104 protein-coding genes, 1 pseudogene and 1 riboswitch (1 of these 106 running past the window's edge) are annotated in these 115343 nt (G+C 38.0%); of the genes and pseudogenes, 35 read left to right on the top strand and 70 right to left on the bottom strand.

Annotation, left to right across the window (positions count from 1 at the left end; translation table 11 throughout):
- The 3 genes from AC4BHP_RS14500 to AC4BHP_RS14510 all read right to left on the bottom strand — a co-directional run.
- Nucleotides 1-334: class I SAM-dependent methyltransferase (locus AC4BHP_RS14500; RefSeq protein ID WP_490553193.1), on the bottom strand; the 334-nt coding region annotated here is incomplete at its 3' end.
- A gap of 304 nt (nt 335-638) precedes the next feature.
- Entirely contained in the window at nt 639-1748 is a 1110-nt protein-coding gene (locus AC4BHP_RS14505) for an NAD(P)/FAD-dependent oxidoreductase (RefSeq protein ID WP_148631083.1), read from the bottom strand.
- A gap of 338 nt (nt 1749-2086) precedes the next feature.
- Entirely contained in the window at nt 2087-3193 is a 1107-nt protein-coding gene (locus tag AC4BHP_RS14510) for an NADH-dependent flavin oxidoreductase (RefSeq protein ID WP_066108078.1), read from the bottom strand.
- Nucleotides 3194-3656: 463 nt separating this feature from the next.
- Here AC4BHP_RS14510 and AC4BHP_RS14515 point away from each other — a divergent pair, with 463 nt between their 5' ends.
- Both AC4BHP_RS14515 and AC4BHP_RS14520 read left to right on the top strand, forming a co-directional pair.
- A complete protein-coding gene (locus tag AC4BHP_RS14515; RefSeq protein WP_139892690.1) occupies nt 3657-4589 on the top strand; it encodes an aldo/keto reductase in 933 nt (310 codons plus the stop codon).
- Between the two features lie 6 nt (nt 4590-4595).
- Nucleotides 4596-5108 carry a GNAT family N-acetyltransferase gene (locus AC4BHP_RS14520; RefSeq protein WP_139892691.1) on the top strand — a complete coding sequence of 171 codons (513 nt, stop codon included), beginning with the start codon at nt 4596-4598 and terminating at the stop codon, nt 5106-5108.
- 54 nt (nt 5109-5162) lie between these two features.
- On the opposite strand, the gene AC4BHP_RS14525 is transcribed toward AC4BHP_RS14520, so the two are convergent.
- From AC4BHP_RS14525 to AC4BHP_RS14535, 3 genes are all read right to left on the bottom strand, one after another.
- A complete protein-coding gene (locus AC4BHP_RS14525) occupies nt 5163-6797 on the bottom strand; it encodes a SulP family inorganic anion transporter (protein ID WP_066108084.1) in 1635 nt (544 codons plus the stop codon).
- A gap of 874 nt (nt 6798-7671) precedes the next feature.
- Complete coding sequence (locus AC4BHP_RS14530; RefSeq protein ID WP_139892692.1) at nt 7672-8799, bottom strand: PQQ-dependent sugar dehydrogenase; 1128 nt, start codon at nt 8797-8799, stop codon at nt 7672-7674.
- A gap of 64 nt (nt 8800-8863) precedes the next feature.
- Complete coding sequence (locus tag AC4BHP_RS14535; protein ID WP_139063870.1) at nt 8864-9298, bottom strand: helix-hairpin-helix domain-containing protein; 435 nt, start codon at nt 9296-9298, stop codon at nt 8864-8866.
- Between the two features lie 154 nt (nt 9299-9452).
- On the opposite strand from AC4BHP_RS14535, the gene AC4BHP_RS14540 reads away from it, so the two are divergent.
- Nucleotides 9453-10043: an undecaprenyl-diphosphatase gene (locus tag AC4BHP_RS14540; RefSeq protein ID WP_490553027.1), complete on the top strand. Its 591-nt coding sequence runs from the start codon at nt 9453-9455 to the stop codon at nt 10041-10043.
- Between the two features lie 244 nt (nt 10044-10287).
- Nucleotides 10288-10845 (top strand): isochorismatase family protein, encoded by a 558-nt coding sequence (locus AC4BHP_RS14545; RefSeq protein WP_066108091.1) that lies wholly within the window; start codon nt 10288-10290, stop codon nt 10843-10845.
- A gap of 51 nt (nt 10846-10896) precedes the next feature.
- Here AC4BHP_RS14545 and AC4BHP_RS14550 read toward each other — a convergent pair whose 3' ends face one another.
- On the bottom strand, nt 10897-11826 hold the full coding sequence (locus AC4BHP_RS14550; RefSeq protein WP_066108095.1) for an EamA family transporter: 930 nt from the start codon (nt 11824-11826) through the stop codon (nt 10897-10899).
- A 161-nt stretch (nt 11827-11987) separates the two neighbouring features.
- On the opposite strand from AC4BHP_RS14550, the gene AC4BHP_RS14555 reads away from it, so the two are divergent.
- Nucleotides 11988-12470, top strand: a complete 483-nt coding sequence (locus tag AC4BHP_RS14555; RefSeq protein ID WP_066108561.1) for a C40 family peptidase — start codon at nt 11988-11990, stop codon at nt 12468-12470.
- A 130-nt stretch (nt 12471-12600) separates the two neighbouring features.
- Here AC4BHP_RS14555 and AC4BHP_RS14560 read toward each other — a convergent pair whose 3' ends face one another.
- The 3 genes from AC4BHP_RS14560 to AC4BHP_RS14570 form a co-directional block, all read right to left on the bottom strand.
- Entirely contained in the window at nt 12601-13344 is a 744-nt protein-coding gene (locus tag AC4BHP_RS14560; protein WP_139892697.1) for a class I SAM-dependent methyltransferase, read from the bottom strand.
- 190 nt (nt 13345-13534) lie between these two features.
- Nucleotides 13535-14569, bottom strand: a complete 1035-nt coding sequence (locus AC4BHP_RS14565; protein ID WP_139892698.1) for a S66 family peptidase — start codon at nt 14567-14569, stop codon at nt 13535-13537.
- A 349-nt stretch (nt 14570-14918) separates the two neighbouring features.
- Complete coding sequence (locus AC4BHP_RS14570; protein ID WP_066108100.1) at nt 14919-15794, bottom strand: DUF1186 domain-containing protein; 876 nt, start codon at nt 15792-15794, stop codon at nt 14919-14921.
- A gap of 147 nt (nt 15795-15941) precedes the next feature.
- On the opposite strand from AC4BHP_RS14570, the gene AC4BHP_RS14575 reads away from it, so the two are divergent.
- Both AC4BHP_RS14575 and AC4BHP_RS14580 read left to right on the top strand, forming a co-directional pair.
- The gene (locus AC4BHP_RS14575) at nt 15942-16283 is read left to right on the top strand and encodes a DMT family transporter (RefSeq protein WP_066108103.1); all 342 of its coding nucleotides are present in this window, start codon (nt 15942-15944) and stop codon (nt 16281-16283) included.
- 2 nt (nt 16284-16285) lie between these two features.
- Nucleotides 16286-16603 carry a DMT family transporter gene (locus tag AC4BHP_RS14580; protein WP_066108107.1) on the top strand — a complete coding sequence of 106 codons (318 nt, stop codon included), beginning with the start codon at nt 16286-16288 and terminating at the stop codon, nt 16601-16603.
- Nucleotides 16604-16672: 69 nt separating this feature from the next.
- On the opposite strand, the gene AC4BHP_RS14585 is transcribed toward AC4BHP_RS14580, so the two are convergent.
- The gene (locus AC4BHP_RS14585) at nt 16673-17566 is read right to left on the bottom strand and encodes a TetR/AcrR family transcriptional regulator (protein WP_066108110.1); all 894 of its coding nucleotides are present in this window, start codon (nt 17564-17566) and stop codon (nt 16673-16675) included.
- Between the two features lie 187 nt (nt 17567-17753).
- On the opposite strand from AC4BHP_RS14585, the gene AC4BHP_RS14590 reads away from it, so the two are divergent.
- The gene (locus tag AC4BHP_RS14590; protein WP_490553034.1) at nt 17754-19265 is read left to right on the top strand and encodes a DHA2 family efflux MFS transporter permease subunit; all 1512 of its coding nucleotides are present in this window, start codon (nt 17754-17756) and stop codon (nt 19263-19265) included.
- 18 nt (nt 19266-19283) lie between these two features.
- Here AC4BHP_RS14590 and AC4BHP_RS14595 read toward each other — a convergent pair whose 3' ends face one another.
- The 6 genes and pseudogenes from AC4BHP_RS14595 to AC4BHP_RS14620 form a co-directional block, all read right to left on the bottom strand.
- Nucleotides 19284-20822, bottom strand: a complete 1539-nt coding sequence (locus tag AC4BHP_RS14595; protein ID WP_066108117.1) for an ABC transporter substrate-binding protein — start codon at nt 20820-20822, stop codon at nt 19284-19286.
- Between the two features lie 387 nt (nt 20823-21209).
- On the bottom strand, nt 21210-22832 hold the full coding sequence (locus AC4BHP_RS14600) for an alpha-glucosidase (protein ID WP_490553037.1): 1623 nt from the start codon (nt 22830-22832) through the stop codon (nt 21210-21212).
- 201 nt (nt 22833-23033) lie between these two features.
- On the bottom strand, nt 23034-24920 hold the full coding sequence (locus tag AC4BHP_RS14605; RefSeq protein WP_139892701.1) for an FUSC family protein: 1887 nt from the start codon (nt 24918-24920) through the stop codon (nt 23034-23036).
- A 199-nt stretch (nt 24921-25119) separates the two neighbouring features.
- On the bottom strand, nt 25120-25803 hold the full coding sequence (locus AC4BHP_RS14610; protein ID WP_066108126.1) for a CAP domain-containing protein: 684 nt from the start codon (nt 25801-25803) through the stop codon (nt 25120-25122).
- A 677-nt stretch (nt 25804-26480) separates the two neighbouring features.
- Nucleotides 26481-27131: pseudogene (locus tag AC4BHP_RS14615) on the bottom strand (nitroreductase family protein).
- An 85-nt stretch (nt 27132-27216) separates the two neighbouring features.
- Complete coding sequence (locus AC4BHP_RS14620) at nt 27217-27672, bottom strand: nucleoside deaminase (RefSeq protein ID WP_066108129.1); 456 nt, start codon at nt 27670-27672, stop codon at nt 27217-27219.
- A 445-nt stretch (nt 27673-28117) separates the two neighbouring features.
- Between AC4BHP_RS14620 and AC4BHP_RS14625 the strand changes: the two genes are divergently transcribed.
- Nucleotides 28118-29020, top strand: coding sequence for a cation diffusion facilitator family transporter (locus AC4BHP_RS14625; RefSeq protein ID WP_139892702.1), 903 nt, complete (start codon nt 28118-28120; stop codon nt 29018-29020).
- Between the two features lie 132 nt (nt 29021-29152).
- Here AC4BHP_RS14625 and AC4BHP_RS14630 read toward each other — a convergent pair whose 3' ends face one another.
- On the bottom strand, nt 29153-29743 hold the full coding sequence (locus AC4BHP_RS14630; RefSeq protein ID WP_490553046.1) for a methyltransferase domain-containing protein: 591 nt from the start codon (nt 29741-29743) through the stop codon (nt 29153-29155).
- Nucleotides 29744-30150: 407 nt separating this feature from the next.
- On the opposite strand from AC4BHP_RS14630, the gene qoxA reads away from it, so the two are divergent.
- The 7 genes from qoxA to AC4BHP_RS14665 all read left to right on the top strand — a co-directional run bounded on the left by qoxA (nt 30151) and on the right by AC4BHP_RS14665 (nt 36809).
- A complete protein-coding gene (gene qoxA, locus AC4BHP_RS14635) occupies nt 30151-31083 on the top strand; it encodes a cytochrome aa3 quinol oxidase subunit II (protein ID WP_139892704.1) in 933 nt (310 codons plus the stop codon).
- A gap of 33 nt (nt 31084-31116) precedes the next feature.
- Entirely contained in the window at nt 31117-33063 is a 1947-nt protein-coding gene (gene qoxB / locus AC4BHP_RS14640; RefSeq protein ID WP_066108144.1) for a cytochrome aa3 quinol oxidase subunit I, read from the top strand.
- Nucleotides 33060-33656, top strand: a complete 597-nt coding sequence (gene qoxC / locus AC4BHP_RS14645; RefSeq protein ID WP_139892705.1) for a cytochrome aa3 quinol oxidase subunit III — start codon at nt 33060-33062, stop codon at nt 33654-33656. The genes qoxB and qoxC overlap by 4 nt, the downstream gene beginning before the upstream one ends.
- Nucleotide 33657: 1 nt before the next feature.
- Nucleotides 33658-33939 carry a cytochrome aa3 quinol oxidase subunit IV gene (qoxD, locus tag AC4BHP_RS14650; protein WP_066108151.1) on the top strand — a complete coding sequence of 94 codons (282 nt, stop codon included), beginning with the start codon at nt 33658-33660 and terminating at the stop codon, nt 33937-33939.
- 249 nt (nt 33940-34188) lie between these two features.
- Complete coding sequence (locus AC4BHP_RS14655; RefSeq protein ID WP_066108154.1) at nt 34189-34497, top strand: hypothetical protein; 309 nt, start codon at nt 34189-34191, stop codon at nt 34495-34497.
- A 240-nt stretch (nt 34498-34737) separates the two neighbouring features.
- The gene (locus tag AC4BHP_RS14660) at nt 34738-35295 is read left to right on the top strand and encodes a TetR/AcrR family transcriptional regulator (RefSeq protein WP_490553196.1); all 558 of its coding nucleotides are present in this window, start codon (nt 34738-34740) and stop codon (nt 35293-35295) included.
- Between the two features lie 80 nt (nt 35296-35375).
- Nucleotides 35376-36809, top strand: coding sequence for a DHA2 family efflux MFS transporter permease subunit (locus AC4BHP_RS14665; RefSeq protein WP_490553053.1), 1434 nt, complete (start codon nt 35376-35378; stop codon nt 36807-36809).
- Nucleotides 36810-36868: 59 nt separating this feature from the next.
- Here the strand turns inward: AC4BHP_RS14665 and AC4BHP_RS14670 are convergent, their stop codons facing one another.
- Nucleotides 36869-37810 carry a TRM11 family SAM-dependent methyltransferase gene (locus AC4BHP_RS14670; protein WP_139892708.1) on the bottom strand — a complete coding sequence of 314 codons (942 nt, stop codon included), beginning with the start codon at nt 37808-37810 and terminating at the stop codon, nt 36869-36871.
- A 126-nt stretch (nt 37811-37936) separates the two neighbouring features.
- Here AC4BHP_RS14670 and AC4BHP_RS14675 point away from each other — a divergent pair, with 126 nt between their 5' ends.
- Nucleotides 37937-38212 carry a CC/Se motif family (seleno)protein gene (locus AC4BHP_RS14675; RefSeq protein ID WP_140462166.1) on the top strand — a complete coding sequence of 92 codons (276 nt, stop codon included), beginning with the start codon at nt 37937-37939 and terminating at the stop codon, nt 38210-38212.
- 66 nt (nt 38213-38278) lie between these two features.
- Here the strand turns inward: AC4BHP_RS14675 and AC4BHP_RS14680 are convergent, their stop codons facing one another.
- The 3 genes from AC4BHP_RS14680 to AC4BHP_RS14690 form a co-directional block, all read right to left on the bottom strand.
- Complete coding sequence (locus AC4BHP_RS14680; protein ID WP_139892710.1) at nt 38279-40096, bottom strand: carbon starvation CstA family protein; 1818 nt, start codon at nt 40094-40096, stop codon at nt 38279-38281.
- Between the two features lie 138 nt (nt 40097-40234).
- On the bottom strand, nt 40235-40969 hold the full coding sequence (locus AC4BHP_RS14685; protein WP_139892711.1) for a LytR/AlgR family response regulator transcription factor: 735 nt from the start codon (nt 40967-40969) through the stop codon (nt 40235-40237).
- Nucleotides 40944-42728, bottom strand: coding sequence for a sensor histidine kinase (locus AC4BHP_RS14690; protein ID WP_139892712.1), 1785 nt, complete (start codon nt 42726-42728; stop codon nt 40944-40946). Before AC4BHP_RS14690 ends, AC4BHP_RS14685 begins: the two co-directional genes overlap by 26 nt.
- A 345-nt stretch (nt 42729-43073) precedes the next feature.
- Between AC4BHP_RS14690 and AC4BHP_RS14695 the strand changes: the two genes are divergently transcribed.
- The gene (locus AC4BHP_RS14695; protein WP_140462165.1) at nt 43074-43985 is read left to right on the top strand and encodes a DMT family transporter; all 912 of its coding nucleotides are present in this window, start codon (nt 43074-43076) and stop codon (nt 43983-43985) included.
- A gap of 511 nt (nt 43986-44496) precedes the next feature.
- A riboswitch (glycine riboswitch) is annotated at nt 44497-44574 on the top strand.
- A 172-nt stretch (nt 44575-44746) separates the two neighbouring features.
- A complete protein-coding gene (locus AC4BHP_RS14700) occupies nt 44747-46096 on the top strand; it encodes an amino acid permease (RefSeq protein ID WP_490553059.1) in 1350 nt (449 codons plus the stop codon).
- Nucleotides 46097-46248: 152 nt separating this feature from the next.
- Here AC4BHP_RS14700 and AC4BHP_RS14705 read toward each other — a convergent pair whose 3' ends face one another.
- From AC4BHP_RS14705 to AC4BHP_RS14730, 6 genes are all read right to left on the bottom strand, one after another.
- Nucleotides 46249-47694 carry a DUF4179 domain-containing protein gene (locus tag AC4BHP_RS14705; RefSeq protein WP_490553060.1) on the bottom strand — a complete coding sequence of 482 codons (1446 nt, stop codon included), beginning with the start codon at nt 47692-47694 and terminating at the stop codon, nt 46249-46251.
- The gene (locus tag AC4BHP_RS14710; protein ID WP_139892714.1) at nt 47645-48229 is read right to left on the bottom strand and encodes a sigma-70 family RNA polymerase sigma factor; all 585 of its coding nucleotides are present in this window, start codon (nt 48227-48229) and stop codon (nt 47645-47647) included. Before AC4BHP_RS14710 ends, AC4BHP_RS14705 begins: the two co-directional genes overlap by 50 nt.
- Before the next feature lie 307 nt (nt 48230-48536).
- Nucleotides 48537-49562: an alcohol dehydrogenase AdhP gene (gene adhP / locus AC4BHP_RS14715; RefSeq protein WP_139892715.1), complete on the bottom strand. Its 1026-nt coding sequence runs from the start codon at nt 49560-49562 to the stop codon at nt 48537-48539.
- A gap of 332 nt (nt 49563-49894) precedes the next feature.
- Entirely contained in the window at nt 49895-50944 is a 1050-nt protein-coding gene (locus AC4BHP_RS14720; protein WP_066108186.1) for a 2,3-butanediol dehydrogenase, read from the bottom strand.
- A gap of 273 nt (nt 50945-51217) precedes the next feature.
- Entirely contained in the window at nt 51218-51745 is a 528-nt protein-coding gene (locus AC4BHP_RS14725; RefSeq protein ID WP_490553198.1) for a PfkB family carbohydrate kinase, read from the bottom strand.
- Nucleotides 51745-52143: a PfkB family carbohydrate kinase gene (locus AC4BHP_RS14730; RefSeq protein WP_490553062.1), complete on the bottom strand. Its 399-nt coding sequence runs from the start codon at nt 52141-52143 to the stop codon at nt 51745-51747. The genes AC4BHP_RS14725 and AC4BHP_RS14730 overlap by 1 nt, the downstream gene beginning before the upstream one ends.
- A gap of 419 nt (nt 52144-52562) precedes the next feature.
- Here AC4BHP_RS14730 and exaC point away from each other — a divergent pair, with 419 nt between their 5' ends.
- From exaC to AC4BHP_RS14745, 3 genes are all read left to right on the top strand, one after another.
- Nucleotides 52563-54083 carry an acetaldehyde dehydrogenase ExaC gene (gene exaC / locus AC4BHP_RS14735; RefSeq protein ID WP_490553065.1) on the top strand — a complete coding sequence of 507 codons (1521 nt, stop codon included), beginning with the start codon at nt 52563-52565 and terminating at the stop codon, nt 54081-54083.
- A 16-nt stretch (nt 54084-54099) separates the two neighbouring features.
- Nucleotides 54100-54468 carry a DUF779 domain-containing protein gene (locus AC4BHP_RS14740; protein WP_066108193.1) on the top strand — a complete coding sequence of 123 codons (369 nt, stop codon included), beginning with the start codon at nt 54100-54102 and terminating at the stop codon, nt 54466-54468.
- A 205-nt stretch (nt 54469-54673) separates the two neighbouring features.
- The gene (locus AC4BHP_RS14745; RefSeq protein WP_175354309.1) at nt 54674-56170 is read left to right on the top strand and encodes a peptide MFS transporter; all 1497 of its coding nucleotides are present in this window, start codon (nt 54674-54676) and stop codon (nt 56168-56170) included.
- Between the two features lie 86 nt (nt 56171-56256).
- On the opposite strand, the gene AC4BHP_RS14750 is transcribed toward AC4BHP_RS14745, so the two are convergent.
- The 6 genes from AC4BHP_RS14750 to AC4BHP_RS14775 all read right to left on the bottom strand — a co-directional run bounded on the left by AC4BHP_RS14750 (nt 56257) and on the right by AC4BHP_RS14775 (nt 65531).
- Nucleotides 56257-58638 (bottom strand): polyprenyl synthetase family protein, encoded by a 2382-nt coding sequence (locus AC4BHP_RS14750; protein WP_490553070.1) that lies wholly within the window; start codon nt 58636-58638, stop codon nt 56257-56259.
- Nucleotides 58639-58875: 237 nt separating this feature from the next.
- Entirely contained in the window at nt 58876-59751 is an 876-nt protein-coding gene (locus tag AC4BHP_RS14755; RefSeq protein WP_066108201.1) for a spermine/spermidine synthase domain-containing protein, read from the bottom strand.
- 203 nt (nt 59752-59954) lie between these two features.
- Nucleotides 59955-61349 carry a sugar porter family MFS transporter gene (locus AC4BHP_RS14760; protein ID WP_066108204.1) on the bottom strand — a complete coding sequence of 465 codons (1395 nt, stop codon included), beginning with the start codon at nt 61347-61349 and terminating at the stop codon, nt 59955-59957.
- Between the two features lie 401 nt (nt 61350-61750).
- Nucleotides 61751-63169, bottom strand: coding sequence for an L-arabinose isomerase (gene araA, locus AC4BHP_RS14765; protein ID WP_490553074.1), 1419 nt, complete (start codon nt 63167-63169; stop codon nt 61751-61753).
- A 33-nt stretch (nt 63170-63202) separates the two neighbouring features.
- Nucleotides 63203-63898, bottom strand: coding sequence for an L-ribulose-5-phosphate 4-epimerase (locus AC4BHP_RS14770; RefSeq protein ID WP_066108210.1), 696 nt, complete (start codon nt 63896-63898; stop codon nt 63203-63205).
- Between the two features lie 22 nt (nt 63899-63920).
- A complete protein-coding gene (locus AC4BHP_RS14775; RefSeq protein ID WP_066108213.1) occupies nt 63921-65531 on the bottom strand; it encodes a xylulokinase in 1611 nt (536 codons plus the stop codon).
- 331 nt (nt 65532-65862) lie between these two features.
- Between AC4BHP_RS14775 and AC4BHP_RS14780 the strand changes: the two genes are divergently transcribed.
- On the top strand, nt 65863-66954 hold the full coding sequence (locus tag AC4BHP_RS14780) for a GntR family transcriptional regulator (protein ID WP_139892720.1): 1092 nt from the start codon (nt 65863-65865) through the stop codon (nt 66952-66954).
- A gap of 159 nt (nt 66955-67113) precedes the next feature.
- Here AC4BHP_RS14780 and dhaQ read toward each other — a convergent pair whose 3' ends face one another.
- On the bottom strand, nt 67114-68112 hold the full coding sequence (dhaQ, locus tag AC4BHP_RS14785) for a DhaKLM operon coactivator DhaQ (RefSeq protein WP_139892721.1): 999 nt from the start codon (nt 68110-68112) through the stop codon (nt 67114-67116).
- 19 nt (nt 68113-68131) lie between these two features.
- Nucleotides 68132-68689: a dihydroxyacetone kinase transcriptional activator DhaS gene (gene dhaS / locus AC4BHP_RS14790; RefSeq protein ID WP_490553078.1), complete on the bottom strand. Its 558-nt coding sequence runs from the start codon at nt 68687-68689 to the stop codon at nt 68132-68134.
- A 176-nt stretch (nt 68690-68865) separates the two neighbouring features.
- Between dhaS and dhaK the strand changes: the two genes are divergently transcribed.
- Complete coding sequence (dhaK, locus tag AC4BHP_RS14795; protein ID WP_490553080.1) at nt 68866-70623, top strand: dihydroxyacetone kinase subunit DhaK; 1758 nt, start codon at nt 68866-68868, stop codon at nt 70621-70623.
- A 209-nt stretch (nt 70624-70832) separates the two neighbouring features.
- On the opposite strand, the gene AC4BHP_RS14800 is transcribed toward dhaK, so the two are convergent.
- The 10 genes from AC4BHP_RS14800 to AC4BHP_RS14845 all read right to left on the bottom strand — a co-directional run bounded on the left by AC4BHP_RS14800 (nt 70833) and on the right by AC4BHP_RS14845 (nt 77308).
- Nucleotides 70833-70970, bottom strand: a complete 138-nt coding sequence (locus tag AC4BHP_RS14800) for a hypothetical protein (protein WP_490553083.1) — start codon at nt 70968-70970, stop codon at nt 70833-70835.
- Between the two features lie 260 nt (nt 70971-71230).
- Nucleotides 71231-71374 (bottom strand): hypothetical protein, encoded by a 144-nt coding sequence (locus tag AC4BHP_RS14805; protein WP_490553086.1) that lies wholly within the window; start codon nt 71372-71374, stop codon nt 71231-71233.
- Nucleotides 71375-71391: 17 nt separating this feature from the next.
- Nucleotides 71392-72183, bottom strand: a complete 792-nt coding sequence (locus tag AC4BHP_RS14810) for an aminoglycoside phosphotransferase family protein (protein WP_490553091.1) — start codon at nt 72181-72183, stop codon at nt 71392-71394.
- A gap of 443 nt (nt 72184-72626) precedes the next feature.
- Entirely contained in the window at nt 72627-73007 is a 381-nt protein-coding gene (locus AC4BHP_RS14815; protein ID WP_066108231.1) for an HIT family protein, read from the bottom strand.
- Nucleotides 73008-73294: 287 nt separating this feature from the next.
- Complete coding sequence (locus tag AC4BHP_RS14820; RefSeq protein ID WP_066108233.1) at nt 73295-74047, bottom strand: DUF1129 family protein; 753 nt, start codon at nt 74045-74047, stop codon at nt 73295-73297.
- Nucleotides 74048-74059: 12 nt separating this feature from the next.
- Nucleotides 74060-74389, bottom strand: coding sequence for a PadR family transcriptional regulator (locus AC4BHP_RS14825; protein WP_066108236.1), 330 nt, complete (start codon nt 74387-74389; stop codon nt 74060-74062).
- 254 nt (nt 74390-74643) lie between these two features.
- A complete protein-coding gene (locus AC4BHP_RS14830) occupies nt 74644-75504 on the bottom strand; it encodes an AraC family transcriptional regulator (protein WP_139892727.1) in 861 nt (286 codons plus the stop codon).
- A gap of 172 nt (nt 75505-75676) precedes the next feature.
- The gene (locus AC4BHP_RS14835) at nt 75677-76822 is read right to left on the bottom strand and encodes an anti-sigma factor (RefSeq protein ID WP_490553098.1); all 1146 of its coding nucleotides are present in this window, start codon (nt 76820-76822) and stop codon (nt 75677-75679) included.
- The gene (locus tag AC4BHP_RS14840; RefSeq protein WP_225983701.1) at nt 76815-77180 is read right to left on the bottom strand and encodes an RNA polymerase sigma factor; all 366 of its coding nucleotides are present in this window, start codon (nt 77178-77180) and stop codon (nt 76815-76817) included. The genes AC4BHP_RS14835 and AC4BHP_RS14840 overlap by 8 nt, the downstream gene beginning before the upstream one ends.
- Nucleotides 77153-77308 carry a sigma factor gene (locus AC4BHP_RS14845; RefSeq protein ID WP_490553099.1) on the bottom strand — a complete coding sequence of 52 codons (156 nt, stop codon included), beginning with the start codon at nt 77306-77308 and terminating at the stop codon, nt 77153-77155. The genes AC4BHP_RS14840 and AC4BHP_RS14845 overlap by 28 nt, the downstream gene beginning before the upstream one ends.
- A gap of 614 nt (nt 77309-77922) precedes the next feature.
- On the opposite strand from AC4BHP_RS14845, the gene AC4BHP_RS14850 reads away from it, so the two are divergent.
- The gene (locus AC4BHP_RS14850; RefSeq protein ID WP_066108243.1) at nt 77923-78426 is read left to right on the top strand and encodes a DUF7878 domain-containing protein; all 504 of its coding nucleotides are present in this window, start codon (nt 77923-77925) and stop codon (nt 78424-78426) included.
- Between the two features lie 165 nt (nt 78427-78591).
- Here the strand turns inward: AC4BHP_RS14850 and rlmD are convergent, their stop codons facing one another.
- The 3 genes from rlmD to recQ all read right to left on the bottom strand — a co-directional run bounded on the left by rlmD (nt 78592) and on the right by recQ (nt 83071).
- Nucleotides 78592-79974 carry a 23S rRNA (uracil(1939)-C(5))-methyltransferase RlmD gene (gene rlmD, locus AC4BHP_RS14855; RefSeq protein WP_139892728.1) on the bottom strand — a complete coding sequence of 461 codons (1383 nt, stop codon included), beginning with the start codon at nt 79972-79974 and terminating at the stop codon, nt 78592-78594.
- Entirely contained in the window at nt 79946-80848 is a 903-nt protein-coding gene (locus AC4BHP_RS14860) for a DNA-3-methyladenine glycosylase family protein (RefSeq protein WP_148631101.1), read from the bottom strand. The genes rlmD and AC4BHP_RS14860 overlap by 29 nt, the downstream gene beginning before the upstream one ends.
- Nucleotides 80849-80926: 78 nt before the next feature.
- Nucleotides 80927-83071 carry a DNA helicase RecQ gene (recQ, locus tag AC4BHP_RS14865; RefSeq protein ID WP_490553104.1) on the bottom strand — a complete coding sequence of 715 codons (2145 nt, stop codon included), beginning with the start codon at nt 83069-83071 and terminating at the stop codon, nt 80927-80929.
- A 157-nt stretch (nt 83072-83228) separates the two neighbouring features.
- On the opposite strand from recQ, the gene AC4BHP_RS14870 reads away from it, so the two are divergent.
- Entirely contained in the window at nt 83229-83780 is a 552-nt protein-coding gene (locus tag AC4BHP_RS14870) for a DUF3267 domain-containing protein (protein ID WP_066108256.1), read from the top strand.
- Between the two features lie 207 nt (nt 83781-83987).
- Here the strand turns inward: AC4BHP_RS14870 and pdaA are convergent, their stop codons facing one another.
- From pdaA to cax, 4 genes are all read right to left on the bottom strand, one after another.
- Nucleotides 83988-84770 carry a delta-lactam-biosynthetic de-N-acetylase gene (gene pdaA, locus AC4BHP_RS14875; protein ID WP_148631125.1) on the bottom strand — a complete coding sequence of 261 codons (783 nt, stop codon included), beginning with the start codon at nt 84768-84770 and terminating at the stop codon, nt 83988-83990.
- A 182-nt stretch (nt 84771-84952) separates the two neighbouring features.
- Complete coding sequence (locus AC4BHP_RS14880) at nt 84953-85159, bottom strand: SE1561 family protein (protein ID WP_066108258.1); 207 nt, start codon at nt 85157-85159, stop codon at nt 84953-84955.
- A 135-nt stretch (nt 85160-85294) separates the two neighbouring features.
- A complete protein-coding gene (locus AC4BHP_RS14885; protein WP_066108261.1) occupies nt 85295-86116 on the bottom strand; it encodes a YfkD famly protein in 822 nt (273 codons plus the stop codon).
- Between the two features lie 543 nt (nt 86117-86659).
- Entirely contained in the window at nt 86660-87724 is a 1065-nt protein-coding gene (gene cax, locus AC4BHP_RS14890; protein ID WP_066108268.1) for a calcium/proton exchanger, read from the bottom strand.
- 136 nt (nt 87725-87860) lie between these two features.
- Here cax and AC4BHP_RS14895 point away from each other — a divergent pair, with 136 nt between their 5' ends.
- Together AC4BHP_RS14895 and AC4BHP_RS14900 are read left to right on the top strand one after the other, a co-directional pair.
- Nucleotides 87861-89039, top strand: a complete 1179-nt coding sequence (locus AC4BHP_RS14895) for an MFS transporter (RefSeq protein WP_066108271.1) — start codon at nt 87861-87863, stop codon at nt 89037-89039.
- A gap of 356 nt (nt 89040-89395) precedes the next feature.
- Nucleotides 89396-91330, top strand: a complete 1935-nt coding sequence (locus tag AC4BHP_RS14900; protein WP_066108274.1) for a heavy metal translocating P-type ATPase — start codon at nt 89396-89398, stop codon at nt 91328-91330.
- 190 nt (nt 91331-91520) lie between these two features.
- Here AC4BHP_RS14900 and AC4BHP_RS14905 read toward each other — a convergent pair whose 3' ends face one another.
- Together AC4BHP_RS14905 and AC4BHP_RS14910 are read right to left on the bottom strand one after the other, a co-directional pair.
- Complete coding sequence (locus tag AC4BHP_RS14905; RefSeq protein ID WP_490553109.1) at nt 91521-92360, bottom strand: YihY/virulence factor BrkB family protein; 840 nt, start codon at nt 92358-92360, stop codon at nt 91521-91523.
- Nucleotides 92361-92392: 32 nt separating this feature from the next.
- Nucleotides 92393-92812: a YtxH domain-containing protein gene (locus AC4BHP_RS14910; protein WP_140462155.1), complete on the bottom strand. Its 420-nt coding sequence runs from the start codon at nt 92810-92812 to the stop codon at nt 92393-92395.
- A 201-nt stretch (nt 92813-93013) separates the two neighbouring features.
- Here AC4BHP_RS14910 and AC4BHP_RS14915 point away from each other — a divergent pair, with 201 nt between their 5' ends.
- Complete coding sequence (locus tag AC4BHP_RS14915) at nt 93014-94369, top strand: alanine/glycine:cation symporter family protein (protein ID WP_066108579.1); 1356 nt, start codon at nt 93014-93016, stop codon at nt 94367-94369.
- A 53-nt stretch (nt 94370-94422) separates the two neighbouring features.
- Nucleotides 94423-94656, top strand: a complete 234-nt coding sequence (locus tag AC4BHP_RS14920) for a DUF1128 domain-containing protein (protein WP_066108582.1) — start codon at nt 94423-94425, stop codon at nt 94654-94656.
- 46 nt (nt 94657-94702) lie between these two features.
- Here the strand turns inward: AC4BHP_RS14920 and AC4BHP_RS14925 are convergent, their stop codons facing one another.
- The 3 genes from AC4BHP_RS14925 to motA all read right to left on the bottom strand — a co-directional run bounded on the left by AC4BHP_RS14925 (nt 94703) and on the right by motA (nt 97043).
- Complete coding sequence (locus tag AC4BHP_RS14925) at nt 94703-95221, bottom strand: type 1 glutamine amidotransferase domain-containing protein (protein ID WP_140462154.1); 519 nt, start codon at nt 95219-95221, stop codon at nt 94703-94705.
- 270 nt (nt 95222-95491) lie between these two features.
- Nucleotides 95492-96259 (bottom strand): flagellar motor protein MotB, encoded by a 768-nt coding sequence (gene motB, locus AC4BHP_RS14930; RefSeq protein WP_140462153.1) that lies wholly within the window; start codon nt 96257-96259, stop codon nt 95492-95494.
- A complete protein-coding gene (gene motA / locus AC4BHP_RS14935; RefSeq protein WP_490553112.1) occupies nt 96228-97043 on the bottom strand; it encodes a flagellar motor stator protein MotA in 816 nt (271 codons plus the stop codon). The genes motB and motA overlap by 32 nt, the downstream gene beginning before the upstream one ends.
- Before the next feature lie 383 nt (nt 97044-97426).
- Here motA and AC4BHP_RS14940 point away from each other — a divergent pair, with 383 nt between their 5' ends.
- A complete protein-coding gene (locus tag AC4BHP_RS14940) occupies nt 97427-97885 on the top strand; it encodes a C40 family peptidase (RefSeq protein WP_066108289.1) in 459 nt (152 codons plus the stop codon).
- Between the two features lie 188 nt (nt 97886-98073).
- On the opposite strand, the gene AC4BHP_RS14945 is transcribed toward AC4BHP_RS14940, so the two are convergent.
- From AC4BHP_RS14945 to AC4BHP_RS14965, 5 genes are all read right to left on the bottom strand, one after another.
- Nucleotides 98074-98319: a DUF2164 domain-containing protein gene (locus AC4BHP_RS14945; protein ID WP_490553116.1), complete on the bottom strand. Its 246-nt coding sequence runs from the start codon at nt 98317-98319 to the stop codon at nt 98074-98076.
- A gap of 144 nt (nt 98320-98463) precedes the next feature.
- Complete coding sequence (gene pflA / locus AC4BHP_RS14950; RefSeq protein ID WP_066108295.1) at nt 98464-99213, bottom strand: pyruvate formate-lyase-activating protein; 750 nt, start codon at nt 99211-99213, stop codon at nt 98464-98466.
- A gap of 99 nt (nt 99214-99312) precedes the next feature.
- Entirely contained in the window at nt 99313-101571 is a 2259-nt protein-coding gene (gene pflB, locus AC4BHP_RS14955) for a formate C-acetyltransferase (RefSeq protein WP_139892733.1), read from the bottom strand.
- 332 nt (nt 101572-101903) lie between these two features.
- A complete protein-coding gene (locus AC4BHP_RS14960; RefSeq protein ID WP_175354311.1) occupies nt 101904-102062 on the bottom strand; it encodes a hypothetical protein in 159 nt (52 codons plus the stop codon).
- Between the two features lie 91 nt (nt 102063-102153).
- Nucleotides 102154-103794, bottom strand: coding sequence for a M20/M25/M40 family metallo-hydrolase (locus AC4BHP_RS14965; protein WP_490553119.1), 1641 nt, complete (start codon nt 103792-103794; stop codon nt 102154-102156).
- A 154-nt stretch (nt 103795-103948) separates the two neighbouring features.
- Here AC4BHP_RS14965 and menC point away from each other — a divergent pair, with 154 nt between their 5' ends.
- Nucleotides 103949-105067 carry an o-succinylbenzoate synthase gene (menC, locus tag AC4BHP_RS14970; protein WP_139892768.1) on the top strand — a complete coding sequence of 373 codons (1119 nt, stop codon included), beginning with the start codon at nt 103949-103951 and terminating at the stop codon, nt 105065-105067.
- 59 nt (nt 105068-105126) lie between these two features.
- Nucleotides 105127-105342 carry a YczO family protein gene (locus tag AC4BHP_RS14975; RefSeq protein WP_066108303.1) on the top strand — a complete coding sequence of 72 codons (216 nt, stop codon included), beginning with the start codon at nt 105127-105129 and terminating at the stop codon, nt 105340-105342.
- 588 nt (nt 105343-105930) lie between these two features.
- Here the strand turns inward: AC4BHP_RS14975 and AC4BHP_RS14980 are convergent.
- Nucleotides 105931-106506, bottom strand: coding sequence for a beta-class carbonic anhydrase (locus AC4BHP_RS14980; RefSeq protein ID WP_066108306.1), 576 nt, complete (start codon nt 106504-106506; stop codon nt 105931-105933).
- A 168-nt stretch (nt 106507-106674) separates the two neighbouring features.
- Here AC4BHP_RS14980 and AC4BHP_RS14985 point away from each other — a divergent pair, with 168 nt between their 5' ends.
- Nucleotides 106675-107811 carry an amidohydrolase gene (locus AC4BHP_RS14985; RefSeq protein WP_066108308.1) on the top strand — a complete coding sequence of 379 codons (1137 nt, stop codon included), beginning with the start codon at nt 106675-106677 and terminating at the stop codon, nt 107809-107811.
- A gap of 28 nt (nt 107812-107839) precedes the next feature.
- Here AC4BHP_RS14985 and megL read toward each other — a convergent pair whose 3' ends face one another.
- From megL to AC4BHP_RS15015, 6 genes are all read right to left on the bottom strand, one after another.
- Nucleotides 107840-109024: a methionine gamma-lyase gene (gene megL / locus AC4BHP_RS14990; protein WP_490553122.1), complete on the bottom strand. Its 1185-nt coding sequence runs from the start codon at nt 109022-109024 to the stop codon at nt 107840-107842.
- 253 nt (nt 109025-109277) lie between these two features.
- Nucleotides 109278-109760: a Cys-tRNA(Pro) deacylase gene (gene ybaK / locus AC4BHP_RS14995; RefSeq protein WP_490553124.1), complete on the bottom strand. Its 483-nt coding sequence runs from the start codon at nt 109758-109760 to the stop codon at nt 109278-109280.
- Between the two features lie 14 nt (nt 109761-109774).
- Complete coding sequence (locus AC4BHP_RS15000; protein ID WP_066108315.1) at nt 109775-111451, bottom strand: ABC1 kinase family protein; 1677 nt, start codon at nt 111449-111451, stop codon at nt 109775-109777.
- Nucleotides 111452-111491: 40 nt separating this feature from the next.
- Nucleotides 111492-111788 carry a phasin family protein gene (locus tag AC4BHP_RS15005; RefSeq protein WP_225983642.1) on the bottom strand — a complete coding sequence of 99 codons (297 nt, stop codon included), beginning with the start codon at nt 111786-111788 and terminating at the stop codon, nt 111492-111494.
- Between the two features lie 177 nt (nt 111789-111965).
- Nucleotides 111966-112958, bottom strand: a complete 993-nt coding sequence (locus tag AC4BHP_RS15010; RefSeq protein WP_066108319.1) for a Gfo/Idh/MocA family protein — start codon at nt 112956-112958, stop codon at nt 111966-111968.
- Nucleotides 112959-113224: 266 nt separating this feature from the next.
- Entirely contained in the window at nt 113225-113455 is a 231-nt protein-coding gene (locus tag AC4BHP_RS15015; RefSeq protein ID WP_066108321.1) for an excisionase family DNA-binding protein, read from the bottom strand.
- Nucleotides 113456-113805: 350 nt separating this feature from the next.
- Here AC4BHP_RS15015 and AC4BHP_RS15020 point away from each other — a divergent pair, with 350 nt between their 5' ends.
- On the top strand, nt 113806-115343 hold the 5' portion of the coding sequence (locus tag AC4BHP_RS15020) for a Na/Pi cotransporter family protein (RefSeq protein ID WP_175354313.1). The gene runs 94 nt beyond the window's last position; the window shows 1538 of its 1632 coding nt (coding positions 1-1538); the start codon lies at nt 113806-113808; its stop codon lies beyond the right edge, outside the window.

The raw sequence follows: 115343 nt of genomic DNA on the forward strand, positions 1-115343 counted from the left end.
TTCCTTCATCAATAGCTAAATCAAATATATTTTTATGTATAAAGTTAATTGTTAATCCACTCTCTTTGGCCCGCTCTCTTCCCCATTTCAAACTTTCTTCAGATGAATCTACGGCATCAACATGACAACCTTGTTCAGCAAAAAAGACTGCATTTCTCCCGGGACCACATCCCAACTCTAATACTTTACTCCCTGGAACAAACAAGCCCTTATCGAAATACTCTACCAAGTTTTCATCAGGCTGATTAGAAAAAAAAGGTACATTCTGATCACGATTCAAATAAAATTGATCCCAGTCAAATCTGGTTTTTTCTTTTAATAATTGGTCCATCATCTTCAGCAAATCTTCATGGCTATAAATAGTTTCCACTACTTTTTCCTGCCTCTCTAAATTTATCAACCAATCACATATTACCATTTTATAACAATCGAGCATATTAGACTACATTACTATTAGCAGTCATTTGGAATGATAAATACATTTGCACGTAAAAGCCAGGGAGTATAGCATCCTTTTAATGAACGTACAATTCGTCTATATAAAAATGCCAGCTTCAGAAAGTGATGGTTCACCTGGGAGTCGAATAATTTTCTATTTTGAGTATGACAAAGGGTCCATGATAAACATGGACCCTTTGTTAAGCAAGAGCACCATCTGGATTATAGGCGGATATATCGATATCCGTTTCTTGCCCGACTATTAACTTTGAGAGCTGTGACGCGATAAATGGACCCATCGTCAGACCTGATGCCCCTAGGCCATTTATGACATAAAGATTAGAGTGATGCGGCATGCGGCCGAATACGGGAAGGAATCCAGGAGTAAAAGGCCTGAAGCCGACCCTTGTTTCGGTCAAAGCTGCATTCGCAAGACCGGGAGCAAGCTTAGTTGCTTTAGTTAGTACTTCCAGTACACCGCCTGCCGTTACCCCGGTATTCATCTCTTCATCGTTTTCGTGCGTAGCACCAGCTATTATCCTTCCATCTGGAAAAGCAAGCAGGTATTGATCGTTAGGCGGAATAATTACCGGCCAATCATGTGTGTCAATATTGTGCAGCTGTAAATGACAAATCTGCGCTTTCTGAAAGCTGACTTGCATCTGATATCCTAAGGGTTCTAATAATTGACCTGCCCAAGCCCCAGCAGTAACTACGACCTGGTCAGGCATCCATTCTTCATTGCCAGCTGTCACAACGATTCGTTCTGCTTTCATAGAAAGCTGTGCTTCGGCTGATACGAATCGTGCATTGTATTTCCTAGCTGCCCTTTGCAAGGCATTTCGTAAAGCCCGGCCATCAACGCGCGCAGCACCGCTGATATGTACCGCTCCATATCCTTCAGTAAGCATAGGAAATAACCGTTTTGCTTCGTTTTCGTTAAGAAAGCTTATCTTGCCCATCTCCGGTGCATCCGTTTTTCGCATTTCAGCACGTTGAAGCATCGCATCCAGTTTTTTCGGATCCTCATGCAGACTCAATGCACCTACACGGGCATAACCTGTTTCAGTTTCTCCATCTTGACGAAGTTCTTCAATTATTTCCGGATAATAGCGAGCACCACCTTTGGCCAGCTGGTACCAATCTTTATTTCGACGCTGGGACAGCCATGGACAAACGATCCCCGCTGCAGCATCTGTCGCTTGTCCTTTATCAAAACGATCGATCACAGTTACCTGTAAGCCCGCCTTGGCAAGCTTATATGCGGTAACCGAACCTGCTATACCTGATCCAATTATTGTTATATGCATATATACCGAACATCCTTTTCTTCATTTAACTACAATATACCATAGCACAATCGGCCTTTTCTCAGTTTTATGAGTGAATGGGACGCAGTAAAAGTGACCTGAACATTCTCAAGACGGACCACATTGATGAGGATAGACTTACTTTGAATTTGAGAAGTGACAGGTTAGTTGCAGCTCACTCAATCAATAAAATAAATCATGAATTAGCAGAAAAAAAGCCTACAAAAAACCTCTCATATGAGAGGTTTTTAAAAGCAATCCTTCTATCTGTTTATACTCAAAATCTCTTTATGGCATAAGTACCAATGCTGAATTTTCCCTTTATTGGCTATCTCCTGCTATTCTTTTGTCGGAACCCAGCCTTTTGTCTGCAGGATGATGTTCCAAAGCGGATCCGGAAGGCCGTGATGATCTTCACGGGCAGGATCAATTAGGCGGATGATTTCGTCTTCGCGTCCTTCTTTGAGCTTTGTAACGAATTCCGGGTCGATTAACAATTCACGTCCCATGGCAATCAATGGTACTCCCGTATCTTTGGCTGCAGCCACGTCTTCGGCAGAGTACAAGGATCCAACGCCGATAAGAGGCATTCTATTATTGATGCGTTCCTGGATCAAATCAATGCGTTTGGCGCTCGCATCCGCACCGCGGCGAGCTGTGGAATGGAAGTCCATTAAAGAAACATGCAGGTAATCTAATGGCTTTTCCACTAGAGCATCAATCAGCTCAAGTGTTTCTTTCATCGTTAATCCAGGAGTTTCCGGTTCCTCAGGAGAGAAACGATAACCAACTATAAAGTCTTTGGAGCCGTGTTTATCAACAGCACTTCTGACTGAGTCGATGACAGCCAAGGGGAAACGCAAGCGCTCGCCCCATTCATCTTCACGGCGATTGGAAAATGGAGAGTAGAATTGTTGGATAATATACCCATTTGCACCATGAATTTCGACGCCATCAAAACCAGCTTCGATAGCACGTCGAGTTGCTTCGCCGAAATCAGCAACGATTTGCTGTACTTCTGCAGTTTCCAGTGCACGTGGTGTAGCTGCACCTTCTTTTTCTACAGCGCTTGGAGCAACTACATCCCCATTGGGTACAAGATCTGCTCCTGATTCCCGTCCACCGTGGTGAAGTTGGATGATTGCTTTAGCTCCTTCGCCTTTTATTGTATCTGCTAACTTCTTCAGACCTGCTATATATGTATCGCGTACAATGGATGGCTGTCCTGGGAACGCCTTTCCGTTATCGGATACATTTGTTGCAGCAGTGATGACTAAGCCGATATCCTTGGAACGCTGCGCGATATATGGAAGCTCCTGATCGGAAATCGTACCATCAGGATTAGAAGAGTAATGTGTCATTGGAGCGAGTATGAATCGGTTTTTCAGCGTAACGCCATTTGGCAGTGTAAAGCTTTCAAAAAGAGAAGCGTATTTTTCATTCATGAACTATTCCTCCTTTGTATGACCTTTATTCTAGTGAGTTACAAAAAGGGTAGCAAACATAACGCTCATTCGTAAGCAGGTTATGATTTGTAACAAGTAAACATGGAAGAAGCTAATCATTGGTTTGCTGGGTTCAGCAGTTAATGATTTCGGATTATGAATTCGTCCAAATTTATTGCTTTTATATTGATTCAAATTCCCCCTCGAAAATTTAGTTACTTATTCGTAATAAATTTAATATCTTTTTCATCTAAATGATATTGATAATCGTTATCATTTGAATTATACTAATGGTAGAACACATCATAAAAGCCATAGAACATAAATCCCCCCCTCTTGCATAAAGGCCCTAAGATTATCTCTTAGGGCCTTTAGCTATTTATCTATTTCTAAACCCTATCATTTCCATATACTTCCTTACCTTTGCTATGATTGAATCATTACATGTTAAGGGGGTTTTTTTATGAATAACAAAATTCAGCTAGGTAAAACAGACTTACTTGTAAATCCGATAGGTCTTGGAACTAATGCAGTTGGAGGCCACAATATCTACCCAAATCTCGATGAGGAAACAGGACGGGAAATCGTACGGACTGCCATCGATTATGGCGTGAATTTTATTGATACTGCCTATATTTATGGCCCGGAACGGTCAGAAGAATTAATTGGAGAAATTGTTAAAGAAAAAGGCAATCGTGAAAACCTTGTTATAGCTACAAAGGGGGCTCATAAATTCATTGAAAATGATGTTGTAGTTGATAACTCCCCTGCATTCCTTATTAAAACTGTGGAAGAAAGTCTAATGCGTTTACGTACAGATTATATAGATCTCTTCTACATTCATTTCCCAGATCAGGATACACCAAAGGACGAGGCAGTCGGCGCCTTAAAGAAACTAAAAGATGCCGGAAAAATCCGTGCGATCGGGGTATCCAATTTTTCATTGGAGCAATTAAAAGAAGCCAATAAAGATGGATACGTGGATGTAATCCAATCTGAGTACAATCTATTTAAAAGAGATGCTGAAAAAGAGCTTCTCCCCTATACCGCCCAACACAAAATTTCCTTTGTCCCATACTTCCCGCTGGCTTCTGGTCTTTTAACCGGAAAATTCACAAAGCATTCTACTTTTAATGATGGACGTTCCCGTAATCCATTATTTCAGGCAGAACTTTTTAAGCAAAACCTAGAAAAAGTAGAACAACTGCGAAAGATTTCGAAAGCTAAAGACGTTGAAATCGCTCATCTTGTCCTGGCATGGTACTTGGCGCAGGATTCAATTGATGTTGTTATCCCTGGCGCAAAACAGCCGGAACAAGTCGTTGATAATCTTAAAACACTGGAAGTTATGTTATCCCGTGAAGAAATCCAACAAATCAGTTCAATCTTTGAATAAGAAATTATGATACAAATGGTAAAGTGGAATCGAACAGATGATTTGCTTAAGCCAATCGTTTCTCTGTATCAACAAATATGGAATATTAATACCGACTGTACAGAACGATTCATGCGGCACATGGACTACGCTGGTTTCAGAGGATTTGTATGCCTGGATGAAGAGGAAATGCCTGTTGGATTTGCCTATGGTTATGCTTCTCTATCAGGCCAATATTATCGCGAACTATTGACAAGCCATTTGAAACCTGACTTATCCAATGAATGGCTGGCAAATTGTTTTGAGTTCGTTGAATTATGTGTTCATCCATCCGTGCGCCAAAAAGGAATCGGATCACTATTACATGATTCCCTAATGAAAGACATACCTTTTGATACAACTATATTAACAACCCAACAATCCAATCTGGCTGCACGGAATCTATATGTTAGAAAAGGATGGATTGTCATTGATGATTCCTTCTTCCCTAATGAAAAGACAAAAGAACGGTATCTAATATTAGGTAAAAAGCTATCTTAGCTTGCATCAAAAAAAGGAGAGTAGCCTACTCGGCACTCTCCTTCCATCTTTATATTAACCTTGTATTTGATTAATTTTTGCAAGCGCCTGGTCAGTACTCCAGAATATATTGTCTTCTCCAACAACATCCAGAATACCACCTCTTTCAAATCTGCTAAGAACTCTCCGCTGTACTCCGCTAAAGATGATTTTTACACCTTCTTGTTTCTTTAATTCACAGAATTCCACCATAGCTTGTACTCCTGAACCGTCAATGGAGGATACTCCACGCATAGAAAGGATCATAACTCCTTGATTAATGTCTTCAAGGCGCTCAGTCAAAGAGCTCACCGTTGCAAAGAATATAGGACCGGTGAGATAAACTACCCGAATATCTTCGTATGTCTGATTTGATTTTATCCCTTTTCCTTCCAATTTTTCGATATCAACTTTACTGACATTCATTTCTACGTCGGCACTGTTAATAACAAACAATATGGCTGAAAGGACAATTCCTGCAACAATGGCAACCGTTAAATCAAACACAACAGTAGCTAGCAATGTTAGCAAAAATTTAAAGATAGCGCCTTTGAATTTGTGAGAAAAGATATAATGAATACTTTCCCATTCATTCATCCGCCATGCCGTCACAATCAAAATACCTGCTAATGCAGACATCGGTATACTCGACATAATTGGGCTGAGGAGAAACATTGACAAAAGCAAACCAATCGCATGGAAAATCCCCGTCAATCTTGTTACCATACCAGCTTTAATCGCTACACTCGTACGGGCAATCGCAGCAGTAGCCGGAACACCGCCAAAGAATGGGATAATCATGTTCCCAATTCCCTGTGCAACTAGTTCCCGATCCCCATTCATTTTTTCTCCAACCATGCGACCGGCAGATGCTCCGCATAATAAACTTTCAATCATTCCTAATGCCGCAATACTGATTGCCGGCCATATCAAGGCTTCTATTTTAGCGAGGGATAAATCACTAAATACCAGTCGATTTTCCGGAAAAAATGTTTTCGGTATATCTCCCACGACCGCAACCGGTAATTTTAAAACGGTATTAATAATTAAAACAATCAGTAAGGCTGCTAAGGATGACGGGATTATGGCGTTCCATTTTTTTGGCCATACAATCATCGTGACAACTGTTATAATACCAATTAATAATGTAGCAAAATCAGGATTAAAACCATTCTCTATATAAGACATGATTTGGGCAATTGGATTCTCTCCGCTCGATTCGACTCCAAAAAAGTTATCTACTTGTCCCATCGCTATAATGATAGCAATTCCTGATGTAAACCCCGTTATAACTGGCATCGGTATGATAGAAACGACACGGCCAAATTTCAGTAGACCGGCAATCACCAGTAGGATACCCGCCAGCAAACAGGCAATAAATACTCCATCAAGTCCATACTGGGCAACAACAGCAATCAATATAGCAGACATCGCTCCCGTTGGTCCTGATATTTGATAGGACGCGCCTGATAGCATACTGATAATTAATCCTGCAAGAATCGCTGTAATTAATCCAGCAGCCGCATCCGCCCCACTGCTCACCCCGAACGCTAGAGATAAAGGAAGTGCAACAGCGGTTACTGTAATACCAGCCATAATATCTTTGCGTAGCTTTTCAGAATTATAGCCGGCAAATTCATTATGCAAATCGTGAATATATTGTTTAAGCATGCTGATTCTTCTCTCCATAATAATATGATAATAATCGCAACCTTATTATTATACTGACCTCAGATAATGAATTCTATTAACAATCAATTCCAAATTCACCTAGTATAAAAGAAAATGGTATATATCGAATATTAACGTATATTTATTCCCCAAAAATTTAGAGAATACTATATCGTAACTTCTATACAGCACTCCATTTAGGATATATAAATAAATCCAAAAGTTTACAAAATAACCTATAATTAAACTGTAAAATATTGTAGAAATAATTTTTAATCCCATTAGAAAGAGTGAGTTACTCTGTATAAAAAAGTCTTCAAATGGCAAATTGGCCATCGTTTCTTCTGGAGTTTATTATCAATTGGATTTATCTGGATATATTTAAACTTAGGTTCACTGTTCTATGTTAAAAGTGAATTTTCTTCATCGAACAAAGTGCTGAAACAGCTGGATTCTATGAATCAACATGTCCTCGTACTCTATCAGTCTTTAATTGACCAAGAGACCGGACAGCGTGGGATGCATCTCAACTCCCTCTCCATCTCTCCTTTTTATCTATTTTAATGCAAAAAACACTTCATTTTTAGAATGATTTCTTAAATATGAAGTGCTAATCTTAAATCTTGGTTCTCCGATTCTCGGATATCCCAAATACTGTTTAACATGCTAGTCCCCCTATCTAAAAAAGCCCAAACTAAAAAGCATTTCTATCCTCTTCTACTAAAAAGATAGAAATGCTTAAAAAACGTTCCCTAAAACTTAGGTTTACTACTTTTCACACCTCCCTATCTCCACGTAGGTGTTGTAGTGTTAAAAAAGAATGGTAGGTCTCCTGACTTAGGATCTTCACTTTTTCCATATTCGTATAGATTAGTCAAATACCCGTTTTAGGAATCAACCTGATGATGCGGTCATCCTTGTCTGATGGATTCCCCCTGCCATCCCTATTATTCGTCATCATATATAAGGTTCCATCCGGCGCTTCGATGATATTCCTGATGCGCCCATACTGATCTTTAAAGAGCGATTCTATGCTTTTCACCTGTTTTCCGGATTCATCAAGCTCTACCTTAAGAACCTGCACGCCACGCAGATTGGCAATCAGCAATTGGTTTTTCCATTCACCCTTCGAGACAAATGTCATTCCCGACGGGGCCCATGTTTCAGTTGCGCTATGAGCAATCGGCGTTTCCATTCCCTCTTTTGCTTCATCCCCCTGAATTATTGGCCATCCATAGTTTTTCCCTGCTTCAATCAAATTAATTTCGTCATGTGCTGATTGACCATGTTCCGAACTGAATAAATCTCCTGTAACAGGATGCCAGGCAAGTCCCTGCGGATTGCGATGCCCGTAGCTATAGACAGGCGACCCCTCAATTGGATTATCATCCGGAATGGAACCATCAAGATGGATTCTAAAAATTTTACCGCCCATACTTGTCTTATCCTGGGCTAAGTCAGGTTCATACCGATCTCCTGCTGTAATATAAAGCATCCCGTCTGGTCCAATCTTAATTCTCCCACCATTATGATTTGTATCTCCAACAATTCCATCAAGGATCACTTTATCAATCCTTGCTTGATTGTCACCTACTACAAGACGAAGAATACGATTTTTGATTTCACCATTATCTTCATAGGAGTGATACGTATACATAAAATGATTCGTTTGGAAATCAGGATCCAGTGCCAGTCCAAGTAATCCTCCCTCCCCTTCACTGATAAAAGGCGCTGGCAAAGACAGGAGAGGTTCTTCCCTTACTTTCCCATTACGGATTTCTCTTATTTGGCCAGGCCGTTCCGTAAAAAATATTCGTCCATCATCGGCTATAACCATTTCCCATGGTACATTGAGACCTTCAGCAACGACTTCTATCTCATATGGCTGCTTTTCATCTGTCTCAGTCTGTTTAACAACCGTGTCATTTTTCTCTTCCTTTGAACAACCAAGCAGAGCCATCATAATCAAAAAGGGGGGTAACAAGCGAAATATTTTTTTCATATTGGCCTCCTATTTATATGGGCTTTTTCAATGATTCTTCTAAAGAGGGCATACAAGGGGATTACTACTTCTCAGGGCGAGTAGGAGGATATCCCTGAGTATTTCGATATGCCTTCCGCTCGTCCGTAAAATCAGACCATACTAACACACAATTCAATTCATTGGCATGATAAACAATACAGCGGATTTGATCTTCCACACATGGATCGACACGGCATCCAACCAATTCTTCATAGCGGTCGAATAATTCTGCAGGATTTTCATTTCTAACGTCGTTTACAGAATAGAATCCCAGTACTTGTACCATCATTTTAGATGCACCCAACCCGATTGAAGGGATTTCCTGAAAGTCTAACAGACCTTTTAACTCCTTAGCCCGATCTGTAGAACAATTCAGTATGATTTTTAATTCTTCTGTTGTTTTCGTTGGTATTTGGTCTATTCGAACCTTGTTTTTACGAAGATTACTCCGTTCCGTCCCCGATAATGGCAGTTTCATTTTTAGCCTCCTCTTATTCTTAGTTTTGTTAAATTTTATCATAATCCTTTCATACAGCTAAACGATATCGTCTAGAATACAAATACTATATAGAATCTCTTGAAATATTTAAGTAAATTATCCATAATAGAATAACTTGGGAGGAAATGAAAAAATGACTAATTCTGAAGCAAATATCACATTATTTCGTGCAGTCAATGACATTGGTAAAGAGTATCCGGACATCAATCCACTTTTTATTTTTTTTGCTGAATATACAGTATACTGCTTAATACTGGTTCTGTTGTTTTACTGGCTAACTCGTAATACTAGAAATAAATTAATGGTTGTCAGTGCTGTTATTGCTTTTTTTATCGCCGAAGTAACGGGCAAGTTAATTGGTATGATTTATTCACATCATCAGCCATTTGCCGTTTGGTCCGATGTAAACAAGTTAATTGAAAAAGAGGTTGGAAATTCTTTTCCGAGTGATCATACGATTGTATTCTTCTCAGTTTGTATAACCATTGCCCTCTTTCGTAAACGATTCTGGTATTTATGGACAACACTTGCACTCCTTCTTTCTATTTCCCGAATCTATGTAGGAGTCCATTACCCCGTTGATATTTTAGTAGGTGCACTTCTTGGAATAGGTGGGGCTTTGCTCGTTCACAAAATTATTCCTAAACAAAAATGGATTAGACAATCCATCGCTCTATACGAAAAGGGCGAAAGCTATCTGTTTAACCGAAATAAAAGTATTTAATCAACGTTCATTACAGCAATACAGCCGCCGACTAGATCGGTGGCTTTTTTATTTTTGCGTATCTTTTTAAAAGAAGCTATGTTAAGGTTTAATTGTCTGAAAATTACATTTATTAATTTTTAGGCATTATATTATCAAGGAGGTTAATTATATGAATATGGGACTATATCACAACTCAAAAAAAACCAAGGGGAATACAGCTAAATAAAAGAGCGCTTCCCCAAATTAGAAAGGGGAAAATCAGTTGAATCAACTATTATTAATTATTGATGCACAACAGGAACTAATAGATGGGAATCAAGACATGAGGGCTGTTTTTAAAAAAGAACAGCTTATTCAAAATATTAATTTAGTAATTAAAAAGGCAAAAGAGGCAAATGCCACGATAGTTTGTGTAAGAGATCTTGATATAGCCGGAGGTAAAGGGAAAGGATTTCAAGTTCATGATGAAATTCATCTACCTGTGGAAACAAAATTCTTTGACAAAGCAGCAACGAATTCCTTTCACGGAACTGGACTATTAAATTATTTAAAATCTAATGAAATTAATCATATTGTTATAATGGGCTGCGAAACACAGCATTGTATTGATAGTGCAGTCAGAACCGCTACTATTAATGGCTTCGATGTCACTTTAGTTGGTGATGGACATTCCACAATCGGCAATGACATTTTAAGCCCGGAACAAATCATAAACCATCATAATAAAACACTTCATGGCCATTACAATATAGAACATTTTTCTATTGTAAGAAACGCGGAAGATCATTTATTTCATCCCAGCCATGATTCGTACCGATAAACAGCAACAGGATCCCAATTCTTAAACAAATTGGGATCCTGTTTGTTTTACTCAATGATTATCACTGGATTTCTTCCCTGCCGGTTTATCAAAAAGGGCTAAAATGAAGACGGTACTGATAATACAGATTGTACCAAGCCACTCGGCTATTCCAAACGTAACATGCAGCCAAAGTATGGATACAACCGCTGCAGCAACTGGTTCCACAGATGCCAGCACACTTACCTCTGTAGCTCGAATATATTTCATACTTTCCAAATAGCATATAAACGGAACAATCGTACCAAATATAATCACAAAAATAACAGCAAGTATTGCATAAAAGCTCCAATCTCCCTGAAACTCCCATGGAGGATTATAAAATGAAAAGCAAATTCCTCCTATTAGCATTGCCCAGCCTAAAACGAGAGTTGAACCCCATTTAGGAAGCAGCTTACGCGGAAGCAAAGTATAAAATGCCAGAGCGAATGCCGAACCAATTCCCCACATCAAAGCACTAACCGAAATGGATAAACTATGCATATTTCCTTTAGTTGCAATCAAAAATGTCCCTAATATGGCCAAACCTACAACAAGGATTTCTTTATTTGTAGGCAACCTTTTTGAAATTAAGGCAAAATAACAGGTAATGATAACGGGTGTTAAGTACTGTAAAACGGTGGCTGTAGCCGCATTGGAATAATTGATAGCCATAAAAAATGTGTATTGCACAGCCAATAAACCTAAAATGCTGAACAATAAAAGACTTATTGCGTCTTTCCTGTCCTTCCAAATAGCACCTATCCTACTCTTTACTTTTAAAGAGGCTAGAATCAAGAGAACCACCCCAGATACAAGCAAGCGAATACCCACAACCCATTCCGGGGTAAATCCGGCATAATGAAATAAATACTGCGCTACTGTTCCGCATACTCCCCATAATATACCGGCAGTTAATACCAGTAAAATTCCTTTAACTCTTGTATTTTTCAATAAAATCATGCTGTTCCCTCATATATTTCATAGTTTACAGTGCTATTATACTTTTATTTTCACAAAAAAGGGGAGGTTAAGCAGGAAGGTAAGAAAGTAATATTTGAATCATAAAATGCTCTGCTCAATAATAAGATATCCTTGTGTCAAAAAAATCTTTGAAAGCAGGGATGTTAACGTTAGCTTTACATGCAAGAAAATCCTCTATTCTGTTTGCCGTCGTAACAGCCGTTCTTCTACTCTTTTCAACTTTCTTCAGCCCAATGCATGCTGATGCAGCACAGTCTAAAAGTCAAAAGGCGGTTGCTTATTCAAAAAAAATAACGAACAGTCCATATAAATGGGGCGGAACAACACCAAAAGGGTCCGATGCCTCCGGTTTCACACAGTATGTATTCTCAAAAAGCGTTGCAAAAAAATTACCACGTACCAGTGCCGATCAATATAAAACAGGTACTTCCGTTGCCAAAAACAAATTAAAAGCCGGGGATCTAGTATTTTATAAAACGGACGGGAAAAAGGTATCATTTGTTGCCATTTATATCGGCAATAATAAATTCATTGGCGCTACATCAAAAGGAGTTAAAACACAAGATATGAATCTCGATTATTGGAAGAAACGTTATGTAGGAGCAAAACGAGTAGTTAATTAAAGAATTGGATTAGCGAAGTAAAAACTCTTTTTCTTTAGAGAAAAAGAGTTTTTACTTTTGATCAACCTCTATACACTTATAGACTGAACCACTCAGTACAATTTCACCCACATCAGCCAGGTGTTCTGTTTCATACGTTTTTATTTTTTATACACGAAAATGCCAGCACAACTGGAATTCTAAGCCTTCTTTTATATTCTTTCTCATCGGTAAAGTTATCACGCACAGGTGTACCTTCTCGCAAATCAACCACTGAAAATCCAGAACTGATAAGCGCTCTAAAATACTGTTCGACTGTTCGATGATATTTCACCACGATTTGTTCAATCCAAGGTTCTTTTCTTTCCCCCTCCAGGAAATAGTCATCCACAATCCAATTTTCACGTCTATCACCTTTTTTTTTACTAGTAAAAGATGCGGTCGTAAGAGGATGCTGAACACTGAAAACAAACTTACCTTCCTCTTTTAAAGACAAATCGATGTTTTGAAACAAAGCATCAATATCAGCTACATAATGGATTGCAAATCTGGAAGTTACAATGTCAAACTTTTCTTCTCCGTATGTATATGATTCCATCGTATGAAGATGCACGCTTCCATTCACTTGTGATAGGTTCCTCTTAGCTGCTTCCACCATTTGTTCAGAGCCTTCTATTCCACTGTAGGACGCTGCACCGCGTTCTACTAAATCTTTGCCGAAGGAAGCGTCACCGCAGCCCAAATCTAGTATATCTTTATTTTGAAAATCTTGTATTAGCTCATACATGATTGGAGTTTCAATAGCATTATTGGGACTATCTTTCCTACTTCTTCTTTTCATATAATCCAAAAAAAAATCTTCCTGATCATAAACACTAGGTCCCCTATATTCCATACATTTCCCCCTATGAAGTTCTTAACCTACCCTCTAATGGCATATTTATCTGCTTTCAATGAAGAGCTATGGAATATTAAAAGGAAGGCTACTCAACCTCCCCCTTCTTAGAAGATTGACCTCTAAAACTCCTATTTCAGCTTTAGTTACCTTCATAGTCCCTGCTTCGGGAGTGTGTAAACCTCGAACCTTAATTCACACCCGCTTCAAGTATGCTAAATGTTTTTCTTTCACAATCCAATTCAGCCATAGCCCCGAGAGGAATAATACTCATTGGAGCCGTATGTCCAAAACTCATATTATATAGAATCGGCAAATCCGTTAACTTTAGCTCATCCCGTACCACACTAAGGATTGCTTCCTTATACTCATCGTAATAACAATCATCATATGGCTTGGAAAATAATAAACCCTTAGCATTTTGCAGAATTCCCTGCGCCGCGTAATTTCGCAGCCATCCAAGAAACAGATCCGGACTCACTTTCACTTCTGATGTCTCAAAAAATATCAGTTTATCCTTCCATTCATCAATTGCAGGCCACACTACAGTCCCTTTAAGCATTTCCAGCACATCCATGCATCCTCCTAATAATTTCCCCTTATGTATTCCCTCTCCCTGTAATAACTCATAACCGCTATGCGGTGATGTTTTTCTTTTACGTGTCCAGTTTTGCTTTTCCCAAGGGATAAATTCACTTGTCCATTCAGATGGCGGTCCAACTTCGCCAATAGGTTCACCAGAAAATAAAACCCGTTTCACCCAATGATTCGTATAATCAAAAGCCTCTACATTCTCTGCAAATTCAGCCAGAATCGAAGGACCATAATAACTCATTACCCCTGCCTTATAACAAATAAAATGCGTGACGGTAGAGTCAGAATAGCCAAGGAAAATCTTTGGATTATTTTTGATTACCTCATAATCAATGTATGGCAGCATTCGAATGCTGTCATCTCCGCCAATACAAGAGAATATCCCCTTAATCGATGGATTTTGAAAGGCATCCATCAAATCGCGTGCCCGTTCTTCTGGATGATTATATACATACTCTGATCCCTTTAATGTATGAGGCAGCTCAATAACTTCTAAACCAAACTCCTCCAACCGTTTTTTCCCTATCTGATAACGCCAGCGAATATCTGGATCTCCTGCCCCACCCCAAGAAAAACTGGCAGTAGCTATCCTGTCACCGCTACTTAGTCGATCTGACTTCTTCAAATCCATCTCATCCACCACTTTCTTTAACATTTCTTTAGCTTAGTTGAATTATATTATAAAAAATCCCAAATATATAAATAATTGTTTATTTATTATATTTCTAATAGTAACCTTCTATTTTCCTATAAGCTTAAATGTAGGAATAAAGTGTGACGAACGTATTGAAACTCTGAAAAATTACAATAATTGTACAATATTAACTCTCAAAGACCTGAAACAGCATTATAGTAAATAGCTCCTTTAATCTTCCATCAAAATCGTAGAGTAAGTTCCCTTTTAACGCATACAAAATACCCCCATATGTACACAAACCCAACTTGTACATACGGGGGCTAAAACCCATAAAGTGTATAAATCAAGATTTCCCACAGCATTTCTTATACTTTTTCCCGCTTCCGCATGGGCATGAATCATTTCTGCCCACTTTTATGCTTCTGGAAGCCTGTGAATTTCCGGGTTGATAATGACCAGCCCACCAAGTGAACTCTTCATGAACATTTGTAATGGGACGGCAATCATCTGCATATAACGGATCATAGTTCCTAAATTGCTCCTCCACATCATCGAGCGACATATCAAGGGCATTCACTTTCTTTTGGGCAAAAACCTCTGCGATATCATCATATAAATCTCGGAAATTTAATACCATACATGAATCAATTAGAATGGTATACATATAACCTGATTCATCTACCAAATCCCCCTGCAGTAGATCATGATAGTAATATTCAACCATTTCCCTTGATATACGTTTTTGCAGGACAAGGGATGTAATTGCTTGAATTCCAGTAGCACGAATACACTCATCCAAAGATTGATCATCAATTAAATCAAATAATGCATCCAAATCCGGCATGGAAGGGATATTTCCGTCCATAACTATTTCACCGGGATATGTATCAGCAAGTATACGGCCAGCCGTTGTAACCAGGTAATCATCATATAATTCCAATGCATTATCATCCGGTAATTTTAATGTTTGTAAAAATGGATAAAATGCTTCTCTGATGTTTAACTGTCCCAACAAAACAGCTGCATAAATATGGTCAATTCGATCAGGTTCACTAAGAAACAATTCTGGTTCCTTGCGAACCAAATCTAATATACTCAATAGTTCAGGAATAGCATCCTCACGAATCAATAGAAGATCAAGTTCCTCTTTCGGATAGGTGTCGTCTATATAGCGAATTTTTTTTACTAATTCCTTGGTCGAAATAGTTGGATCATCCATCTTATTTCACCCCCGTACCTTTCTTATATAATTAGTTTATCAAACTCTTTCTCGATTCTTCTACTCGCAAACCAATTTTATAATTGCTAAAATGAACAACAGTACAAACAATCTGCTATATTGTTATATCACTAGGGAGTTGTTTTGATGAACAGACATTGGTTAAAGGTTATTATAGGGGCCTTCTTTGAAATCATCTGGGTAAGCGGTCTTAAAAATGCAGACAGTATATGGATGTGGCTGATTACACTTGCTGCAATCTGTATCAGCTTTTATATGATGATTGATGCAAGCCGCTACCTGCCGGTTGGGACGGTATACGCTGTCTTTGTCGGATTGGGAACAGCTGGAACGGTTATTGCGGAGATTCTCTTCTTTGATGAACCGTTAAAAATAGAGAAAATAGCATTAATTCTTCTCTTATTAATAGGTGTGATTGGTTTAAAAATAGTGACTGATGAAGACACCTCCAAAAAGGAGGCTAACTAATAATGGCCTGGTTTGCACTGGTTATCGCTGGATTTTTAGAAATATTTGGGGTCGGCATGATTAATAGATTGAATAAAAATAGGGATCTCTTATCTCTGCTTCTTTTGATTGTCGGTTTTTCGGGGAGCTTTTTCTGTCTATCATTCGCAATGAAGACACTTCCCATGGGTACTGCCTATGCTGTATGGACTGGTATTGGTGCCAGTGGAGGAGCATTAATTGGCATGCTTTTATTTGGAGAAGCGAAAAGCTTAAAACGAATTATTTTCATATTACTCATTTTAATCTCTGCCATTGGTCTTAAATTTGTATCAAAATAGCCCATAACAAAATGACTCGCCCAAAAAGAGCCATGCTATGGCAAACTACTTGCTAACATGGCCCTTCTATTACTTATTCAACCATTCCATGATGATTTCTCTAAACCTTCCATAGCAGGAAGTACCCCTCAAGATAGAATCATGATTTAATGAAGCAATCATATTTTTAACTAAGTAATGTCGCGGCTCTTTATTATGCAATAGTTCATCTTGCAGGAATTCGATTATTTGTAGCTTTTCCGCACGAAACTCAGCATCAACAACCTCTTGTTCAAGGTAAGTCTTTAGTTGGTTAACGGATTGGATTAAATCGTAGCAAAAATCCCTGTTTCCTTTTGGACCCCCCGGAATAAACATAGTTAACACTTCCGGTTCTATTAAAACAACATCATTCTTACTTACATCATCAACAATCACCTTTATGCGATCTAAATAATAACGAATTGCTTTTTTCGCATCAAGATCTCCTTTTGCAATACTATAAAAATGCATGTGGTGTTGGACCATGGCGGATAGAATAATTGCACAATCTAACAAATACGGTTTCTTCTCCACCCCAAAAATATCGACAAGGCGGTTGTGAATCCAATTTAAATATAACCATCTCGTTTGTTTCAAATAATCTTTTAGTTCAATATCATTAGATACCATTACATCTTCAATAAGGGCAAATAATTGATTATGCGAATGTGATTTCCTTTGTACATAAAGTTGCTCTATAAAGATGTCTATATTACTGAGATCCCTCCCAATAATTAATTCATCTCGCTGTTGGTGATACTCTTCAAGGAAGGAATCGTATACAGCTTTGAAAAGTTCACTTTTAGAAGGAAAATAATTATAAAATGTTCCTCTGGAGATCCCGCTATCTTCAATAATTTCTTGAATAGACGTATTTCTATATCCCTTTCCAATGAAAAGTTTCTTTGCATGGCTGATAACTTGCTTTTTTCTTACGTTCATAACAACTCAATCCATTCCTATGACTTCAGTTATTTGAGTGTATATTAGCTTATTTTTAGGGTAAATACAAATTTATATATTCTAAATTATTTTAATTGCTAAACGAAAAGAAAGAGAGTAATATAATCAACATGAATTATGAGTCTAATAATTAAACATATAGTATAAATCAAAAGGAGAGAAGTACATGACAGCAACAGAAAGACAACAAATGCGTCCCAATTATGGGATTATAGCCATTCTTTTAGCCGGTGCATTTGTATCTATATTGAATTCAACATTATTGAATGTTGCCCTTCCGTCCATGATGGCGGATTTTAAAGTTGAGCCAACAACGATTCAGTGGCTCGCAACAGGTTATATGCTGATAAACGGAATTATCATTCCATCAACAGCGTTTTTAATTCAGAAGTTCTCGGTTAGACACTTATTTATAACCGCGATGATTCTATTTACAATCGGAACAATCTTTTCCGGATTTGCACCGAGCTTCGCATTATTATTGGTTGGAAGAATGATTCAAGCAGCAGGCTCTGCCATTATGATGCCCCTCTTAATGAATGTTCTTTTAACGAGCTTCCCAATTGAAAAACGTGGTGGTGCGATGGGGATTTTAGGGATTGTTATGATTTTTGCCCCTGCAATTGGTCCTACATTATCAGGGTGGATTATTGAACATTATGAATGGAGATATCTGTTCTATATGATCATCCCGTTTGCCGTTATTGTTTTACTACTATCGATTTTTAAATTAAAAGATAAGAAAGAAAAAAGTAACGCTTCATTGGATGTATTATCCGTTATTTTTTCAAGTGTCGGATTCGGAGGGTTATTATATGGATTCAGCTCGGCGGGTAGTAAAGGCTGGGATGATGTTGAAGTATTCGGTACACTGATTGCAGGTGTAATTGGCTTGATTTTGTTGATTGTTCGCCAATTTCAACTGGAAAAGCCGATGCTCGATTTCCGTGTCTATAAATATCCAATGTTCTCCTTATCTTCAGCTATATCGATTGTTTTGAATATGGCGATGTTTTCAGCCATGATTTTAATGCCAATTTACCTGCAAAATATACGTGGTATATCCCCATTAGATTCTGGTTTATTAATGCTTCCAGGTGCAATCATTATGGGAATTATGTCACCAATTACAGGTAAATTATTTGATAAATTTGGCGGTCGGATTCTTGCCATAATCGGTTTAACCATCACAGTCGCTACAACTTATTTCTTCAGTCAATTAACAACTGAAACTACTTATGGAACATTAATTGTGATGTACTCTGTTCGTATGTTCGGTATGTCAATGGTCATGATGCCGATTATGACCAACGGGATGAATTCATTGCCTGCCCGATTAAATCCACATGGTACAGCTATGAACAGTACACTTAATCAAGTATCCGGTGCAATTGGTTCCGCCTTACTTGTTTCCGTTATGACATCACGTACGAAAATACATGCGGAAGAATTGGCAGAAAAAGCAATGAGTAAGCTTACCGGTCAACCAAGTCCAGAAGAAATAGCTCAATTGGAGGCACAAATCTATACTCAAGCAACAGTAGATGGGATTAACGATGCATTCTTTATAGCGACATTTATTGCTGTATTGGCTCTTATCCTTGCCTTCTTTGTTAAACGACCAAAGAGAGCAGACGAACAAATCAACTTACAAAAAACACAAGACCTCTCCCAGTAACAGGAGAGGTTTTCCTTATTATTCCCAAGTCCATTCTTCTATATTATTTAACAAAGATAGAGGCTGTTCATTTGATTGAAATGCCAGCTCTCCTAAATTTAATCCTTTCTTTGTATAGTATAAATGATCTGGATGGACCAACCATATCCACGGTAAATCCTTCGCGGTCTGCCTCAGAATTGATTGCCATATTTGAAAATCACCGCTAGCAAGCGCTCCCTCAACCAACTGATTCACTTCAGCAGATATATGTAAATTCATCCTAGTATTACCTTCATGAATCCTATGATACAAATCGATTGGACTATGATTACCCACACGCATAATGAATGGATTATTAAACTTATTTGAATTGATTTTCTCCTCATTCTGACCAACCACTTCTACTGAGATTCCAATTTCAGCTAATTGTTGCATAAGTAATGTCGCCATGGACTGCGCTATAGGGTCAGACTCCAGAAACAAAAGCTTAAACTTCGCTTCTATTCCCTGTTTTTCCAACACACCATCCTCATCGTTATCAATCCATCCCGCAATTTTCAAAATTTCTTTAGCTTTGTCGATATTATTGTCTTCAAACTCTGTTTCTTTGTAGCCCCACGGAAGCCGATCAGCATCATGATAGGCTGCTTCTCCATATCCATAAAGAACTTCATTTATGAGGTGATCACGTTTAACTGTTAAATTAATTGCTTGGCGGATGGACCATTCACTTGTTACCCCATTGCCAGTTTCTTTGCCAGAGGCATCTGATTCTAGTGGGGCAGTAGTAAAGGAGATTCCATACTGATCACTACCTTTAAAAGCTTTGATATCCATTCCATCTATTACGCCCACATTTGCAAATGCCGGAGATGTTTGAGCGACATCTACCAGACCTTTTTGCGCCGCTGCATAGGCTTCTTCCTCATCCATAAAAAGAATGATGACCCTTTTAAAAATAGGTTTTTTCCCATAATATCGCTCATTCCTGACAAAAACCGCCTGCTCTCCTACATTCCACTCCTCCAGAATATAGGGACCTGATCCAATTGGATTCAAAGTGAATAACTCATCATACTGATTCTCAGGGACTATTCCAAGCTGAGCAGCTGTATAACTAAAGGTTGACAAGGGTTTCTCTAATCGAAAATGGATAGTGTATTGATCTATCACCTTGGCTTCTTTTAACAAAGATAGATCATACCATCCATTGTACTTAGCTGTATTAAAGGTAAAAGCTACATCACTCGCTTTCACTTGTTCCCCATTCGAAAAATAAGCATCATCCCTAATTTTAAATTCCCAGGTCATTTTATCTTCACTGACCTGATATTCATCAGCTAAATCATATGTAATTCCCATATCCTTATCAAAGGATAATAAAGTACTTTGAATTAAAGGAGAACCGTTTGCCCTTGTATACAGAAAAGGGTCGAATCCTTTAATCACATTCGGAGACAATGCCACAGTTAATTCTTCCTTATTGGCTTCGGCTGTTCCCACCCCTGCTCCCATATTAAAATATCCGCTGGTCAAAATTATGGTGATGATAATTCTTTTTACGATTATCTTCATCTTTATCCCCCGTTAAATAACGGCATTACTTAAATAGATACCAAGTAGCCACAATAATAATAAGTATTATGTACATACACCTCTAGTTAATTCTATTTATCAAAAAGATACAGGTTTTGAAACCATTCCTTTTATTTCCCCCTTAAAATCCAATCAGCATAACTAATGAAACATACCTGATGATCTAACTAATATGAATAGTCTAAAAAGTGCCAGGTATGTTTTGGGTTCTATCGTCTTTATCTTCTTTTTGATTCTCGGAGCTCCCCTCCGAATGGTTCGGAACTACATTTTCACTTTCAGAACGACCTTCTGAATCATTCGGAGTCTTATTTTAATTATCTTTTGTTTGTTCTATATTGTTGCCGTTGGAATCAATTATCCCAGCTAAGCTTTTTTTAAATAAATACGTACTTCATAGGCATTTAATTTTGTGCTTGTCGTTTCATTATAGTTAGAAATCAGAATAGATGTCCCCTGCAAATCCATTTCACTGTTCAGCTCAATATGTATAGTGTTCGGCTGAACATTAGAAACAAAGTAAATCGTCTCATCAGCGTAGCTTCTTTTGTATCCATAAAGATGAGAATGTCCTTTAAATAATTCCTGATAATCCCCATATACAAAGACCTTGTGCTGACTCCGCAGCTTGATCAGCTTTTGATAAAAATAAAAGATTGATTCAGGATTATGCAATTCATTGTTCACATTGATTGATTTATAGTTTGGATTAACTCGAATCCACGGTGTACCTGTTGTAAATCCCGCATGTTCTTCATTGGTCCATTGCATCGGTGTACGGCTATTGTCTCTGCTTAATGGCTGCAAATCTCTAAGAACCGTATTCGGGTCCCATCCCTTTGACACCAACTCAGCATACTGATTTTTCATCGCAATATCGTTATATTCGTCAATAGAAGAAAGGCGAATCCCTGTCATTCCTATTTCCTCTCCTTGATAAATATAAGGCATACCCGGCAAAGAATGCAGCAACGCAGCAAATAGTTTGGCTGATTGAACACGATACTCTTTATCATTACCATATCTGGTTACCACTCTTGTATGATCATGATTATTAATAAATTGTGAGTTCCAGCCTTTCTCTTTCAATCCTTCATACCAGCGCGCCTGAATCTCTTTAAATTTCTTTAAGTCCCAGGTTGGCATTTCATCACAAACTTCAAAATGAAACAAGGTATTCAGTTCATGGCGGTTTTTATCCACATATAATAACCCTTGCTCCGGCGTCACGAAGGCTACCTCCCCTACGGTTAACACATCATAATGACGGAATACCTGTTCATTCATCTCCTGCAAATAATCATGAACTTTGGGATGGTTGGCCAAATAACGAATATCATCCGGATCGTCTGCATCCGGAAAATCCTCCGGCTTCGCAAGCAGGGCAATTGCATCTAGCCTAAATCCATTAATCCCTTTCTTTAACCAAAAATTTAGAATTCGATATATTTCTTTACGGACTTCTTCATTCTCCCAATTCAAATCGGGCTGTTCAGCTGCGAATGAATGAAAATAATACTGACCAGTCCGTTGATCATATTCCCATGCTGACGGGGAAAAGTAAGAACGCCAATTATTGGGAGGGTTCACTTGGTCTCCATCTCTCCAAATATACCAATCTCTTTTTGGATTATCTTTGCTGGATCTGGATTCTTTAAACCAATCATGCTCATTTGAAGTATGATTTATGACTAAATCCATAATAATTTTTAGATCTCGTTTTTGTGCTTCCCTCATTAATTCCTCAAAATCCTCCATACTGCCCGCTTTCGGCATAATGGAATAATAGTCGGAAATATCATATCCATTATCTTTATCAGGAGAAAGGTAAAAAGGATTGAGCCAGATTACATCTGCACCCAACTCTTTTATATAATCCAGCTTCCTTATTACCCCTCTTAAGTCTCCATATCCATCCCCATCACTATCATAAAAGCTTCTCCAATAAACCTGGTACACGACACTTTCTTTCCACCATTGTTTATCCATCTCTCCCACCTCATAAAATGAATTATGTGAAGCTTATCTTTCTATTATTTTTCATTAGTTTAAGTAGAACTTTTTCTCTACCATTTAAGAGCATACATCTCGCGCTTCTTCTTGTTCCTCAGCAATTTAAATAAGAAAAGTTGAGCTTGTATGCCCTTTCATTTTTATTTTTAGGATATCGCAATATTTAATATAGAAGTTCTATTTGAAGTAAGCCTGCTTTCTAAATCCTTTTAATATTCGCAGTGCGTCCTTTAACAACACGTATTCTTCCAGGGAATTAGAAAGCTGAAGTCTGTCATATAATTGACCAGCCTGCTCATTTACACAATCCCCTTCTAAAGCCAGAATCGAATCGAGCTTTACTAATATTTCTCTCATCAGATGGACATCTACATCCTCCCTTTGCATCCGCAAGAACATATCATAAATGGCATGATTCAAACGGCGCTGAGATGATAGAAAGTTTTCCATTTCTTCAAGCTGCAGCATTTGATTATTTAAAAGTATTCTTTCCTCTATTAAAGCGGAAACGGCAAATAAATGATTGATTGTATGTGCATTATTTCTTTGGTTTAAATAAGCGGACACTTCATGCTGCAATTCCTTGGATACTTGTTTGTAGCTTTTCATCAAATCTCTTGTACCCTTTTCCAGCGTATGTGGAAGTAATAAACGATTTGCAAGCATACCAATACCTATCCCTATCAGTACAAGCATAACTCTTCTCAGTGACAGGAGCGTCGGGTCGCCCGTGAGAGCAGCTGTTCCAAGAGCAGATATCGTGACAGTCAATACGACATTTCTATACTTCACCGCATAGCCATTCAAATACCCAACCAGCAAGACCAGGAAGGAGCGTATAGTCGTTTCATGAAAAATACTAAATAATAGTACAAAGATAGCCGCTCCCATTAAAGTGCCGATCACGCGTTCCTTGAAGCGATATTTAGCTGTCTCATAATAAGGTTGCGTCACAGAAAATATAGTAAATAAAATCCAGCGTCCTTCATTGATGTTAAAATAATCAACGATTAAAGCAACAGCTGCAATAGTGATACCCAATCGCAGTGCATATGTGAAACGAGCTGAATGTCGATTAATGTCCTTTAAAAATTGATAGGTATTCCGGTAGCCTCTAGGAATCTCTACCACACTCTCAACCTTGTTCAGTTCAGATGATTCACTGGTATGAAGGTACCTCAATAATTCACGCAATAATTTCAACGTACTAATCATTTCGACTATGTATGCGGATTCATGTTTGTTAAGCGCTATGTTTAGATTATTCAATGAATCATCAGATAAGCTTGACCCTTTATTGGCGTAATCCCTCATCTGTCTCAATTCAAAATTCAGAGCATCCAAGACATCCTCTGGGTAGTCACTTGCAGCTTTGCGGTTTAACATCAAATGCAGTTTTTCAAGACAGACCGAAATCTTCAAACGAACTCTGCCTTCGTGAGTCAGATAATAACCCTTGACACTCCGAAAATAAATCACCTTCCTGAACTCGTTGATATCAGACAGAATGATGGAATCCAACTCTTGATCAGGCTGGTTATCTCGAATACGATTTAACTTTTCTTGCAAATGGCTACATACCTGCAAGAAATAATGATTGCCCCTTTTAGATAATTTCCTTCTATTAAATACCCATTGTACCATCATGATAATCAAAGCCCCTGCAACCAGAGACATTAGTCTCAATGGGAATTCCTCCAACGGAACTGGATCGGTCAAAATGAATAAATATTGCAAACCAACCGCAATATGGATAGGTCCTTTTATGTTAGATGTGAAAAAGTATCCTACAATAAACATAGCGATAAAGTTTACTAAAATTCCTACCCAGGGATTGATCAAGGCCAGTTGACCAAATATTCCTTGGGACAAATTGACTGCCAAAATCAGCATGAAACTCTTCCATGGGGATACAGTAAAATCCCTCTCTAAATACATGAGCAGAGCAACCACAGTCGTGACCCCAATCAAAACATTATGCTGCCCAAACACAGCCTCAAAGCCTGTCACAAAAAGGATAACAAAGATAAATATCAATGTTTTTGATATGATCAGCTGCTTCATAGCTTCCCTTCCTTACCTATAAATTGCTATACCAGAATATTAAATCACAGTATAACATACTATGCTGCCAGGAAAAAAACACAGGAAAAGGCTTTCTAGCTTGGAACATTCATTAATGCTAATAAAAAAATGTCCCAAAAGATAAGTTTTCACTTCCTTTTGGGACAGTCTATATAAAATCTATATTTATAGTACTCTCTTATTTGCCTATAAACATTTGTGTCCAGTAGTTGCCGTTCTCCACATAACCAATTCCGATATGTGTATAGCTGGAGCTTAAGATATTTTTTCTATGACCGTCACTATTCATCCACGCATTTACTACTTCTTCTGGCGTGCGTTGACCCATAGCAATATTTTCAGCTGCCGCTCTATAAGAAATGCCAAATTGTTTCATCATATCAAATGGAGATCCGTAAGTTGGGCTTGTATGACTGAAATAGTTATTCTTCTGCATATCCTCTGATTTGATACGCGCTACTTTACTTAGCTCTGTATCTAGTGTTAAAGGTTTTAAGCCTTGTTTTTCACGTTCCGCGTTAGTAAGTTCTAGTACTTCCTGCTCATATGCACTTACTTCATAATCGTTTGATTCTGTATCATTGGAATCAGAATTATCTTCTTCCACAGTTGGAGCATCCGTACTTGGTTTATTTTGTTCCACGGCATTGTTTGAACCAGAATCCGTATCCTGACTTGGTTTATCAATAGTTGGAAGTTGAACAGATCCCCATGGGAATTTAATAATGCCTCCGCTGATCATCACTTTATATGAAGTTGTTGTATTCGGTTTAGAAGATACACTGGCTGCCTCCGCTCCTGTTATAGCTGTAATGGAAAGCGCTGCGGCTGCTGCAATTGTAACGATAAGTTTATGTTTCATTGGTAAATCTCCTCCTGTCATGATATTTGTTTAATCGACAAAGACATCGTAACATGAGTTTTTTGTAACATTTGAACCATAAACTACCAGACAGCTCGAGATAGGATAATAGACATCCTTCTCACATAGCGCGCACCTAACTTAATATATTGATATATCAACAGTCCTGCTTAAATCTCTCTTTTTTCCATATTCCGGATATCAAGTCCCTCTTTTTGTAAAATCCCCACTTTTATCCTATAAAATAATTATTGACAGGTATTTAATAATAGAGGATTCATTACTGTTACTACAGGTATGTTACAAGCATTGCAGTTATTTTTAAATAATGTTGAGTATACCCATATTGCAGTCTATGGTATGGGGAATTTAAATAGATGGAGTTTCCTATACAGTACTTTTATAGAACAAATGGAGAAAACAAATTGTTTTCTCCATCTCTGTTCTTCTGACTTGTTCGTTGAATATAGCAGGGTAATTTCTATATAGTAGACATCTCGTAAGCGACACCATAAACTTTACAATCAAATCCTTAAAGGTTAACTAACTACTTTAAAGAGTCGTGACAGTTACTTATATATACAGGAGACTGTCGCAGAAAATCCCTTTATCATAGTCAATTGAAAAGGAGCAGGTTGTTACCTGCCCCTACCATATCACATTCATTTGTGACCTCTTTATTTCCATTCGACAACTTTGTCTACTGCAAGACGCATAGTCGGGAATCCATTATCAGCCGCCTTACCCATGGTCATAATCATGACCGGAGCATGTCGTTCTTGATCCAATCCAAACACATCATTAATACGGGTTTTATCGAATCCCGCAATAGGATTGGTATCATATCCGTGAGCACGAGCCACAAGCATCAATTGCATAGCTACATGGCCGCAGTCGGTCATGACGATATCTCTGCGATCCTGTTCAGTTAGTGAAGCAATCCATCCTAAAACACCTTCAAGCTGGCGTTCTTTATATTCAGCAGGCATATACCCAAGCTCTACATTTGCGCTATAAATCTCATCAGCTTTTAATGTATTGTGCAAGTCGCCAAAAATTGCAATCGTCACCGCTGATGTATCAATTTTTTTATGATTGGTCGGTGAGGCAATATCCATCAATTTTGCTTTTGCCTCATCGCTTTCTATAACAAGAAAAAATCAAGGCTGTAGATTCGTTGAAGATGGTGCGCTGGTTGCTTCACTGAATATTGCTGTCATCTCTTTATGACTGATTTTAACCATAGGATCGTAACTTTTTATGGAACGGCGTCCCATTAAGATTTTTCTGAAATCATTAGTTGGGATAACATGAGAACTATTGGACATGTTTATTCTCCTTTATGATTAGATTGGACTGGACGGTATTACATCAGGTCTTGATTAAAAAATTTATTCAGTTTCCGAATCACTATTAATATATAACTCTATTCTCGATTGCTTGATAGGCCTTGAATAATCCCTTACATTCTTCATGATCAACTCGCTGTAAATCATATGAACGCTTCCCATCAATCATTTTATAAAAGACATCATCTCTAAACCCTATTTTATCTGTATCCAATCGATCACATCCATAATAAACAGTCGTGATACCTGCCCAAAGGATGGCCCCTAAGCACATAGGACAAGGCTCAGCCGTTGTATAAAGCTCTGCTCCGGATAGGTCATAATGATTTTCATGAAGGCATGCTTCCTTAATCGCAACTATTTCTCCATGCATGGTTGGATCAAGCTCCTTAACCACCATATTATGGCCCTTTCCAATGATTTTACCATCCTTGACAATGACAGCTCCGAAAGGTCCGCCATGCCCTTGTTTAATTCCTTCATACGCTTCTTCAACAGCGGCTTTCATAAATGGATTCATACGCCTTAATACCCCCGATATTTGATTTATCAATAGGATGCTGTATCTTCGGTGTAGACTCATAATTCAAATCTATTGTATTACTTGACGGTTAGTCAATATTCCCGTTAGACCTTACTCATAATCATTAATTGCTTTATCACGCCATTTTTGTTCAGATGGATAAAACATTTCCAAATAACGATTTTCAATCCTTTCCTCAGTCCATTTACTATCTGATCCATGTGCGTATAGTCAGTTCTCATCAACTGGCAACCATTCATTATCAAACGCAGGGATGGCATTCATTAAAGATTTGGAAATGAACTGCACCAGCGTGAATTAATTAGGAAATAAAAAACAAGAGTATTCCAAATGATTAATTAATTGGAACGCTCTTTTTTATGAATTTTATTCTATACTAATAAGTAATGATGAATTCAATAAAGAACTTGAGGTGACCTTTTTGGAGAAACAAAAATACAGGGACCTTAAATTAGGTGAACGCGGAGCAATCCTAAGTATTGTTGCATACTTATTTCTTTCCATATTAAAGCTGATTGTTGGATATATAAGTGAGTCTGAAGCATTACGTGCAGATGGGCTGAACAATATAACTGACATCATTGCCTCAGTAGCTGTATTAATTGGTTTAAAAGTTTCTCAGCGGCCTCCCGATAGCGATCATGCATATGGGCACTGGAAAAGTGAATCGATTGCCTCTCTCCTATCTTCTTTTATCATGATGACAGTAGGTATCCAAGTTCTAACGGATGGATTCCAATCCATTTTAAGCAGGGAAAAAAATATACCTGATATAACGGCAGCATACACGGCGATTTTTTCCGCCCTCGTCATGTACTTCGTCTATCGCTATAATATAAAGCTAGCCAAAAGAATCAACAGCCATTCCGTAAAAGCTGCTGCCAAAGACAATATTTCTGATGCGTATGTCAGTATTGGAGCAGCAATTGGCATATTCGGCTCCCAGCTAAATATGCCTTTCCTCGATACAATTACTGCCATACTCGTAGGGTTATTGATTTGCAAAACAGCCTGGGATATTTTTAGAGAAGCATCCCATTACTTATCAGATGGCTTTGATGAGTCTAAGATTAAAATCTATCAAAATTCCATTGACCAAATAGAAGGGGTTAAAGGAATTAAAAAAATTATGGGACGAAATTACGGAAATAATGAAGTCATTGATATCATTATTTTGGTAGACAACACGTTAAATATTAAAGAAGCCCATGATATTGCTACTCTTGTAGAAAAGGATTTAATGAAGGATCATGGAGTCTATCGTGTCCATGTTCATGTGGAACCATATGAAGAAAAAACAGAAAAAAGGCCAGGCCCAAATTAATGATAGGTATCCGGCTGTTTGCCCTAAAGAGCTACAAATTGGTTGTTTATATTACTGAATCTACCACTACTCCATAAACCTTCTGATATTTTATACGAAAAAAGGCATTCCAATGGGAACGCCTTTTTCAATTTAATAAGCTAGCCGGTAGATCAGTATTCTCTCAAAAGGATTCTTTTCACTTAGAACAATCTCTTTGTGTAGTTCAAACACAGATTGATTTTCAAGAAAATATATATAATCCTCAGATGGATAATATAATATTAGGTGTACCTCGCGATATGTTTCTTCGACGGATAACAGAATGTTCGTTAGAACCTGGCGGAATATTTGTATCGTAAAAGGATTAAAGAAATAAAACCTATTATAAGTTGGTTGAATTTGAAACTCCTCTGCCAGACAACAGTGAAATTGAATTCGGTCTTTCCCCTTGTAATTATAGTTCTTGAGATTTTCCTCAGCTTCATTAATAAATTGTTCATTCATTTCTACCCCACTTACAAACGCCCCTGTCTTGTAATGAAGAAAGAAATTTAGTCTCCCCTTTCCGCATCCAAAATCGACCATATGATCATCCCTATTAAGGTCATACTCATCCAATAACTTTTCTAAAATCCAATACGGAGTCGGCTCATATCGGTGATAATGCATAGAATTATAAAATCCAGTTTGATTACCGACTGTTTTTATATGTAATAACTCATCATAATCTTTTTCGTTCATTGTATAACTCCGTTTCACTTATCTAGATTACTCATAAGTTTAAGCCTTTTTGATACTGATCGAAACCCTTTTTCTATATAATAGGCGTTTTCAGATTTCACATCCTAGTATTCACATAAAAATGCTACTTTAAAGTGACAATTTTACAATAAATTCTAAGAATATAATTAATTGTTAATTTGTTCACAACTTTGTCAAAATTGAAGATTTCCATGTCTTCTTTTAGTTTCATATATTTGTAATTTTGAAATTCAGTTATTATATTGAAAATCAGGGGCTATGGAAAAAGGAAGAATTATACCTAAATAGCAGCAAGAAAGGGAAATTATAACTATCAAGGTGTGCAGATTTACTGAATTTCCCTTACATAGCTTGAATTTACTTATTACATTAGGAAGGGGAAAAATATGAATAAAAAATGGGCACTTTTGAGTTCCATGATGGCGTCTATTCTTATGTTAGCGGGATGTGACTGGGTTGTATTCGACACAAATGGTCCTGTCGCAAAAACACAATCCAATGCCATTCTTTTCTCAATGGCTTTAATGGCAGCTGTTGTGCTTGTAGTATATGTACTTTTTATCGTTATTTTATATAAATACCGAGCATCCAAAGCTCCAAAAGATTACGAGCCTCCACATATGGAAGGCAGCAAGGCGCTTGAAATAACATGGACAGTCATACCAATTATTATTGTAGCCGTTTTAGCTGTAGTCACAGTTAAAACTACATTTGAAGTAGAAGGAAAGCCAAAAGGCTATGAAGATCAAAAACCATTGGTTATCTACGCAGCTTCTTCAAACTGGAAATGGCATTTCAGTTATCCAGAGCAAGGTATTGAAACGGTTAACTATGTAAACATTCCAACTAATAGAGTAGTAGAATTCCGTCTATATTCTTATGGACCAATTACAAGCTTCTGGATTCCACAGCTCGGTGGTCAAAAATACGCCATGAGTGACATGGTAACAAAATTAAATTTTGTAGCTGAAACACCAGCTTCCATGATGGGAAGAAATGCAAACTTCAGTGGTGAAGGCTACGCCCATATGGATTTTGAAGCACTGTCTATGACTCCAGATGATTTCGAAGAATGGGTTAGTGATGTAAAAGCAAATGAAGATAAGTTAACAGAAGAAAAATTTGAAAAGCTGCTTGATACAGCACACGTCGGCAGACAATCATATTCTTCTACTCACTTGGATTTCAGCCCTCCACCGGAAGGACATCATCATGGTTCTGAACCATCTTCATCAAACGAGAGCGATGAAGCAGACAACACGTTTGATGAAGATACAGAAAAAGGTAATTCCGAGCACGAAGATCATTCAAATCATTAAAATTAAAGCTTTCATAAGAAAGGAGTTACAACCTTGGATTGGGATAAATTTATAGTACATGGTGGCCCGTTAATCTATGGCGCAATGGTAAGTATTGTCGCTGTATCGCTGGCTATCGTTATCGGCCTGACTTATTTTAAGAAATGGCGCTGGCTTAAAGATGAATGGCTTACCACTGTTGATCATAAACGTATTGGGGTCATGTATATTCTCTGTGCTTTAGTTATGTTATTCCGCGGCGGTGTTGATGGTTTATTAATGCGTGGACAGTTAGCTAAGCCTGAAAACGGACTGCTTGATGCACAGCATTATAACGAAATCTTTACAACGCATGGCGTGGTTATGATTTTATTTATGGCAATGCCATTTATCATTGGATTAATGAATATTGTTGTGCCTCTTCAAATTGGGGCGCGTGACGTTGCTTTCCCTTATTTAAATGCTATCAGCTTCTGGTTATTCTTTGCCGGAGCAATGCTATTTAATATCTCGTTCGTTATTGGTGGATCACCGGATGCCGGATGGTCAGCCTACTTCCCGCTTGCAGGTATAGAATTCAGCCCTACTGTGGGGAATAACTACTACAGTATTGCGATTCAGATTGCCGGTATTGGGACGCTGCTAACGGGTGTTAATTTTATCGTTACCATTTTAAAAATGAGAGCACCTGGTATGACTCTATGGAAAATGCCAATGTTCACATGGTCTATTTTAATCACTAGCATCATTATCGTTTTTGCTTTCCCTGTTTTAACAGTAGCTCTTGCCTTAATGATGTTTGACCGTTTGTTTGGTACACAATTTTTCACTATGCAAGATGGCGGAATGGATATGCTTTGGGCTAACCTGTTCTGGGTATGGGGCCATCCTGAAGTATATATCGTTATTCTTCCTGCCTTTGGTATATTCAGTGAGGTTATTTCAACATTCGCGAGAAAAAATCTGTATGGATACAAATCAATGGTGTTCAGTATGCTTGCCATCTCTGCCCTATCCTTTACTGTATGGGTTCACCATTTCTATACGATGGGTCAAGGTGCCATGGCAAACAGCTTCTTCTCGATTACTACGATGTTAATCGCTGTACCTACAGGAGTTAAGATATTTAACTGGCTCCTTACGATGTATAAAGGAAAAATTGAAATTACCACGCCAATGCTGTATGCCCTGGCATTCATACCAATCTTCACCTTTGGTGGAGTCACAGGGGTTATGCTAGCGATGGCAAGTGCGGATTATCAATATCATAATACAATGTTCTTGGTAGCCCATTTCCACTATGTTTTAATACCGGGTACAGTGTTTGGGGTACTGGCGGGTATGTATTTCTGGTTCCCTAAAATCTTTGGATTCAAATTAGACGAGAAATTAGGAAAAATCGCATTCTGGATTATTTCTATTTCATTCAATGTCACATTCCTGCCTCTATTCGCATTGGGACTTAAAGGGATGAACCGAAGAATGTATACGTACTCTGAAGAAACTGGGTATGGACCATTGAACCTTATCGCATCATTAGGTGCTGTAGGTTTAGCAATTGGATTCATCGTTCTCGTTTATAGCTTCTACTGGAGCTTCCGTTATGCTCCAAGACTAAAAGGAGACTCAGATCCATGGGGTGGCCGTACATTGGAATGGGCAACGAAAACACCTGTTCCAGCCTATAACTTTGCCATTACTCCTGAAGTGGATTCTGTAGATTCCTGGTGGGATCACAAAAAAGGTACACATAATCTGTTCACACGAAAAATCGAAGAAATACACATGCCTAGCAGTGACTTTAAACCGTTTCTAATGGCAGTGGCCTTCTTCTTCTGGGGATTCTTTATGGTATTTAGTATGTGGATTCCAGCCATTATCGCTGCGGTTCCAATTATCTATTTGATGTTTGTACGTTCCTTCAATGATGATCATGGGTTCCATATATCTGTGAAAGAAATTGAAGAAGAAGAAAGAAAATTGCGAGGTGAAACAGAATGAAATTAGATGCCTCTCAACCATTGGAATATAGTACTGAACAAAATCAGCTTAAGATACTGGGCTTCTGGATTTTCCTTGGAGCAGAGATCGTATTATTCGCTACACTGTTTACTGTCTACTTTGTACTGGAAAATCGTACAGGTGATGGGCCTTCCGGGAGCGATATCTTCGCTCTTGGTGGGGTTTTAGCTGAAACCTTTATTCTTTTGGCAAGTAGTTTTACGATTGGGATCGCGATTCACGCTATGCGGATGGGCATGAAAAAAGCAATGATGGTTATGTTCTCGATTACGCTTATCCTTGGATTAGCCTTCCTAGGCATTGAAATTTATGAGTTCTTCCATTATGTACACGAAGGAGCTTCCATCCAAACAAGCGGCTTCACTTCTGCATTACTTACATTGCTTGGAACACACGGAGCCCACGTAACCGGAGGAATTCTATGGGGAATCGCTATTCTGATTCAAGTGAGCAGACGCGGAATTAATCACCTTACTGCCAATAAAGCATTTATTTTTTCACTGTACTGGCACTTCCTGGACGTTGTTTGGATTTTCATCTTCAGCTTCGTCTACCTGAAAGGACTGATGTAAAATGGCTAAGTTATTCCCTAAAGAGCATATCATAGGATTTTTATCATCCATCGCTCTAACAGTGGCAGCATTATTAGTTCTTTTCCTGGAGATATCATTTGGATTTAAAATGGCTATTTTGCTTATCACAGCTGGCTTACAAGCAAGTTTGCAGATATTCCTGTTCATGCATATTAATGAATCCAAGGAAAGAAGAACACTCTATACCAATATCCTTTATGCATTATTTGTAGCCCTAGTTACCATCTTCGGTTCCATGTTCGTCTTGCTTTGGGATTGGTAAAAATCGATACAGCTATACGAAACGGACAGCGAGTTCTAGTCGCTGTCCGTTTTTCTTATTATGAGTTTGCCAAAGTAAGAGCTCCTATGCCTACCATTCCCCTCATTCTGTTCGTCCCTTAATCCTATATAATAGATATTTCTCTATTACTCAAATTACCTGCATACCATACACATGCTTCTATAAACTACCATGTATTCATTTTAAAAATTCTTTTATGATGGAACTATATGAACCAGGAGTGATTGTATGAAAATATCTCTAATAAACAAGGATGGCATTATAAAAGAGGTCAAGCTTGGCTTCAGTTGGACTACTCTCTTTTTTGGAATATTCCCTGCTTTATTTCGCAAAGACTATAAATGGGCGATTATTATGCTTGGTATATCCATCACAATCAATCTTTTTCTATTTGGATTAGGCGCATTGCTAACAAGCGGCGTTTTCGCCTTTATCTATAATAAAATCTATATTAAAAACCTAATTACAAACGGCTATCGCCCTGTTTATGCTGCCGATCGAGAAATATTAATCAAGAAACAGCTATTAGCTGCTTAAAGTTATTGGTCCCTTAGCCTTAAGGGACCATTTCTATTACAACCCCATCTACTCATCTCTTTTCATTGGAAGAACCAATTTATAACCTCAACCACCCTTTCTAATCTATCTACTCTCGAAAAAATATACCTGCAACGAATGATTGACATAAAATACAGCCATCTTATAGAATGAAACAGTCACTCATTTATATAGACCAGTCATTATACTTGAAAAGAGGGATTTCATGTGAGTGCAAAAATGGACTCGCGTCAAAAAATTTTAGAGGCTGCTACTCGCCTTTTCAACATACAGGGATATCATGCAACAGGCTTAAATCAAATTCTGAAGGAAAGCGGTGCCCCTAAAGGGTCTTTATATTATCACTTCCCTGATGGTAAAGAACAACTGGCCGTAGAAGCAGTCAATAAAATGGCCGTTCAAATTGAAAATGATATTAAGCTGGCCATGAATCAGTATGATCATGCCTTAGAGGCATTCCAATATCATATTGAAAAAATCGCTCAACATTTCAATAAAAATGACCTTTTTGAAGGTTTACCAATTGGATTATTGGCAGCGGAAACTTCCTTAATGAGCGAACCTTTACGCAAAGCGTGCAAGGCAGCATTTGAAGGCTGGGAAACACTTTATTATGATAAAATGCTTCAAGATGGCTTTGAACCAGAAAAAGCGCACCGTTTAAGTCTATTGGTTAATTCAATGATCGAAGGAGCCATCACCCGTTCGCTAACCAATTTAAATGGACAGCCTTTACTAAACATCTCTAAATGTCTGCCCGATATATTAAAGAAATAAGCAAACATAAATGTATATCCTTAATCAGCGTATTATATAGACTGGTCTAGTAATTATACATAATGAAAGGGGAATATTATTTGAGTAATAATCATGCTACAAATTTAGAAAATAAGCAGATTAAGCCACTTCCAATCGTGATTGCTATTATGATTGGTGCTTTTATTGGACTCTTCAGTGAAACTGCCTTAAATATGGCTTTTACAAACATTATGGATGACTTTCACATTGGTCCCCATGTCGTTCAGTGGTTAACAACAGGATATTTACTTGTACTTGGGATTCTTGTGCCTGTAACTGCATTACTGCTCCAATGGTTTACTACCAAGCAACTATTTAGTGCCTCCCTCATTTTTTCAATCGTAGGGACCTTAGTAGGAGCTATGGCACCTAACTTTGCCATTCTTCTATTAGCACGTGTCATTCAGGCTATAGGAACAGGTCTATTACTACCGTTAATGACAAATGTTATTATGGTTATATACCCACCTCATAGACGCGGAACAATTATGGGGATGATGGGGCTTGTCATTATGTTTGCACCTGCTGTCGGTCCAACCCTATCAGGATTAATCGTAGACAGTCTGGGCTGGCAATCGATTTTCTGGCTATGCTTACCTTTGCTTATTTTTACATTCGTATATGGTCTCATCTATATGCAAAATGTATCAACCATCACAAAACCAAAAATAGATATTCTGTCTATTATTCTTTCATCCATTGGTTTTGGAGGAATCGTCTTTGGTTTCAGCAGTGCCGGGGAGGGTGCTAGCTCATGGAGCGACCCAGCTGTTCTTTTACCGATTATTGTTGGGGCACTCAGCCTTATCCTATTCTCTTTCCGCCAGTTTAAAATGGAACAGCCAATGCTTAATTTACGCGTATTTAAGTTCCCTATGTTCTCTATTGGACTTTTAATGGTATTCCTGGGTATGATGATCATCTTATCCTCATCCATTCTATTGCCTATGTACTTAAAGGGCGGAATGTTATTGTCAGCTTTTGCAGCCGGCCTTGTCTTATTGCCTGGCGGTATTGTGAATGGAATTATGTCACCAATTACGGGGAAATTATTTGATACCTTCGGGCCAAAATACTTGGTTATTCCCGGTTTTGTATTAACAACAATATTTACCTACTTATTTACTAATATAACAACCGAAACTACCCAATTAACGGTTATCATCTTGCACACATGCATGTTGATTGGGGTTGCCATGATTATGATGCCTTCGCAAACAAATGGGTTAAACCAGTTGCCAAGACAGTATTACCCTGATGGAGCTGCTGTCATGAATACACTTCAGCAAATAGCAGGGGCGATTGGGACAGCAGTTGCTGTTAGCATCATGTCAGCTGGCCAGGCAAGCTATTTGGCTACGGCTGATCCCAATAATCCGCTTGCTGCCTCTGAAGCTTTGACAGCCGGTGTCCAAAACGCCTTTCTATTTGCGTTAATTGCCTCCATAATCGGATTGGTAGTTTCTTTCTTCGTTAAGCGTGTAGATGTTTAAGAGTATATAGAATAAGAGGGTGGCAAAAATCGGTGCCACCCTCTTTTTTATTTATTAATCTAATTACATAACAAAATCTCTCTTGTAAACCCAATCTTCTTCGCTTGACATCGATCCTGTATAGTTAAGCCAGCTTCCTTAATCATGTCATCAATTCGTTCCCCGGTAACAACAACAATTCTGTCTGCAATGCGATTGGCATGCGTTAAAATGGATAATTGTTCCTCCGGGCTCGCTGTATGGCATAAATTATAGGGTAAATCAATAATAGCTGCATCGTAATAGTCGGTAACTTCCTCAATTGCCCCTATTGCAATATCACAGCTATATCCAAAATGAGCTACATTTTCTCTGGCGCCAATAGCTGGCAATGGCTTGATATCACGTCCACATATCGTAATCCCCATCGACAAGGCTTCTACCAATACATTCCCAATTCCACAGCATGGGTCAATCGCTTTCACACCAACAGGGTTGGGAACCGCGATATTAGCAACTGCTCTTGCCATTCTAGTACTGAGAGCTGTCGAATACTCTCGTGGTTTCTTCTGATGATGCAACCAGATCGCTTCATTTTTTTCATAAATACCTACATACCATTTACCGCCGCAAGTAATGATGCCAAGAACGATATCCGGCTTCTCCAAATCAGCTTCACCCTGGATTTTTAATCCGATTTCCCGTTCAATCTTTCTTCGTTGACTAAAGCTAACTTTATCCTCTAGATCATTCGTTTTCACAAAGATTGTTTTGAATGTCTGATCCGGGAAGGAAAGTTTGTCTGCCTTGTGATAAAGGGCCTCCAAACTATCCCCTTCGGTCAGTACTTCTATTCTTTCCCTAATAAAGGGACTTCGGCTTGGATCGACTTTTCTTGTACTTTTAAAAACAAAATCATCAGGATTCATATCAAACAACGCCCTGAATTCCATTTTGCATAAAGGTTCTTCCTCTGAACTGCATGCATATGTGTATATAAAAATTGGCTCCACCAATCCCATTCTGTTGTATTCTCTTCAACAATCTATAAAAAGCTTATATCACTCTATTATAATGCATTTTTATAGGAAACTAAAATCCCATCCATTATAGTTAAGAATATACCTCACTTGAAGGAGGCACCAAAAATGATTATTGAAATGGACGAAGAATCAAAAAAGTGGATTTCATCAAAAGGAGATCAAGTAACCATTAAAACGTTGGATGTTAAAGCCTGCTGCGGACCCGGTGTTCAAGAACTTGTAGCATTGCCTGGTAAACCTAAAACTCTGAATCATTATTATCAAATTACATCCGATCAAGTATTATTTTATATTCATAAAAATGTACGAAAAAAGGAAAAACTGATTCTTACATTATCGGGCATTCCTTTCCTAAAATCCCTCTCCGTTAAGCTTCAATAATTCGCTTTTAAACATAAAAAAACAGGTAAAGAGACCATTTATTCGGACCCTTTACCTGCTAATTTTTCACATCGTTTTCATCAGTTCTTCCTCTGACTGTTTAACCAATTCTGCTTGTGGTATTTTGGATAGATTAATCCATTTCATGATGGAAGCCACCATAATCACTACACCTAACGCAAGCATGATAATGGATAGAACACCGTTCAATACATTATATCCACCTGCATCCGGATTCAAATAGACATTCTTAATCATCCAGAATCCACCTACATTAACCGTAACATATAGATACGCCAATGGGACTAAGCATGTCAGCATATACCAGCGTTTCTCTGCAATTTTCAAAACAACTGTAGCTCCGACAATCAATCCGATTGACGCCATCAACTGGTTGGATACTCCAAACAGTGCCCAGACGGAACTGATATCTCCAGAGAATAATAGATATCCCCAAATAAAGCAGGCTAATGCACTGGCAAAAATGTTAGCCCCAAGAGAATCTGTTCGTTTCAAAGGTTTAATAAAGTCTCCGAAGAAGTCCTGGATGAGATATCTGGCAACCCTGGTTCCTGAATCAATCGCTGTTAAAATAAATACCGCCTCAAACAGAATTACGAATTGATAGAAATAGGAAGCTAAGTGTTGGAAGAATGGTACACTGGTGAAGATTTCCGTCATACCAACAGCAAGTGTTACGGCTCCACCTGTTCTTCCTTCAAGGTCCATATCTACTGCTTCTTCCAATCTATCTAAATGGACTGTTTCCATTCCTAATGTTGAATAGACCTCAGGTGATGAGTTTATCGCAAAATAATCACCAGGCTGAAGAGCAACTGCAGCAATCAATGCCATAATAGCCACTAAACATTCTACTAACATCGCACCAAAGGCTATGCCTTTAATATCGCTCCAACGGCTGACCATTTTCGGAGTCGTACCTGAACCAACAAAAGCATGGAAACCTGAAATGGCACCACAGGCAATTGTGATTGAAATAAACGGCCATACTGGGCCGGCCACAATTGGTCCTCCACCGTTAATGAAATCTGGAATAATAGCAGGAAACTCAACTGAAGGGTTAACGATAAATACACCAATAATAAGTGCTGCGAAAACTCCTATTTTCATGAATGTACTTAAATAATCACGTGGTGCAAGCAATAACCAAACAGGAAGTGCAGCAGCGAAAAAGGCATAGACTGGTAAAATAATAGCAAGAGTGCTCTTTTCAAGCGTTAAGAAATCGCCTAACCATGTTCCCTGAATTTGTGGACCAAAGAAAATTGCTAGCATAATTAAGATAAATCCAACGGTCGTCGGGACTTTTAAATTCCCTGTCTTTTTATGATAGATTCCCACTAACATCGCAATCGGAATTGTAATCCCTACCGCAAATGTACCCCATGGGTTTCTTTCAAGTGCTCCAAGTACAACCAATGACAAACCTGCCATCGTAATTGTGATAATGAATAGCATGGCCAATCCAGTACAGAATCCCGCTACAGGCCCAAGTTCTTCTTTTGCTACCTCGGATAATGATTTACCATCGCGGCGCATAGAGGCAAAGAGCACAACTGTATCATGAACTGCTCCTCCAATTACTGCCCCAACCAATAGCCAAATCAGTCCGGGTAAATAACCAAACTGAGCTGCCAAAATCGGACCAACCAATGGGCCTGCAGCAGCAATGGCTGCAAAATGGTGTCCAAATACCACCCATTTATTTGTTGGCACATAGTCCTGACCATCCTCAAGCTTTTCAGCTGGTGTTGGTTTATCATTAGATAATTTCAACACCTTTGCCGCCATAAATGTCCCATACAAACGATAGGCTATTAAAAGGATACAAATCGAGCCGATAACAATTGTAATCGCATTCATTTTAGTGTTCCCCCTTTTTTTGCATACGTATTATACTATCATAGTATCAAATGAAAACACTTACACCTCATTTTCAAAATGAACCGCAAAATAAATGGGATGAATTACAACTTACAACTAATGAATAGCAAATCAATCCTATAATCCTAGTAATTGTTTCAGTTCCTTTACATAGGTTCGACTGACTGGAACCTCGGAACCATCCGACATACGTAAGTTATAGGTTGAATTAAACCATGGTAATATCTCCACGATATGATCGATATTCACAAGATAGCTCCGATGTACCCGAAAGAACTGTGTCCGGGGCAATTTTTTTTCCAATCCAATCAGTGCCTCACTTACTTTATAAAGATGATTAACAGCCCGGATTTTACACTTTCCTTCGTATGATTCTAGGAATACGATATCATTGCATGTAAGCAATATAATTTTTTCTTCTGTCATAACAGCTATTTTTCCCTTACATTGAAGATTACTGGTATCTACTTTTCCAGGCTCCTTTGTGTGTAAATGAAGCTTTTTAACTTTGTCCAGCATCTTATGAATACGTTCTTCACTGAAGGGTTTCAAAAGATAATCTACCGCATTTACGTCAAAAGCCTGAAGAGCATACTCGTCATAGGCAGTCGCAAAAACGATAGCTGGAACCGGGTTCAGTCCTTCTAGTTTAGCGGCTAAATGTAATCCGTTCTCTCCCGCTAATTCAATATCTAAGAAGACAATATCCGGCTTTAACAGTGGAATATCATGTAATGCATCTTCTATACAATCACTTTCACCCAAGACCTCCACTTCTCTGCTTCTTGCTAGTAAATATTTTAATTCGTCCCTGGCTAATGGTTCATCATCCACTACATAGGCTCGCAGCATCCTGCTCGTCACCTCCTTTACTTTCCAGCGGGATTAAGATATTAACAGTGGTGCCCTCACCCACTTTGCTATCAACCTTAAAATGGGCTTGGTTATTATAAATACCTTTTAAGCGTTCACTAATATTAAAAATGGCTGTACCGTTTCCACCGGCTGACGGTACAACCTGCTTGCTCAGACTTTTCAATCTTTCTTCCACAATCCCCTGTCCATTATCCGCAACAATCATTCTCATATAATTGCCATTTGAGCACACTTGTATATTAATTTTCCCAAACTGTTTTCTTTGTGGAAATGCATAATGAATCGCATTCTCTACCAAAGGCTGCAATAAAAATGGGGGAATCAATACATTTTCTAATCCATTCTCTATATCAAAATTAACTTCATATTTATGAGGAAAACGTGTTTGCTCTAAAGATAAATAGGCTTTTACATTTTCCAGCTCTTTTTCTAACGGGATCAGCAACTGTCTGGCTCCCTGTAAATTGCCTCGAAAAAATAAACTTAATTCCAATAGTAGTTTACGAGCTTTATCAGGATCAGTCCGGCATAAGGCAGATATCGTATTTAAACTATTAAATAAGAAGTGTGGATGAATCTGAGCCTGCAGGGCTTTAATCTCAGCATCCTTTAAAAGCCTCGCCTGCCGTTCCGCTTCTGCCAGCTCAAGCTGAGTTGAAAATAAATTAGCCAGCCCCTCTGCTAACTGCTGCTGAACTCTGTCTAATTTATCCGGCTTTGTATAATACAATTTTAAAGTTCCAGAGATTTCCCCCTTCACTTTTAAAGGGAGGACGATGGCAGCTACGAGCGGACAGTCCTTATGCCTGCACTCGATTTCCTCCTTCGATTTGGCTATTGAAACATATCCTGATTCAAGTACTTTTTTAGTCAGCCCAGTACTCGGCTTCACGCCAGGTTTATGATGATCGGAGGCTGCCCCCAAATGTGCAAGAACCAAATGTTCATCCGTGATAGAGACAGCATCTGCATCGGTTAAATTAAGCATAATTTTTGATATTTCTTTGCATGATTGGGTGTTTAAGCCCTGTCGAAAATGCGGAAGAGTCTGGTCCGCAATTAAAAATGCCTGATTGGTTTGATTCGCACGCGCTATCTCCCCATCACGTTTTATAGACTGAACGATCAGCATAAATAATAGTGTTCCGAATCCATTCATGGTGATCATTGGTAAACCGATAAACTGCACGAGGCTCCATGCATGCTCAAGAGGTTTGGCAGTCGCAAGGATAATCACCATTTGCAAAGCTTCGAGGGACATCCCAATTCCTGCAGCAAACAAAGGAGTTATCTGACCCCCGCTCCTTTTTCTTCTGTTGCCTATATACCCTGCCAATATTCCGGCCAGGATGGTAGAAAGGGCGCAGGAAAAGGCTGTAAACCCTCCCAATGTATAACGGTGTATACCGGCTATCAGACCAGCTCCTCCTCCAACAACGGGACCTCCCAATAATCCGCCTATCACAACACCCATCACTCTTGTATTAGCAATGGCACTATCTTCTCCAATAGCTGAAAGCCATCTATTCTCTTCAACCATAGAATGATAAACTTCTATTCCAGTATAATTACTAATAACCCCAAACATGCCGAATAATAGAAATAATTTCAACTGCTCATTTAGATTATGGTCTGGGTGAATGATTTGGCGAAAGGAATTCATTTTAGAAATTAAAAAGGCTACAATGACAATAATGCCTACCTTTTCAAGCATAATTGGGACTAAATCTAACATAGCCATCTCCCCTGGTTAGCGAACTTTCCATCCTCTTCTATAATTGTTAATTCTCCCTTTATTATATTTGAAAAATTAAGAAAAACAAAAAGATAGCCCTTTCATTACTATTGTTATATTAAATGCACACTTCTATTATAGTTTCATCCTTTAAATCCCTTGACACAGTTTACAATGAAATTATATTCTTGACTCTGTGACTCTATTAAAATTCATTTTTATTCACAGCTCTGCTCTCCGTTTTGCAATAGCAGCAGTAACGTCTTCTCACTTGAGTAAACGATTCTGTATGTCTTGTTATACGGGGTTCAGAAAGCTAATTAAACTTCAACAAGGAGAATCGTTATGTGGTTTATTTTTTCACTACTAACAGCTTTAGCATGGGGTGGTGCTGACCTATTTTATAAAAAGGGATCAGACAGCAACGACAAGTACAGCCATATTAAAATTATCATCATGGTTGGTCTTGTCATGGGAATTCATGCAACAGCCTATATGATTATAAAAGATATACAGTTCAATCCAATGGAGATGATTCATTATTTACCAGTATCTTCTTTATACATCCTTTCCATGGCATTTGGGTATATTGGTTTGCGCTATATTGAATTGTCTATCGCCTCACCAATACAGAATTCCTCAGGTGTCGTAACAAGCATTCTGCTCTTCATCTTTTTCACTCATGAGCTAAGTATCATTGAAGTACTTGGGATTATCATTATCACTCTTGGGATTGTGGGAATTGCCGTTCTGGAAAAAAGAGCAGAAGATGAAGTTCGTCGACTGAATTCCGAGCATATCGATAAAAAATACCAAATTGGTTTCTTGGCTATTATCTTCCCAATTTTATATTGCATTATTGATGGACTTGCTACATTTGCGGATGCCATCTATCTGGATGAATTGAATCTAATCAGCGAAAATTCAGCTTTACTTGCGTATGAATATACCTTTTTCCTATGCGCTGCCGTATGTTTTATCTATCTTCGCTTTATAAAGAAGGAATCCTTCCATGTATTTAAAGAGCGCGATAAAGGGATAGCAGCTATTTTGGAAACGATTGGTCAATTTTTCTACGTATTTGCCATGGCATCAGGCTATGCAATTATCGCAGCACCATTGATTGCTTCTTACAGTATCTTTTCAATTATCCTGTCACGAATCTTCCTAAAAGAGAAGCTGACTAAAAAACAATACATGATCATCGCAGTTGTTATCTTCGGTATTATCCTGCTGGGGATAGCGGATGAACTCTAAATTTGAATTTGCCTTTTAATAATGTAGATTAAAGACCAAATCCCTTATGGATTTGGTCTTTTTTTCAGAATGAATTGTGCTACTGCTAAGATAAACATGAAAAAGAGAGCTTTCGATTCTGGCCTTCCCCTTAACCTCACTGCCATGCTTATATATCTGAAGGAATACTCCTCAAGATGTTTAAATTAGTAAACAAAAAAAGAGAGAGACCTAGTACCTTTCTTTACTATTTAATACTTATTGTAATGGTTTATCAGAACTGAAGCTTGTTTAGTATCATTAATTGTTTGTTCAAAAGCATATGGGTTAAATATATTTCAAGTAAATCTTGGTCTCTTCCATATGCTTCAACAAATCATTTAATTACATGTACTTAGTTTGACAACATAATAATTTAGTGATAGCATTTTTTCCATAACATTTTTTCAGAATTATGTTAATAAGGTAACATACTCTGATAATTGATAATTTAATATAGCACGCTTTGATCGCTGTGGATAAAACTATGGCGGGAGCAGCTTCTGGAGAGACTGTATTTATACAGCGCCGAAGGATTCACAATCTCAGGCAAAAGGACAGAATGGTAACGATTTTTGTTATTCTTGCCCTTTTAGAGATTGGAGACAACCAATCTCTTTTTTTATTTTCCAATATCAATAGTGAGGTGAGACATAGTATCTAAATCAAGCGAGAAAAATGATAAATATCTATTTTACTAGGTGCCTGTTTTAGACATCTAAGATTAAACGGGGGCATGCAACTTGGCTAAGCAAGAGTTAAAAAGGGATTTAAAAAATCGTCATGTACAATTAATAGCAATTGGGGGCACAATTGGAACCGGCTTATTTTTAGGCTCCGGAAAATCCATTCATTTAGCCGGTCCATCCATCTTATTTTCTTATCTGATTATCGGAGTAGCTCTATTTTTTGTTATGAGAGCACTGGGTGAATTACTTTTATCCAATACAAATCATACATCATTTATCGATTTCGCAGCTGAATATTTGGGTCCATGGGCTGGATTTGTGACTGGCTGGACGTATTGGTTCTGCTGGATTATGACAGCCATGGCTGATATTATCGCTGTTGGTTTATATACACAATACTGGTTTGATATCCCGCAATGGGTGCCTGCCATCATCTGTTTAGTAATTCTATTAGGATTAAATCTATTAACCGTCAAACTGTTTGGTGAGTTGGAATTCTGGTTTGCGATTATTAAAGTCGTCACTATTGTTGCACTAATTGTCGTAGGAATCGTACTGCTTGTGATTGGATTTGAAACAGATAGCGGAACTGTTTCTGTTTCAAATCTTTGGAATCATGGCGGCATGTTCCCGAATGGAATATCAGGGTTCTTACTATCACTGCAAATGGTTGTCTTCTCCTTCGTAGGTGTTGAACTGATTGGTGTATCTGCTGCGGAAACAGCTAACCCGCGCAAAAACATCCCATCTGCTATCAACAAAATCCCGGTACGGATTTTGCTGTTTTATGTAGGTGCCTTATTTGTTATTTTATGCATCAATCCTTGGGATCAATTAAGTGCAACAAGCAGTCCATTTGTAGGTGTCTTCGCCTTAATCGGTATTCCAATGGCGGCAGGTATTATCAACTTTGTTGTATTAACATCGGCAGCCTCTGCTGCAAACAGCGGTTTATTCTCAACCAGCCGGATTATGTACAACTTAAGCAATCATAAAGAAGCACCAAAAAGATTCTCAAAATTAAATAAGCACCATGTACCGAGCAATGCATTATTAACTTCTACTATTGTAGTTTCTGTCGGTGCACTGCTTAGCAAGCTGATACCAGAGCAGGCCTTTACAATCGTTACAACAATCAGCGCCATCTGTTTCATTTGGGTATGGAGCATTATTTTAATCTCGCATATCAAATATGTAAAAACAAGACCTGATTTAAGGGCTAAATCTACATTTAGAGCTCCATTAACACCAGCTATAAATTATGTAATCCTAGGTATGTTTGCTTTCATATTGATTGTGATGCTCATTGCTGCGGAAACACGTTTAGCAATGCTGCTTACACCATTATGGTTTGTCTTATTGATTATCATATATAACTTTCATAAAAAGAAGAGACTAAGATAATAGAGCAAAAGCAAAAATAATAATGCACTCCAGTTGTTAGATTACACTTAACAATTGGAGTGCATTTTTTTCTATAGTATTCTATGGTTGAATGAAAACTTAGTACAGCTCGGTACCGAATTGAGCAAAATAGTTTCAATAAACTATTTCCTTTATTTATGATTCTCAAGTTGCTCTTTCTTCTGAGGTATTTTTACTGTGAAAGGCTCAAGCTCCACTGTATCTAAAAATGAGTTAAAATCAAATTGCAGAATGGCATGATCCATTTCAAAATTGGTGATTTTTTGAACCATATCCCCTTCATACACAACTTCTCCACTTAAATCAAATACTGATTGAAAATGCATTGTATCTTTATTAAGGACTTCAACATGATTCCGATGTATATAAAATGGCCAATCATCATCCAAATCAATCCGTGGGTCTATTATATTAAACTGATAACCTAAATTATGCAGTAAACGATCATAGTTCTCTCCCTTAAGACTCTTAGGAAATCCAAGTACTTGATAATCAACAATCAATTTATCCTGCTCATGTTTAATACTGTTAACTCGGATTGCCTTATTTGAACGTTGACTTTCCAATGTAAAGGAAGTACCGGTCGCTAAATCCTTCTCCGCTAAAGGTTCTAATCGTTCTAGATGTGGATAGAACGTGATGGTTTTAACATCTTGATTTAAATTCCCTATTGTAGATCGTCTAAATTCACGTACTTCTCCATCTATCCCCTTATTAAATCTTACACTGTTTCCAATATCCAACTCTTTCCCTTTATGGTCAGTTGCCTTCCATATGTATATCTCATCCTTCTCATACTCTGTGTTTGTTTCAAACATAACAGTCGAGGATATTCTGCCAAAGAGCAATTCATTTACTTTAATTTGAACATTTTCATTCGGATAGTTTTTTGTGTAATCTATTGCGGTAGCTTTATTCTTTTCTTGTGAAATTGGAATCGAGAATCTCCAGTCTCCATCAACTCCGTTTATAGAATGGATTGTGAGTGGCAGAGTGTAATTCTCTTTAAGCTCCTCATACGGATAATTTAAAGTCATTTGAAAATCATACCCATCTCCTTTTTTCTTATAAACAGTTGATTGCCCATTGAACCAAGGATCAGCATCCCCTTCATAGTTCTCAAAGTTTTCATCCATACTTAATTCTTCGCTCTCTTCGTTACTTTGCTTTTTTATATCGCCATCCACATGTCCAGTAATCGATACAATATATCCATCAAAATAAGCACTTGTCAGGGTTACATTAATCCCCTTTTTGGTACTAGTTTTATTTAATTCAGTAACGAGGTTTTGTTCGGCTAATTCTATTCCAAGCGGATCATTAAAGTCTTTAAATATTCCGCCGACTATAGGAGCTTTAGCCAGCACTTTGTTCAACGACGGTATGATAAATCCTGAACTGATGGTCAAAGATAGAATCGCTATAGAAGCCACACCACCATACAGGAGTTTCTTCTTCGGTTGCCGTCTCTTTTTTTCATGTACCACCTGATTTAGACCATCATCAATAGCCTTTAACACTCTCTCTTTAGGTACTGGTATTTGGTTGAATGCATTCTTTAAATCCTTTTCTTCCATAGTCGAATCCCTCCTCATTCAAGATTTTTTTTAACGCCTCTTTCCCTCTGCTTAAATAGGTTTTAACGGTTCCTTCAGGTATTTGCATAATGGTGCTGATTGTTTTAATAGAATAATCATGATAATAAAATAAAAGAATACTTGTCCGATAATTCTCTTTAATTTGGGCCAAAGCATCCATTATTTCTCCGCAATCGAATTCTCTCTTTTCCTCCGATTGCGGAATCATACCGATTAATATTTCATCCGAAAAAGGTATAACAGTTCCTCTCTTTTTGACCACTTGGCCAGCACAACGAATGATAATTTTTGTGAGCCAAGTCATGAAGTACTCAGGATGTTTTAAGGAATGAATAGAGATAAAGGCCTGATAGGTTGCGTCCTGAACCACATCCAATGCATCCTCCTGATTATTAACATATATATAAGCTGTTCGATATATTCTTTCATAATGCTGTTTAACTAATCGTTCAAAACTCTTTTTATTGCCCTTTATTGCTTTCTTGACCAGCTTCTGCTCCTCCTTATAATTCACTCTCTCGCCCCCTTCTGCCTATTAGTGATGAATTCTCTTGAAATGGTTTCAAATATTGGAAGTTTTTTATTTTTATTTAGGATACTTAGCACACACGTTAGATTTATCTAGTTTCACACTACATCAACCAGCTTCACATTACCTTTATTTTTTAGAAAAATAATCCTACTAAAGCACCCATGATATTAAAAATATTATCTATCTACTAAGCCCTCATATATAAAAAAAACGTACAAAAAAACAGCCTTACATTCATAATTAAATGTAAGACTGTTTGAGGTTTATTTTATAAGGTTATTGGTTGGAATTATTCGTGTTTGTGCATATCGATGACCATACGGCCTTGGATTTTACCTGCTTCCATTTCTTCAAAAATATCATTTACTTCATGTAAGCATCTTGTTTCAACAATTGGAACTACTTTTCCCTCTGCTCCAAATTGGAAAGCCTCTTCTAAATCCTTACGTGTACCAACTAAGGAACCAACAATTTGGATACCGTCTAATACGGTTTTCACGATAGCCAAATCCATTGTTTCAGGAGGTAATCCTACTGCAACAACTTTAGCAGTAGCACGAACAGAGTTTACTGCCTGGTTAAAGGCAACTTTAGAAACAGCCGTTACAACAGCAGCATGAGCTCCACCAACTTTTTCCTGAATCCATTCACCTGCATCACCATCAGTTAATGGATTACATACAAGGTCTGCTCCTACTTCTTTTGATAGCGCCAATTTATCATCATTAATATCCACTGCGATTACTTTCGCATTGAATACATTTTTCGCATATTGAATGGCAAGATTGCCTAAACCACCGCAACCATAAATTGCAATCCATTGACCTGGTTTAATATCGGAAACTTTGATTGCTTTGTAGCAAGTTACACCTGCACAAGTAATACTGCTTGCTTGAGCTGGGTCTAATCCTTCAGGAACTTTAACCGCATAATCCGCTTCTACGATACATTGTTCAGCCATTGCACCATCAACAGTGAAGCCTGCATTTTGTACGCTGCGGCAGAATGTTTCATTTCCTGTTACACAGTACTCGCAAGTTCCGCATCCTTTAAAGAACCAAGCAATGCTGACACGATCTCCTACTTTTAAACTTGTCACATCGTCTGCGATTTCTTTAACGATTCCGATTCCCTCATGCCCTGGAACTCTTCCTGGAACTGCGCCGAAATCTCCTTTTGCTACGTGCAAGTCTGTATGACATACTCCGCAATATTCTACATCAACTAAAGCTTGACCGGGTTTTAACTTAGGAAGCTCCTTTTCAACTAATTCTAACTTACCAGGGTTCGTTGCACTCACTACAGCTGCTTTCATTCCAATCAATCCTCCGTATGTATATTAAATTGCTCAATGTTTCACATACTTATTATAATTATAATAGTTAGCAAAGTAAATACATATTGAACGATTTTATATATTCAGATTATTAAAATATATACATCTCCAACTAACTTCCACAAATACGACTAAATTACGTGTTTTAGCAGAATTGTATACTCAGAAATGTATAATACACCTCAAAATCCAATACACCACGTGTTGCTTTCTTACTAATAAATCCATAAACACTAAAATGGCCATTCCATTTGAAGAGAAGGCCATTTTAGTTTCTATATATGATTATCATATTTGCATTTGTACAATGATTATTCAGCTTTTACTAATATTTTAATATGATTTCGTTCGTTTAATAAACCTTCAAAGCCTTCTTCAATCACATCATCCAACTTAATTCGTTTGGTAACGAGTTTGTCAGCTGGGAAGTAGCCCTGAGCCATTAAATTGATAACAGCAGGAAATATATCACGGTATCCAATAATACCGTTGATTGTACGTTCTTTCATAACAATATCGTTTGGATGAATAGACGCTTCTTTTTCAAAAATACTAACAATCATCGTTTCACCATTAAATTTAGTTGAATGAATAGCTTGTTTTAAAACAATCGGTACTCCTGTTACTTCATATGAAACGTCAACACCGCCATTTGTCAATTTAGTTAATTGTTCAACGACATCACCCTGATTCGGATCGATAGCAATAGCACCAAGTTCTTCTGCTTTTTGCCTGCGTTGTTCTGATAATTCTACTGCATAAATTTCAGCCGCACCAGCTGCTTTTAACGCTTCAATAACTAATAAACCAATTGGTCCTGTTCCAAATACCGCTGCTTTATCGCCAACTTTAAGTTTACTTTGTTTAACAGCGTGTACAGCAACAGCTGAAGGTTCTACGAGTGCCCCTTGTTCAAATGAAACATTTTCAGGCAGCTTATGTAACATATGTTCCGGTATAGAAGCGTATTCAGAGAATCCTCCACCGCCTCCTGCTAAACCATAAAAGCCCATTAGCTCACATAGATTATATTTTCCTTGTTTACAAGCTTCGCATTTTCCACAGGAGTAGACGGGCTCAACTGTAACACGGTCACCAACTTGGACTCTGGTTACGCCTTCGCCAACCTCTACAACTTGTCCAGAAAATTCATGTCCCATTACAATCGGAGCTTTCTCCTTACTCAATGGGTGTGGCTCTTCGGTTGGGATAAAAATTGGACCGGCTGTATATTCGTGTAAGTCACTTCCACAAATACCGCACCATTCAACTTTAATTTTTGCTTCTCCCTTTTTGGCAGTAGGTTCCTCTAAATTGTCTAACCTTAAATCTTTAGCATTGTACCATCTGAGTGCTTTCATATTGGTCATCTCCTAAAATTTTGTTAGAAACGCATAATACAGAACACTTTTATTATATCATTATATCGATTGATAACAAATTTATTAACTGATTAATCTGAATTATATTTGTTTTTATGACAAACACTTGAACAATAGAAAGGTAATCTTAATAACCCCTAAAAATATCTTAGTCATATATTTGTGTAAAATAACTTAAATATTAAAGGATGACTCCATCACTAAGAGCCATCCTTTAATTCACTAAAAACCAAGTTTTAATTAAAATCCTGCTTACGCTTCAATTCTTTTGCTTAAAAACAACTTAACTTCATCCATACTTGGATAAGAATTCTGTGTACTACGTTTTGTGACACTTAATGCTGCAAAGGCATTAGCCATTTTTATCGATTGGACAATATCCCCATTCTGAATATAATTATAGGCGAAACAGCCGATGAATGCGTCTCCGGCCCCCGTTGTGTCTACAGCATCAACCTTGAATGAATCAACGATTTGCGTTCCTCTATCGGTTATCCACATCACGCCTCGGCTTCCCATCGTCACGATAACATTTTTAACTCCTTTATCTATCAGGCTGACTGCAGCAGCTTTAATTTGCTCAATCGTTGAAACAGGCATGCCAGTCAAGATATCCAGTTCACTTTCATTGGGAACAAAAAAGTCACATTTGCATACATAATTGAAATCCAAATTTTTGGTAGCAGGAGCAGGATTCAGAATAACAGGAATCCCATGCTCGTTCCCAAATTCTATCGCCCGATAAACGGTTTCGAGCGCGATTTCTAACTGAAGAATAATTAAAGAACATGTCTTGAGCTTTTCGGCCGCTTTATCGACATCCTCAGGTAAAAGGTACTGATTGGCCCTTTAATGATTAAAATACGATTTTTGGAATCCGAATCTACAAAGATTGGTGCGACCCCGCTGCTGCTTCCGGGGACCTTATTCGTAAATTCTGTATCAATTCCATAGCGTTTAAGATTTTGAATGGTGTTATCTGCAAAAATGTCATCGCCTACCTTCGTAACCATCATGACCTTGGAGCCCAGTTTTGCAGCTGCCACTGCCTGGTTGGCCCCTTTTCCTCCACACCCCATTGAAAAGCTAGGTGCTTCAAGTGTTTCTCCCTCTTCTGGCATTCTATCAATATAGGAAATTAGATCGACCATATTGGATCCTATCACCGCAATATCCATGCTATTACCACCTTATTTTTCTCTTGCCGACTGAATTAAATATAGATCATTTTTTTTTGCAGCGCTGCATTTCGGCAGAATAAGAGCGCCCGTATCTGTTGGTTGCTGTTAGTAAAATTAAACAGCCTGTCTCCAATCTCTTGTTCCATTCATGGGTGAATAATTCTCTTTAGATGTAATAGATAACCTGCAAAATTTATCTATCTAGTAACGAGTAATGGAAGACACATTTTTTTCCTATTTCTATACTACACTTATACATCATATTTCTCCTATATTCACAGTCATATTATTTGAAATTTTATTAAATTAGACAAATAATAGTATAGAAAACGCTTCACTGGTGTATTTTTATTCCAAAGTGGCATCAAAACTTTATATTTAAGAGTTTTCAATACGAACATAGGGGAGATATCAACATGATTTATGCAAATCCAAATACAGAAGGCGCAGTTGTGCATTTCAAAGAGAAATACGATAACTTTATCGGCGGAAAATGGGTCGCACCTGTTAAAGGTCAATACTTTGAAAATAAATCTCCGGTAACCGGAGAAGTTTTTACAAAGGCTGCTCGTTCTTCTGCTGAAGATATTGAATTAGCATTAGATGCGGCACATGCAGCAAAAGAAGCTTGGGGGAAAACTTCTACTGCTGAACGTGCACGTATTTTAAATAAAATTGCAGATTGTTTAGAAGAAAACCTGGAAATGCTCGCTGTAGCTGAGACTTGGGATAACGGGAAAGCAGTACGTGAAACATTGAATGCTGATGTTCCTTTGGCAATTGATCACTTCCGTTATTTCGCAAGTGCCATTCGTACACAAGAAGGAAGAACTACTCAATTAGATAATGATACAGTAGCTTACCACTTCCAAGAACCACTTGGTGTTGTTGGTCAAATCATTCCTTGGAATTTCCCAATTCTAATGGCTGTCTGGAAGATTGCCCCGGCATTAGCAGCAGGTAACTGCATCGTATTAAAACCAGCTGAACAAACTCCTGCATCCATTATGGTTCTTGTTGAGTTAATTCAGGATATACTCCCAGCGGGTGTTCTGAACATCGTAAATGGTTTTGGTATTGAAGTAGGAAAACCACTTGCAACAAATCCACGTATTGCGAAGATTGCCTTTACTGGTTCTACAGCAGTGGGACGCCAAATAATGCAATATGCTACTGAAAACATTATTCCTGTCACATTGGAGCTTGGCGGTAAATCACCTAACGTATTCTTTGAAGATGTAATAGACAAAGATGATGAATTTTTAAATAAAGCAATCGAAGGCTTAGTGATGTTTGCTCTAAACTCCGGTGAAATTTGCACATGCCCTTCCCGTGCATTAATCCAGGAATCAATCTATGATAAATTTATGGAACGTGCATTAGAGCGTGTGAAAGCTATTAAGATTGGCAACCCACTTGACACAGAAGTTATGATGGGCGCACAGGCTTCAAATGAACAAAAAGAAAAAATCTTATCCTACATTAAACTCGGCAAAGAAGAAGGTGCTGAATGTTTAATTGGCGGAGAAGAAAATGACCTTGGTGAAGACCTTAAAAATGGTAACTATATTAAACCGACTGTTTTCAAAGGTCATAACAAAATGCGTATATTCCAGGAAGAAATCTTTGGTCCAGTTCTTAGTGTAACGACTTTCAAAGATTTTGACGAAGCAATGGAAATTGCAAATGATACCTTGTACGGATTAGGTGCCGGTGTATGGTCCCGCAGTGGAGATCTTGCTTACCGTGCCGGCCGTGCGATACAAGCTGGTCGTGTATGGACAAACACATATCATCAATATCCAGCAGGTGCTGCTTTCGGCGGTTACAAATTATCCGGTATCGGCCGTGAAAACCATGCTATGATGTTAGATCATTACCAACAAACAAAATGTTTGTTAGTAAGCTATGATAAAAATGCTCAAGGTTTCTTCTAAAAGGAGTGACTCTAAAATGGTAGAACGTGTCGTAGCAACCGAAGAGGCACTTCAATTAATAGATTCATTAAAAAGAACTCACGGCTCTATTATGTTTTACCAATCCGGAGGCTGCTGTGATGGATCTGCTCCCATGTGTTATAAGGAAGATGATTTTAAAACGGGGGATTCTGATGTATACCTCGGTTCCATTGGAGGAGCACCGTTTTATATCCATAAGATGCAATATGAGTACTGGAAACATACTCAATTGATCCTAGATGCTACTGATGGAAGAGGAGCAGCCTTTTCACTTGATAGTATAGAAGATTGTCATTTCATTACGAAATCACGAGTATTCTCTGATGAAGAATATGCAAAACTAAAAAATCAAATAGAAGCCTAAATAAAAATGCCCCAAAGTTATCAATAACTTTGGGGCATTTTCTATTAAACATTATTTATTCTTCTTTATTTATCACACATAATCTAACATTTTTCGACATATTTCTATTAAATAAACAAAATTATAGTCTCTCAATTTTGATTTTTTAGTTAATCTAAAATAAAATGGTATATTGTACTACATCATGCTAAAGGAGAGAGAATTTTTGGTTAAATTAAACAAACAGTCGGGTGTTCCAGGCATTCCGAACACAGGTTTTTTCGGACACCCTAAAGGACTTTTCACATTATTTTTCACAGAGTTTTGGGAACGTTTTTCGTATTATGGAATGCGGGCCATCCTGGTCCTCTACTTATACGCTGAAGTTAGCAAGGGCGGACTGGGGTTTGATCAAACCACAGCCATGTCAATTGCTGCAATCTATGGATCTTTAGTCTATCTATCAGGTATTATCGGTGGATGGGTTGCAGACCGTTTACTTGGGACAAGCAGAACCGTATTCTACGGTGGAGTTTTTATTATGCTTGGTCATGTTGTTCTGGCATTACCGCTCGGGGCTGAAGCCTTTTTTGCCAGTATGTTCTTAATTATCATTGGTACCGGATTGCTAAAACCGAACATTTCCAGTGTTGTTGGTGACTTATATACAAAGGCCGACAATCGCCGGGACTCAGGATTCAGTATCTTCTATATGGGGATTAATTTAGGTGCTTTTATAGCTCCATTTGTTGTAGAAGGATTACGTGGGCATTACGATAGCTACCATGCAGGTTTTTCAGCTGCTGCTGTAGGTATGTTTCTTGGATTAATCGTATTTGTTATTACGAAAAAGAAAAATCTGGGCACCATTGGAACACAGCCACCTAATCCATTAAGCCCTGAAGGCAAAAAGAAATTTGCTCTTTATTTTGGGGTAACAATTGCTCTATTAATTGTCCTTTTCTATGCTCTGATTACAATCGGTTGGCTAACCATTGATCGATTTGTTTTACTCGTAACTATTTTGGCAGTTATTATACCAGTCGTTTACTTTGTTTGGATGTACAAAAGCTCTAAAACAACTGCAGAAGAACAATCAAGATTACTTGCCTATATTCCATTATTCCTGTCAGCAGTTATCTTCTGGGCTATTTATGAACAAGGCTCTAATTTACTGAATATTTATGCTTTAGAACGGACTAATTTAACATTGTTAGGCTTTAAAATCGCACCTGGTGTGCTACAGGCAATGCCTGCCCTCTTCGTGATCATCTTTGCACCAGTTGCAGCTTGGTTATGGATGAAGCTTGGGGATAGACAGCCTTCAACTTCCAGAAAATTTTCAATTGGCTTGCTATTAGCAGGTCTATCATTCATTGTGATGCTTGTACCAGGATACTTAAGTGGCGGTGACTCACTTGTTAGTCCTTATTGGCTCATATTGAGCTACCTAATCGTCACACTTGGAGAGCTTTGTCTATCTCCTGTTGGTTTATCTGCTACAACTAAATTGGCACCTGCTGCATTCTCCGCTCAAACGATGAGCCTATGGTTCCTCGCTAGTGCTGTTGCACAGGCCATAAATGCACAGCTTGTAAAACTTTATAGTACGGAAACGGAACTCCTGTATTTTGGATTAATCGGTGGATTCGCAATTCTATGTTCAATTATTATTTACTTCATCTCACCAACCATCCAAAAATACATGAGAGGCGTTAAATAAGAAAAAAGATGCCCCTGGTTTTAAAACCGGGGGCATTTTTATGTTCTGGATGTTCTCTGCTATAAGGCAGCGAACAGATAACCACTTTAGCGCTGTCTGTTCACCATATAATTCAATAAGTGCTTTAAAAATGAACTCTTCGGTGAAATCTGTACAATAGCTTCCATAGCATAGCAGTAATGATCCCACATTACTTTACGAGCACCCTCCCTGCCAAGAACTGATACAAATGTAGAATTATTATTCTCTTTGTCCTGTCCGACTGGTTTTCCAAGTAAAAGGTCATCCCCCTCCAGATCAAGCAAGTCATCTTTAATTTGAAATGCGATTCCGGCATGTTGGGCGAATTTTTTTAACTTCTCTATCTCGGATTCCCCTACTTGAGCAAGAATGGCAGGCATAATGAGTGATGCCTCAAATGCGATTCCTGTTTTGTAGAAGGAAAGCGTGTTTAATTCCTCTAAAGTCAGCATTTTCCCTTTCGATTCCAAGTCCATTGCCTGCCCTCTGCACATATCCATGGCTACCTGGGATGAATATCGAATTAACTGTAGAACAGACGCAGCATCAAACTGTTTCAGTGATGCTTGTTCCTTCATAGCATTCTGAATAAGATATACTGAAGTTATTTCTGCTATTCCTGTATTATGGACCGTATGCAAGGTAGCACGGCCTCTTCGAATAGGCGCATTATCCTGAGATGGCAGATCATCGAGAATAAGAGATGCCGTATGCATATATTCCAGGGATTTAAGAAGCGGCACAATCGCTGTAGAATCCAGCCCATACTCCCTGACTCCCATCATCCAGGTCACGATTGGCCTTAGCCTCTTTCCATCACCTTCAAGACTGTAATTTGCCGCATCAATGATTGGATCATTCGTCAAAAGTGTAGATTCTAGTTGATTAATAGGCAGATATTGATTAATCTCCTGACGAATGCTCTTTATTGTGTTAGCAAATTCGCTTTCCTCTTGACGATCCTTTCTCAGATTGGAAAGGATATGATCTCGGAGCAATTTATCAAAGAAATCCACATCATCTGCTTTCTGAACCATCGTTTGGATAAGGCGATTAAATGTCGGCATATTTGCTGTTAATAAATTCATCAATTCATCATACTGCTTAGTACCTAATCGTTCTTTATTTCTTTTTAGGCCATTAATTGCTCGATCTAGTATGACCTCACAAGCATGTGGATCAGAATCATATACATGATGAATCAAGTTGAAAATAACCGTCCAATATAATTCGAATGGGTTAATAAGGTCAGGACGCTTATCATGATAGGTTAGATAATACGTATATGGAGTGACCGCTCCTGCATCCATATCATCAAATAAATCCGCAAAGTCATCTGCCAATTGATTGTATATTCCATAGTAAAACGTGCGTTTGTTAAACCCTTCATCCTCTGGTGCACTAATAACAGAACGAACGATCAATCGTGAAGATGATGATTTTAATATGATTGGAATAAACAAATCTTCATTGGTGTAATGTTCATTTGTTAACTCTTTAACTCGGTCTACTTCCTGTGAATGAAAAAACACATACGCCTGGTCGAAAAATATCCTGGAATTTTCAGGGCTTTGGCAACCTTTAATATACTCGAATGCTTCCTTCAGTTCTGAATGAATAAACCGGATAAGTTCTTCATTTTTACCAGACCACTCGTCTATTTCTGGGACTGTCCCATTTATAAGCGTCATTCTAATGATAGTTGAAAACTGCTTTTTCTCCTCATCGGATAAAACATTTGCATCTAGTAAATCATCTATAAAAGGATAGGTCAGACCATAGGAATATCCTAGCCGAATGGCTTCATCAAGTTTCTGTGCCCGTTCCTCCGGGGAAATATCAGAGCCCATCTCTTCCCTAACGTGCATCATAACTCCACCTATGATTTTGATTAATTTACGTTGGGCATTTTCGGCATCCATTCCATTCGGTATAGAGGATGACACGATTCTTAGCTTGTCGAATAGCCAGATGACTGTTGACTCGATATTCTCCTTTTGGCCCCATCTGTACAAACCGTGTGTACTAAACAAATCAAACTCACTAGCTTCTTCAAATTTATCTGTAACTAATTGAGAGATGAGCGTATCCACGACTTGTTTGATTTTAGTTTGTGTTTCAGGCTTGTCCAGGGCTTTGCCCAAATCTCTCAGATAGATATATGAAATACTTCGATGAAGATACTGCTCCAGTTTCCCTCTCTTATTCAACCAGCTTATATACTGATGATACTCCTTATTTGTTGTTTTTTTATTTTTATGAGCAAAAAGGGAAGCTAAGGATCGATGACGAATATGATTCTGCTTCCACGATTGAATATCTTTCGTTAATGCATCGATATAGCTCTTTTCAATCACCTGCGCACGCAAGGATTCAAAATACTTTTCAGCCTTCTCTTCAGCCAATACATAACATTTATCACTATTATTTATGACCTTCTCATTCATAAGTTCAACTACCTCTTGTTTTCTTTTGGTTATACAATTTCCTACTCACTTAATACAAAAGTACCATCTTTATAAGCATAAAGCTAAAATAAACAATGTGGTATTTTTGACCTATTTCTCACTGAACGATTATCGCCCCTGACCAACGACTTATTTATATACTCGTCAGGAAAACATACCTTTACTAACTATAAAAATCCCCCTTCAAACTTTGAAAGAGGATTTCTCATGCATGTTTTATAAATAACATTTAATTGATTTTTCAATCCAATAGGTAAATATCGTATTTGGACATCTTTTTTCAAATAATTTCATTTTTAAATACATATCAATCCCATCTGAAACATCATGCCATAAATCCGTAAAAACAAAATCAAATTGACCCTTTGCCATAGATTTTTGAGCATATTCAAAGGCATTAGCTTTAATGATCTTAATCTTTTGATGGTTTTTGAATTGCGGCAATATATACGTTTGGAACAAGTTAATAACGTCTTCATTCATTTCGACTACCGTGATGCTATCAACATTTTCTTTTTCAGAAATCATATAGGTATAATAGCCAAGTCCCAACCCATATGTAAGTACATTTCCAAACGCCTGTTCAATCGGTTCTTTCATGGTTTCAATTTCATTAGGCGTTACTGTCATCCATATTCTTCCGTTTTCCAAAATAGCTGGATACTCAAATTCTGTTTCAAAAAAACCAATTTGCGGGATTTGCCTGCCTTCTTTTGTTTTGACAATATCATTGCATACAAAGCCCTCAAACGGTTTATACTTTTCATATTTCAGTTCACTATTACCAATCTTCAACGTTGGGATCTTGATATTCTTATAATAAGTGTTTTCGTAAAATTCCTTTTCATCCAGTTTAAAAAACATTCCATTAAAGTAATTGTTGAATAGATTCTTATCATCCATCTTATCCACAATATCCAATCCAAAAGCAGACGCTAAAATGACCGCAAACGCATGCTCATAAGATACTCCAAACTGAACAATCTCTTTTATCTCTTCCCCATCAACAAAATCGGGCGCCTTATTTAAATAATTGCTTAGCAATGCGAACACTTTATAATTATCTTCTTTTACTCCATCATTCGGTTTCATTTCTTCACCTGTATTCATTGAGTTATAGTAAAATAATAGCGAAAAAATAGAGATGGAGCAATGAAACTGGAATTCCTCTTAAGTAAAACAGGCACTTCAGATAAATGAATGAATAAAAAAGTCCCTGATTCCAGTATAGAAATCAGGGACAGCTTACTGTATAGCTTTGCTGTAATTCGATTAGCAATTAATTATGTTACTTACTATGCACTTTTCGCCTTAGCTTGTTTACTTTCTCCAATTTTTTCTATATCCTCTAAACTGCGACCGCGAGTTTCAGGAACGCATGTCCGTATAAATAGGACTCCCAGTAAACAAATACCGCCGAAGATGGCAAAAACAGCTTCTTGAGGCATAAAAGCAATCATGATTGGGAAAAGCAATCCGACCAAGAAAGAACCAATCCAGTTAAATGATGAAGCTAATCCTGACGCACGTCCGCGAATGGCTAGCGGGAATATTTCTCCAACTATGACCCAAGTTAAAGGAGCCCATGTGAATGAATAAAACGCAACATAGATACTTAGAAAAACAACCATCATCATCGGATTCACATTAGGAATTAGTATGTTTAAGATGGCAGGAAAAATAAAGGAGAGTCCCATAATGGTTCCGCCAACTGTTAATAAAGTACGGCGCTTAAATTTATCAGCAATGACCAGGAATACTAATGAACCTATTACGAGGATAATCCCCTGAATGATTGGCCACATCAACGCGGAACTGGCTGCATGACCCGTAGCATTTTCCACAATCAAAGGAATGTAATAGAAGATGGCATTTGCACCCTGGAATTGTTGAAAAGCTGCTACACCTACACCCGCAAAGACCAAGTAACGGTATTTACCACTTAAGAGAGTTCCCCAAGACGTTTTCTGACTTACCGTTTTTTCTTCTTTTGCAGCTTCTTGAATTTGTTTTATTTCAGCATCAATATCTTTTTTATTTGAACGAATATAGCCCAATACCTTACGAGCTTCATCAAATTTATTATTCTTAATTAAAAATCTTGGTGATTCAGGTAACTTTAACATTCCAAAAAATAAGATGATAGCAGGTACTGCAGCCAAACCAAGCATCATCCGCCATGCCATAGTTTCTGGCAGGTCTTTCAATAGATAATCAACAATGTATGAGAGCAACATCCCAGAAACGATCATGGTTTGATTTATTCCTGACAGACGACCGCGCAATTTTGCAGGCGCCATTTCCGACATATAGGCTGGAACCAACGCAGAGGCAGCCCCAACAGCTAGTCCTAGAAACATCCGTGATACAATCAAAAATAGTATTCCATCATGGGGGGCTATGCCTGACAATATGGATCCCACAACAAAAATGACAGCAGATATTAAAATCATTTTGCGTCGTCCTAAACGGTCAGACAGCTGACCAGCTACGACACCTCCAAAAATAGCTCCAAACATTACCGAAGAGGTAATCCAACCAATAGCGGTAGCTCTTCCTTCGAGGCTCCAATCACTTTCTAAAAAAGGTAATGCTCCCGTCATAACACCTATATCATAACCAAAAAGAATGCCGGCAAAAGCTCCAAAGAAATAAATAAAGCGACTTGATATTTTCTTTTCATTAACCATGAATGTTCCCTCCACTAGGTGCAAAAATATATTGCTAGAAATCCTACCACTAAGACTATTAATAGCCTTAACATATATAAAAGCGTTTTCAAGTCCTGCAAAATTGCTATAATACCAGTAAGTTTTTAATAGAATATTTACGTTCATAGCTTGTCTTACATGATAGTAGGTGTTGCCTATTTAATAATAGAGATGCTCTGTTTAATTTAATGAATAACGCATTAGGGTACTTTTGAATCAAATATAATGAATCCAAAAACATTTAGTTTTATTTCTTCATCTTAAACGCTTTCATATATATAAACAAAGAACACGCTTACAAATAAAAGCATCTTATTCTACCTTCTGGGATAATCTATTATCCTCCAAGAAAGCATAAGCCCCCTCGGAGGATAAAGCCATTACCTAATAACTACATAATCTAAGTCAACAAGCTTTGCATACGTGATAATTTGATCTGTTGTCAGATTCAATGAAACAACTGTATGGTGACCGCCGCCATTCTCAATCCACGCTTTAACCCCATCCTGGAAGTTTGGCTTTACTTCCCATAGTACACGTGCTACTGGAAGATTAGGTGCTTTAACAGTTGGCTCAAAAGCAGAAACTTCATTAATCAAAAGCTTGTAATGTGTACCAAAGTCAGCCATTGAAACAACAACACCATCTCCTGCCTTACCATCGAAAACTAAACGAGCCGGATCTTCACGATCACCGATACCTAATGGAGATACGACAATTTTTGGCTTGTTGCAAGCTAATGTTGGATCTACTTCAAGCATATGTGATTGAAGAGCAGCTTCTTGCCCAACAGCTAGTTCATAAGTGTAATCCTCCATAAATCCAGTCGATTGGTTATGGCTCATCACTTTAAGTAAGCGATCTAGGGCTGCAGTCTTCCAATCCCCTTCACCAGCAAATCCATATCCTTGGGCCATCAAACGTTGCACTGCAAGGCCAGGAAGCTGTTTCATGCCATATAAGTCTTCAAAGTTAGTTGTGAATGCATTGTAACCACCATCATCAAGGAAACGCTTAATGGCAATTTCATAGCTTGCTTGCACCTTCACGCTCTTTTCCCAATCTTCTTTGCTGTATATGCCATAATCAAATTCATATAGTTCCGCATACTCAGCAATTAAATCGTTCACTTCTTCGTCCTTAACGTCATTCACATATTGAACAAGATCGCCTATACCAAAGTAGTCAACAGTCCATCCAAATTGAATTTGAGCCTCTACCTTATCCCCTTCGGTTACTCCAACATTACGCATGTTATCACCAAAACGAGCAACTTTTATATTGAAGCTTTCGTTATAAGCAACCGCTACATCCATCCATTCTGCTATTTGCTTTTGGACTTCAGCACGTTTCCAGTAACCTACTACAACTTTATTTTGCTTTTTCAAACGCGCATTGATAAATCCATATTCACGATCACCATGAGCTGATTGATTCAGATTCATGAAGTCCATATCAATGGTTTCCCATGGAATACTTTCGTTAAACTGCGTTGCTAAATGTAGCAATGGCTTTTGTAATAATTTTGTTCCGCGAATCCACATTTTTGCTGGTGAGAAGGTATGCATCCAAGTAATTACGCCCGCAACCTCATCACGATAGTTCACTTCTTTCATAATGCTTGTAATTTTATCTGCACTTACAGCTAAATCCTGCAATACAAGCGGGTAAGGTAATATACCGCTTTCATTTAAGGCATCCGTCATCGTTTGTGCGTGTGCTTTGACTTCCGCCAGTGTTTCTTCCCCATATAGATGCTGTGAACCTACGACAAACCAAAACTCTTTTACTTTAGACATAATAATCCTCTTTTCGTAGTTTGATAGTTTGTATTATTTTTGCCCATAGTAGGCATTTTTTCCATGTTTACGTAGATAGTGCTTATCTAAAATACGTTGTGGCAATTCTTCAGCAAAATGATTTAGTTCTCGTGTAAATAAATTCATTTTTGAGACCTCTTCTAATACCACACTGTTCATAACCGCTGATTTTGCATCTTTGCCCCAAGTAAATGGTCCGTGTCCATGAAGTAAAATACCGGGAACTGCCAATATATCTAATCCACGTTGTTCAAATGTTTCGATAATGACCTTTCCAGTTTCCACTTCGTACCCACGGTCAACTTCCTCTTGAGTTAAAAACCTTGCACATGGAATGGAACCATAGAATGTATCGGCATGAGTAGTTCCCATCGCCGGAACATCTAAACCTGCTTGAGCCCATATAGTCGCCCAGGTTGAGTGCGTATGCACAATGCCGCCAATCTCTGAATAATGCTTGTAAAGTACTGCATGAGTTGCTGTATCTGATGAAGGATTCAATTCCCCTTCAACCACCTGACCATCCAAATCAACAACCACCATATCACTTGGCTTCATCGTCTTATAATCAACACCGCTCGGTTTGATAACAAATAAGCCACTATCACGGTCAATTGCACTTACATTTCCCCATGTATATTTGACGAGTCCATGCTTGGGCAATTCTAAATTTGCTTCAAATACTTCCTCTTTTAACTTTTCTAACACTTGAACCCCTCCAAACTTGGACTCATAAAATCAAATGATCGACAGCTGCCTGCTCAATTACAAGACCTTTTTTATATCGCTCTATAAATTTCTCAAAACCTTTAACATCAAACTGATCCGGATATATTTCTTGACTATCAACCTCGAAAAAGACTTTTTGGTCAAGGAATTCTTCCAAGTATTCCTTCTCATTTTTGTTCATCATGTAAGAAGCCAGAATAGCCATCCCCCACGCACCGCCCTCTCCGGCTGTTGCCATAACGGATACTGGTGCATCAATGGCAGCTGCGACGATTTTTTGACCTACAATAGGTGTTTTGAATAATCCGCCGTGAGCCAAAATGCCGTCAATTTCAACACTTTCTTCTTTAGTCATAATGTCCATTCCAATTTTTAATGCGCCAAATGCAGTAAAAAGATGAGCTCGCATAAAGTTTGCTAAATTAAACTGACTACCAGGAGGTCGTACGAATAGCGGTCGCCCCTCATCTAATCCTGTAATATTCTCACCGGATAAATAGCCATAGCTTAGCAATCCGCCAGCATCCGGTTCAGCCTCCAAAGCTTTATTCAGCATCACTTCATATAATTGATCCGTTTCTATCTTTTGGCCCATTGCTTCAGAGAACTCACGGAATAATTTCAGCCAGGCATTTAAATCACTGGAGCAGTTATTAGCATGAACCATCGCTACAGGACTGCCATCAGGTGTTGTTACTAAATCAATTTCCGGATACACTTTTGAGAGTTCTTTTTCCAGTACAATCATGGCAAAGACTGATGTTCCTACTGAAATATTACCAGTACGCTTTCTCACACTATTTGTAGCAACCATTCCTGTACCCGCATCACCTTCCGGCGGACAAAGCGGAATACCTGGTTGTAAATTCTGTGATTGATCAAGAATTTTTGCCCCAACTTCAGTCAATTCACCAGCTTGTTCTCCTGAAAGATAAACTTTAGGAAGAATCTCCTCTAGGCTCAAAGGACAACCCTTCGTGGAAATTAGTTCATCAAATTGCTTAACCATTGATTCATTATAATTCTTTGTTGATTCATCGATTGGAAACATACCTGAAGCATCTCCAATACCGATCGCTTTATTACCAGTCAGTAACCAGTGGATATAACCTGCTAAAGTCGTAACATAATCAATACGCGGCAAATGTTTCTCTTCATTTAAGATAGCTTGATAAAGATGAGCAACGCTCCATCGTTCTGGGATATTGAATTTAAATGTATCAGTCAATTCTTTAGCTGCCGCACTCGTTGTTGAGTTACGCCAAGTACGAAACGGAACAAGTAATTCTCCTGTATGATCAAAGGCCATATATCCGTGCATCATGGCTGAGATTCCAATAGAACCAATCTTCCGAATCGTTATCCCATAGTTTCTTTCAACTTCTTGCTTCATCTCACGATACGCTGCTTGTAGTCCAGTAATAATATCGACTAGGCTGTATGTCCAAAAACCATCCTCCAAGCGGTTTTCCCACTCATAGCTTCCAGATGCAACCGTTTCAAAATTATGATCAATTAACACTGCCTTGATACGTGTAGAACCAAATTCAATTCCAAGAGAAGTCTCTCCCCTAGCAATTGCCTCTTGTATGTTTGCTTTGTTCTTTCTCATATAAACCCCCATCTGATAGCGGTTTCAATATCCGGAATGATTACGCTTTCTATTTGTTAACTTGATTATATTTATTTGTACGTACAAATGTCAACTAATGTGTAATTAGTACACACAAATTTAACATTCTCGATTTTAGTACAAATCAAACAAAGACCCACAAAACCATTTATTGGGTATACTATTAAAAGAACTAATGAAAGATGTTACTTATAAAATAGAATTAGATTGCTTATTTTATTTCTTACTAATTCAAAGTAAAATATGTACATACAACTATTTCGAATCAATCAATTAGTGCAAGAGCACCAATGAAGGAAGTGAGCTATAAATGAAACCAAAATATCAGGTCATCATTGATGATATAAAAAGCAAGATTCTTTCGGGAGATTATAAAGTTGGTGACCAAATCCCTACTGAAGCTTCCCTCCAAGAAAAATACGAAGTGAGCCGACAAACTGTTCGTAAAGCTATTTTAGAGCTATCAAACGAAGGATTTTTAAGAAGTGAAAAAGGGTCTGGCACTTATGTCAGTAACCAATATCAAGCAAAATCTGGCGGTCAATCTAACACTAAAACAATCGGAGTCATTACAACCTACATTTCTGATTATATTTTCCCCTCCATTATTCGAGGGATTGAAGGCAGATTAAATGAAGAGAATTATTCGTTATTATTAGCCAGTACAAATAATGATGTCGAACAGGAAAAGAAAGCTTTGGAAATGATGCTGTCATTTGGAGTGGATGGTTTGATCATAGAGCCTACGAAAAGCAATCTATATAATCCAAACATCTCTTATTACCTGTCATTTAAAGAACAAGAGGTTCCATTCATTATGATTAATGCTTATTATGAAGAATTAAGTGTTCCCTTTCTTTGTCTTGATGACGTCCAGTCCAGTTATCTCGCAACAAAGGAATTAATTTCGAAGGGACATACACATATCGGGCTAATATCAAAATCAGATGACCTACAGGGAAAATATCGAATGAAGGGATATATAAAAGCGCTTGGAGAAGCCAAATTAGGATTTCGACCTGAGCATGTGCTTACATTCGATACAGAAACAAAGCCCAATTTATCAGCTAGCTTGAAGAAATTTTTAGAGGAAAATATTCACCTATTAACCGCGATTGTTTGCTATAACGATGAAGTCGGTTTAGAAGTAGTAAATGTGTGTAAACAGCTTAATATTTCCATTCCAGAGAAGTTATCAATAATCGGGCAGGACAATTCCTATATTGCCAAAAATGCTACTATTGCACTGACAACATTAACCCACCCACAGGAACAAATGGGACGTGATGCAGCTGATTGGCTCATTAAGAAATTGCAAGGAAAACGAGATTTACCAAACGAAACCTATTATCAGCCAGTGTTAGTTGAAGGAGAAACAGTAAAAGATTTAGAGATACATTAAGCAATAGTTATGAATATATTTTATTTCATATGGTGCTACTAAATTACTTAATGAAAAAGAAAAGCCCTGTTTATGCTCGTTATGATACCCGAGCATAAACAGGGCTTTACTCTATTTCTGCTATATATGGTATTTGACTGTGCACTAATCAAATCTTAACTACCAGTTAGCTACTTCCACCTCTGCTTTTAACCATTTTTCCCAAACAGAATCCGTTATTTTGAGTAAGCTTAATGAAATACCTTTCATATCTAAGGAAGTTAAATGGTTTCCAACCTTCACAAATCTAATATCCAAGCCTTCCAGCTCGCATAAACGTCGGATGTCATTGGTAAAGATATACTGTTCCATCAGCGGTGTAGCCCCTAACCCATTCACCAAAATGGCAAATCGATCTCCTTTTTTCCATCGATAAAGACTTTTAAGTTTATTCATAAGCTCTATGGCTAAAATTTCAGAGGAATGAAATTCTTCTTTCCGGTATCCCACTTCACCATGAATCCCAATTCCGTAAAATACTTCATTATCCTGTAGTATAAATGACCTTCTATCTGTCTCAGGATGGGTTACCGGTGAAAGTGCAACTCCCAATGTATGTAAATGATTGATGACAGACTGGCCAATTTCCGTTAGTTCGTTTAGAGAATATCCCTCACGTGCAGCAGCTCCAAGTATTTTATGGACAAACACAGTACCAGCCACACCACGTTTCCGCTTATTGAAGGAATTGTCGTCTTCAATGGAGACATCATCACTTACAATGACATGATCAACAGTCCAGCCTTCTTTTTGGGCGATGGATTCAGCCATCAAAAAACTCTCTAAATCTGCTTTAAAATTTTTGACTATGAGCAAGACACGCTTATTTTTATCAATCATCCGAATGGCGGCTACTATTTGCTCAGTTGTTGGCGGCGTGAAAATTTCTCCATTAACAGAAATGGAGAGCATTCCTTTCCCTACATATCCATAATGAGCCGGTTCGTGTCCGCTGCCGCCTCCGCTAATAATGACTACCTCCTCTCTTATATCTTTTAAATCTTTCCGATAAACAATATCATGCTTGGGCTCATAAGAAACCCTTTCTTTATGTTCAAAACAAAATCCAGCCAACATGTCTCTTACAACATGCTGAACATCGTTAATTATTTTTTTCATTCTTATTCCCTCTCGCTGCTCACTCCTGCAGAAATGGCAGTAATTGATCATTTATCATATATTTCATCAAGAATGACATCGTGGAAGATTCGAGAGTGCAATCTTTCTCAATCCACTCTTTGATTATCCCTACAAACCCATAGCCATAAAAAGAAGCCATTAATTCTTTCCTTTCATTAGAAACCATTAATCCGCTTCTGTCCATACGTTTAGTAATAATCTCAAGATACAAATTCTTTGTGTGTTCATATAAGTATTCGTTAAAGGAATTTTGCTCTTCTACTTTAAATGCATTTTGATAGAATCGTCGATTCTGACTGAAGTATTCCAATAACAAATGAAAAATGTTCTCCCACTTTTCATATCCAATAAAGTCTGTAATATTTTCCTTCGTTTCTTCTTTATAAATCCAGCCTAGCAATTCATATTTATCTTGAAAATGATAGTAAAATGTTTGCCTTCGCATCTTACAGTTTACCATAATGTCGCTTACTGAAATTTTATGAAAAGGTTCAGTTACCATTAATTCTTTTAATGATTTTGCAATTATTTTTTTTGTGATAATCGATGAGGTCATGGGTTACCTTCCCTATTAAAATTGTAATTTAATTATACAAAAATGATATAATTACGGCTATTTTGACAAATGCGTTTTTTTGTCCGTTTACTTTAAAACGCTTACATTATACTGTTAATAGTATGAATAAATTTAGCAATACTACCATTTTTTAATAGAAACAGGAGGCTATACAGATGAAAAAGATTATAAATAAACCTGAGAACCTCGTAATGGAGATGGCTAATGGATTAGTCATGGCACATCCGGAACTCGAGTTTCTTAATAAATATAAAATTATTAAGAAACGAGTAATAGATGAGAACAAAGTGAGCCTAATTAGCGGCGGAGGCAGTGGGCATGAACCTGCACATGCAGGCTTTGTCGGAAAAGGTATGCTCGATGCTGCAGTATGCGGGGATGTGTTTGCTTCTCCATCTCAAATACAAGTGTATCAGGGAATCAAAGCAGCTGCCGGTCAAAAAGGGGTCCTGATGATTATTAAAAATTACAGCGGTGACATCATGAACTTTAAAAATGGTGCCGCTTTGGCAATCGAGGATGGTATCCAGGTTGAATATGTTCGAGTAGCTGACGATATAGCCGTTGAAGACAGTCTGTATTCTGTAGGACGCCGCGGTGTTGCAGGAACTGTACTTGTTCATAAAATTGCCGGAGCAGCTGCAGAAGAAGGCAAAGATCTTATGCAGGTAAAAGCCATTGCAGAAAAAGCTGCAGAAAGTGTAAAAAGCATCGGGGCAGCTCTTACATCCTGTACCGTTCCTGCTAAAGGAACTCCGACATTCAAATTAGAGGAAGATGAAATCGAATACGGTGTCGGCATTCATGGAGAACCAGGAATCAGAAGAGAAAAATTGATTTCTGCAGATGAGTTGGCTAAACAAATGATAGATGATCTTCTAAAGGATTTTGGAATAGATGAGGATGAATCATCTGATATTGCTATTCTCGTAAATGGCTTCGGAGGTACTCCACTTCAAGAACTCTATCTATTTAACAATTCGGTTATGAGAGAAATGAGTAACAGAAATATTCATGTTTATAGAACCTTTGTCGGCAATTATATGACAAGTATTGATATGGCCGGAGTATCCTTGACAATTATGAAGCTTGATGATGAGCTGAAATCATTATTATCAAGCGAATGTTCTGCTGCGGCATTTAAAGTGGATCAACCTGTTGAGGCTGTTCAGTATACCGACCCTATTGATGAGATTGAAGAAAGAAGCGTTTCATTCAATACAGAGACAAGTGAGGAGTACGCTGTAATCCAAGATGATGTACTTTCCTTAGAGAACATCATCTATCTCATTGATAAAATGAGCGAAGTCATTATCCGCAATGAGATACCATTCTGTGAGCTTGACTCTCATGCCGGTGACGGAGACTTTGGTATGAGCGTTGCTAAAGGATTCAAGCAATTGAAACGAGAATGGAGTTCTATCTTAAATCAGGAATCATTAACTATTGGAGCATTCCTTGATGCATGCTCAATGGTCATTATGGAATATTGCGGTGGAGCGTCCGGTCCAATTTGGGGTTCTGCATTCCGTGCTGCCGGCAAAGCCGCAGGCGATAAAAATGAATTAACGGTCGAGGAGTTTGCAAACCTATTACAGGCAGCTGTTAAAGGAATACAAGTAACTGGAGAACGTTCATTTGGTAGAGGTGCAGTCGTCGGTGACAAAACTCTGATTGATGCTTTAGTTCCATGTGCTGACTCTTGGTCTGAGTGCGCAAAAGCTGGAATAGACTTTAAAACTGCCTTTGAAAATGGGGCAGCAGCTGCTGTTAAAGGCGCTAAATATACAGAAACAATCGTCGCCCGCATGGGACGTGCTGGTACGGTTGGAGAAAGAAGCCTGGGTTATCCTGATGCTGGAGCTTATGGACTTGGAGTTATCTTCACAGAGCTCTCCAGCAGCCTAAGATAACAGCATTGATTGCCAACCATACAATTCTTATAACCTAGCCACTCTAAGGAGCTGCAACTTTGCAGCTCTTTATTTATCATTTAGTCTTAGAATAATAAAGCAGCTTCAGTTGAGAGGGCTATTTTCGAAGGATTTTAACAATGTAAAAAGAAAAATTAAATGACCAACTTTTGATCATCCTTGTTCAACTTAGACATCTTTAATAAATATTATTTAAATAATAGGTATAGAACAATGGCACCGACTACGACTATTCCCCCTATTGTTGGACTTCCATAAACGGTTCTATTCCAACCATCCTCGGTGTCTATCTTATTTTTGTTACGCTTATCTTGGTCCTCATTCAACAATAACACCTCCATATAATTGCTATAACACTATTAAAGAACTACTACCTTAGGCGATGAAATTTTGAAAAAGATGGACGGTCAAAACTGTTGTTAACAAACACCCACAGGAAGTTAAGATTATTGTTTTTCTATTGTCTTGTTTTTCTTCAGGTTTATTTAACTCATTAATTTGTATAATCCATATTGTCATAGTTACAAGGGCAAGAATTCCGATGGACATACCAATCACTTCCTTTTTCCTATTATTTTTTTGTAAATTATCCCACTTCGATTGTAACATTCTGTAAATTTGTAACAAGTCTTTCTTCGCTAACTTGTCCCTTTACTACCATAAGAAATTTAACATGAAAAGGCATTAATCCTTCTTGGTCAACTTGGCCTTCTGCTCTTTCCCCTGTCAATTCCAACCTTTCCCCTTTTACATCCACTCTTTTCCGTGTTCACTAATGAACTTGATATCATTTTGATAATGTTCAAGGTGTCCTTCATCTATCATTTTTTGAAAATTACTATCGCCTTCTTTAGCTTTTCTTTCAATTGTTTTACATAGCCCTTGTAATCGCAACAATACCATTTCTAAAAAATCTTCTTCCAATTCCTTTCCATAGGATTTAAAAAACAATTTTACTCTTTGTTTTATTTTCATAGCATGGTCTAAGGTATTATAAATAACTTCTTCACCTGGCTCAAATAGATAAGCTCTACTTAAAGGAACACTAGTATAAAGGGTATAGGCAATGTCCCAGAGTCTCGGTCCAGGGCCGGCAACATCAAAGTCGATTATCCCTACCGGTCGTTTACGATTAAAAATAATGTTATATATAGCAAAATCATTATGACAAAGCACCTCAAATGGTTGCGGAGTATTATCTATCGACTTCCAATCTTCTTCAATTAAAAAATCACTCACTGAATCATGGTAGAGACGTAGCATCTGAGCTATTTCTCTTAGAACTTCATCAGACCACATATATCCCTTTAAAGGATAATTACCAGCTTCACCTTCTATATATGACAAAATTTCTCTACCTTTGTCATCAATGCCCCAAAATTTAGGGGCATATTTGAATCCTTTGTTTTCCAAATGCATTAATAACTTGTGAATTTTCGTACTGTCTGGCTTTAAATCTCTTCGAACGGTATCTCCTATACGATATACGGTTGAGACATTTCCTCCAGTTAGAATTTCTTCTTTTTCGTATTTTGACATTTCACAAATACCCCTCAATATAAATTTGCCACCGTTTAGTTTCTGTCTATTGTTTAACATTCCTGCTTCTTTATCTCCATAAGAAATTCAACACGAAAAGGTATTAATCCTCCTAAGATCAACGCCCTGAAAATTTAAGTGAGAATTCCACTTACTATATGAATTATAAACATGGCTACTTACGTTTTTGGATTATTTGACGCACTGGAGATGCCAAAGCAAAAAATATAAGTGCTATAAAAATTGCTTTAATTAAAGAAACTTGCTCCATCATAGGTGTATGCGTTGAACGGCTCGAGGAAAAGATAGACCACCAACTTGGTTCGGCGTATGGTAGAGATACTCTGTACCAAATGATAAAAATTAAAAACACTAATAACCAGTAAATCTTCATAAAAACTCTCCTATACTTTTTAGATAAGTAAGGCTCGAATTAGTTACCATTATCTCTTATTTTCTAAACTTTTCAGCCAGTGTCTAAGTCCTTTGCCAGCATAGGGTTCATCACTAAATCGAGGAATAATATGTAGGTGAGAATGCATGATATGTTGACCTCCAATTGCATTGCAGTTCCAACCAATATTGTACCCATCAGGTCGATATGTTTCATCCAGGAGATCTTTCACTTCTTGCAGTAATGAATAGGTTGCAAACCATTCATCTTCTGTTAAGTCAAACACTGTTTCACGGTGTTTTATTGGAACTATTAATCCTGAGCCGACTAATACTTCTTGTGGCATTTGCAGAAACATACAATGTTCATTTTTTACAACAACTTCTTGCAGTTCTATTGTTTCAGGATTACAAAATGGGCATTCTTTCACTTCAATAACCTCCTCAGTTTCAGTTTTATTTTATATTATTTTACTCTTATTATAGTAACCTTTAAGAAAACAATTTTTAGAATAAACAAAAACGCAAAGGCAGTCATATAATCCTCCAAATTTAAAATTTGGTTAAATAATTCGATTAAAACATATAAATCCTTCTTAATCTAACCTGCATTCCTAGTTAACCGGCTTGTTATAGGAAATCAATTGAATAAGATAGGAAAGGGTCCTCCAGAAAGTCAGTAAAACTAACGTTCCGGATAACCCCCAAAAAACTTTTGTTATGATTTTGTTTTTCTCACTTCATAAAATAAATAAATTCCGATCAATATATATGTTATAGCTAAACCCATAATTAACTGCAATTCTTCATTTAAAGTTGTTCGAGCTAATACGATGGTCGGTAAGTGAAATGAAATTAAAAAAACGGGCAGGATTGCGGTTTTTGCCCAAATGGAGAATGTAACGATAAAGCAAAGAAAAAGTAAGCCGATGACTGTACTCCCTAAAACACCAAAGTTAATGGTTGGTGTAGGATAGATTGAATCAGCGACAAGCAAACCCATAAAGACGACCATACTAATGAAAATAGGGGCTAATAATATTAAAAACTCTCGAATTTTAGACACTTGATTCCTGGCTGTATAGCGAAATGCAATCATTACTCCGATAAAAAAGAGCACACAATACACAGCCGTTCCAATGATTTTTAATACACTATAGCTTAATGTACCTTTCAAAAGATCTCCGAAAATCGAAAATGACATTGCTCCAGCTATAATCAGGGGTATATATTTTACCCATGCTTTATAATCCGTCCTCATTTCATTGGAGATACTCTGCATATACTCTTTAGGAGAAGATCCAATAATCTGATCAATAGATTTACCATTTAGCTCGGCTTCATATAAATGCTCCTCAAGTTCTTTCGTAATATCATTAATCTCCTGATCATTTTTTCCACTTGAAAACAAGTATATCTTTAAATCATCAATAAACTTCTGACTTTTATCAGACAGTTGAAGTTGCTCCACTTTTGCATCACCTCATCCTTCAATTTCTTTCTTAATGACCGCGTTTACGCTGTTCTCAAGGTAACCCCATCTAACCAGAAAATTTTCTAAAGCTACCTGTCCTTCATCTGTTAATGAATAATATTTTCTCTTTGGTCCAGCAATTGAATCCCGGCGAACAGACGTAATAAGTCCTTCCCGTTGCATTCGGAGCAATAATGGATAAATGGTACCTTCGCTGATTGTCTCAAATCCATACTCACTTAAACGTTCTGCCATCTCATATCCATAACATTCTTTTCCTTTGATAATAGCCAAAAGGCAACCATCCAATATACCCTTCATCATCTGGGTTTGCGACATCTATAATCCACCACTCTTTTTATCTTGCATTGCAAGGTATATTACCAGTTTAAACCACACTACCTTGCAATACAAGATAATTGTTAATTACTTACAAATATCTTTCTTATATGAAGGTCAAAAAGAAAACACTAGGGCAAGAACCCCTATTAAATTCAAGTCTCTCCATCTCTCAAATAGAAAGAAGCAATGTAGCCCACTACATTGCTTCTTTAATGAATCCGCTCGATTAATTTATAAGCTTATCCTTCTATTTATTTTTTAATTGGTATCCATATTTCTGAATAATAATCCTTAGAAGATGGATCTCCATCACTTAAGTAAACCTCCATCTCAGGTCCACCCGAATGCTCATAGCCTGTTGCCGGAAACCATTCAGAGAAAATTCGATTCCACACCTTTGGCATGGCATCAGGCATAGCGCCATGAACAGGAAAAACAGCCCAGGTAGCAGCCGGAATCTGTCGTTCTTCCCAATCATTTGGGACATGTTCTATATGTTTCTCTGCCCCGATCAAGTAAGTTAGATTTTCTTGTAGTTTATCAAAGTCCATACAAACTCCAATTAATCCAAGAGATCCACTATTTTTAGCAAGTACAGCGGCGAATCCATTCTGATTAGATTCATCCCAGAAAGAGGCTATTTTCCGATTGTTCTCCCCCCCACTAGTACTCGTGCGTATGCTTTTCCCAACAACCTTAAATGCTTCCTTTACGACAATCTTATAATCCATTCCCACATCACCCTTTAACTGAATTTGAAAAGAGAGCCTCGGATAAGCCTTCAAGGATTGAGTATTTTTCTTTGCAGATGACGGATTGATTCCATGAATTTTCCGGAATGCTTTTGTAAAGGATTCCGGAGTTTCATAGCCATATTTCAGTGCAACATCGATTACCTTAGACTTGGAATATACCAGTTCCTGCGCAGCAACTGTGAGACGGCGATTCCTAATATATTCACTTACGGTATATCCCGTCAGCATGCTGAACATCCGCTGGAAATGAAATTTTGACATACACGCGATTTTAGCAATATCTTCCATACAAAGATACTGTTCCAAATTACCTTCTATATACTCGATGCTGTCGAGCATCCTTTGAAGCCCCTCCATGTAAGCACTCTCCTTTCTAAACTCAGTCTACCAACATGAGTTTAGCAAATCCGGTTAATCCGTGCTCTTTTATGACAGTCCAGAATAGAATAAGAGCACCCAATTAGTTCATTAAGCTATCTCTATTTAACTGCCTGAATATCGCATAATAAAAGTTTTACTCAAACTATTTTCAGAGTTCACTTTCCCAATTCCAAAATTCTATTTCGTCTACTTCTAATTCACTTACTTTTCCTTCATCCTGTAATTTTAATACTTCTTTAGTTGGTCCTGTAATAACAGCCCCATAATGCTTATAACCATGTTTTTCCATGTATTGAATACGTTTTGAAAGATTTAAATCTCCTATATAAAAATTTTCTGCTTTTTCTTCATATTTTTCCAGGAATTGCAGTGTTTTTCGGAATTGCTTATGCAGTGGTTCTCCTTCGCCTACCTCGTATTCCGGTGAAGAAGACCCTTCAGAAACTATTTCTGTTCCAAAAAAACCTTTTTCCTCTTGTTGAAAATCTACGATCATGTCATCTTCATGCCAAATTGGTTCACTAGGAAAACCAATTGGTTTAAATATAGCTTCCTCTTTCTTTTCAAAACCAGTATCTACTGCAAGCCATATTAATCTCATATCCTTAGCCTCGAATAATGAAAATACCTCTTCTGTCTCTAGTAAATCAGTAAATGAAACATAGGCTGAAACAACCGTCCCTTCCGGAACCTTTTTTAATCGTTCCCACCCTGAAAAACCTCGTGGGCTTGAGCCCGGATAAATAAAAGCAGGACTGTTAATAGATATAGGGCTGAAATAGGTAACTTCGGGATATGACATCCTTGAGAAGAAAAAATCAGTTTCCATTTCACCTACTTTGATCGTATCATCTCCAATAACCTTATTTATATCTTTTGAGGCTGTCATTCCAAAATAGGCAGAAGTGCTCGTACTTGTACCATCCATATGACCATAAGGATTCATTACAGTCAGATTGTAATCAACGATATTACGTAATTTCTCTACTCGGTCAGGAGCTCCGAACGAGTAATACATCAGAGTTAGGATGGAAGAAAAGAATGAAAATAGAAGAAATAAACCTATAGCCATAAGTGCTGTTTGAAATCTTGCCTTCCATTTTGCAAATTTCATAATTCGTTGTTGTTTTTTTATGCCAATATCAGAATCAGTTAACTTTCCCCTATTTTCTTCATCAGTTTCTTCCAAATATCTCTCCATGCTCTCCAGTTCTTTCTCAATCTCTTTTGCCTCTTCTGCAGAAAGTTCACCTTTTTCATATGATTCCAGGCGCTTTTTAAATTCATCACTCATATTCTTTACTCCTTCTTTTCCTTATTGCTTTTCTCCCGCGAAATAAAAGAACTTTTACATATGCCTTACTAACCTTCATTACTTCAGCAGCTTCCTCATATGATAGACTATTAAAGTCACAAAGCAGTACTGCCATCTTATGTTTTTCAGGTAATGCATTCACTTCACGTAATAGCTCTTCTATTTCCTCATGAATCACAATCGTTTCATCAATCGCTCTGTTCTTATCTAAAAATCTAGAAAAATAGCCTTCATCCTGAATTGTTACTCTTTTATGCTTTCTATGATGATCAATATATGCATGATATGCTACCGTAAAAAGCCATGCCTTTACACTTCCACTTTGATAATTCTCAATAAATAGGCACGAAAGAAGGTCTCTTGAACAAGGTCCTCCGCTGTATGATGGTTATGACAAAGAGAGAAAAGGAAACGATATATATCAGAAAAGTACGTGCTATAGAGACTATCTATTGAATCCGCCATCATTCCCTCCTCTCTTTAATACCACGTACAAAAATAAAAAAGGTTACAAATATTAAAATACTTTCTAAATTACCAATCTTTATGAGCATAACAAAAGATGGGGAATTAAGTTTACTTTTGTTTGGTTTGATGTTTATATAAACAAAAAAAGACATCAATGGAGATGCCTTCTTTCGCGCACTATATATGTAAATAGCCACCAAGGAGATTAATAAAAAAAGACCCGTATTCGTAAAATCCACGAAATAAGGATCAATCTTGCAAATGTATTTTTCGGGGTCTTCAATATCCTTCTTCGATTTCAAAAGTAATATCGATACTATAAATCCTTTTTGGACTAGGGTGAATCAACTAATTAACTTATATTTACTTTCCTCGATTAACAAAACAATATTCTTTATATAACTTGATTAATTCTTGGACAATTCCAGGTCTCTGCTTCGTTATCTAAGCGTTCATTTAGAAAACCGAGAAAGAATACTGGATTAAATATGGAACCTAAAAGAAAGATTTATCATTTTTTTGTCGAATTCTATTATATATAGCTTAACTAAAATAGCCTCCAGGCATTTTAGGAAGAGACAAAATTAGAATAGAGATAGGGTGACGAAGACATGGACAGTATTTCAAACAAAATAAAGTTTGAATACAATTTTGTAGTAGATAAAGAAATGATCTCAAAAAAGCATAAAAGGGATGTGCCTGCCATATTAGCCGTGGATGCCACATTTACAATAAAAATCAACAACGAATTATACTTTGAAACAGAACTAGCTATACTCGAATTCTATAAAGCATTGTATAGATGGAAAGAAGAGATTACGAAGAAGAATCCTACACCGGAATTCCATTATTACACGATTGAATATGCTGACTATGAGAATGGAGCTATCCTGTCATTAATCCCCTTTTCCAATAAGGCCAGAGTGAAATCAATCTGGGCAGAACAAGATCTATATAATGTTTTCGATCTAGACTATATTGTAATGGAATTCATTCTACTAGAAGAGATACTAAAACGGGATATAGAGGATTATTTTGATATAAGATTAAAAGATTTCATCAAACACATTCCTGTCCAAATTTCAAACCCGCTTTTGCTAAAGGGGAATTTGTAAATGGTTTAGGTAGCAGGACATGTTCAAAAAATTATATTAAATAGACAAACCTATCTGCTAATCGGATTCAATAAAAAAAGACCCAGTTTTCATAAAAGATTATTTATACGAAAACTGGGTCGATTAACAAATGTTTATTTAGTTAGCCAAGAGTATTTTTATTGGTTACACCTTCAACATAATCTCCACAACGCACTCAATATGAGAAGTTTGTGGGAACATGTCCACTGGTTGGATATATTTTGGTCTGTATTTTTTGCTTAGGTAGTCCAAATCCTTGGCCAGTGTGGATGGGTTACAGGATACATAGACGATTTTTCTTGGACGTGTGCGCAGGATGGCATCCATTAATTTATGATCCAAGCCGCTTCTTGGCGGATCGACGACAACGACATCTGGCTTCCAGCCTTCGCGCAGCCATTTAGGCATGAGAACTTCTGCTTTGCCTACTTCGAAGCTGACATTATCCATATGATGCTTTTTAGCATTCTGAATGGCATCTTCAATTGATTCCGGAATGACATCCATGCCTCTAACTTCTTTACAAAAATCCGCAAGCCACAATCCTATCGTTCCTACTCCGCAATAAGCATCTACTACTCGTTCATGACCGTGAAGGCGAGCTGCTTTTTTCACTTCATCATAGAGCTTCACGGTTTGTACTGGATTCAATTGGAAGAAGGTACGCGCTGATAGCTCATAGGATAAATCGCCAAGTTCTTCTTCAATTGCTTCTTCTCCCCACAGATGAATCGTCTTTTCGCCGAATATAAGCGGAGTCTGTTCTTTATTCACGTTTTGAACAATGGAAACGACTTCCGGTAAACGTTTGTTGATTTCTTCTATGATTTGGCGCTTCTTAGGAAGCTTTTCAGAAATGGTGATGATCACCACTTGGACCTGATCCGATGAGAAGCCGACACGGGTTACGACCGTTTTAACAATCCCGCTTTTCTTTTTCTCATCATAGGATGGCAATCCAAATTCCTGCAAAATATCCAATACTGTACGAGTAACCTTGTTCGTTGCTTCATGCTGAACGATACAATTTGGAATATCAATCAAGTTATGAGTATTTGCCGCATAAAGGCCGGCAATCAACTCTCCAGTCTCATTGGTGCCAACCTGGAATTGGTTTTTATTACGGTAATTCCATGGATTCTCCATCCCAATTGTTGGACGGATATCTACATTGCTGGCATCGTATTGGCTATGGCGCTCCAATGATTGAATAACGATATCACGTTTTTCCTTCAATTGTTGGCTGTATTCCAAATGCTGCAATTGGCATCCACCACATACGTCATAAACCGGACATGGTGCTTCGACTCGATGTGGCGATGCCTTTTTAATCTTTTTGACAAGACCTTCCGAATACTTCGGATGGACCTTCGTAATCTTTACTTCTACAATTTCATCCGGCAGAGCACCCGGTACAAATACAACCTGACGTTTATAGTAGCCGACTCCCTCACCATTTATGCCAAGGCGTTTAATAGTTAGTAAAATCTCTTGTCCTTCACGGACTAATGTTGCCTGTTGGTTCATCAATATTCCTCCGTTTTTCAATGCTTCTCCATAAGTAAAGTGAAGCGTAGCTTAAATAAGGATGCCACTCCTTACTGAATTGCTCCATCTCTTCCATTGTTGGCTTTCGTTCTAGGTTATATAGCAGCTTAATAGCATTCTGAATGCCGATGTCTGCTTTTGGAAATAAATTCGGGCGGCCAAGACCAAATAACAGGAAGTTTTCAGCCGTCCATCTGCCTACACCTCGAATTCTTGTTAATTCTTCTATAATTTCTTCATCTGTCTTTGTGCGCAACTCTTCCAACCTGAGTTCACCGCTTGCAATCTTTTCTGAAAGGCCAATGACATACTCTGCTTTTCTGCCGCTGAATTTCATTCCTTTTAACTCATCTACTGTGAGAGCAGCGGTTGTCTCTGGAGATGGATAAAACCATACTCCGTCCTTCTGATACCCATAGGCTGTGACAAAATCCTTCGTTAGTTTTTGAGCAAACGCCATATTCAGCTGTTGATGGATAATACTTTTCACGAGACAGCCATATAGGTCGAATTCTAAAATAAGCGGGGTACCGCGATGGCGAGTAAAAATATTATTGAGCTTCGTCTCGCCAAAGTGAGCATGTATATCAGAAAGTGGCAAATGCCACTGAAAAATCTCCTTTAAACGATCCGTTGCCAATACTTGTTCCTTTTTGCCGCTAATTGTAAAGGCCGGCTTATCTACCGTACCGATCGCTTGGACGGTATAAACATTGGGCTTACCATGAATCAGTAAAGGGACCTGAATCAAGCGATTGCGGTAATCTATTTCATACAGAGGATCAAGACCGATCCTTTCCAATACCAGGTCAAAATCATAGGGAGCTTCTACATGAATGGTTTCTTTCCACATCATTATCACTCCTTTATGGACTAGTCCAGTTATTATAACAGGTTTTGCAGCTATATGGGTACATAGGAAAACGGCCCATTAAATTGGAGCCGTATCCATGTTCTTCTTCGTTATTACCGCTTTAATCGCACTGTAGCTGATTTCATTAGGAAGATGCTCTTTAATTGGCTTTAAAAAATCATTCCCCACTTCCTCAATCGCCTGTAGAACCTGGATTTCCTCCTCAGGTGAGAAGAAATACTCCCAATTCAGAGGCAATCCTTCTTCTGCACATCGGAATAGATGCCTTTCTACTGTTTGGGAGGATAAATCTCTTTCTTTTGCAATCTCCTTCAGCGTAAGCCCTTGTTTATATAATTCATACGTATCCATATGTGAGTTGGCAGTACCTGCCTTGGATTTTTTCACCGCAGGCATTTTTTCCTCTTGTTCTACAATTGGTGCTTCATAATCATTTTCCTTTATAAACGCTGTGATCACTTCCACAAATCGCTCACCATACTTATCTGTCTTTTGAGCTCCGACTCCCTTCACCTCAAGGAACACATCTGTGGTTTGCGGTTGTTTAACGCACATATCGCGCAAAGCTTGGTCGGAGAATATCAAATATGGAGGCACATTTTCCTCTCCTGCAATTTGTTTTCGCAAATTACGCAGCACTTCGAATAAAGGATCATCTGTTGAAATAGCGGTGATCCGCACAGCTTCTTTTCTCATTACCGCACGTTTCCCGAGCAACACTTCTTTGCCGGCAGCTGTGACATATAAGAGCGGATATTGCCCACCCGTAATCCCAATTAATTGCTCAGATGTTAGAAAATCAATCAGTTCAGCGACCTCTTTGGTTGATTGATTTTTCATTAACCCATACGTTGATAAGGATTGAAAGTTTTGTTCAAGCAATTTCTTATTGGATGAGCCCGTTAACACTTGGGCAATCATTGTTTTTCCAAAACGTTCGCCAGTTCGGATTATACAGGATAAGACCATTTGGGCATCTTTTGTCACATCCTTCGCACTTCGTTCATCTAGACAGTTAGAGCACCGCCCGCAATCATCTGCCTCCTGCTCACCAAAATAGTGCAGAATATAAGCTTGCAGGCAGCCTTGTGTATGGCAATAGTCACGCATTTGATACAGCTTTTGCAACTCTTGATTTTTATGGTTTTCATCACCAAACGATTGATCAATCAAAAAGCGCTGGACCTGAACGTCCTGTTCAGATTGAAGCAATATACATTCACTCGGCAAGCCATCACGTCCGGCACGGCCTGCCTCCTGATAATAACTTTCCATATTTTTAGGCATTTGAGCATGAATCACATATCGTACATTCGATTTATCTATCCCCATCCCAAACGCATTCGTTGCGACCATGACAGTAATTTCATCACTTAAAAATTTGTTTTGCTCTGTTTCACGTTCTGTACTTGATAAACCCGCATGATATCTCCCAACTGTTATACCTTTTTGTTGGAGACGTTCATATAGATGGTCCACTGTTTTTCGTGTGGCACAATAAATAATCCCGGATTCCTGTTTATTTTTTCCTACATACGCATCAATATATTTTTGTTTATTTTGCCCTTTCACGACCTGGAAGCTTAAATTTTCCCGTTCGAAGCCAGTTATAACCGTATGTGACTCTTCAATATTCAAGGATCGGCGAATATCTGCCTGCACTCGCGGAGTTGCTGTTGCTGTCAGGGCAAGGACAACCGGATTGGAATTCAATTGTTCGGCTAATGATTGGATGCGTAAATAACTCGGGCGGAAATCATGACCCCATTGTGATATACAGTGAGCTTCATCTACAGCAATTAATCCAACCGGCAATTTACGGATATCCTCAATAAAGCCATGGGATTCCAGTCTTTCAGGCGCCAAATATAAGAGCTTATAGGCCCCCTGCTGGATGTCATACAAACGATCATTCACTTCACTCGCGGTTAGGGAACTATTGATAAAGGTGGCGGGTATTCCGGCCTGATCCAGTGAATCTACCTGGTCCTTCATGAGAGAGATTAATGGAGAAATAACGAGGGTAACGCCCGGTATTATCATCGCCGGGATTTGATAACAAATTGATTTACCTCCGCCTGTCGGCATAATTCCTAGTGTATCGATTCCTTGTAGCACCTGCTCAATAATTTTGGCTTGTCCATTGCGAAAAGAATCATAACCAAAATACTTCTTTAAAAGAGAGCTTGCTTCTGTAAGCATGAATTCCCTCCTCCATTCATTGATCATTCTACCATCCATTATAGCTTATAGAGATTGATCTATACTAGTGAGACAAGATAGCTGGAGTCTTAAAAATCACCAAATATATCCTTCTTATATGATAAACTGATAGTAATCTATAACTGGAGGTTTTCCGATGCTGGCTGATTCCTTGAAATCATATCAAATAATAGATGAAACTCGTGAAATGGAAGATTTAAATAAACCAATTTTGATCAGTACTTTCACTCTTATGGTCGGATTGCTTATCCCCTATTGGTTCATTTGGAAAATCGGTGAGATTGACCTATTCTTTTTAATTGAACTGGCTGTTGGATACATCCTCCTAATTTTCATGCATGAAGTACTGCATCTAGTAGGCTACATATTTTTCGGGAAAGCCAAAATAAGTGAGGTTAAACTGGGTGTTTTATGGAAGTATCTTACTCCTTATGCCCATTGCAAAATACCAATCAGGATCAAAGCTTATCGGATCAGTGTTTTATTACCGATTGTCCTCGGAATCGTGCCATTAATTTATGCATTTTTAAACGGAAATGATTATTGGTTTTTTATTGGATTGTTTATGACTATCGGATCATTAGGGGACCTTATCATTCTTTGGATATTGCGCAAGTATTCAGTAGATGTCCTTGTTCAGGACCACTCCAGTAAAATTGGCTGTATTGTTTACACTCCTCAATCTTAAATGTTTTTCGATTCCATACTGTCAATGAAAATGAAAGTGAAAGGCTCCCAAATCGATTGACAGGAATCCAACCATCAAAAAGGGAACCCCACACAGGAATGCCCTTATCTTACCATTTTCTCAAGATAAATATGATGCCCGTTGTTTTTTCAATATTAATACTAAAAACCGCTTATTATTTGTAAGCGGTTTTTTTGTTTAGGCACATTATATCTTTATGTCTATTTTCTGTTTTTGTGGTGTCTTCTGTGGTTTTTCACAATTCATATCATCCAAGCTTTTAAAGGTATACCCTCTCTTTTTTAAATCTGTAATCACCTGGCCAAGTGCTTCTGCATTGTCCTTAGACACAGAATGTAAGAGCAAAATGGCACCGGGATGAATTTGAGCCATAATTTGATCATAGGAATGCTTCCACCCCTGCTGACGATTCACATCCCAATCAAGAAAAGCAACCGACCATAAAATATGTTTATAGCCCAGATCATTTGCCACCTGTAAAGTTCGTTCACTAAATATTCCTCGTGGCGGTCTGATATAGGACATATCCTTTTGCCCTGTTAATTCCTCTGTCTTCTTCTTAACCCGTTCCAGTTCATCAGCTATTTTATCATCCGATACCTGTGTGAAATTGGGATGGCTCCATGAATGATTGCCAACTATATGCCCTTCCTTCACCATTCTTTTCACTAACGGTTCAGCTGTATTCAAATAATGACCTGTAACAAAAAAGGTAGCCGGAACTTTATGTTCTTTCAGTACATCCAGTACCTTCTCCGTATATCCATTTTCATAGCCATTATCAAACGTTAAGTAAATCTCTTTCTTTGTCGTGTTTACTTTATAAACAGCACCGTATTTTTCAACGATTGCATTATATTTAGGCCCTGCATCAGCAGGCTGTTCATTCTTTCCCTTATTAAAGCCCCAACCATACTGTACGTTTGAAATCGCCTCAGCAACGCCCAGGAATAATGTCCCCGAAAGCATGATGGCAGATAATCCGGTGATAAGCCATTTTTTCACTATTTTCCCTCCTGAATATACTTTTGATAAAGATAGTTTTAATCAGAGTAAGGGAATTTATGCAGCACAGCGAATGATTGCATTAACGATATAATATAAAAAAGACAAATCCGCTTATAACGGATTTGCCATATAATCTTATTCATTTATACCTCTTTATTAGGTTCTGTTTCCGGTCGATTTTGAAAGCTTTGAAACTTCTCCTCAATTGAATCCACGATTTCAATTAGGCGGTCAATATCTTCAATATCCGCTGTTTCAGGCTCAATCCGGTCTAAAACCTCCATAAATAACTCAAGTCGGTCTTTTAAGTATTTTACTTGTTCATCTTTATTATAAATCGGTGTTGTCAAACTAATCCGGCTCCTTTCATCATAAATATTATCCTAAACGATAGTAGCCTATTTCGCAACTGACCATTTTCTATTTTACCCAAAAGCAAGAAGCTTCAACCAAAACCGGCTGAAGCTTGCAGACTTAAACGGCAATCAATATGGTCGGTTGACCGCTCTGAACTGGAATGAAACATGATCTTGAATAGGAATCCAGGCTCCAATCCCTTGTGAGGTTACATTCCTTACTACAATCTCACGTTTGCTTCCTTTCAATACTAAATAGACCTCACCATATGTGACTTTACCCTTCTCGTTTATTGCCGGCGCATACCCATAGAGGTAGCCAAGTCTCATTGGCGGTATATTGTATACTCTGTCTTTTTTTGTACCGCTACCTATGATGGTCTCAAATGCCAGTGGCAGTTTAGATTTTTCTGATGCTCTCGCCAGCATCATTTTTTGAATATCCTGACTGGAAGGTACTTTTGCTGTCAATCCTCCGCGCACCACTTTTTGTGTCTCTTGGACATAATGAATTTGGAAATTCGTATCCCCGCCACGGTTATCATAAAAATTCGTATTGATTTTTTGATACTCCCAGTTTGGAGAGGTTTCCATCGATTCATAATTTAAAGCCCACTTACCTAAGTAAACAGTGGCTCTATACCAAAAGGCAACCGGATTGGTTCCGATATTGGTTTCATTAAGCATGTGAACTAATTCAGGATTTTCTATTTTAACGTTGCTGGACTTAAGCAATTGTTTGGATAACTCACTTGGCTCAAGCATTGGCGTGTCCTGACTGGAATTGGGATATGTGTTTTCTTTATTGATCGATAAAACGGACTCCGGAATTTTATACTTAGCTTCCTCAACCGTAGGGTCTGCTCCTTCTTTTGGGGCAGCCCAGTTATGCTGGGTTGGAATAATAACGAGCATGGCTATAACGATCATGATAAAAAAATTTCTTCTCATGCTTGAAGCTCCTTTCTTACATACAAAAAAGAATGATTGTTCCGTTATTTTCCCTCTTAAGCAAAAAAACTATTCAAAAATCAGGATTGTTTTATTACACCTTGCAGTTACTAGAATTAACAGATTGTTAAGCTATATTAACTGTTTATTTAGCACATTACAAACCAGTATTTTTTGTCACAGTTTTGTAAAATTCAGAATATTTACAAAACTACAGGAAGGTGCTATACTAAAACCACCATATCGTAAAGGAGGCGAAATCAACAGCCGGAATAACTGCAGGGAGGAATGCTTATCGAAACCATCCTCACACGGAAAACTTAATGTAGATTTCGTCACAAATCAGGACAATAAAGATAAAGGATGTGACCTATAGGGCTAACTAACATGACTGTTTAAAACAGAAATATCTACCTTTGAAAAGATACATTTATTTTTGGAAGGATTAGAATTTAGTTAGACATGACTTATGATGAAGCAAATTGGAAAAACATAAAAAAGACTCTGAATCCATAGTAGATCAGAGTCTTTTTTAATTTATTATTATAACAGAAAGAAACCTATCCCCATCACTAAATAAGCAGCAAGTAAGGTGAGTCCTTCAAACCAGTTTGTTTCCCCATCGTTCGTTATTACAATCATTAAAAAGACAGATAGCACCATCGCCACAAGTTCAGGCAATGTAAAGACAAGTGGCATTTGCGTTTCAAATAATAAAGATACCAGAACAAGTACCGGTGCTACAAACATGGCCACCTGTAAAGTAGAACCAACAGCAATTTCAACAGCAATGTCCATTTTATTTTTGTAAGCGAAAATAATGGCAGATGCATGCTCAGCTGCATTTCCGACAATTGCTACAATGATAACCCCGATAAATAATTCAGACCAGCCCAATTGATTCCCTACGTCTTCGAATGTATGTACCAAATTCTCAGATACATAGGCTACTGCCACTGTTGCCAAAGCTAGGACCATAATCGACCATTTTTTGCTCCACTCTGCTTCTTCAGTTTCTTCCTCTGCAAAAGACAAGTCTTCCTTACGTTGATAGACACCGCGATGGGTGACCAATTTAAAGAATAAAGCAGCCAAATATAAACAGATCAGGATAATGGATATGCCTGTACTCATGACCATTTGGTTACTTCTTTCCATCTCTCCGGCAAATACTTCAGGAATGATAAATGCAACTAATACACCGAATGTTAATAGCCCTGCATTGTGCCTGGCATCAAATACATTAAATTTTTGTCTTTTATACTTAATACCACCCAAGAAAAATGAAGCCCCACTAACTAATAATAAGTTACCGATGACACTTCCTGTTAAAGAAGCCAATACAATTCCCACCAGTCCCGCTTTAAGAGAAAAAATGGAGATGATCAGCTCAACAGCATTTCCAAATGTTGCATTTAGCAATCCTCCAATCCTCGGTCCGGATATGATTGCTAAGCTTTCTGTCGCCCTCCCCATAAAACTTGCCAGAGCAATAATCGTTAAACAATAAACAGCAAACATGAGCAGACTTGGCCAATGTAAAATGGAGCCGGCTATGGATACCGGTAGGCCAATCATTAGCATTGCAGAAAATATTTTTTGTCCCATCCCTTGAATTCCTTCTTTCTAATCTAAAATATATTCATTTATTCCCGAATTACCTTTAGATTAGTCTTCAAAATCTCCTTGCTAAAGTTTGTGAACAACTCTAATATTGATTCAGATAGATATAGGAGAGATAATTATGAACTATCAAAAAATTAGATTTTCTGCACTTATTATTCTAGTTGCTGTGTCAGGTTTCTCACAGGGAATGCTGTTACCCTTAATTGCCATTATTTTTGAACAGGATGGAGTAAGCTCCGGTCTAAACGGATTAAATGCTACAGGACTATATCTGGGAATACTATTAATCTCACCTTTCATGGAAATTCCTCTGCGAAAATTTGGTTATAAACCCCTGATTTTTTTCGGCGGACTGTCGGTGATTATTGCGTTTCTGTTATTTCCGATCCTAGATTCTTTCTGGTTTTGGTTCATTCTCCGTATGATTATCGGAATTGGAGATCATACCTTACATTTCACAACCCAAACCTGGATAACCGCTTTTACGCCAGTAAACAAGAGGGGCAGAAATATATCCATTTATGGCTTATCCTTCGGCATAGGTTTCGCAGTTGGGCCATTACTGACTAATTTAATTGAAGTTAATCGGGCATTACCCTTTATCGTTGCATCAGCAATCAGTCTTATTGCTTGGTTGACCGTCTTTTTATTAAAAAATGAATTTCCAGATGAAGATTTGGAAACAACCAATGTTTTCGGTACCTTACATCGTTTCAAAAAAGTTGCCAAGTATGCATGGGTTGCGTTCTTGCCTCCTTTTGGTTATGGATTTTTGGAAGCATCCCTAAATGGAAATTTCCCTATCTATGCTTTACGAATTAATATGGATGTTCAACAAGTCTCCATCATCTTGCCTGCTTTTGCAGCAGGCAGCATTATTACCCAGATCCCATTAGGAATTTTAAGTGATTCCTTAGGGAGGAAACGCGTTCTTCAATATGTTCTTTTTAGCGGTTTTGCCATCTTTTTAACAGCTGCCTTAATTGAACAAACCGTTACAGGTTTATTTATCTGTTTCTTTATTGCAGGTATGCTTGTCGGCTCCACCTTCTCTTTAGGAATCAGTTATATGACCGATCTATTGCCTACACAACTGCTTCCTGCCGGCAATATTATTTGTGGAATAGTCTTTAGCCTTGGAAGCATCTCTGGGCCATTTTTTGGCGGCTTGGCCATTCAATATCTGCCTAATGGGAATTTCCTTCTTGTAATCAGTGTTATCCTGTTACTGATTTTCATCGCTCTTAGCAGATTTAAAAGAAATCCAATTAATGACCAGATTCAAACCTCTGTGTAAGCAGAGGTTTTTTCATTCGACTTTATTACTGTAATTGTTGCTGTATTTATTCATCCACTCAATTTTATCTCATATTCACCTTCACGCATCTTCAGTTAAAATTTCCCCTATCCACAAATAAGCAAGGTAGAAAATTGCTATTTTTTCTTTTCCAAATAAATTCACTTAACTTCTTTAGCGACTCATGTTATACTAATATGTAGATAATAATTATTATAAATAAGAAAGAAAAATGTTGCTGTCACAGTATTTGTGGCAGCATCCGCTATTTTATAAGCCTAATGATTTTGAACATCATTCTCAATTAGAAAAGAAAAACAACGAGATCTATTCTCAATTACAAGGAGGTTATTCACATGGAAACAGCACTGAATAAATCAAGCTTGAAAAATTCACCTAGCCAATATAATAGATGGAAAGAATTCACCTCTAAACTTACGTCCAATTGGGAGCTCTTGGCTGCCGGTTTAAGCGGAATTCTGATTTTATGCGGCTGGCTATTATCAACAAAGGATTTGAATGCCTCATCTGCCTTCGTCTATATACTGGCATATGTAATTGGGGGTTATGCCAAGGCTAAAGAAGGCATCACTCAGACGATTGAAGAGAGAAAACTGAACGTAGAGCTTTTGATGATTCTGGCAGCGATTGGGTCAGCCATTATCGGATATTGGACTGAGGGAGCAATCCTGATTTTTATTTTCTCTTTGAGCGGTGCACTTGAAACGTATACGATGAATAAAAGTCACAAAGAAATTTCTTCATTAATGGATTTGCAGCCTGAACAGGCTTTGAGAATAGTCGATAACACTGAAGAAATAGTACCGGTTTCTTCCCTGCAAGTTGGAGATTTGATTTTAATTAAGCCTGGGGAACGCATCCCCTCAGATGGAGAAATCTTATTTGGAGAGACTGCTGTTGATGAAGCTGCAATTACCGGAGAATCGATTCCCGTCAGCAAATATATTCAAGACGAGGTATTTGCAGGGACGGTTAATGGACATGGAACCATAAAAGTTAAGGTTACAAAACCTAACAGTGAAACTTTATTCCAAAAAATTATCACACTTGTTCAAAATGCGCAAAGTGAAAAATCTCCTTCTCAATTATTTATTGAAAGATTTGAGGATACGTATGTAAAAGTTGTTCTTGTTGTCGTTGGAATTATGTTGTTTCTCCCACATTTTGTTCTGGGTTGGTCCTGGACAGAGACCTTCTACCGGGCAATGGTTTTGTTAGTGGTAGCTTCTCCATGTGCATTAGTTGCTTCTATCATGCCGGCTACTTTATCCGCGATTTCGAATGGCGCTAAAAGTGGGATTTTATTCAAAGGCGGTATCCATCTAGAAAACCTAGGCAATGTAAAGGCCATTGCTTTCGATAAAACAGGGACACTAACTCAGGGGAAACCCGTTGTGACGGATATTTTAATCCGCGATGACATCGATCAAAAAGAATTTTTATTAAGTGTAGCTTCCATTGAACAGAATTCGAATCATCCGCTGGGACAATCCATTGTTAAGCATGTTGAACAGCTTTATTCACAGACCATGCCGCGCGTAGAATCTGAAGAAATATCCGGATTTGGTGTTCAAGGACATGCAAATGGGCACTATTGGAAGATTGGGAAGAAGGATTTTGTAGGCGAAGAAGCCGCCATGTCATTTAAAAATGGAGCGGCACTTGAATTAATGTCTGAAGGGAAAACATTGTCCTATGTAAAAGATGAGAAAGGTATTGCAGGAATAATTGCATTAAAAGATATCATTCGTAAAGAGACTGCCGATGCTCTCGAAGCATTGAAGGAACTGGATGTATATACATGCATGCTGACTGGAGATAACGAGCACACTGCCAAGGTAATCGCCAAAGAAAGCCATTTATCTGGGTTTGTTGCTGGATGTTTACCTGAACAAAAGGTAGAAGAAGTTAAAAAACTTAGAGAGAAATATACTACCGTTGCCATGGTTGGGGATGGCATTAATGATGCGCCTGCGTTAGCTACTGCTTCTGTCGGAATTGCCATGGGTGAAGGATCTGATGTGGCTCTTGATACAGCTGATATTGTTCTCATGAAAAACGACTTACCAAAAATAGCAGAAGCCATTCAATTATCCAAACGAATGAACCGAATCATTCGCCAAAATGTTATCTTTTCAATTTCCGTCATTATGATTTTAGTTGTATCAAACTTTTTTCAGGCTCTCGACCTACCATTCGGTGTAATCGGCCATGAAGGCAGCACCATATTAGTCATCCTAAACAGTCTCCGTTTATTAAAATCTAAATAGAATACAAATAGAGGCTATCCTGTAAGTCTGTTAATGACTTTCCGGACGGCCTCTATTTTCTTTATTCATGGGAAGTTAATCTGAAACACATCAAATCTTCCTAAAACTACGGTGGCTGTTCATTTAATAATCAATCACCGTTCGTCCGCACATTAGTTCTGAACCATTATAATTTGAATCCACGCTCTACTTATTTAATCGTCCAGTGCCTCTTATTTCTGGACAATACTGCATTAATTTCTCCGCCTACAATAATGACAAGACCTGATATATATAACCAAAGCATTAAAACAATCAAGCCTCCGAGACTGCCATATGTGGAAGAATAGTTACCAAATGTACTCACGTAAACTGAAAATGCCCACGATGATAGCGCCCATCCGACACTCGCGAAGATTGCCCCTGGTAAAACGTCTCTACATTTCATTTTAAGGTTGGGCCCAATCCAATACAAAATTAAAAATACAAAGGTAATGACAACAATAGAAATCACCCAGCGCAGTAAATCATAAACAAAGGAAGGCTCGTATCCTAGGAAATCAAATACAATATTGAGAATATATTTCCCAAACACTGGCAATAGCAAAGAAACCACTACAACCAGGATTAATCCAATGGTTAAAATCAAAGCTAATCCTCTTGTTTTAATAAATGATCTGGTTTCCTCAACATCATATGCATGATTAAGAGCCTTTATAATGGCATTGGTCCCGTTGGATGCTGACCACATCGTTGCCAAGATACCAAAAGATAACAAGCCGCCGTTTTGGTTAGCCATGACATCCTTTAAACTCGATTCTAATAAATTTGCCGATTCTGCAGGAGCATACGTATGCAAAAGCTCCATCAAATCCGCTTGGGAAACCTGCAAAAAAGGCAATAACGTGATAACAAATATTAAGAGCGGAAAAATTGAAAGTAAGAAGTAATAGGCTAATTGCGCTGCCAAGCCTGTTACTTCATCACCTTGAATTTTATCGTATAAATGTTTAAATACGCTTTTATTTACATACTTCTTCCTACCTTCCATTCCAGTACCACCTCTATTCAGCTTGTTTGACTTTATTTGCGCGTAGAAGTGGTACTTATATCATCAGATACAGAGGAAGTATTACTGTTCTCTGTCGTAGAAGCCGAACCATCAGAAGATTTTTTGTCTACCAGTACTTCTTTTGTTTCCTTAATAACCCCTGCTACTTGCGGTGGCATTTCTTTCATTTCATCTACCTTTTCAGATATAAAAGATACATCCTGACCAATTTGATCTATGTTTGTACGAATTTTACCAGACATCTCCTTCACATTTTCCACTATAGAATTCGGATCTTTAGCCATCGATTTAACATTCGTTATCATTTTTTGGCCGCCTGTCATTACTGTTTTGCGAGTGTTCTTATCCAATAGGCTGATTGCAAAACCTGCTGCTGCTCCACCTAAAATTCCTAACCATAGCTTATTGCTCTTTTGACTGCTTCTACTCATTATTTATCCCTCCCGAATTAATTTTACTTGCTTATTCTTATATTTATTGATTTACCTATAATAGCGGAATTCTAAACATAAAATGGCAATTAAGTATTTTTTATCTTGACGCAAAATTGTTTCAAGAATATTCTTAATATTAACAACATACAGATAGGGTGAATTTACTTGATTGACTTTTTGAATAAGTTTTCAAAAGATTTGACTGTACTTTTAGAAACAATAAGTAATTTTCTTTGGGGGCCACCCCTCTTAATTTTAATTGTTGGTACAGGTATTTATTTAACATTTCGTATTGGATTTTTACAAATTAAATTATTGCCTTATTCATTAAAATTGGCCTTCACTAAAAGCCAGGATAAAAAATCGGACGGAGATATTTCCCATTTCCAGGCTTTAATGACTGCTCTTGCAGCAACAGTCGGAACTGGGAATATTGTTGGAGTGGCTACAGCAGTCGTCAGCGGTGGACCAGGGGCCGTCTTCTGGATGTGGGTTGCTGCCTTTTTTGGTATGGCGACGAAATACGGAGAAGCAGTACTTGCGGTTAAATACAGAATCGTAAATGCTAATGGTGAAATGTCAGGTGGACCTATGTATTATTTAGAAAAAGGGCTGAGAATGAAATGGCTTGGCGTCGCCTTTGCGATTTTCGGTGCGATTGCAGCTTTTGGAATCGGTAATATGGTCCAAGCTAATTCAGTAGCCAACACGATTCATGATACTTTCTCCATCCCAACCTGGGTAACCGGGATTGTCCTGACTATTTTTGCCGCTCTTGTGTTAGTCGGAGGCATTAAAAGCATCGGTAAAGTCACCTCCTATTTTGTACCGGTTATGGCCGCCTTTTATTTAATTTGTGGAATCTTAATTCTTATCTTAAATGCTGAACTCGTTCCAAATGCAATTAAACTGATTTTCACAGATGCCTTCACTGGACAGGCAGTAGCTGGCGGTGCAATCGGTACTGTAATCCGTTGGGGTGTGGCTAGAGGTGTCTTTTCGAATGAAGCTGGTTTAGGGTCAGCTCCGATTGCGGCAGCTGCGGCTAAAACGGATTTTCCTGCCCGACAAGCACTTGTATCAATGACGCAAGTATTTATTGATACAATCATTATTTGCTCAATAACAGGAATTTCACTTGTAATGGCAGACCAATATCATAGTGGATTAGAAGGAGCAGAACTGACATCCGTCTCCTTTGATTTATTATTAGGTCCTGTTGGTTCCTACATCGTTTCAATCGGGTTAATTTTCTTTGCTGCCTCCACAATTATTGGTTGGGCTTATTATGGTGAGAAATGCTATTCCTACTTATTTGGAGATAGGACCGTGATTAGCTATCGAATCGTTTTTGTTTTAGCTGTTTTTATTGGCTGCGTAAGCTCCCTTGATCTTGTTTGGAGCTTTGCTGATATTATGAATGCTTTAATGGCAATTCCTAACTTGATTGGCCTCCTCGGACTTTCAGCTGTGATTATAGCTGAAACAAAAATCATTATCAGAATTATTAATAGTGAAAAACAAAATAAGCAGCGAAAGACATTTGAAACTTGAATTTGACAGATAGCGAATTCCATGGAATGATATTTCTATCTAGTGCGGAAGGGATGAATGAAGTGGCAGATTTATCGGTTAAATCCACTGAGAATATTAAAATTATGATTAATGGCATCCAAGAAAAATTACAAATGATCAACAGTTCAGCTATGCGTGCAGACAGCTTTAATGATAGCTCCTATGAGGATTTACTGGAGATATATGAAATGGTCATGTCCAAGGACCGCTTCAGCCCTAGTGAAATGCAAGCAATTGTCGAAGAGATTGGCAAATTGAGAAAGTAAATAGGCAATAAAAGCTCCTCTGTTCAATGAACAGAGGAGCTTCATTTTATTTGGACAGCAATGCAAGGGATTCCCTGTTGAAAGCTGGGATATCATCAGGCTGTCTGCTTGTTACTAATTGTTCTCCACATACAAATACCTCTTCATCATGATAAGTGGCACCTGCATTCTCGAGATCAACTTTAATTGATTTGTAACCTGTTGAATCTCTTCCTTCCAGCGCTTTTGCAGTAATCAACAATTGCGGACCATGGCAAATTGCGAATACTGGTTTCTTTGCATCCATGAATTCCTTGGCGAAAGAAACAAAACGATCGTCTCCTCTTAAAATGTCAGGAGAGAATCCACCCGGAATAAATAAAGCATCAAACTCATTCGCTTTTACCTCATCAATGCCCTTTTGAATTTCCACCGTTTCTTTTCCTTGCTTACCTTCAACATTTTGTCCACTTTCAAAGCCGATGGTTACTATTTCATGACCAGCTTCCTTATAAGCCTTAGCAGGGTCTGTATATTCTACATCTTCAAACATATCCGTTATGACACATGCAATTCTTTTTCTCATACTATCAATCTCCTTTTTTGAAAAATAATAGTTACAGTTTCATCTTTCCCTCGGCAAAATTTTCATAAACATTCTCTTTTATGTAATCAAGGAATATAAAAACAGTGTGAATGATATTCACACTGCCCAAGTCACTCGTTTAAAGATTTCCACATTTCCCTAATAGACTTCACTATTTTCCAATGTCTCCAAAATTTTTGAACTAAGCCTCATCCTATCTAAATTCAGATACCCCTTCTAAATTCATTAACCAACTTAACGGATAATCCACTACTCACCAATTAATGTTTTACGGGGCATGATGAGGATTTCTACGCGTCTATTTTTCTCCCGCCCACTGTCAGTGGTATTAGGCGATACTGGTTTAAATTCTCCAAAGCCTTTTGCACTAAACCATTCCGGTTTTAATTTTTTATTATCTTGAAGAAGCTTCATAAAGTTAACAGCTCTCATAACGCTTAATTCCCAATTTGACTCAAATTCTGCATTACGAATCGGAACATTATCCGTATGTCCGCTAATGATAATATTTCTGGGTGGTTCCATTACAAGCAGTTCAGATATTTCCTTAGCAATTATTTCATCTCTCTCTCTGACCATTGCGATCCCCGAGTCAAACAATACATTATCACGAATGGTTAACAGCAACCCTTCCTCTGTCAGAGATGTCTCTAAATTGGTTTTTAAATGACTGTCATTAATATAGGTATCTATTTTTTCCTGGACTACCTTTAATTCTTCCAATTCAGGACTGGCTTCCTCTGTTCCTTCTTCCTCTTTCCCATCAAATTTCTCTGGGTCTGTTTCTGTCATCATCCCTTCAGGCATTGGGCTCGGATGCTCAAAAACACCTGTTCCTCCATCTAATGCTTTATTAAAGGCTCGTGATAGTTCAGAGAACTTTTGGGCATCTACAGAACTCATAGCAAATAAGACAATAAATAACGCTAATAATAGGGTTAATAAGTCACTATATGGGAGCAGCCAGGACTCGGACATATGCTCCTCATGCTGAGATTTCTTTTTTCGCCTGGACATTGTTTCTCATCTCACCTTCCAACCACTTCTTCCTTTCCACAGCAGGTAAATAAGAAGATAGTTTTTGCTCTATAGTCCTTGGTGCTTCACCTTCTAATATAGATAGAATGCCTTCTACCATCATCTCTTTAATACGTACTTCCTGTTTAGATTTTCTCTTTAATTTATTCGCAAACGGGTGCCACAGTAAATATCCCGTAAAGATTCCCATCAATGTAGCAACAAATGCTGCACTTATGGCATGGCCCAGTACCTCTGTATCACTCATATTACCCAGGGCTGCAATTAACCCTACTACTGCACCTAGTACCCCGAGGGTCGGAGCATAGGTGCCAGCCTGTGTGAATATCTGAGCCCCAACAGCATGCCTTTCCTCCATGGCATCTATTTCTTCTGATAGGATGTCGCGAATATAATCTGCACTTTGTCCTTCAACCGCCAAATTCAAGCCATTCCTTAAAAACGGATCTTCAACTGATTCTGAAATTTTTTCTAGCGCCAGCAAACCTTCTTTACGAGCTGTTTGTGCCCAATCACAAAATGTATGAATTAATTCTTCCGTTGAGACCATTGCTTTTTCTGAAAAAAGGATGCCAAATAGCTTAGGAAGCTTAATCAATTCATTAACTGGAAAAGCAACTAATATAGCAGCAGCCGTTCCTAAGAAAATGATTAATATAGCAGCTGGATTGACGAGAACTGCGATATCAACACCTTTTAGCACCATTCCAACACCTACTGAAACGACGGCCAACATAATCCCTATGATTGAAGACTTGTCCATATAATTCACCCGTTTTCTACTATTCTTTTATCTCTTCTAGTATCGACATTTCAATAAATTCCTTAACACTAATAAGCTTTTAAAAAGATATGAGAATCAATTTTAGGTAAAAAGACATAAAAAAAGTGATGAAAACATCACTTTTTTTAATCGATTTTGAGGAGAATGACTTACCTTTATCCCCTCTATCATTAATCTTCTACGAATATAATTTGGGGTTTTTTAACAAATATGTCGAAGTAACCAAATTTCTGTAATATTTTTGTAAATTAATTTCAATAATGCTGTAACCATAGAAACTAGTATTTTAGTTATAGTAAAAAAGTAGAGAAAAAGGCGGTAAGATTTAACAATGCTGCCAAAAAAACATTTCGGGGGTCAATATGAAAAAAATAATTATTGCTCTTGCTATTTTTCTGTCATCCACGCTTGTGCCATTTGGACCATTTGAATCTAAAGCCTCAGCCGCTATTTCGACAAGTAAAGCTAACAAAGTTGTATCAACCGGGAAAAAATATGTAGGAACGCCTTATCGATACGGCGGAACAACACCTAAAGGATTTGACTGTTCTGGTTTTGTGGGGTATACCTACAAAAAAGCGGCAGGAAAGAAACTTCCAAGGACCTCAACCAGTATGTATAAACAGGGGAAAAAGATCGCTAAATCTAAGTTAAAAAAAGGTGATTTAGTTTTCTTTAATACTTCTGGAAAAGGAGTATCCCATGTAGCAATCTATATTGGCAGCAACAAAGTCATTCACTCTGTATCTAAAGGTGTAAAAATAGATTCACTAAGCTCTTCATATTGGAAGAAGCGTTATGTAGGTGCTAAAAGAATATAAATTCTATTTTCCAGGCGGACATCCTTCGCCTTTTTATTTTGCCTTTTTTTTTACCCACTTTTAAAAAGTGTAGACCTTTACATCAAGTATAGCTTGCATACTGTCTTAACCAGTCAGCATCTCACTTGATGGTATTTCACTATAGACTCTGATCTCTCCTTCTCTTTTCAGGAAGGTTTTTAAAGCATCTATTTTTTTATTGGTCGCATTAATGCGTATAAGTCTTCATCCAAACGTGCAGCATATGCTTCAGCATGTTTCCCTGCATCCTTCACTCCAGCATTGTAAAAATGAGGTCCTAACGTTTCTGTGAAAAACTCTAAAATATTCTCAGCAGCCAGTTCTCCAATCTCTTCATCACGCTCTTTTTGAAAATATTGTTGAATTTGACCAATTATCCATCTTTTATCTTCTGCTTTCCAATTGATTAGCAATTGTACCCCTCCTTTGAAATTTACTTTATCTTTCATTTATAACAAAAAAATAGTAGGATATAAACCTCATGTGGTTTCTCCTACTATTTTTTTAAGCGTAACACCTATTATTTGGGCCTTTAATTATTTAATTTCATGCTCTTTTCAAGCTGGCTTTTTCATATACTTGGTTAGCATTTTGTAGGCATGCTCTACTTGTTCATCACTAGGAGATTGGATTCCCGCCAGTGGATATTTGTAGCCAAGTGTTTCCCATTTATAAACACCTAATTGATGATATGGTAAGATTTCTACCTTTTCAATATTATTAAGTGTACCTAAGAATTGACCCATTCTTTCCAAGTATTCATCCTGGTCATTAACCGTTGGAACTAGTACGTGTCTAATCCAAACCGGTTGTCCTTTGTCAGAAAGATAACGGGCGCAATCCAAAATATGTTCATTCGGTTTACCAGTTAGCTTAATATGGCGTTTGCTATCTATGTGTTTAATATCCAGTAGGATTAAGTCTGTATATTCAAGCAGTTCATCGAATTGCTCTAAAAATTCTGGTGATCTCGAAAAACAGCCAGCTGAGGAATCAATGGTCGTGTGAATTCCTCTTTCCTTACATAATTTAAACAGTTCTATAATAAAAGGAATTTGCAATAGCGGTTCTCCGCCGCTGACGGTAACTCCCCCGCCTGATGCATCCATGAATGGTTTATATAATTCAATATCTTTAACGATTTCTTCAGGACTCATTTGCTTGCCTGTTCCAATTGACCACGTATCGGCATTATGGCAATATTGGCAGCGCAACAAACAACCTTGCGTAAAGACAATGTAGCGGATCCCCGGGCCATCTACTGTGCCGCATGTTTCAACGGAATGTATATTTCCATATGTTGTCATGAGATCCCATCCTTTCTTTTCTAAAAATATCCAATTGGAAGTTAAAAGTTAGTCTCCCTGCTAATACAGGGAGACCTCCTAGTAACAAGTACTTCTATATTACATAGTTTCGTGGAACGTACGATTGATAACGTCAATTTGTTGCTCACGAGTCAACTTGATGAAGTTAACAGCGTATCCAGATACACGGATTGTTAATTGTGGATACTCTTCTGGATGTTCCATAGCAGCTAGCAATGTGTCACGATTGAATACGTTGATATTCAAGTGGTGACCTTCCTTGGAAGCATAACCATCCAAGATTGCAGCAAGGTTCGCTTCACGTTGCTCTTCTTCACGTCCAAGTGCTTTTGGCACCATAGAGAATGTGTTAGAAATACCGTCTAAAGAGCAATCGTATGGAAGCTTAGATACAGAAGATAGAGAAGCTAGAGCACCTTTTGTATCACGTCCGTGCATTGGGTTCGCACCTGGTGCGAATGGTTCGCCAGCGCGACGTCCATCTGGAGTGTTACCAGTTTTCTTACCATATACTACGTTAGAAGTAATTGTAAGAATGGATTGTGTGTGCACAGAGCTACGGTATGTTTTATGCTTTTTCAATTTAGTCATAAAGTTACGAACAAGCTCAACAGCCATGCTATCTACGCGATCATCATTGTTTCCGTATTTAGGGAAATCACCGATGATTTCAAAGTCAACTGCTACACCATTTTCATCACGGATTGGTTTAACTTGTGCATATTTAATCGCACTTAATGCGTCGGCTACTACAGACAATCCAGCAATTCCCGCTGCCATTGTGCGAAGGATTTCAACATCATGTAATGCCATTTCAATACGCTCATAGCTATACTTGTCGTGCATGTAGTGGATTACATTCAATGTATTGATGTATAGCTCTGCAAGCCATTCCATTGTGCTATCGAAGTTAGCCATAACTTCATCATAATCTAACACGTCAGAAGTAATTGCTTTGAAGTTCGGTCCAACTTGAATTTTAAGTTTTTCATCCACCCCACCGTTGATTGCATAAAGCAATGCTTTTGCAAGGTTTGCACGTGCTCCGAAGAATTGCATTTGTTTACCGATACGCATTGCGGATACACAGCAAGCAATACCGTAGTCATCGCCGTATTCTCTGATCATGATGTCATCGTTTTCGTACTGAATCGCACTTGTTTGGATAGACATTTTTGCACAGAAACGTTTGAACCCTTCTGGGAACTTCGTAGACCATAATACAGTCAAGTTTGGTTCTGGAGCTGGTCCAAGGTTTGTTAATGTATGCAAGAAACGGAAAGAGTTTTTCGTTACAAGTGTTCTTCCGTCTAATGCCATACCACCGATTGATTCTGTTACCCAAGTAGGGTCTCCACTGAACAATTGGTTGTAATCAGGTGTACGAGCAAATTTTACAAGACGAAGCTTCATAACAAAGTGATCGATGATCTCTTGTGCTTCTTGTTCAGTTAATGTGCCTTCACGAAGGTCACGTTCGATATAAATATCAAGGAAGGAAGATGTACGTCCTAGTGACATCGCTGCACCGTTTTGTTCTTTAATTGCAGCAAGGTAAGCAAAGTATAACCATTGTACTGCTTCTTTTGCATTTGTAGCTGGTTTAGAGATATCATAACCATAAATCTCAGCTAATTGTTTTAATTCACCTAAAGCACGGATTTGCTCGCTTAATTCTTCACGTTGACGAATAACTTCTTCGGACATTGTTCTTAATCCGTAGTTTTTCAAATCTTTCTTACGTTCAGCGATCAAGAAGTCTACACCGTATAATGCTACACGACGGTAGTCACCGATGATGCGTCCGCGTCCGTATGCATCTGGAAGACCAGTGATGATACCAGCCTTACGAGCAAGCTTCATTTCATCCGTATAAGCATCGAATACACCTTGGTTATGTGTTTTGCGGTAATCAGTGAAGATTTTTTGCACTTCTTCATCTACTGTGAATCCGTAAGATTCAGCTGCAGCTACCGCCATACGGATACCACCGAATGGTTGAAGAGAACGTTTGAATGGTTTATCTGTTTGGAAACCAACAATTGTTTCAAGTTCTTTATTTAAATATCCAGGACCATGTGATGTAATAGTAGAAACAATTTTAGAATCAAGATCAAGGACGCCGCCTGCTTCACGTTCTTGTTTAGTAAGTTCCATTACTTGCTTCCATAATTCTTTTGTAGCTTCTGTTGGGCCTTCTAAGAATTCATCGTTTCCTGTGTATGGAGTGATGTTTTTCATAATGAAGTCACGTGTGTTAACTTCATTCTGCCAATCTCCGCCAGCAAAGCCTCTCCATGCATCTTTTTTAGTTACATTATCCATAACCATTGCCATTTTATTTTACCTCCTAATATTACTTTCAGGAATATTATTTCAAATTTCTAGATGTTCAGCTTTTTTAAATTATATAACAGCTTTCTATACTCTTATAATACACATTATATGTGAAAAAGTGAACATGTAAATTATGACAATCTGGTGAAATCGAAAACAACGTTGTTAAATCAATCTTTTCTTTCTATTTTCGAATAATTCTAATATCAGGAACCCTTGACAGTAAATAAAACTGTTATAGTAAAATCCACTCTGAAAGCTAAACTGTACTATAAAAGGCATCTGTTCTTAAATACAGATGCCTTTATAGATACCATTATATAACAATTCTGTCATTTATGCACGTCTGATCTATTTTTAAAGGCTTCCTTCGTCACAATATATTGTTCGTGGTTTGTATGTTGTTCCTGATTTCCACCCGTTTCAGCATGGTGAGGAAAATTCCCAGGATGACTTTTACGTTTATGATTAAAACCTTTACCTCTCGCCATAATCCTACCTCCTTCCCTTATTATCATTTTCTACAGAAAGGCGAGAATTATGGCAGGTAAGTTGAGGCAATATAGTACAAAAAGAACATCATTATTGGCAGCCATAGACCACTTGTTTAAGCAATTTGGGAACAACCTCAGTGGAAAATGGAATATGCAGCCTTTCTGTACGTTTGTGTGCGTCCTTACCATATGGACCGATATTTACGGCTGGTATATCCAATTCCCCAATAATAGAAAGCGGAAGATTATACCCCTTCCCGTATAGAGGCATTTCATTTTCTAACACCGGCATCACTAAATCACGATCACGTAAACGGCAATAGCTTACATCGGAAAGCCCTGGAAAATAAGACATGATCTTTATTTCTTCATTAAATTTCTCTTTAGCGATCCTAACGCAGTGCTCTACTATACCTTTTGCTTTCTGATCCCTTTCATCCTCTTCCAAATAAACGTGTGGATAATAAGGTGGAGCGAGCATGATCATATAAAAAGGGGCCTCTGATTTGAAAAACGCTGCCACTACATCTGCAATTTCAGCTGTTAATTTGGCCATATTCATGCCTGCGTCCTGTTCGAGCAATGCAATCTTTGCGTTTATTTCTTTCATAAACATATGGCCATATTCTCTACAGCCTTTATCAAATAACTCTTGATAAGTATATACACTGGGCTTAAGGTTAGGTTTTCTTGAACCATGTCTTCCATACCCAAGTAAATCATAAATATTTGATAACCGTCCTTCTATATACCTGCTGCTTTCTTCGCCAATATCTTTCAGCTTGTTTATGACTTCTTCCGGATTTTGCTTTAGCGTAAGGATATTAGCTAGTACATATGCTGCAGTTGGCGTTTGGACATTATATGCTTCTTTTAGATCCATTAATTTTAAGATCGTAGGCAGAGGATTCTGTTCCCCGCGTTCTTGTTCTAAAAAGGCTAAGGATAACTCCAGTCTTTCCGCTATCACACCTGCCATCCAGGCGGCATTCATGCCCTCAAGCGGTTCGCCTACATGTGTTTCAGTTCCTACACAAAAAATTAAGGGCAATAACTTACCCACAGATCCTGTATAAAAATATTTTGTACGGTCTCCTGGATATGCACCAAAACTCGGCTCCGAGCAAATGGCCACTTCCAAATCCAGTTGATATTGGTCCTTGAGTCCCTTAATCAACTCAACTCCCGCAAACATTCCGGCCGAATATCTCTCTTCATCCGGTGTAGCTAAAAATAATAGGTTATGTTTCAAATTGCCATGTTCGGCAGCTTCTGATAGTAAAGCCATCTGAATAGCAAGTCCGGCTTTCATATCCATAATTCCTCTTCCAAAGATCCACTCTCCAGACTTCAAATCCTGCTCGGCATCAACTGAAAGGTTTTCCTCTGCCATTGCACTTGTACATTCCAATGGTGAAAAAGCGAGCGGTGCAAGGCGTCCGTAATCTTCAACCCCAACTACATCATAATGGCTTAAAAGTATAATTGTTTTTTTACTCGTTTTACTACCTTGATAAAACGCAGCAACTGCTTTTCGATTTAATAGATCTCCTGTAATTTCTTTTCTGTATATTTGATCGGGGTAATTTTGAAAATAAGGCATTTCCTTAAGGATCGCAGAAATTTCGTCCTCCATACGCAGCTCACCTCTTGTTCCCGTTACACTTGGCACTTTTACAAGGCGGTATAATAACTCCAAAATCCCTTCCTTTGTATTCCAATGACCCATACCTTATCCCCCCACTTTTTCTATCTTTTTCTAAAATTATAGCAGTATTTGGTCGAATATTCAGTTAAATATTAATAGTATAGCTCTCTATTTTGCCGTTGCTAATTAGATATGTTACGGTATTCTTACAATTAAAGGAGCGGTTACAATGGATATTTCTATCAATATTAAAGAGATTACTCTCCACTATATTTCAATGGAACTAAAGAATTCCTTTACTACTAGCTTTGGAAGCTTGAAGGATAGAGAAATGATTATTATTGAAATGGTTGATTGCGACGGTATGGTTGGGTGGGGTGAATGTGTTGCCTTCCGAGAACCTTGGTATACGGAGGAAACACTCCAAACTGCTGCACATATTATGAAAGATTTTTTAATCCCCAAACTCATCCAGCAGCCAATCTATCATCCGGATGAACTTCAGCATCTTTTTTCTCCCGTTCGCAAAAATCCAATGGCTAAATCGGCTCTCGAAGGCGCAATTTGGGATTTATATGCGAAGAAAAATAATAAATCCTTATCGAGAGCTTTAGGTGGAACTAAAAATGAGATTGAAACAGGAGTTAGTATTGGACTGCAGACCTCAGATGAACATTTATTTCGCCTGATTGATCATAGCCTTGAGCAGGGATATAAGAGAATTAAGCTTAAAATCAAACCCGGTCAGGACATCTCTCTTATTCGGACAGTTCGTAGGAGATACCCACACTTACCCATTATGGCTGATGCAAATTCAGCCTATTGTTTAGCAGATATGGACCTCCTAAAAGCGCTGGATGAATTTGATTTAATGATGATTGAACAGCCGCTTCGTTTTGACGATTTTTATGAGCATGCCATTCTTCAGCAACATATCACAACACCGGTATGCCTGGATGAAAGCATTCAATCATTCGAGAACGCCAAACAAGCAATTGCTCTGGGTAGCTGCAAAGTGATTAATTTGAAAATTGGACGAGTCGGCGGTTTATCAGAAGCCATTAAAATTCTTCATCTTTGTGAAGCCAATAATATTTCCGTTTGGTGCGGCGGTATGCTTGAATCTGGAATTAGCCGAGCCCATACGATTGCACTGGCTTCCATGCCACAGGTTAATCTGCCTGGTGACATTTCGAGCTCCAGCCATTATTGGGAGCAAGATATCACGTCCCCTAGCGTGATTGTCGAGAACGGTGTCATTCAAGTTCCTGAACAAGCCGGAATGGGTTTTGAAGTTAATCGAAAATGGCTAGCCCATTACTCAACTCACAAAGAGTCCTTCACTTCCAAATAATGTGTATTCTTATTCTATAGGGGTATAGAATAAGAAACGAACAATGGGAGTGAATACACATGACAAAGGAAAAACCATTATCGAAGAAAAAAATGGACAATCCTGAAAACTCAATGACTGACAAAGAGCATATGCTCGATAGATTTGAAGATGAACAGCATGTAGACACCATTCCTATCGAAGATTTACGAGAAGAAAATCTTGAAGAAAAAGATAAGACTGCTACGAAGAGCACTTCTTCCAGCGAAAAGAAATACGAGCCCGAAAAACAGTAAGCATGGAGCCAGTTTATCTGGCTCTTATTTATTTCGCCTTTCCAAAAATCCCCTAGCTAATATCCCTCTGTAAACACCGTAATTAAATTCAAAAATATTCCTCAAAAAGTCATCCAAGACCCTCTATATTTCTTATACAAGGGGGGGTTCTAAGTAGGCCAATAAAGTTCAAAACATACTCAATCCGCTTACAGCCAAATCTCAAAGGATTGCAACAGAGATTATCCGAATATCCAGCTTTACACAGGAAAGTTCTGCATCCTCACAGGAGATTCTCGCTAATATCAAAGAGCAAAACCAGCTAATAACCGGTATTTCTCATAGCTTTAATGAACTTGATAATCTAGTTGAAAAACTGGATGGATTAGTGCAGATTTAAATAAAAAACCCGCTATTCATGTTTACGCAGCACCTATTCGATGCGGATTCATGATTGACGAGTTTTTAAATTACATATTAATGTAACTCGTCGTATTTAGTCCCTATCGTTAAAGGACTTCAACAAATGTCTAATACTAACTATTCTTTAATATGTCGCAGTCCCTTTAATCAAAAAATGACGTGTCCCCACGTCATTCATTAATAAACTTATTCCGATTTCACTTTTTCATATCCATTGACGACAACAGATAATTCCCCGGTCGATGGATGAATAACCATTCCCGTTACTGGTATATATGCAGGCATTAACGGATGATTCTTAACCAGATTAACACTTTCCGTTACGCTTTCATGGACATTAGAGAAGCCCTTAACCCACTGCTTCACATCTATTCCTACATGCTCCAAAGTAGAAAAGGTCTCATTAGGTACTCCATTATCAGTCATTTGTCCAATCAATTGATTTGGATCCATGGCAGCCATACCGCAATCCTCATGGCCTACAATAAATACTTCTCTTGCTCCCAATGCATGAATTGCCACAATGATGGAACGCATCACACCGCCAAATGGATGATTTACGATTGCCCCGGCAGTCTTTATAATTTTGACATCTCCGTTAGCAATATTCATGGCCTTTGGTAACAACTCAACCAGCCTGGTGTCCATACAGCTTACTATAACCATTTTTTTATCGGGAAATTTAGTGGTCTCATATGGCAAGTATTCTTCCTTGTTTACAAATTCACGATTATAAGCAAGAATTTCATCTAATGTATTCATTTATTTCTCCCCTTCATACAGCCTTAAATCCATTGTACCTAAGTATTTATAATAGTTGAAATAATATACAATTTCATCCGAAGGAAACTTTCAACAAAAGATGCGTACACTATCATAACAGGTTACTAAACAGTATTACCGGACAACTAATGAAAGGATCCATATACTTTGAAGACAAAACTTAGGCAACTTGAACCCTATATACATTCCATTTTTGAATATTTACACTCACATCCTGAGATAAGCTGGAAAGAGCATGAAACTGCAGCCTTTATTGAAAAGCGATTAATCGAAGAAGGGGTTAAGTGTAACGCTTTCCCCTCATTTCCCGGTTTAGCTGCTGAAATAGGCTCCGGCAAGCCAGTCATTGCTTTACGAGCGGATATGGATGCCCTTTGGCAGGAATGTGATGGAACCTTTAGAGCTAATCATTCATGCGGACATGATGCGCACATGTCAATCGTTTTGGGTGTAGCCTTGATGCTCAAAGAATTGACTGAGACTGAAAAAGAAAAAGGAACAGTTCGATTTATCTTTCAGCCGGCAGAAGAAACGGGTGAAGGTGCCAAGGCTGTAACGAATCTTGGAATTGTAGATGACGTTGATTATTTATACGGTCTCCATCTTCGTCCAATAGAAGAGCTGCCTCTTGGCATGGCAGCTCCTGCGATCAATCATGGGGCAACCTACCATCTTTCAGGAAAAATCATTGGAGAAGATGCACATGGAGCGCGGCCTCACTTAGGGACAAGTTCAATAGATGTCCTAATTATGATGCATCAGCTGCTTCAACAAATTAAACTGTCGCCGATGAAACCACATTCCATCAAAATCACCAGATTCGAAACAGGTAATGAAAATTTAAATGTTATACCAGGTACTGCTTTGTTTGGAATTGATGCCAGGGCTCAATCAAATGAAGACCTGAACATCATTAAAGAGCAAATAAAGCAAACCTTTGCTCAATTAGAATCAATCTTCCGCATTCATATCCAACTAGAACCATATCCAGATACACCGGCTTCCATCATCTCCGCCAAGGCGGCTCAGTTTATGGAAAAAGCTATTTTGGATACAATGGGGCATAAAGCATTAAGCCCTACAGTGTTAACTCCCGGAAGTGACGATTTTCACTTTTATACGAAACTTCGCCCTTCCATAAAAGCAACCATGCTGGCACTTGGTGCTGATTTAACTCCCGGACTTCATCACCCAAATATGACATTTGATCGTTCCTGTATAATAGAAGGCATCGAAATCCTAACAAGAGCTATTCTCCATACGTTAAAGGCTGAATCTCTATAATAAAGATTCAGCCCCTTTATAGTTATACCTAATCATTTCCCAGCGCTTGTTTTATATCCCCCCATAGATCTTGCCAGTTTTCCAATCCAACGGATACACGCAGCAATTGGTCTGTAACACCCATTTCCAATCGTTCAGATTCCGGAATAATAGCATGAGTCATTGAAGCCGGGTGACAAATCAATGTTTCAACATCACCTAAGCTGACTGCAATTTTAATAAGCTTCATCCTGTTAAGGAAGGCTTGTGCATCCTCTTTACTGCCTTTTATTTCGAAAGCGATAATCCCTCCTGGCTGACGCATTTGTTTCATAGCTGCCTCATATCCAACGTTTTGCTTATCTCCAGGATAATAAATCCGCTCAACTTTTGGATGTTCTTTAAGCTTCTCATAAATTTTTTGAGCATTTTCGCTATGACGGTCCATCCGAATTGGCAAGGTTTTGATTCCCCTTAACAATAGCCATGCATCAAAAGGCGCCATAATTCCCCCGACGTCCTTTAACATTGTTTTTCTAACTCGTGATATGAATTCACGGGAACCCGCAGCCAAACCCGCTACAACATCCCCATGTCCGCAAATATATTTTGTTGCACTGTGTACAACTATGTCACATCCCAGCTGAAGGGGCTGTTGCAAGTATGGCGAAGGAAATGTATTGTCCACAATGACGGGGATCCCATTTCTTTTAGCCACCCGTGCCACCATTTCCAAGTCAATGACTCTCATAGTTGGGTTTATTGGCGTTTCAACAAATATACACGTTGTTTCAGGTTTAATTAACTCCTGTATTTGTTGCTCTGTTTCCATCGGACTAAAGTCATGATGGATGTTATACTTCTCTTTCATCATGACTAATAAATCGAATGTACAACCATAAATACCGAGTGAGCATAGAATATGGTCATTTGCCTTGGTAAGTTCCATTAAAACAGCTGATACAGCAGCCATACCAGACCCAAATGCAATTCCTTCCTCAGCTCCTTCCAATACTGCTATCTTCTCTTCTAATGAGCGTACGGTTGGATTGCCTAATCTCGAATAGATAAATCCATTATCTGTACCGGCAAATCGCTGTTCCCCCTGTTCAGCGGATTCAAATGTAAAGGTGGAAGTTTGATAGATTGGCATAGAAAGGCTTCCTTGATGTTCGTTTGATTCATATCCGGCATGGATAGCTGCAGTTTCAAAGTGGGTATATTTCTTATTCATATAGCTCCCCCTATTTCAAATGTAAAAAATTTCAATCCCCACTTTATCATATGGCATTCACCCAAAAATTGTAAACAGTCTTATCCAGATATTTTAAAACCCGACTTTCATTACATACAAACTACTGACCCAACATTAAATAGAACTCATCACTTCATACAGAGAAAAATAAGGACCCAATACTTATTAAATCCGGTGTATCTGTTTACTAATCTCCCTAAATTACAAGAAAAAAAGGCCCTAATCAGACCTTTCACCCATGTATAACGTCAGCAAAATCGCCATCTACTACTGATGTAAGTAAATCAGCAACCTTTACTTTCATTTGCACTCCTATTTTTCCTGCACTGACTATAATTTTTTCCTGAATTTCAGCTGATACATCTATGTATGTTTTATACTGCTTTTTCATCCCAACCGGTGAACAGCCACCGCGGATATACCCCGTATATTTTTGTATGTCTTTCATAGGCAGCATTTCAACTTTCTTTTCACCAGAAACTTTAGCTGCTTTTTTCAAATCTAGCTCTGAATCTACAGGAATCACAAATACATAAACAGAGCCAGTCCCTGAAATGGTAACGAGAGTCTTATAGACAAGACGATAATCCTGGCCTATCTTCTCTGCAACGGAAATACCCTCAATTTTCCCATCGCGATTTTCGTATTGAAATATTTCATACTCAATTTCTTTTTGATCTAAAAGGCGCAGTGCATTCGTCTTTACGTTTCCCACTTAAAAACTTCCTCTCAAAATTTGCCCGATTTAAAAATTGAATAAAGTAAATACAGTACCATTAAGGTGGCGATAATCGATCCAATTTCAATAATAGGCACTTGCCATAATATAGAACCGCTCCCTCTAGATGATGATCCTATAATCAAGCCTGCCATAATAATACTAAAGGACAAGAGAATAATCGCATAGGAAAGCTGGTTCCCGACCTTATCCATTTTACCAAGGAACACATCTAGTTGCGGCACTTCTATTTGTACACGAAATTTACCTTCTTTCAGCTTATTCATCAATTCATTTATATTGCGAGGCATTTCGTCCAGGATATCCGAGTATTCCACTACTTTGTTCCACAAGGAGTCCGCCAGGTTTTTAGGCTTCAGTCTTTCTTTAATCAACTTCTCCCCAAACGGCTCAATTACATCAATAATATTGAATTCCGGATTCAATGTTTCTACAACACCTTCCACTGCAAGGAAGGTTTTACCCAGCATAGTCAAATCAGATGGGATACGGATATGATGTAAGTAGGTTAATGTAAAGAAGTCATTCACTGCTTCACTCATATTTAAAGTATTTAAAGGATGACCATAATACTTATCGATAATTTCTTCTACATCAGATCGCAGTTTATCATAATTGATATCATCAGGTGTGAAGCCCAGCTTCAGGATTGCACGCATGACACTATCCGTATTACCTCGTTTTAAGGCAATAATCAATGTTGCAAATGCATACTTTATCCGTGTATCCAGGTGTCCAATATTACCGAAATCAATCAAAACAATTCGATTTCCAGGTTGAATCAGGACATTGCCTGGATGTGGATCTGCATGAAACAGACCGTTGATTAAGATTTGATTCATCATCGCATCCGTAAAGCGCTCACTGATTAGTTGCCTGTCAAACCCAAGTTCATCTAGCATTTCGATTTCATTTATTTTAATACCTTCTACATATTCCATCGTTAATACTCGCTTAGTAGAGTAGTCCCAATAAATAGATGGTATCTTAATTATGTCATTATCGATAAATTGATTAGCTATTTTTTCGGAATTTCTTCCCTCAATTCCATAATCCAGTTCCTGATGTAAGGATTGAGAAAATTCATCCACTATATCACTTATGCCATAATCTCTAGCCCAGCTGAATCGCTTTTCTGCCAATCTAGCAATATTGTGCAAGATTTCTAGATCTGTCTCAATATTACCCTGGATATTAGGGCGTTGCACCTTTACAGCGACCTCTTCCCCTGTATGAAGAACAGCCTTATGTACTTGACCAATAGAAGCCGCAGCCAATGCTTCTTCTGTAAAGTCGGAAAACAGTTCATCAATTGTTGCTTCCAGATTCGATTCGATAATCTTTTTGACTTCTTCAGGGGAGAAGGCAGGCACATGATTCTGCAGCTTTTCCAATTCCAAAATAACGGAAGGAGGAACGATATCAGGTCTTGTACTCAGCATCTGCCCAAGCTTTACAAAAGTCGGGCCCAATTCCTCAAGAATGGCACGAATCCGCTCGGCAGCCGGCCGATTTTTAACCTCCTTGCCTTCAAACGTCCACTGCCCTCCAAACGGTAGCATATCGGATAATCCCAGTTCTTTGGCAATGGATCCAAATCCATTATGAATCATTGCACGGATGATATCCTGGTACCGATTAAAGTGACGTATTCTCTTTTCAAGCATCTGCTTCCCCCCTAACCTGCTCATTCATAAACTTGTGTTGTTATTGATTTTTCTCCTCTAACAAAGCAATTCGATTTTCCAATCGTGCAATGTCTTCTTTTGTGGCAAGATCCATTTCTGCCAGACGTTGCTTAACCTTTAAATTAATTTGTTGTTCAAATTCTGTCCGGGCTTCATTACCCTTTTTCACTAGATCTTCCACCATTGATTTAGATTCTGCCTGAGTTACTTCACCCTTTTTCACCAATTCATCCACTAATTTTTCAATTTGTTCCTTGCTTGTTACAGCTGCTCCAATTCCCATAGAAAACGTTTTGTTTATAATGTCCCTAATCATGCTCACTTCTCCTCCTTGAACTTATGATTAATAGAATAAAGCAAAGTTTTTCCCACTATTACCTTTCCACCCCTTAATTAAAACAAACCTATAAATTGTGTATTTTTTTTGAATTAATAAACATCTCTGCTTATAAAAAATAGAAGACCGCCCTGCCGGCAGCCTTCTATTAAAAAATTATTCAGATTCTCTTTCTGTACTAAATACAATTCCACTTTCTTTTCGGGAGTACTCTGTAATTTCCAGTACCCCTCTACTAATCTCAATTAGCTTTTGATAATCTGGCTGTTTATCATGGTTGATAATATCGATAAAAGTATCAATTTCATACACCATATCATTCTCTTTTTGAGGAATTGAAAAGGGTTCGCACACTTTTGTTTCTCTATCAATATACTCAAGCTTTTGAATGGTTCCTGATCCAGGAAAGATAATATTCCCCGTCTCCCCATGAATTTCATTTGACCCATAGGAATTAACTATTTTCGAGCAAACAATTGTACATACAAAATCAGAATACTTGAGGATTAGTGTTCCTCCTCCATCAACGCCACTATCAAGCATAACTGGAGTATAGCTGGTCGAGATAGGTTTTCCGAAAAGGGCGAAGGCCATGGCAAGAGGATAAACACCTAGGTCCACCAAAGCACCACCTGAATAATCAGCTGAGAAAATATTAGGAATCTCCCCCTCCAGTAGTTGATCATATCTGGAAGAGTATTTCATATATTGTAAGTTTATATTACGAATTCTCCCCACTCGTCTAATATTATCCTGCAGTAACTTGAAGTTGGGTGTATGAAGGGTTCTGATGGCTTCAAAAAGATAGACGTTATTCCTTTTAGCGATTTGATATGCCTGATCCAGCTCTGCCACATTAGAGAATAACGGTTTTTCACATATGACATGTTTCCCGTTTTCTAACATTAAAACCGCTTGTTCAAAATGACATGAGTTCGGAGAAGCGATATAGACAATATCGATTTCCTTACATTTAGCTAGTTCCTCCAGCTGATTAAAAACAAGATCGACCTCATGCTTATTCGCAAAACGAGACGCCTTATCCAAATTTCTTGAATAAATCGCCTTTAGATAAAGACCATCGCTTTCTAAAACTGCATCTATAAATTGTTCTGTAATGCTACTAGTACCAATTGTTGCTAGATTCATAAGTAACCTCTCCCTCGCCTACCAAAATAAAAATCATAATTTCAAAAGTGCCATTATATTCTTACTAGTACCCCAATAAAGGAGCATGCTTACCTATAATAAGAATTTTTTATAATTACGAACGCTACATAAATCATATCAAAAAATGACTGCAGACATTACAATTAGATGCAAAGATTGGTTGTTACTAACTGTTTAATTGGCAATGAAGATGGGATAAGGATTTAAGCAAAAAAAAGAAGGCAAAATTTGCCCCCCCTGTTTTATTAATCCTCATCTTTTGCATCCCAATCTTCAGGAATCGGTTCAGTTAACCATTCCTGGAAAAGCTTTTTATATTCCTGCAGCTGCTCTTGATAATTGGAGAATTGATCATTGTTAATCAAATACTGCTCCCCGTCAAATATAGCCCGGATTTTCTTTTGCTTGATAAGAGTTTCAAGATAGGATTCCGGCAATGATAAGTATTCTGCTGTTTCTTTCACGGAAAGGTACACCAATCATCCCCCTCTTCTCCCGAAAATATTGTTTATTAAGTCTATCATATTTTCTACTGTTCTTCATTCAGTTGAGGATTTAGAGTATACATATCTTTCATATCTGGTACTGTTATCTATTATAGAAATCATTAATTCTATCCAGAATTCAATGTAACCATACACTGTTTTTCTTCAAAAACCTATATTTTAAAATAATATATTTTTTTTAATTTATTGATAAATTACACGAACGTAAAGGAACCGTAAAGTTATAGTTAAATATGACTGTTTAGTATTTACTTTCAACTTCTTGTCAATAATAATGATAATCGAAAATATTTTTCTAAAATAATGTTGAGGTGTAAACAGTGGATGTAAGTATTCAAGAAATGCTTTTTCAATTTCTCGGCGGATTGGGTATCTTCCTATTCGGTATCAAATACATGGGGGATGGACTCCAAAAATCCGCAGGTGATCGACTAAGAGATCTATTGGATAAATATACAACCAACCCTATTATGGGGATTCTGGTTGGTATTCTAGTTACAGTTTTAATTCAAAGTAGTTCAGGTACAACAGTTATCACGGTTGGATTGGTAAGTGCCGGATTTATGACACTCCGCCAGGCTATTGGTGTCATCATGGGGGCAAATATCGGTACAACCATTACTGCCTTCATTATCGGTATTGATGTTGGCGAATATGCATTACCAATTATCTTTGTCGGTGCATTTTTATTATTCTTCTTTAAAAACCAAAAGCTGCACAACTTCGGTCAAATCCTATTTGGATTCGGATTATTATTCTATGGCCTAGAGCTTATGAGCAGTGGAATGAAGCCTCTACGTACCTTCGAATGGTTTCATGATCTAACTGTCAGCTTAAGTGATTATTCCATACTCGGTGTTGTAGTAGGAACAGTCTTTACATTATTAGTACAAAGCTCCAGTGCTACAATCGGAATCCTTCAGGGATTATTTGGTGAAGGGCTTATTGACCTGCAAGGTGCCTTACCGGTACTATTCGGAGATAACATCGGAACAACTATCACTGCCCTTCTTGCATCGATTGGTGCATCAGTTGCCGCTAGACGTGCTGCTTGTGTACACATACTTTTCAATGTGTTCGGTACAATCATTTTTATGATTTTGCTCGTTCCATTTACGTCCCTTATTGGCTGGTTCCAACAAACACTTGGACTAAATCCGGAAATGACCATTGCCTTTGCACATGGAACATTCAACATTACAAACACACTGATCATGATTCCATTCATTGGTGTATATGCGTGGATTGTTACTAAACTCATTCCAGGAAAAGATACTGTTATTGAGTATAAACCAGAGCATCTGGATGAACGAATCATCGACCAATCTCCTTCTATTGCACTTGGACAGGCGAAAAAGGAAACTTTGCGAATGGGCGAGTTTGCTATTAAAGGATTGGAAGAAACGTATAACTACCTGTTAACTAATGAAACTGCTTCATTGAATACAGGTAATCAAATTGAAGAGGCTCTTAATAATTTAGATCACAAAATAACAGATTATCTTGTTAAAGTCTCCACAAGTTCACTGTCTGCTAATGAATCTGACGAACATAATATTCTAATGCATACCATCACTGATATCGAACGCATTGGCGACCATTTCGAAAATATTCTGGAATTTGCAGAGTATAAAAATACAAATAAAGCAACATTTACAGATGAGGCCACAGAAGGCATGTCTCAAATGTTCACACTAACTATAGAAGCGGTCAAAGAAGCGATGGCGGCAATAGAGAATCAAGATAAGGAAAGTGCCTACAAGGTACTCGAATTGGAACGTAAAATCGATAAGATGGAGCGCCAATTAAGAAAGCAGCATGTCATCCGTTTAAATAATGGATCCTGTTCTGCACAAGC

Source organism: Pradoshia sp. Z4_20, assembly GCF_058216035.1.

Bases quoted from the DNA above. Each gene is read 5' to 3' on its own strand.
- AC4BHP_RS14595 (WP_066108117.1), bottom strand. From the start codon at position 20,822: ATGAAGATAATCGTAAAAAGAATTATCATCACCATAATTTTGACCAGC.
- cax (WP_066108268.1), bottom strand. From the start codon at position 87,724: ATGGGACAAAAAATATTTTCTGCAATGCTAATGATTGGCCTACCGGTA.
- AC4BHP_RS14755 (WP_066108201.1), bottom strand. From the start codon at position 59,751: ATGAAACCGAATGATGGAGTAAAAGAAGATAATTATAAAGTGTTCGCA.
- AC4BHP_RS15010 (WP_066108319.1), bottom strand. From the start codon at position 112,958: ATGAATCTAGCAACAATTGGTACTAGTAGCATTACAGAACAATTTATA.
- pflB (WP_139892733.1), bottom strand. From the start codon at position 101,571: ATGGCAATGGTTATGGATAATGTAACTAAAAAAGATGCATGGAGAGGC.
- AC4BHP_RS14760 (WP_066108204.1), bottom strand. From the start codon at position 61,349: ATGGTTAATGAAAAGAAAATATCAAGTCGCTTTATTTATTTCTTTGGA.
- motB (WP_140462153.1), bottom strand. From the start codon at position 96,259: ATGTCCAGGCGAAAAAAGAAATCTCAGCATGAGGAGCATATGTCCGAG.
- AC4BHP_RS14565 (WP_139892698.1), bottom strand. From the start codon at position 14,569: ATGGATTTGAAGAAGTCAGATCGACTAAGTAGCGGTGACAGGATAGCT.
- AC4BHP_RS14655 (WP_066108154.1), top strand. From the start codon at position 34,189: ATGAAAATATCTCTAATAAACAAGGATGGCATTATAAAAGAGGTCAAG.
- AC4BHP_RS14740 (WP_066108193.1), top strand. From the start codon at position 54,100: ATGGTAGAACGTGTCGTAGCAACCGAAGAGGCACTTCAATTAATAGAT.
- AC4BHP_RS14605 (WP_139892701.1), bottom strand. From the start codon at position 24,920: ATGAAGCAGCTGATCATATCAAAAACATTGATATTTATCTTTGTTATC.
- AC4BHP_RS14670 (WP_139892708.1), bottom strand. From the start codon at position 37,810: ATGGGATTGGTGGAGCCAATTTTTATATACACATATGCATGCAGTTCA.
- AC4BHP_RS14905 (WP_490553109.1), bottom strand. From the start codon at position 92,360: ATGGAAGGTAGGAAGAAGTATGTAAATAAAAGCGTATTTAAACATTTA.
- pflA (WP_066108295.1), bottom strand. From the start codon at position 99,213: ATGACAACATATGGAAATATACATTCCGTTGAAACATGCGGCACAGTA.
- AC4BHP_RS14980 (WP_066108306.1), bottom strand. From the start codon at position 106,506: ATGAATACATTAGATGAAATTCTTGCTTATAATCGTGAATTTGTAAAC.
- AC4BHP_RS14825 (WP_066108236.1), bottom strand. From the start codon at position 74,389: ATGTCGCAAACCCAGATGATGAAGGGTATATTGGATGGTTGCCTTTTG.
- exaC (WP_490553065.1), top strand. From the start codon at position 52,563: ATGATTTATGCAAATCCAAATACAGAAGGCGCAGTTGTGCATTTCAAA.
- AC4BHP_RS14675 (WP_140462166.1), top strand. From the start codon at position 37,937: ATGATTATTGAAATGGACGAAGAATCAAAAAAGTGGATTTCATCAAAA.
- AC4BHP_RS14610 (WP_066108126.1), bottom strand. From the start codon at position 25,803: ATGAAACATAAACTTATCGTTACAATTGCAGCAGCCGCAGCGCTTTCC.
- AC4BHP_RS14620 (WP_066108129.1), bottom strand. From the start codon at position 27,672: ATGAATCCATTTATGAAAGCCGCTGTTGAAGAAGCGTATGAAGGAATT.
- AC4BHP_RS14975 (WP_066108303.1), top strand. From the start codon at position 105,127: ATGACAAAGGAAAAACCATTATCGAAGAAAAAAATGGACAATCCTGAA.
- AC4BHP_RS14730 (WP_490553062.1), bottom strand. From the start codon at position 52,143: ATGGATATTGCGGTGATAGGATCCAATATGGTCGATCTAATTTCCTAT.
- dhaS (WP_490553078.1), bottom strand. From the start codon at position 68,689: ATGACCTCATCGATTATCACAAAAAAAATAATTGCAAAATCATTAAAA.
- recQ (WP_490553104.1), bottom strand. From the start codon at position 83,071: ATGCTTACAGAAGCAAGCTCTCTTTTAAAGAAGTATTTTGGTTATGAT.
- qoxC (WP_139892705.1), top strand. From the start codon at position 33,060: ATGAAATTAGATGCCTCTCAACCATTGGAATATAGTACTGAACAAAAT.
- araA (WP_490553074.1), bottom strand. From the start codon at position 63,169: ATGTCTAAAGTAAAAGAGTTTTGGTTTGTCGTAGGTTCACAGCATCTA.
- AC4BHP_RS14695 (WP_140462165.1), top strand. From the start codon at position 43,074: ATGTGGTTTATTTTTTCACTACTAACAGCTTTAGCATGGGGTGGTGCT.
- AC4BHP_RS15000 (WP_066108315.1), bottom strand. From the start codon at position 111,451: ATGCTTGAAAAGAGAATACGTCACTTTAATCGGTACCAGGATATCATC.
- AC4BHP_RS14965 (WP_490553119.1), bottom strand. From the start codon at position 103,794: ATGGGTCATTGGAATACAAAGGAAGGGATTTTGGAGTTATTATACCGC.
- AC4BHP_RS14685 (WP_139892711.1), bottom strand. From the start codon at position 40,969: ATGCTGCGAGCCTATGTAGTGGATGATGAACCATTAGCCAGGGACGAA.
- AC4BHP_RS14705 (WP_490553060.1), bottom strand. From the start codon at position 47,694: ATGGAAGAAAAGGATTTAAAGAATGCATTCAACCAAATACCAGTACCT.
- AC4BHP_RS14870 (WP_066108256.1), top strand. From the start codon at position 83,229: ATGCTGGCTGATTCCTTGAAATCATATCAAATAATAGATGAAACTCGT.
- dhaQ (WP_139892721.1), bottom strand. From the start codon at position 68,112: ATGAAAAAAATAATTAACGATGTTCAGCATGTTGTAAGAGACATGTTG.
- AC4BHP_RS14775 (WP_066108213.1), bottom strand. From the start codon at position 65,531: ATGAGAAAGAACAAAGCAAACATACAAGAGGCAATTGCTAGGGGAGAG.
- AC4BHP_RS14780 (WP_139892720.1), top strand. From the start codon at position 65,863: ATGAAACCAAAATATCAGGTCATCATTGATGATATAAAAAGCAAGATT.
- AC4BHP_RS14895 (WP_066108271.1), top strand. From the start codon at position 87,861: ATGAACTATCAAAAAATTAGATTTTCTGCACTTATTATTCTAGTTGCT.
- AC4BHP_RS14540 (WP_490553027.1), top strand. From the start codon at position 9,453: ATGACTAATTCTGAAGCAAATATCACATTATTTCGTGCAGTCAATGAC.
- AC4BHP_RS14660 (WP_490553196.1), top strand. From the start codon at position 34,738: ATGGACTCGCGTCAAAAAATTTTAGAGGCTGCTACTCGCCTTTTCAAC.
- AC4BHP_RS14960 (WP_175354311.1), bottom strand. From the start codon at position 102,062: ATGGCGAGAGGTAAAGGTTTTAATCATAAACGTAAAAGTCATCCTGGG.
- megL (WP_490553122.1), bottom strand. From the start codon at position 109,024: ATGAATAAGAAATATACCCACTTTGAAACTGCAGCTATCCATGCCGGA.
- AC4BHP_RS14925 (WP_140462154.1), bottom strand. From the start codon at position 95,221: ATGAGAAAAAGAATTGCATGTGTCATAACGGATATGTTTGAAGATGTA.
- AC4BHP_RS14585 (WP_066108110.1), bottom strand. From the start codon at position 17,566: ATGAACGTAAGAAAAAAGCAAGTTATCAGCCATGCAAAGAAACTTTTC.
- AC4BHP_RS14835 (WP_490553098.1), bottom strand. From the start codon at position 76,822: ATGAGTGATGAATTTAAAAAGCGCCTGGAATCATATGAAAAAGGTGAA.
- AC4BHP_RS14680 (WP_139892710.1), bottom strand. From the start codon at position 40,096: ATGAATGCGATTACAATTGTTATCGGCTCGATTTGTATCCTTTTAATA.
- AC4BHP_RS14910 (WP_140462155.1), bottom strand. From the start codon at position 92,812: ATGAGTAGAAGCAGTCAAAAGAGCAATAAGCTATGGTTAGGAATTTTA.
- AC4BHP_RS14920 (WP_066108582.1), top strand. From the start codon at position 94,423: ATGAATGAAGTGGCAGATTTATCGGTTAAATCCACTGAGAATATTAAA.
- AC4BHP_RS14750 (WP_490553070.1), bottom strand. From the start codon at position 58,638: ATGAATGAGAAGGTCATAAATAATAGTGATAAATGTTATGTATTGGCT.
- qoxD (WP_066108151.1), top strand. From the start codon at position 33,658: ATGGCTAAGTTATTCCCTAAAGAGCATATCATAGGATTTTTATCATCC.
- AC4BHP_RS14505 (WP_148631083.1), bottom strand. From the start codon at position 1,748: ATGCATATAACAATAATTGGATCAGGTATAGCAGGTTCGGTTACCGCA.
- AC4BHP_RS14520 (WP_139892691.1), top strand. From the start codon at position 4,596: ATGATACAAATGGTAAAGTGGAATCGAACAGATGATTTGCTTAAGCCA.
- AC4BHP_RS14830 (WP_139892727.1), bottom strand. From the start codon at position 75,504: ATGGAGGGGCTTCAAAGGATGCTCGACAGCATCGAGTATATAGAAGGT.
- AC4BHP_RS14555 (WP_066108561.1), top strand. From the start codon at position 11,988: ATGTTAACGTTAGCTTTACATGCAAGAAAATCCTCTATTCTGTTTGCC.
- AC4BHP_RS14885 (WP_066108261.1), bottom strand. From the start codon at position 86,116: ATGAGAAGAAATTTTTTTATCATGATCGTTATAGCCATGCTCGTTATT.
- AC4BHP_RS14900 (WP_066108274.1), top strand. From the start codon at position 89,396: ATGGAAACAGCACTGAATAAATCAAGCTTGAAAAATTCACCTAGCCAA.
- AC4BHP_RS14510 (WP_066108078.1), bottom strand. From the start codon at position 3,193: ATGAATGAAAAATACGCTTCTCTTTTTGAAAGCTTTACACTGCCAAAT.
- qoxA (WP_139892704.1), top strand. From the start codon at position 30,151: ATGAATAAAAAATGGGCACTTTTGAGTTCCATGATGGCGTCTATTCTT.
- AC4BHP_RS14630 (WP_490553046.1), bottom strand. From the start codon at position 29,743: ATGAACGAAAAAGATTATGATGAGTTATTACATATAAAAACAGTCGGT.
- adhP (WP_139892715.1), bottom strand. From the start codon at position 49,562: ATGAAAGCAGCTGTAGTGAGTGCAACGAACCCTGGTAAGTTAGAATTA.
- AC4BHP_RS14525 (WP_066108084.1), bottom strand. From the start codon at position 6,797: ATGCTTAAACAATATATTCACGATTTGCATAATGAATTTGCCGGCTAT.
- AC4BHP_RS14810 (WP_490553091.1), bottom strand. From the start codon at position 72,183: ATGTCAAAATACGAAAAAGAAGAAATTCTAACTGGAGGAAATGTCTCA.
- AC4BHP_RS14575 (WP_066108103.1), top strand. From the start codon at position 15,942: ATGAACAGACATTGGTTAAAGGTTATTATAGGGGCCTTCTTTGAAATC.
- AC4BHP_RS14850 (WP_066108243.1), top strand. From the start codon at position 77,923: ATGGACAGTATTTCAAACAAAATAAAGTTTGAATACAATTTTGTAGTA.
- AC4BHP_RS14590 (WP_490553034.1), top strand. From the start codon at position 17,754: ATGACAGCAACAGAAAGACAACAAATGCGTCCCAATTATGGGATTATA.
- pdaA (WP_148631125.1), bottom strand. From the start codon at position 84,770: ATGCTTTCGGGGACATTATTCCTGGGCGTTGCTGAGGCGATTTCAAAC.
- AC4BHP_RS14940 (WP_066108289.1), top strand. From the start codon at position 97,427: ATGAAAAAAATAATTATTGCTCTTGCTATTTTTCTGTCATCCACGCTT.
- AC4BHP_RS14550 (WP_066108095.1), bottom strand. From the start codon at position 11,826: ATGATTTTATTGAAAAATACAAGAGTTAAAGGAATTTTACTGGTATTA.
- rlmD (WP_139892728.1), bottom strand. From the start codon at position 79,974: ATGAACCAACAGGCAACATTAGTCCGTGAAGGACAAGAGATTTTACTA.
- AC4BHP_RS14860 (WP_148631101.1), bottom strand. From the start codon at position 80,848: ATGTGGAAAGAAACCATTCATGTAGAAGCTCCCTATGATTTTGACCTG.
- AC4BHP_RS14570 (WP_066108100.1), bottom strand. From the start codon at position 15,794: ATGGATGATCCAACTATTTCGACCAAGGAATTAGTAAAAAAAATTCGC.
- AC4BHP_RS15005 (WP_225983642.1), bottom strand. From the start codon at position 111,788: ATGATTAGGGACATTATAAACAAAACGTTTTCTATGGGAATTGGAGCA.
- AC4BHP_RS14600 (WP_490553037.1), bottom strand. From the start codon at position 22,832: ATGGATAAACAATGGTGGAAAGAAAGTGTCGTGTACCAGGTTTATTGG.
- AC4BHP_RS14535 (WP_139063870.1), bottom strand. From the start codon at position 9,298: ATGAAACTGCCATTATCGGGGACGGAACGGAGTAATCTTCGTAAAAAC.
- dhaK (WP_490553080.1), top strand. From the start codon at position 68,866: ATGAAAAAGATTATAAATAAACCTGAGAACCTCGTAATGGAGATGGCT.
- AC4BHP_RS14560 (WP_139892697.1), bottom strand. From the start codon at position 13,344: ATGGAATATAGGGGACCTAGTGTTTATGATCAGGAAGATTTTTTTTTG.
- AC4BHP_RS14690 (WP_139892712.1), bottom strand. From the start codon at position 42,728: ATGTTAGATTTAGTCCCAATTATGCTTGAAAAGGTAGGCATTATTGTC.
- AC4BHP_RS14720 (WP_066108186.1), bottom strand. From the start codon at position 50,944: ATGAAAGCACTCAGATGGTACAATGCTAAAGATTTAAGGTTAGACAAT.
- AC4BHP_RS14530 (WP_139892692.1), bottom strand. From the start codon at position 8,799: ATGAAAAAAATATTTCGCTTGTTACCCCCCTTTTTGATTATGATGGCT.
- AC4BHP_RS14515 (WP_139892690.1), top strand. From the start codon at position 3,657: ATGAATAACAAAATTCAGCTAGGTAAAACAGACTTACTTGTAAATCCG.
- AC4BHP_RS14580 (WP_066108107.1), top strand. From the start codon at position 16,286: ATGGCCTGGTTTGCACTGGTTATCGCTGGATTTTTAGAAATATTTGGG.
- AC4BHP_RS14845 (WP_490553099.1), bottom strand. From the start codon at position 77,308: ATGGCGGATTCAATAGATAGTCTCTATAGCACGTACTTTTCTGATATA.
- motA (WP_490553112.1), bottom strand. From the start codon at position 97,043: ATGGACAAGTCTTCAATCATAGGGATTATGTTGGCCGTCGTTTCAGTA.